General features: G+C 55.9%; 114 protein-coding genes, 1 tRNA gene and 1 other RNA gene (2 of these 116 running past the window's edge). 56 read left to right on the forward strand and 60 right to left on the reverse strand.

Annotated elements, in window-relative coordinates; all coding sequences use genetic code 11:
* From ACR0L3_RS00550 to ACR0L3_RS00560, 3 genes are all read left to right on the forward strand, one after another.
* A protein-coding gene (locus ACR0L3_RS00550; RefSeq protein WP_058275530.1) for an Hsp20 family protein crosses the window boundary here: on the forward strand, positions 1-364 show its 3' portion. 50 nt of this gene lie to the left of the window's left edge; only the last 364 of its 414 coding nucleotides appear in the window; its start codon lies off the left edge, out of view; its stop codon occupies positions 362-364.
* A gap of 5 nt (positions 365-369) precedes the next feature.
* Positions 370-594, forward strand: a complete 225-nt coding sequence (locus ACR0L3_RS00555; RefSeq protein WP_480742821.1) for a DUF1150 family protein — start codon at positions 370-372, stop codon at positions 592-594.
* Positions 595-680: 86 nt separating this feature from the next.
* A complete protein-coding gene (locus tag ACR0L3_RS00560) occupies positions 681-1,559 on the forward strand; it encodes a PhzF family phenazine biosynthesis protein (protein WP_480742822.1) in 879 nt (292 codons plus the stop codon).
* Between the two features lie 28 nt (positions 1,560-1,587).
* Here ACR0L3_RS00560 and ACR0L3_RS00565 read toward each other — a convergent pair whose 3' ends face one another.
* From ACR0L3_RS00565 to trxB, 4 genes are all read right to left on the reverse strand, one after another.
* Complete coding sequence (locus tag ACR0L3_RS00565) at positions 1,588-2,430, reverse strand: glycosyltransferase family 32 protein (protein ID WP_480742823.1); 843 nt, start codon at positions 2,428-2,430, stop codon at positions 1,588-1,590.
* A gap of 118 nt (positions 2,431-2,548) precedes the next feature.
* Positions 2,549-4,267: a bifunctional sulfate adenylyltransferase/adenylylsulfate kinase gene (locus ACR0L3_RS00570; RefSeq protein WP_480742825.1), complete on the reverse strand. Its 1,719-nt coding sequence runs from the start codon at positions 4,265-4,267 to the stop codon at positions 2,549-2,551.
* A 201-nt stretch (positions 4,268-4,468) separates the two neighbouring features.
* Positions 4,469-6,154, reverse strand: coding sequence for an adenylate/guanylate cyclase domain-containing protein (locus ACR0L3_RS00575; protein ID WP_480742826.1), 1,686 nt, complete (start codon positions 6,152-6,154; stop codon positions 4,469-4,471).
* Positions 6,155-6,282: 128 nt separating this feature from the next.
* Positions 6,283-7,224 (reverse strand): thioredoxin-disulfide reductase, encoded by a 942-nt coding sequence (gene trxB / locus ACR0L3_RS00580; RefSeq protein WP_480742828.1) that lies wholly within the window; start codon positions 7,222-7,224, stop codon positions 6,283-6,285.
* Positions 7,225-7,447: 223 nt separating this feature from the next.
* On the opposite strand from trxB, the gene ACR0L3_RS00585 reads away from it, so the two are divergent.
* Positions 7,448-7,948, forward strand: a complete 501-nt coding sequence (locus ACR0L3_RS00585; RefSeq protein ID WP_480742829.1) for an Lrp/AsnC family transcriptional regulator — start codon at positions 7,448-7,450, stop codon at positions 7,946-7,948.
* Between the two features lie 116 nt (positions 7,949-8,064).
* On the opposite strand, the gene ACR0L3_RS00590 is transcribed toward ACR0L3_RS00585, so the two are convergent.
* The 4 genes from ACR0L3_RS00590 to lgt all read right to left on the reverse strand — a co-directional run bounded on the left by ACR0L3_RS00590 (position 8,065) and on the right by lgt (position 12,281).
* Positions 8,065-8,847, reverse strand: a complete 783-nt coding sequence (locus tag ACR0L3_RS00590; RefSeq protein WP_480742831.1) for a Hint domain-containing protein — start codon at positions 8,845-8,847, stop codon at positions 8,065-8,067.
* 727 nt (positions 8,848-9,574) lie between these two features.
* Positions 9,575-10,333, reverse strand: a complete 759-nt coding sequence (pgeF, locus tag ACR0L3_RS00595; RefSeq protein WP_480742833.1) for a peptidoglycan editing factor PgeF — start codon at positions 10,331-10,333, stop codon at positions 9,575-9,577.
* Entirely contained in the window at positions 10,330-11,397 is a 1,068-nt protein-coding gene (locus tag ACR0L3_RS00600; RefSeq protein WP_480744623.1) for a class I SAM-dependent methyltransferase, read from the reverse strand. The genes pgeF and ACR0L3_RS00600 overlap by 4 nt, the downstream gene beginning before the upstream one ends.
* Entirely contained in the window at positions 11,394-12,281 is an 888-nt protein-coding gene (lgt, locus tag ACR0L3_RS00605) for a prolipoprotein diacylglyceryl transferase (RefSeq protein ID WP_480742835.1), read from the reverse strand. The genes ACR0L3_RS00600 and lgt overlap by 4 nt, the downstream gene beginning before the upstream one ends.
* 97 nt (positions 12,282-12,378) lie before the next feature.
* Between lgt and ACR0L3_RS00610 the strand changes: the two genes are divergently transcribed.
* The 5 genes from ACR0L3_RS00610 (at position 12,379) to ACR0L3_RS00630 (ending at position 15,585) form a co-directional block, all read left to right on the forward strand.
* Positions 12,379-12,627 (forward strand): accessory factor UbiK family protein, encoded by a 249-nt coding sequence (locus tag ACR0L3_RS00610; RefSeq protein WP_171669487.1) that lies wholly within the window; start codon positions 12,379-12,381, stop codon positions 12,625-12,627.
* Positions 12,628-12,951: 324 nt separating this feature from the next.
* Positions 12,952-13,452 (forward strand): type III secretion system chaperone family protein, encoded by a 501-nt coding sequence (locus ACR0L3_RS00615; protein WP_480742837.1) that lies wholly within the window; start codon positions 12,952-12,954, stop codon positions 13,450-13,452.
* Between the two features lie 36 nt (positions 13,453-13,488).
* Positions 13,489-14,304 (forward strand): pyrroline-5-carboxylate reductase, encoded by an 816-nt coding sequence (proC, locus tag ACR0L3_RS00620; RefSeq protein ID WP_480742839.1) that lies wholly within the window; start codon positions 13,489-13,491, stop codon positions 14,302-14,304.
* Complete coding sequence (locus tag ACR0L3_RS00625) at positions 14,297-14,635, forward strand: tRNA-binding protein (RefSeq protein ID WP_480742840.1); 339 nt, start codon at positions 14,297-14,299, stop codon at positions 14,633-14,635. The genes proC and ACR0L3_RS00625 overlap by 8 nt, the downstream gene beginning before the upstream one ends.
* Positions 14,635-15,585 carry a 2-hydroxyacid dehydrogenase gene (locus ACR0L3_RS00630; RefSeq protein WP_480742842.1) on the forward strand — a complete coding sequence of 317 codons (951 nt, stop codon included), beginning with the start codon at positions 14,635-14,637 and terminating at the stop codon, positions 15,583-15,585. Before ACR0L3_RS00625 ends, ACR0L3_RS00630 begins: the two co-directional genes overlap by 1 nt.
* Here the strand turns inward: ACR0L3_RS00630 and ACR0L3_RS00635 are convergent.
* The gene (locus ACR0L3_RS00635) at positions 15,582-16,160 is read right to left on the reverse strand and encodes a thymidine kinase (protein WP_480742844.1); all 579 of its coding nucleotides are present in this window, start codon (positions 16,158-16,160) and stop codon (positions 15,582-15,584) included. The genes ACR0L3_RS00630 and ACR0L3_RS00635 overlap by 4 nt on opposite strands.
* A 357-nt stretch (positions 16,161-16,517) precedes the next feature.
* Here ACR0L3_RS00635 and ACR0L3_RS00640 point away from each other — a divergent pair, with 357 nt between their 5' ends.
* Entirely contained in the window at positions 16,518-16,979 is a 462-nt protein-coding gene (locus ACR0L3_RS00640; protein WP_480744625.1) for a hypothetical protein, read from the forward strand.
* Positions 16,980-17,150: 171 nt separating this feature from the next.
* Positions 17,151-17,669, forward strand: a complete 519-nt coding sequence (locus ACR0L3_RS00645) for a GNAT family N-acetyltransferase (RefSeq protein ID WP_480742845.1) — start codon at positions 17,151-17,153, stop codon at positions 17,667-17,669.
* A gap of 123 nt (positions 17,670-17,792) precedes the next feature.
* Here ACR0L3_RS00645 and ACR0L3_RS00650 read toward each other — a convergent pair whose 3' ends face one another.
* On the reverse strand, positions 17,793-18,917 hold the full coding sequence (locus ACR0L3_RS00650) for a beta-ketoacyl-ACP synthase III (RefSeq protein ID WP_480742847.1): 1,125 nt from the start codon (positions 18,915-18,917) through the stop codon (positions 17,793-17,795).
* A gap of 167 nt (positions 18,918-19,084) precedes the next feature.
* Here ACR0L3_RS00650 and ACR0L3_RS00655 point away from each other — a divergent pair, with 167 nt between their 5' ends.
* From ACR0L3_RS00655 to ACR0L3_RS00665, 3 genes are read left to right on the forward strand one after another with little or no spacing between them, the layout of a single operon-like run.
* The gene (locus ACR0L3_RS00655) at positions 19,085-19,552 is read left to right on the forward strand and encodes a MarR family winged helix-turn-helix transcriptional regulator (RefSeq protein ID WP_480742848.1); all 468 of its coding nucleotides are present in this window, start codon (positions 19,085-19,087) and stop codon (positions 19,550-19,552) included.
* The gene (locus ACR0L3_RS00660) at positions 19,549-20,586 is read left to right on the forward strand and encodes an efflux RND transporter periplasmic adaptor subunit (protein ID WP_480742849.1); all 1,038 of its coding nucleotides are present in this window, start codon (positions 19,549-19,551) and stop codon (positions 20,584-20,586) included. The genes ACR0L3_RS00655 and ACR0L3_RS00660 overlap by 4 nt, the downstream gene beginning before the upstream one ends.
* Before the next feature lie 10 nt (positions 20,587-20,596).
* Positions 20,597-23,638, forward strand: a complete 3,042-nt coding sequence (locus tag ACR0L3_RS00665; RefSeq protein WP_480742851.1) for an efflux RND transporter permease subunit — start codon at positions 20,597-20,599, stop codon at positions 23,636-23,638.
* Positions 23,639-23,657: 19 nt separating this feature from the next.
* Here the strand turns inward: ACR0L3_RS00665 and ACR0L3_RS00670 are convergent, their stop codons facing one another.
* Both ACR0L3_RS00670 and carB read right to left on the reverse strand, forming a co-directional pair.
* Positions 23,658-24,068 (reverse strand): VOC family protein, encoded by a 411-nt coding sequence (locus tag ACR0L3_RS00670; protein WP_480742853.1) that lies wholly within the window; start codon positions 24,066-24,068, stop codon positions 23,658-23,660.
* Between the two features lie 210 nt (positions 24,069-24,278).
* The gene (gene carB / locus ACR0L3_RS00675) at positions 24,279-27,623 is read right to left on the reverse strand and encodes a carbamoyl-phosphate synthase large subunit (RefSeq protein WP_480742855.1); all 3,345 of its coding nucleotides are present in this window, start codon (positions 27,621-27,623) and stop codon (positions 24,279-24,281) included.
* Positions 27,624-27,799: 176 nt separating this feature from the next.
* Here carB and ACR0L3_RS00680 point away from each other — a divergent pair, with 176 nt between their 5' ends.
* From ACR0L3_RS00680 to aspS, 4 genes are all read left to right on the forward strand, one after another.
* Positions 27,800-28,927, forward strand: a complete 1,128-nt coding sequence (locus ACR0L3_RS00680; protein ID WP_480744627.1) for an aminodeoxychorismate synthase component I — start codon at positions 27,800-27,802, stop codon at positions 28,925-28,927.
* Positions 28,882-29,529, forward strand: coding sequence for an aminotransferase class IV family protein (locus ACR0L3_RS00685; protein ID WP_480742856.1), 648 nt, complete (start codon positions 28,882-28,884; stop codon positions 29,527-29,529). Before ACR0L3_RS00680 ends, ACR0L3_RS00685 begins: the two co-directional genes overlap by 46 nt.
* Complete coding sequence (locus ACR0L3_RS00690) at positions 29,526-30,197, forward strand: CPBP family intramembrane glutamic endopeptidase (protein WP_480742858.1); 672 nt, start codon at positions 29,526-29,528, stop codon at positions 30,195-30,197. The genes ACR0L3_RS00685 and ACR0L3_RS00690 overlap by 4 nt, the downstream gene beginning before the upstream one ends.
* A 79-nt stretch (positions 30,198-30,276) precedes the next feature.
* On the forward strand, positions 30,277-32,052 hold the full coding sequence (gene aspS / locus ACR0L3_RS00695; protein ID WP_480742859.1) for an aspartate--tRNA ligase: 1,776 nt from the start codon (positions 30,277-30,279) through the stop codon (positions 32,050-32,052).
* Between the two features lie 218 nt (positions 32,053-32,270).
* Here the strand turns inward: aspS and ACR0L3_RS00700 are convergent, their stop codons facing one another.
* Positions 32,271-32,987 (reverse strand): response regulator, encoded by a 717-nt coding sequence (locus ACR0L3_RS00700; protein WP_480742861.1) that lies wholly within the window; start codon positions 32,985-32,987, stop codon positions 32,271-32,273.
* A 134-nt stretch (positions 32,988-33,121) separates the two neighbouring features.
* Between ACR0L3_RS00700 and mce the strand changes: the two genes are divergently transcribed.
* The gene (mce, locus tag ACR0L3_RS00705; RefSeq protein ID WP_170490274.1) at positions 33,122-33,526 is read left to right on the forward strand and encodes a methylmalonyl-CoA epimerase; all 405 of its coding nucleotides are present in this window, start codon (positions 33,122-33,124) and stop codon (positions 33,524-33,526) included.
* A 16-nt stretch (positions 33,527-33,542) separates the two neighbouring features.
* A complete protein-coding gene (locus ACR0L3_RS00710; protein WP_475188557.1) occupies positions 33,543-33,818 on the forward strand; it encodes a DUF1467 family protein in 276 nt (91 codons plus the stop codon).
* Positions 33,819-33,821: 3 nt separating this feature from the next.
* Here the strand turns inward: ACR0L3_RS00710 and ACR0L3_RS00715 are convergent, their stop codons facing one another.
* The 3 genes from ACR0L3_RS00715 to ACR0L3_RS00725 form a co-directional block, all read right to left on the reverse strand.
* Positions 33,822-34,517: an EI24 domain-containing protein gene (locus ACR0L3_RS00715; RefSeq protein ID WP_480744629.1), complete on the reverse strand. Its 696-nt coding sequence runs from the start codon at positions 34,515-34,517 to the stop codon at positions 33,822-33,824.
* Positions 34,517-35,095 carry a nitroreductase family protein gene (locus ACR0L3_RS00720; RefSeq protein WP_480742863.1) on the reverse strand — a complete coding sequence of 193 codons (579 nt, stop codon included), beginning with the start codon at positions 35,093-35,095 and terminating at the stop codon, positions 34,517-34,519. The genes ACR0L3_RS00715 and ACR0L3_RS00720 overlap by 1 nt, the downstream gene beginning before the upstream one ends.
* Positions 35,096-35,343: 248 nt before the next feature.
* Positions 35,344-35,592 (reverse strand): hypothetical protein, encoded by a 249-nt coding sequence (locus ACR0L3_RS00725; protein ID WP_480744631.1) that lies wholly within the window; start codon positions 35,590-35,592, stop codon positions 35,344-35,346.
* Positions 35,593-35,713: 121 nt separating this feature from the next.
* Here ACR0L3_RS00725 and ACR0L3_RS00730 point away from each other — a divergent pair, with 121 nt between their 5' ends.
* The 5 genes from ACR0L3_RS00730 (at position 35,714) to ACR0L3_RS00750 (ending at position 37,672) form a co-directional block, all read left to right on the forward strand.
* Positions 35,714-36,418, forward strand: a complete 705-nt coding sequence (locus ACR0L3_RS00730; protein ID WP_480742865.1) for a M48 family metallopeptidase — start codon at positions 35,714-35,716, stop codon at positions 36,416-36,418.
* Positions 36,418-36,786 (forward strand): YigZ family protein, encoded by a 369-nt coding sequence (locus ACR0L3_RS00735; RefSeq protein WP_480742866.1) that lies wholly within the window; start codon positions 36,418-36,420, stop codon positions 36,784-36,786. The genes ACR0L3_RS00730 and ACR0L3_RS00735 overlap by 1 nt, the downstream gene beginning before the upstream one ends.
* Before the next feature lie 71 nt (positions 36,787-36,857).
* Complete coding sequence (locus ACR0L3_RS00740; RefSeq protein WP_480742868.1) at positions 36,858-37,109, forward strand: DUF6455 family protein; 252 nt, start codon at positions 36,858-36,860, stop codon at positions 37,107-37,109.
* Between the two features lie 15 nt (positions 37,110-37,124).
* Positions 37,125-37,394 (forward strand): DUF6455 family protein, encoded by a 270-nt coding sequence (locus ACR0L3_RS00745; protein ID WP_480742870.1) that lies wholly within the window; start codon positions 37,125-37,127, stop codon positions 37,392-37,394.
* On the forward strand, positions 37,394-37,672 hold the full coding sequence (locus tag ACR0L3_RS00750) for a DUF6455 family protein (RefSeq protein ID WP_480742871.1): 279 nt from the start codon (positions 37,394-37,396) through the stop codon (positions 37,670-37,672). Before ACR0L3_RS00745 ends, ACR0L3_RS00750 begins: the two co-directional genes overlap by 1 nt.
* On the opposite strand, the gene ACR0L3_RS00755 is transcribed toward ACR0L3_RS00750, so the two are convergent.
* Positions 37,655-37,897, reverse strand: coding sequence for a CDGSH iron-sulfur domain-containing protein (locus ACR0L3_RS00755; protein ID WP_480742873.1), 243 nt, complete (start codon positions 37,895-37,897; stop codon positions 37,655-37,657). The genes ACR0L3_RS00750 and ACR0L3_RS00755 overlap by 18 nt on opposite strands.
* A gap of 229 nt (positions 37,898-38,126) precedes the next feature.
* Here ACR0L3_RS00755 and ACR0L3_RS00760 point away from each other — a divergent pair, with 229 nt between their 5' ends.
* On the forward strand, positions 38,127-38,315 hold the full coding sequence (locus ACR0L3_RS00760) for a hypothetical protein (RefSeq protein WP_480742875.1): 189 nt from the start codon (positions 38,127-38,129) through the stop codon (positions 38,313-38,315).
* 130 nt (positions 38,316-38,445) lie between these two features.
* On the forward strand, positions 38,446-38,802 hold the full coding sequence (locus tag ACR0L3_RS00765; RefSeq protein ID WP_480742877.1) for a diacylglycerol kinase: 357 nt from the start codon (positions 38,446-38,448) through the stop codon (positions 38,800-38,802).
* Positions 38,803-38,817: 15 nt separating this feature from the next.
* Here the strand turns inward: ACR0L3_RS00765 and ACR0L3_RS00770 are convergent, their stop codons facing one another.
* Positions 38,818-39,222, reverse strand: a complete 405-nt coding sequence (locus ACR0L3_RS00770) for a hypothetical protein (protein ID WP_480742878.1) — start codon at positions 39,220-39,222, stop codon at positions 38,818-38,820.
* 104 nt (positions 39,223-39,326) lie between these two features.
* On the reverse strand, positions 39,327-40,715 hold the full coding sequence (gene rimO, locus ACR0L3_RS00775) for a 30S ribosomal protein S12 methylthiotransferase RimO (RefSeq protein ID WP_480742879.1): 1,389 nt from the start codon (positions 40,713-40,715) through the stop codon (positions 39,327-39,329).
* 96 nt (positions 40,716-40,811) lie between these two features.
* Here rimO and ACR0L3_RS00780 point away from each other — a divergent pair, with 96 nt between their 5' ends.
* Complete coding sequence (locus tag ACR0L3_RS00780; protein WP_480742880.1) at positions 40,812-42,764, forward strand: AsmA family protein; 1,953 nt, start codon at positions 40,812-40,814, stop codon at positions 42,762-42,764.
* A gap of 33 nt (positions 42,765-42,797) precedes the next feature.
* Here the strand turns inward: ACR0L3_RS00780 and ACR0L3_RS00785 are convergent, their stop codons facing one another.
* From ACR0L3_RS00785 to ACR0L3_RS00800, 4 genes are read right to left on the reverse strand one after another with little or no spacing between them, the layout of a single operon-like run.
* Positions 42,798-44,294, reverse strand: coding sequence for a phosphomannomutase/phosphoglucomutase (locus ACR0L3_RS00785; RefSeq protein WP_480742882.1), 1,497 nt, complete (start codon positions 44,292-44,294; stop codon positions 42,798-42,800).
* 14 nt (positions 44,295-44,308) lie between these two features.
* Positions 44,309-45,142 carry a 3-deoxy-8-phosphooctulonate synthase gene (gene kdsA, locus ACR0L3_RS00790; protein WP_480742884.1) on the reverse strand — a complete coding sequence of 278 codons (834 nt, stop codon included), beginning with the start codon at positions 45,140-45,142 and terminating at the stop codon, positions 44,309-44,311.
* A gap of 5 nt (positions 45,143-45,147) precedes the next feature.
* Positions 45,148-46,722: a KpsE/RkpR family capsule polysaccharide export protein gene (locus ACR0L3_RS00795; protein ID WP_480742886.1), complete on the reverse strand. Its 1,575-nt coding sequence runs from the start codon at positions 46,720-46,722 to the stop codon at positions 45,148-45,150.
* Positions 46,700-47,359 carry an ABC transporter ATP-binding protein gene (locus tag ACR0L3_RS00800; RefSeq protein WP_480742888.1) on the reverse strand — a complete coding sequence of 220 codons (660 nt, stop codon included), beginning with the start codon at positions 47,357-47,359 and terminating at the stop codon, positions 46,700-46,702. Before ACR0L3_RS00800 ends, ACR0L3_RS00795 begins: the two co-directional genes overlap by 23 nt.
* 228 nt (positions 47,360-47,587) lie before the next feature.
* Here ACR0L3_RS00800 and ACR0L3_RS00805 point away from each other — a divergent pair, with 228 nt between their 5' ends.
* Together ACR0L3_RS00805 and ACR0L3_RS00810 are read left to right on the forward strand one after the other, a co-directional pair.
* Entirely contained in the window at positions 47,588-48,175 is a 588-nt protein-coding gene (locus ACR0L3_RS00805; RefSeq protein WP_480742890.1) for a uracil-DNA glycosylase family protein, read from the forward strand.
* Positions 48,168-48,956: an SseB family protein gene (locus ACR0L3_RS00810; RefSeq protein ID WP_480742891.1), complete on the forward strand. Its 789-nt coding sequence runs from the start codon at positions 48,168-48,170 to the stop codon at positions 48,954-48,956. The genes ACR0L3_RS00805 and ACR0L3_RS00810 overlap by 8 nt, the downstream gene beginning before the upstream one ends.
* 39 nt (positions 48,957-48,995) lie before the next feature.
* On the opposite strand, the gene yghU is transcribed toward ACR0L3_RS00810, so the two are convergent.
* A complete protein-coding gene (gene yghU, locus ACR0L3_RS00815) occupies positions 48,996-49,874 on the reverse strand; it encodes a glutathione-dependent disulfide-bond oxidoreductase (RefSeq protein WP_480742892.1) in 879 nt (292 codons plus the stop codon).
* A 231-nt stretch (positions 49,875-50,105) separates the two neighbouring features.
* Here yghU and ACR0L3_RS00820 point away from each other — a divergent pair, with 231 nt between their 5' ends.
* Complete coding sequence (locus tag ACR0L3_RS00820; RefSeq protein WP_480742894.1) at positions 50,106-50,624, forward strand: YHS domain-containing (seleno)protein; 519 nt, start codon at positions 50,106-50,108, stop codon at positions 50,622-50,624.
* A gap of 47 nt (positions 50,625-50,671) precedes the next feature.
* On the opposite strand, the gene ACR0L3_RS00825 is transcribed toward ACR0L3_RS00820, so the two are convergent.
* A complete protein-coding gene (locus tag ACR0L3_RS00825; RefSeq protein WP_480742896.1) occupies positions 50,672-51,325 on the reverse strand; it encodes a DnaJ domain-containing protein in 654 nt (217 codons plus the stop codon).
* 213 nt (positions 51,326-51,538) lie between these two features.
* On the reverse strand, positions 51,539-52,405 hold the full coding sequence (gene metF, locus ACR0L3_RS00830) for a methylenetetrahydrofolate reductase [NAD(P)H] (protein ID WP_480742897.1): 867 nt from the start codon (positions 52,403-52,405) through the stop codon (positions 51,539-51,541).
* Between the two features lie 94 nt (positions 52,406-52,499).
* On the opposite strand from metF, the gene ACR0L3_RS00835 reads away from it, so the two are divergent.
* Positions 52,500-53,405, forward strand: a complete 906-nt coding sequence (locus ACR0L3_RS00835; RefSeq protein ID WP_480744633.1) for a LysR family transcriptional regulator — start codon at positions 52,500-52,502, stop codon at positions 53,403-53,405.
* A 97-nt stretch (positions 53,406-53,502) separates the two neighbouring features.
* Positions 53,503-54,288 carry an inositol monophosphatase family protein gene (locus ACR0L3_RS00840; RefSeq protein ID WP_480742898.1) on the forward strand — a complete coding sequence of 262 codons (786 nt, stop codon included), beginning with the start codon at positions 53,503-53,505 and terminating at the stop codon, positions 54,286-54,288.
* Between the two features lie 55 nt (positions 54,289-54,343).
* On the opposite strand, the gene bhcD is transcribed toward ACR0L3_RS00840, so the two are convergent.
* Genes bhcD through bhcA form a run of 4 tightly spaced genes read right to left on the reverse strand, consistent with a single transcriptional unit; the run spans position 54,344 to position 58,699 of the window.
* Positions 54,344-55,333: an iminosuccinate reductase BhcD gene (gene bhcD, locus ACR0L3_RS00845; RefSeq protein ID WP_480742900.1), complete on the reverse strand. Its 990-nt coding sequence runs from the start codon at positions 55,331-55,333 to the stop codon at positions 54,344-54,346.
* 15 nt (positions 55,334-55,348) lie between these two features.
* Positions 55,349-56,512, reverse strand: coding sequence for a 3-hydroxy-D-aspartate aldolase BhcC (gene bhcC / locus ACR0L3_RS00850; protein WP_480742902.1), 1,164 nt, complete (start codon positions 56,510-56,512; stop codon positions 55,349-55,351).
* 10 nt (positions 56,513-56,522) lie between these two features.
* Complete coding sequence (gene bhcB / locus ACR0L3_RS00855; protein ID WP_480742904.1) at positions 56,523-57,497, reverse strand: beta-hydroxyaspartate dehydratase BhcB; 975 nt, start codon at positions 57,495-57,497, stop codon at positions 56,523-56,525.
* Positions 57,498-57,508: 11 nt separating this feature from the next.
* Positions 57,509-58,699 carry an L-aspartate--glyoxylate aminotransferase BhcA gene (gene bhcA / locus ACR0L3_RS00860; protein ID WP_480742905.1) on the reverse strand — a complete coding sequence of 397 codons (1,191 nt, stop codon included), beginning with the start codon at positions 58,697-58,699 and terminating at the stop codon, positions 57,509-57,511.
* A gap of 188 nt (positions 58,700-58,887) precedes the next feature.
* Here bhcA and ACR0L3_RS00865 point away from each other — a divergent pair, with 188 nt between their 5' ends.
* Positions 58,888-59,709: an IclR family transcriptional regulator gene (locus ACR0L3_RS00865; RefSeq protein ID WP_480742906.1), complete on the forward strand. Its 822-nt coding sequence runs from the start codon at positions 58,888-58,890 to the stop codon at positions 59,707-59,709.
* 11 nt (positions 59,710-59,720) lie between these two features.
* On the opposite strand, the gene ACR0L3_RS00870 is transcribed toward ACR0L3_RS00865, so the two are convergent.
* Together ACR0L3_RS00870 and putA are read right to left on the reverse strand one after the other, a co-directional pair.
* Entirely contained in the window at positions 59,721-60,464 is a 744-nt protein-coding gene (locus tag ACR0L3_RS00870) for a rhomboid family intramembrane serine protease (protein WP_480742907.1), read from the reverse strand.
* A gap of 42 nt (positions 60,465-60,506) precedes the next feature.
* Positions 60,507-63,908, reverse strand: coding sequence for a bifunctional proline dehydrogenase/L-glutamate gamma-semialdehyde dehydrogenase PutA (gene putA / locus ACR0L3_RS00875; protein ID WP_480742909.1), 3,402 nt, complete (start codon positions 63,906-63,908; stop codon positions 60,507-60,509).
* Positions 63,909-64,017: 109 nt separating this feature from the next.
* Here putA and ACR0L3_RS00880 point away from each other — a divergent pair, with 109 nt between their 5' ends.
* Positions 64,018-64,500: an Lrp/AsnC family transcriptional regulator gene (locus tag ACR0L3_RS00880; RefSeq protein WP_480742910.1), complete on the forward strand. Its 483-nt coding sequence runs from the start codon at positions 64,018-64,020 to the stop codon at positions 64,498-64,500.
* Positions 64,501-64,530: 30 nt separating this feature from the next.
* Positions 64,531-65,091: a tetratricopeptide repeat protein gene (locus ACR0L3_RS00885; protein ID WP_480742912.1), complete on the forward strand. Its 561-nt coding sequence runs from the start codon at positions 64,531-64,533 to the stop codon at positions 65,089-65,091.
* A gap of 53 nt (positions 65,092-65,144) precedes the next feature.
* On the opposite strand, the gene ACR0L3_RS00890 is transcribed toward ACR0L3_RS00885, so the two are convergent.
* Entirely contained in the window at positions 65,145-67,034 is a 1,890-nt protein-coding gene (locus tag ACR0L3_RS00890) for a PhoX family protein (RefSeq protein WP_480742913.1), read from the reverse strand.
* Between the two features lie 222 nt (positions 67,035-67,256).
* On the opposite strand from ACR0L3_RS00890, the gene ACR0L3_RS00895 reads away from it, so the two are divergent.
* Positions 67,257-67,466 (forward strand): hypothetical protein, encoded by a 210-nt coding sequence (locus tag ACR0L3_RS00895; RefSeq protein WP_480742914.1) that lies wholly within the window; start codon positions 67,257-67,259, stop codon positions 67,464-67,466.
* A 203-nt stretch (positions 67,467-67,669) separates the two neighbouring features.
* Positions 67,670-68,029 (forward strand): hypothetical protein, encoded by a 360-nt coding sequence (locus tag ACR0L3_RS00900; protein ID WP_480742916.1) that lies wholly within the window; start codon positions 67,670-67,672, stop codon positions 68,027-68,029.
* Positions 68,030-68,394: 365 nt separating this feature from the next.
* On the opposite strand, the gene ACR0L3_RS00905 is transcribed toward ACR0L3_RS00900, so the two are convergent.
* From ACR0L3_RS00905 to ACR0L3_RS00915, 3 genes are all read right to left on the reverse strand, one after another.
* Complete coding sequence (locus ACR0L3_RS00905; RefSeq protein WP_480742918.1) at positions 68,395-69,354, reverse strand: GlxA family transcriptional regulator; 960 nt, start codon at positions 69,352-69,354, stop codon at positions 68,395-68,397.
* A 458-nt stretch (positions 69,355-69,812) separates the two neighbouring features.
* Positions 69,813-70,922, reverse strand: a complete 1,110-nt coding sequence (locus ACR0L3_RS00910; protein ID WP_480744634.1) for a LamG-like jellyroll fold domain-containing protein — start codon at positions 70,920-70,922, stop codon at positions 69,813-69,815.
* Positions 70,923-70,931: 9 nt separating this feature from the next.
* Positions 70,932-72,686: a LamG-like jellyroll fold domain-containing protein gene (locus ACR0L3_RS00915; protein ID WP_480742919.1), complete on the reverse strand. Its 1,755-nt coding sequence runs from the start codon at positions 72,684-72,686 to the stop codon at positions 70,932-70,934.
* Positions 72,687-73,767: 1,081 nt separating this feature from the next.
* On the opposite strand from ACR0L3_RS00915, the gene ACR0L3_RS00920 reads away from it, so the two are divergent.
* The 5 genes from ACR0L3_RS00920 (at position 73,768) to ACR0L3_RS00940 (ending at position 79,986) form a co-directional block, all read left to right on the forward strand.
* Positions 73,768-74,532, forward strand: coding sequence for a caspase family protein (locus ACR0L3_RS00920; protein WP_480742920.1), 765 nt, complete (start codon positions 73,768-73,770; stop codon positions 74,530-74,532).
* 459 nt (positions 74,533-74,991) lie between these two features.
* Positions 74,992-75,066, forward strand: a tRNA-Gly gene (locus ACR0L3_RS00925).
* Positions 75,067-75,192: 126 nt separating this feature from the next.
* Complete coding sequence (locus ACR0L3_RS00930) at positions 75,193-77,001, forward strand: ABC transporter transmembrane domain-containing protein (protein WP_480742921.1); 1,809 nt, start codon at positions 75,193-75,195, stop codon at positions 76,999-77,001.
* Positions 77,002-77,159: 158 nt separating this feature from the next.
* Positions 77,160-79,049, forward strand: a complete 1,890-nt coding sequence (locus ACR0L3_RS00935; protein WP_480742922.1) for an acyl-CoA synthetase — start codon at positions 77,160-77,162, stop codon at positions 79,047-79,049.
* Positions 79,050-79,062: 13 nt separating this feature from the next.
* Entirely contained in the window at positions 79,063-79,986 is a 924-nt protein-coding gene (locus ACR0L3_RS00940; RefSeq protein WP_480742924.1) for an alpha/beta hydrolase, read from the forward strand.
* Here the strand turns inward: ACR0L3_RS00940 and ACR0L3_RS00945 are convergent, their stop codons facing one another.
* From ACR0L3_RS00945 to ACR0L3_RS01015, 15 genes are all read right to left on the reverse strand, one after another.
* Positions 79,987-80,823: an alkaline phosphatase family protein gene (locus tag ACR0L3_RS00945; protein ID WP_480742925.1), complete on the reverse strand. Its 837-nt coding sequence runs from the start codon at positions 80,821-80,823 to the stop codon at positions 79,987-79,989.
* 151 nt (positions 80,824-80,974) lie between these two features.
* On the reverse strand, positions 80,975-82,612 hold the full coding sequence (locus ACR0L3_RS00950; RefSeq protein WP_480742926.1) for an ABC transporter ATP-binding protein: 1,638 nt from the start codon (positions 82,610-82,612) through the stop codon (positions 80,975-80,977).
* Positions 82,609-83,424 (reverse strand): ABC transporter permease, encoded by an 816-nt coding sequence (locus ACR0L3_RS00955; RefSeq protein ID WP_480742928.1) that lies wholly within the window; start codon positions 83,422-83,424, stop codon positions 82,609-82,611. The genes ACR0L3_RS00950 and ACR0L3_RS00955 overlap by 4 nt, the downstream gene beginning before the upstream one ends.
* On the reverse strand, positions 83,421-84,377 hold the full coding sequence (locus ACR0L3_RS00960) for an ABC transporter permease (RefSeq protein WP_480742929.1): 957 nt from the start codon (positions 84,375-84,377) through the stop codon (positions 83,421-83,423). The genes ACR0L3_RS00955 and ACR0L3_RS00960 overlap by 4 nt, the downstream gene beginning before the upstream one ends.
* A 15-nt stretch (positions 84,378-84,392) precedes the next feature.
* The gene (locus tag ACR0L3_RS00965; RefSeq protein ID WP_480742930.1) at positions 84,393-85,979 is read right to left on the reverse strand and encodes an ABC transporter substrate-binding protein; all 1,587 of its coding nucleotides are present in this window, start codon (positions 85,977-85,979) and stop codon (positions 84,393-84,395) included.
* Between the two features lie 123 nt (positions 85,980-86,102).
* Positions 86,103-88,094 carry a CocE/NonD family hydrolase gene (locus ACR0L3_RS00970; protein ID WP_480742932.1) on the reverse strand — a complete coding sequence of 664 codons (1,992 nt, stop codon included), beginning with the start codon at positions 88,092-88,094 and terminating at the stop codon, positions 86,103-86,105.
* Between the two features lie 51 nt (positions 88,095-88,145).
* Positions 88,146-89,249, reverse strand: a complete 1,104-nt coding sequence (locus ACR0L3_RS00975) for a glycerate kinase type-2 family protein (RefSeq protein WP_480742934.1) — start codon at positions 89,247-89,249, stop codon at positions 88,146-88,148.
* On the reverse strand, positions 89,249-89,686 hold the full coding sequence (dtd, locus tag ACR0L3_RS00980; protein WP_480742935.1) for a D-aminoacyl-tRNA deacylase: 438 nt from the start codon (positions 89,684-89,686) through the stop codon (positions 89,249-89,251). Before dtd ends, ACR0L3_RS00975 begins: the two co-directional genes overlap by 1 nt.
* Before the next feature lie 21 nt (positions 89,687-89,707).
* Entirely contained in the window at positions 89,708-90,376 is a 669-nt protein-coding gene (locus ACR0L3_RS00985) for a nitroreductase (RefSeq protein ID WP_480742937.1), read from the reverse strand.
* 110 nt (positions 90,377-90,486) lie between these two features.
* A complete protein-coding gene (locus ACR0L3_RS00990) occupies positions 90,487-91,578 on the reverse strand; it encodes a TFIIB-type zinc finger domain-containing protein (protein ID WP_480742938.1) in 1,092 nt (363 codons plus the stop codon).
* A 35-nt stretch (positions 91,579-91,613) separates the two neighbouring features.
* Positions 91,614-92,762: an SPFH domain-containing protein gene (locus tag ACR0L3_RS00995; protein ID WP_480742940.1), complete on the reverse strand. Its 1,149-nt coding sequence runs from the start codon at positions 92,760-92,762 to the stop codon at positions 91,614-91,616.
* A gap of 21 nt (positions 92,763-92,783) precedes the next feature.
* Positions 92,784-93,704: a DUF2927 domain-containing protein gene (locus ACR0L3_RS01000; RefSeq protein ID WP_480742942.1), complete on the reverse strand. Its 921-nt coding sequence runs from the start codon at positions 93,702-93,704 to the stop codon at positions 92,784-92,786.
* Positions 93,705-93,753: 49 nt separating this feature from the next.
* Entirely contained in the window at positions 93,754-94,944 is a 1,191-nt protein-coding gene (locus ACR0L3_RS01005) for a toxic anion resistance protein (protein WP_480742944.1), read from the reverse strand.
* A gap of 30 nt (positions 94,945-94,974) precedes the next feature.
* Positions 94,975-95,889, reverse strand: coding sequence for a 5-bromo-4-chloroindolyl phosphate hydrolysis family protein (locus ACR0L3_RS01010; RefSeq protein WP_480742946.1), 915 nt, complete (start codon positions 95,887-95,889; stop codon positions 94,975-94,977).
* 174 nt (positions 95,890-96,063) lie between these two features.
* A complete protein-coding gene (locus ACR0L3_RS01015) occupies positions 96,064-96,939 on the reverse strand; it encodes a pseudouridine synthase (protein ID WP_480742948.1) in 876 nt (291 codons plus the stop codon).
* Here ACR0L3_RS01015 and ACR0L3_RS01020 point away from each other — a divergent pair.
* Positions 96,938-97,399, forward strand: coding sequence for a nucleoside deaminase (locus ACR0L3_RS01020; protein WP_480742949.1), 462 nt, complete (start codon positions 96,938-96,940; stop codon positions 97,397-97,399). The genes ACR0L3_RS01015 and ACR0L3_RS01020 overlap by 2 nt on opposite strands.
* Here the strand turns inward: ACR0L3_RS01020 and ACR0L3_RS01025 are convergent.
* Entirely contained in the window at positions 97,389-98,081 is a 693-nt protein-coding gene (locus ACR0L3_RS01025) for a metal-dependent hydrolase (protein ID WP_480742950.1), read from the reverse strand. The two genes, ACR0L3_RS01020 and ACR0L3_RS01025, sit on opposite strands and share 11 nt — an antisense overlap.
* Before the next feature lie 58 nt (positions 98,082-98,139).
* Here ACR0L3_RS01025 and ACR0L3_RS01030 point away from each other — a divergent pair, with 58 nt between their 5' ends.
* Positions 98,140-98,790, forward strand: a complete 651-nt coding sequence (locus ACR0L3_RS01030; protein ID WP_480742951.1) for a ceramidase domain-containing protein — start codon at positions 98,140-98,142, stop codon at positions 98,788-98,790.
* On the opposite strand, the gene ACR0L3_RS01035 is transcribed toward ACR0L3_RS01030, so the two are convergent.
* Together ACR0L3_RS01035 and ACR0L3_RS01040 are read right to left on the reverse strand one after the other, a co-directional pair.
* Positions 98,787-99,350: a DUF4202 domain-containing protein gene (locus tag ACR0L3_RS01035; protein WP_480742953.1), complete on the reverse strand. Its 564-nt coding sequence runs from the start codon at positions 99,348-99,350 to the stop codon at positions 98,787-98,789. The two genes, ACR0L3_RS01030 and ACR0L3_RS01035, sit on opposite strands and share 4 nt — an antisense overlap.
* Positions 99,351-99,497: 147 nt before the next feature.
* The gene (locus ACR0L3_RS01040; protein ID WP_480742955.1) at positions 99,498-99,656 is read right to left on the reverse strand and encodes a hypothetical protein; all 159 of its coding nucleotides are present in this window, start codon (positions 99,654-99,656) and stop codon (positions 99,498-99,500) included.
* Between the two features lie 228 nt (positions 99,657-99,884).
* Here ACR0L3_RS01040 and gatC point away from each other — a divergent pair, with 228 nt between their 5' ends.
* The 5 genes from gatC to rnpB all read left to right on the forward strand — a co-directional run bounded on the left by gatC (position 99,885) and on the right by rnpB (position 103,599).
* Positions 99,885-100,172, forward strand: coding sequence for an Asp-tRNA(Asn)/Glu-tRNA(Gln) amidotransferase subunit GatC (gene gatC, locus ACR0L3_RS01045; RefSeq protein ID WP_170325838.1), 288 nt, complete (start codon positions 99,885-99,887; stop codon positions 100,170-100,172).
* Between the two features lie 3 nt (positions 100,173-100,175).
* On the forward strand, positions 100,176-101,663 hold the full coding sequence (gene gatA / locus ACR0L3_RS01050) for an Asp-tRNA(Asn)/Glu-tRNA(Gln) amidotransferase subunit GatA (protein ID WP_480742956.1): 1,488 nt from the start codon (positions 100,176-100,178) through the stop codon (positions 101,661-101,663).
* A gap of 40 nt (positions 101,664-101,703) precedes the next feature.
* Complete coding sequence (locus ACR0L3_RS01055; RefSeq protein ID WP_480742957.1) at positions 101,704-102,417, forward strand: hypothetical protein; 714 nt, start codon at positions 101,704-101,706, stop codon at positions 102,415-102,417.
* Positions 102,401-103,069 (forward strand): N-acetylmuramoyl-L-alanine amidase, encoded by a 669-nt coding sequence (locus tag ACR0L3_RS01060; protein WP_480742959.1) that lies wholly within the window; start codon positions 102,401-102,403, stop codon positions 103,067-103,069. The genes ACR0L3_RS01055 and ACR0L3_RS01060 overlap by 17 nt, the downstream gene beginning before the upstream one ends.
* A gap of 130 nt (positions 103,070-103,199) precedes the next feature.
* An RNA gene (gene rnpB, locus ACR0L3_RS01065) (RNase P RNA component class A) lies at positions 103,200-103,599 on the forward strand.
* Between the two features lie 9 nt (positions 103,600-103,608).
* On the opposite strand, the gene ACR0L3_RS01070 is transcribed toward rnpB, so the two are convergent.
* From ACR0L3_RS01070 to ACR0L3_RS01080, 3 genes are all read right to left on the reverse strand, one after another.
* Positions 103,609-103,941, reverse strand: coding sequence for a GYD domain-containing protein (locus tag ACR0L3_RS01070; protein ID WP_480742960.1), 333 nt, complete (start codon positions 103,939-103,941; stop codon positions 103,609-103,611).
* A gap of 67 nt (positions 103,942-104,008) precedes the next feature.
* Positions 104,009-104,845, reverse strand: a complete 837-nt coding sequence (locus ACR0L3_RS01075) for a DUF2182 domain-containing protein (protein ID WP_480742962.1) — start codon at positions 104,843-104,845, stop codon at positions 104,009-104,011.
* A 12-nt stretch (positions 104,846-104,857) separates the two neighbouring features.
* Entirely contained in the window at positions 104,858-105,493 is a 636-nt protein-coding gene (locus ACR0L3_RS01080) for a DUF1326 domain-containing protein (RefSeq protein WP_480742963.1), read from the reverse strand.
* 280 nt (positions 105,494-105,773) lie between these two features.
* Between ACR0L3_RS01080 and rpmG the strand changes: the two genes are divergently transcribed.
* Together rpmG and ACR0L3_RS01090 are read left to right on the forward strand one after the other, a co-directional pair.
* On the forward strand, positions 105,774-105,941 hold the full coding sequence (gene rpmG / locus ACR0L3_RS01085; RefSeq protein WP_037309480.1) for a 50S ribosomal protein L33: 168 nt from the start codon (positions 105,774-105,776) through the stop codon (positions 105,939-105,941).
* A 208-nt stretch (positions 105,942-106,149) separates the two neighbouring features.
* Positions 106,150-106,656 (forward strand): hypothetical protein, encoded by a 507-nt coding sequence (locus tag ACR0L3_RS01090; RefSeq protein WP_480742965.1) that lies wholly within the window; start codon positions 106,150-106,152, stop codon positions 106,654-106,656.
* Positions 106,657-106,826: 170 nt separating this feature from the next.
* Here the strand turns inward: ACR0L3_RS01090 and ACR0L3_RS01095 are convergent, their stop codons facing one another.
* Positions 106,827-107,606: a Bax inhibitor-1/YccA family protein gene (locus ACR0L3_RS01095; protein WP_480742966.1), complete on the reverse strand. Its 780-nt coding sequence runs from the start codon at positions 107,604-107,606 to the stop codon at positions 106,827-106,829.
* A gap of 182 nt (positions 107,607-107,788) precedes the next feature.
* Positions 107,789-107,998: a DUF1127 domain-containing protein gene (locus ACR0L3_RS01100; RefSeq protein ID WP_480742967.1), complete on the reverse strand. Its 210-nt coding sequence runs from the start codon at positions 107,996-107,998 to the stop codon at positions 107,789-107,791.
* A gap of 127 nt (positions 107,999-108,125) precedes the next feature.
* Here ACR0L3_RS01100 and ACR0L3_RS01105 point away from each other — a divergent pair, with 127 nt between their 5' ends.
* A complete protein-coding gene (locus tag ACR0L3_RS01105) occupies positions 108,126-109,007 on the forward strand; it encodes a LysR family transcriptional regulator (protein WP_480742969.1) in 882 nt (293 codons plus the stop codon).
* Here ACR0L3_RS01105 and ACR0L3_RS01110 read toward each other — a convergent pair.
* Positions 109,004-109,960, reverse strand: coding sequence for an NADPH:quinone oxidoreductase family protein (locus tag ACR0L3_RS01110; RefSeq protein WP_480742970.1), 957 nt, complete (start codon positions 109,958-109,960; stop codon positions 109,004-109,006). The two genes, ACR0L3_RS01105 and ACR0L3_RS01110, sit on opposite strands and share 4 nt — an antisense overlap.
* A 336-nt stretch (positions 109,961-110,296) precedes the next feature.
* Here ACR0L3_RS01110 and ACR0L3_RS01115 point away from each other — a divergent pair, with 336 nt between their 5' ends.
* The 3 genes from ACR0L3_RS01115 to ACR0L3_RS01125 all read left to right on the forward strand — a co-directional run.
* Positions 110,297-110,668: a helix-turn-helix domain-containing protein gene (locus ACR0L3_RS01115; protein WP_480742971.1), complete on the forward strand. Its 372-nt coding sequence runs from the start codon at positions 110,297-110,299 to the stop codon at positions 110,666-110,668.
* A 45-nt stretch (positions 110,669-110,713) separates the two neighbouring features.
* Positions 110,714-111,505 carry a histidinol-phosphatase gene (hisN, locus tag ACR0L3_RS01120; RefSeq protein WP_480742972.1) on the forward strand — a complete coding sequence of 264 codons (792 nt, stop codon included), beginning with the start codon at positions 110,714-110,716 and terminating at the stop codon, positions 111,503-111,505.
* Positions 111,506-111,618: 113 nt separating this feature from the next.
* A protein-coding gene (locus ACR0L3_RS01125) for an 8-oxoguanine deaminase (protein WP_480742974.1) crosses the window boundary here: on the forward strand, positions 111,619-111,745 show its start. 1,208 nt of this gene lie beyond the right edge of the window; the window shows 127 of its 1,335 coding nt (coding positions 1-127); the start codon lies at positions 111,619-111,621; its stop codon lies beyond the right edge, outside the window.

The raw sequence follows: 111,745 nt of genomic DNA on the forward strand, positions 1-111,745 counted from the left end.
GTTGGAACGCCTTTTGGAACGGTCTGCAAAGGCTGGCAACGAAGGGTACCCGCCTTATAATATCGAGCAGACCTCGGATTTTTCATACCGCATTACATTGGCCGTCGCCGGCTTTGCGGAAGAGGATTTGTCGATTACCATCGAGGATCGCCAATTGGTGATCCGAGGCCGTCAACGCGACGACAGCGAAGGGCGTATATTCCTTCATCGCGGTATTGCGGCCCGTCAATTCCAGCGCATGTTCGTGCTGGCTGATGGCGTCGAGGTCGGCGAAGCGATCATGGAAAACGGCTTGCTGCATGTGGACTTGACCCGTGCCGTTCCAGAAACCGTGGTGCAAACAATCAATATAAGAAAGGGGTAAGAGCTATGAATACACCGATTGAATTGAACGCCGAAGGCGACCGGATCGTTTATGTAAAAGCAGTCGACGTTGCAGATCTGCCTCGGGAAGTTCGCGAACAGGCTGGTGATCTTGACCAGCTATATGCGGTTCACGATTCCGAAGGTCAGCAACTGGCACTGGTTGCCGATCGCAAGCTGGCATTCGTTCTGGCGCGCGAGCACGACTTTTCACCGGTTGCTGTGCACTGAGCCAAACGATTTCCCCGTGACATCTGCCGCCCCGTGGGTGAGATATGCGGACCCGTAACGGTTCGCATATCCATAAGGGGCAATACATGAGCTGGTTTGACTTTGACTGGGTAGATGCCTTTAGCGACAGCGCTTTTGGCGGCAACGGTTGCGCCGTGGTTCACTGCGGGGCGGTTTTGCCCGAAGAGGTCTGCACCGCTTATGTGCGCGAAACGTCTCTGGTTGAATGCACGTTTACTGGGCCATCCGAAGTGGCTGATATCAGGGTGCGTTATTTTCTTGCCAGTCGGGAAATCCCGTTCGCTGGTCACCCCACCATTGCGACCGTTGCCGCAATGCAGTCGCGCGGCCTGTTTCAGGGCGACGCACTGACATTGGAAACGGGTGCGGGGATCGTTTCGATCCGACTGAACGGTGCCGAGATTGAGATGACGCAAGTCGCGCCGCAATTCGGTAACCTTGTCCCGACCGATTTGGTGGCTGCCGCCGTCAGCCTGCCCGAGGAAGCTATCGTCTCGCCGCCGCAGTTTGTATCTACCGGACTGCCTTTCTGCATTACGGTGCTGCGCGATCATGACGCCCTGCGTGCCGCAAAACTGGATGTGGACGCTCTGCGTAACGTTTCTGCAAAAGCTGGTTATTCCGGTTCGGATATGGCTGAACCTTTCCTCGTGAGTCTCAAAGGCGCAACGGACGCTGGGGATACATTTTCGCGCCTTCTGATGGCTCCTCCTAACCCGGCTGAGGACCCATTCACTGGATCCGCGACCGGTGCGATGGCTGCCTATCTTTGGAAATACGGTTTGATGTCAAAGGACAGCTTTATCGCTGAGCAGGGCCACGACATGGGTCGGCCTGGTCAGGCTATCGTGACGCGCGTAGGTCCAGCTGACGCTATGACCGGCATCAAGGTCACCGGGCGCGGGTATGTGTTGATGCGTGGGCAAGTCGATTTGCCGGAATAAATTCACTGAACTGCGCTTCTACTCGAACCTATGGTGCCAACCAACCTTCGGGTAAAATTGGGTTCAAACTGGGATCAATGTCATGCCGGTCGCACAGATATTGTAAATAAGATCCACGTCCCGGTAAGCCGTTCATCTGTTTCAGCATCACCCGTTTTTGATGGCCATAAATATGAACTGAATGTACGGCGTCTCTTTCGATCTCAGCGATTTGAATTCTCGAGTGGTGCAGTTTCCACAGCTCCTTCGGCGACAACGGGTAGAAAACATCACTTTGCATCGCGTGACTGTATTCATTCGTCTGACGTAGATAGTGCTCAAAAGACTTTGGTCCGGAACTGCCCCAAGGCAGCGCTTCTATGCCCCAAGTCTCTCCATTTCGGATGCGCCTTCGGTTGTGGCGATGCAGCCGGGCCCCACGCCAAGGTTGGGTTGGGTTTTTCGTCGTTACAAACTCCAGCATCAGTGTCAAAGTTTCGCTGTCCGGAGGCAGGCGAAGAACGCCAGTGGGGAAGTTTCCAGTATGCGATTGACCGAATACAAAAACGTTTGGAAAGTCGAACGGTTTGACGCAGTAGGCATCCAAGTCCACCCAGATGAAATCGGTCTGCCGCATCAGGTGTAATCTGAAGATATCGGAGAATACAGCGACGCCCTGCCTGTCCGCGCCGTGCAGCTCAAACGGAGCAGGCCAGAAAATGTCGCTGGCTGATCGTATCTCGACACCGTCGGGAATACCTTCGATCTGATGAGTAGAATAGAGAATGAATTGATGACCTTGATCCAAATAGGACTGGATACATAGCTCCTCTACCCAACTTAAGTCTGATCCAAACCAGAAACTGGCGATAGTGGGCAAAGTTGAGGTCATGTGCGTGTTGCGCTTGGATCTGATCCTGCAACTGCACCAAGGCGCGCGCGCGATGTCAATCAAGGAAAACGAAAACGGCCCCCGGAAACCGGAGGCCGTCTGCAAATTTCGAAAGCAGTTACGATGCCGCGATCAGACCCATGCTTTCCAGCTTGAGCAGCACCTGATGGGCGCAGTTATCGACGTCGACATTCTCGGTCTCGACGCTTAGCTCGGGGTTCTGCGGAACGTCATAGGGGTCCGAGATCCCGGTGAACTCTTTGATCTTGCCTTCGCGCGCAAGTTTGTACAGGCCCTTGCGGTCACGGCGTTCGCATTCCTCGATCGAGGTCGCAACATGAACTTCGCAGAAGGCGCCGAACTGTTCGATCTCTTCGCGAACCGCCCGGCGGGTGGTGGCGTAAGGCGCGATCGGAGCGCAGATGGCGATGCCGCCGTTCTTGGTGATTTCCGAAGCCACATAGCCGATACGGCGGATGTTCAGATCACGGTGTTCTTTCGAGAAGCCCAGCTCCGACGACAGATTCTTACGAACAATGTCACCATCCAGCAGCGTAACCGGACGGCCACCCATCTCCATCAGCTTGACCATAAGCGCGTTGGCGATGGTGGATTTGCCCGAACCCGAGAAACCGGTGAAGAACACGGTAAAGCCCTGTTGGCTGCGCGGCGGTTTGGTCTTGCGCAGTTCTGCCACAACCTCAGGGAAACTGAACCACTCGGGGATTTCCAGACCTTCGGCTAGACGGCGGCGCAATTCGGTGCCCGAGATGTTCAGGATCGTGACGTTTTCCTTGTCCTTGATCTCGTCATTCGGCTCGTACTGCGCGCGTTCCTGCACATAGACCATGTGTTTGAAATCGACCATCTCGACGCCGATTTCATCCTGGAACTGGCGGAACAGATCTTGCGCGTCGTAGGGGCCATAGAAATCTTCGCCCTGACTATTCTTACCGGGGCCCGCGTGGTCACGACCGACGATAAAGTGGGTGCATCCGTGGTTGGCGCGGATCAGGCCGTGCCAAACCGCCTCGCGCGGGCCAGCCATACGCATCGCCAGGTTAAGCAGCGACATTGACGTGGTCGAAGCAGGGTATTTGTCCAGAACAGCCTCGTAACAGCGGACACGGGTGAAGTGGTCCACATCGCCCGGCTTGGTCATACCGACAACGGGGTGAATCAACAGGTTGGCTTGCGCTTCCTTTGCGGCGCGGAAAGTCAGTTCCTGGTGTGCGCGGTGCAGCGGGTTGCGGGTCTGGAACGCAACGATACGGCGCCAGCCCAGCTTGCGGAAATAGGCGCGCAATTCGTTCGGGGTGTCGCGACGACCGCGGAAATCATAGTGGATGGGCTGTTGGATGCCGGTCACCGGACCGCCCAGATAAACCTTGCCTGCAACGTTGTGCAGGTAGTTCACGGCGGGGTGCGCATCGTCGTCAGCGCCAAAAACCTTCTCGGCCTCGTTCGCCTTGTTCGGGGTCCAGCGGTCGGTCACGGTCATGGTGCCGAGGATGACGCCTTCCTGGTCACGCAGGGCGATGTCCTGTCCCAGTTCGATCTGTTCAGCAAACTCTTCGTTGACGTCCAATGTGATCGGCATCGGCCACAGTGTGCCGTCAGCAAGTCGCATATTTTCAACGACGTTGTCGTAATCAGCCTCGCTCAGAAAACCTTTGAGCGGGTTGAAACCGCCATTCATCAGCAGTTCAAGATCGCAGATCTGGCGTGGGCTTAGGTCCCAGCTGGTCAGGTCAGCGGCTTCTACTTTCAGCTTTTGGGCCGACTCATAAGATACATAAAGTTCTGGGATAGGAGCCAGATTGCTTAACATCGTCATAGGAATACTCGTGTCGAAGTGCGGTTTTACCGGTGATTCAAGGGTACTTGCGGGGCATGTGCCCCGACTTTTTGGCGAAGTCCATATACATTCACAAAACAAAGAACGATATGCGCGGTTTTTGACCGGATTGGAAGGATTTTCCGGTTCGCGAGGCATTTCGCGACTGGAATCCCGTTGGTGCGCTTCGTTTTGTCGAATTTAGTGTGCGTGTTCTTCTGCCGCCATTTCTGGCAGCAAGTTTGCTGCATCGGCTACTGGAAGGGCAGGGATCGGTTGTGTCACACCGCGCAGATCAAAGGACTTCAGATCGCTCAGGTCGCCGTCATATCGCGCTGCGTGCAGCAACTCTGCCGAGACCAAAAGCTCGACCCCTAGTGCTTTGGTCTCGGCTTCCAAACGGCTGGCTACATTCACAGCGTCACCAATGATCGTGCGAGCTGCATTGCCTGCGGCACCGATTTCGCCAAGTACGAGGTCACCCAAGTGAAGGCCCATGCCGATACGAATTCTGGAACTGCCTTCGGTTTCAAGTTGCTGGTTAAAGCGGTCCAACGCACGACTGACATCTGCGGCTGCCTTCAAGGCGGCCCGGGCAGAGCTTTCGGCATCAGGCGTTTCGAACACGGCCAGAAGACCGTCGCCCATGTATTTGTCGACAATGCCGCCATCCGCCGTGATCGCTGGGACAATCGCGTCAAAGAACCGGTTCAGCAGGAACACGATATCATAGGGCAGTTGGCCTGTGGTTCGCGACGTGAACCCGCGCATATCCAGAAAAAGAACTGCCAATTTACGTTCTTGCCCCTGACTAGCATGCGCTCTGTTGCGTCCACCGCCTGGTCGGAACATGCGAAAGGCGGTTATCGGTTCGGTGGGGCGAATTTGACAAGCCAGTCTGGCGCCTTCTGGGGCACTGACGGCGGCAAGGCTTCGGGCTTCGACTTCGCTGGGGGCAGGGAGGTTGTGACCCCCGTCCTCGACAATCACGCGGCAGGTAGTGCATCGCCCCTTGCCCCCGCATAAGGATGTATGTGGAATGCCATTGGCCTGCGATATCTCAAGTAGGGTCATGCCCTTTTCAGCCACAACTTCGGGCCCATCGACATAGGTTACCCTTACTGAATGTCGGCGGCGCCACAATTTTCGGACGACGAAGACGGTCAAAGAAACACCCAATGCCGCTCCAAAAGCCGCGAGAGCGTTGTTTTTGACGCTGAACATGGTCTGAAACGCTTCGGGCGACGGCCAATTGTAGTGTTCAATATATTGATCGCGCAGAAACGGGTCCGCGAAATCGGCCCATAAGCGCCGCCCTTCCGTCAACAGACCGGCCAGAGCAAACGAAGGCACAAAAACTGCTGCACCGATCAGATAGGGCACGGTCTTTGACCACCAGCGTGTCAACCTCAGCCACATGTGCAGTCCGATACAGCTGTGAACCCAGACAACCAGCAACAAAAGGCTTTGAGTCCAAATCGCAGAACTGGGCCACATCAGTGCGATGATGTATCCCATTTCGTCGTTGACGTCGTAGATTTCATGGGCATAGCGCGTATGCACGATGTGCGAGATCAGTTGCAGAGGGATCAGCAGGCCCAGTATCACCTGCAAAGCCATGCTGAACGGCATTCTCATCGTGCGGCGCTGGCTAATGGAAAAAAGGGCCAACCCGGCGTGAGTAAATAGCGCCAAGTAGATGATCACACTGCCCAGAACGTGCCGCGTGACGGCTTGGCGTCCATCTTGCATACCGTGCAAATAGTCGGTGTGAAACAGGCCTAGCCCAATATTGATAAAGTGAAAAAAAGCATAAGCAAACAGGACCAGGCCACTGCTGATCCTCAGCCGGGTCGTCCACCCGCCTTGCCATAACACACTTTTCAATCAAGCCACCTGTATTCGCTAAGCTTGTCGCTGAGTCTGATACGTGCGCTCGAAGGGGTCAAGCAGAGGTTGTACGGAGCAAGAGAGTTTAGAATTCCCCGCATAGTGCGGGGAATTCCGAATGTCTGTTAGTCGTTCTCGGCCAGAAAGCGCTCGGCATCTAGTGCGGCCATGCATCCCATGCCAGCGCTGGTGACCGCCTGGCGATAAATATGGTCTGTCAGGTCACCTGCGGCGAACACACCAGGTACCGATGTCTCGGTCGAGCCCGGCTTGGTCACGACATACCCGCCCATATGAGTTTCCAGCGTGTCCTTTACCAACTCGTTCGCCGGAGCGTGGCCGATCGCTACGAAAACGCCCTTACAAGGGAGTTCACTGATCTCGCCGGTTTTCACGTTCTTGACGCGCACAGCTTCCACGCCCAAAGGCGCATCGGAGCCAACCACTTCTTCCAACTCGTGGAACCAAAGTGGTTCAATCTTTTCGTGCTTCAATAGGCGGTCTTGCAGGATCTTCTCAGCCCGCAGTTCGTCGCGACGGTGGACCAGCGTAACTTTGCTGGCGAAGTTTGTCAGGAATAGCGCTTCTTCCACAGCAGTGTTACCGCCGCCGATTACCACGATTTCCTGCCCGCGATAAAAGAAGCCGTCACAAGTGGCACAAGCTGAAACGCCAAAGCCCTTGAACTTCTCTTCCGAGGGCAGTCCCAGCCATTTGGCGCGGGCACCAGTCGCCAGAATGACCGCATCGGCCGTGTAAGTGGTGCCGCTATCGCCTTTAGCAGTGAACGGTCGCTTCGAGAGGTCCAAGTCGCTGATGATGTCACCGATGACCTCGCAGCCCATCGCTTTGGCATGGTCTTGCATGCGTACCATCAGATCGGGCCCTTGAACCTCGGTATCGCCTGGCCAGTTTTCGACTTCGGTGGTGGTGGTCAGCTGGCCGCCAGGCTCGATACCCTGAACCAGAATCGGTTCCAGCATCGCGCGGCTCGCGTAAACGCCTGCAGTATAACCGGCCGGTCCCGATCCAATGATCAGAACCTTAGTGTGACGTGTGTCGGCCATGGTACCCCCAACTCGATCTGCCTGATGTGGGCGTGCAGCCCTTGGCCGATGGATATAGCGACCCCTTTGCCGCGCTTAAAGCCCCTTCCTGTTTGGCACCCGCTATGCGTCCAATGAATGGCGCCAGAAATAATATTGAAAACAAACAATATTGCGCATTCACGAAAGATTATTGCGCATCCTCAGGGTGCTGATATAACAACCGAAAAATCAGGAGTATTTGATGGTCGCGATACGGCTGGATGAGATTGACCGCAAGATACTGGCAGAATTGCAGGCAGACGGTCGTATGACCAACGTCGAGTTGGCAAAACGTGTCGGGATTTCAGCCCCGCCTTGCCTTCGCCGTGTCCGCACGTTGGAAGAATCGGGTCTGATCCGCGGTTATCACGCCGATGTAAATTCGCGCGAGTTGGGATTTGAGGTTCAGGTCTTTGCAATGGTCGGCCTTGAAAGCCAAGCCGAAATAGAACTGAGCGCTTTCGAGGAACGCTGTCGGGAATGGCCACTGGTCCGGGAATGCCACATGCTGAACGGCGAAGTGGATTTCATCCTGAAATGCGTGGCACCGGATCTTAGTAGTTTTCAGCAGTTCCTTACGGGCGAGCTGCTGACCACACCGAACGTGGCCAGCGTCAAAACTTCGCTTGTCATTCGCGGCGCGAAGGACGAACCCGGTGTTCCCTTTGACGTTTTGGAAGAACGGATGAGCCGGACGGCCTAAATCCGATTGTCGCAGGATGCGGTTTCATAGGTGGCAGCAAGGCTGTCACCATCAAACATAAAATCCAACTCAGAAATAACTGCATAATGCCCCCACATTGCAGAACTCGTTAACGTTTAGGCGGTAATCGCATCTACCTCGCCATCCCCGGCACGCGGAAAGACCAGTGGCCCGAAATCGTTCAGTGATTCGACGTGCGCGAACAGGTTCAGGTAAATTGATCGCAGCGAATGGCTTACTCTGCGAACTGCGCTAAGGCCGGGGTGGTAGGTTTCAAACTGCAATCCATCGACCTTGATAACCGCGTGCCGTTTGAGACAGATGTGAAACAGCTCAATCGGCGTCGGTGGCAGTGTTTCAATAACGCTTGTGCCATCCTGAAATTCATGTACCGGCGTCAACACCTGACCACCGCCGTGCAGATGTCGCAGGTGTGCCGGAGTGCCCAGCAACCGCGCGGCGGGACCGGCAATCACACCTGACATTGGTTTTTGCATACCAAACGTGTCCGCCATGATACGTGTCAGTGGTCGGGTTCGACCTTGTGAATCTTCGCGACCGGGAATGAGGGTGACAGAGCCCTTCCAAAGTACGGTTTCAGATTTGTTGTTTTGCGTCAGAACAGTATCTCCGGGCAACAGATCTTCGATTGCTGTCGGCCCGGATTCAGTTTCGACAAGCGAGCCCCGAGTAAAGGCGCAGAATGCGTCTTCGAAAAAGGGCAAAGCGGGCGCGATGTGACGCGTCTGGACGACATCACCATTTTTCATCAGCGTACTGACTTCATAGCGCCGCAGCTGCGCCTTTGCCTTGGTCGTTGGTCTTGGCGCGTCTCGCAGTAACGGCGAGGTCCCAACGGCGTTTCTAGCGGCGCGCGCTAAAGAATTTGGAATAGCCATTCAAGTCCGTCCCTTCTAGTTTCCGCACAGGCAGGTTGAACCCCCGTGCAGGCCCACCTGTTCGGTTCCTTTTTTGCCTTGAAAGAGAACGGTGACCGCAGGATGACAAACGAGAAGACCGTTTGTTTTACTAATAATTCCTACACTCTTGGTCATCACATTGACCCCCCAGACAAACTCATAACAACGCAGGCGAAATTGCCGACGACACATGCCCCAAAACCTGAACCGCACAAAATACGAGCGGTAGGTCGCACATCGGATCGGAGCACCCCTCCGTTGCGCGTCTTGCCCCCTGAAGCCGGCAGCTTGGTTTCAGGGGATTTGAGTCAGCGCCGAGCTGCCAAGCGGCGCACGACCCTGATCGATTGACTGGAAACCCGTTTCCACGGCATTTCCACCTGTTGCTTTCCAGTGGCCGCGATCACGGCACTTAGAAAGCGCGACTTCGTTCTCATTTCGTTGCCCTGCTCGCTTAGGGGTATTCACCCCACTTTCCTCTCACCCTTCAATGTGCCGAGCCATTACGGCGGCGATAAGGCTGATCCGGGATGAATTCAGGACACTCGGAGTTTTGCGATTCCCTTTGGCTGGTACTGCCGCGCTCTACTGGAGAATCGACCGATAAACACCTGAGAGCGGACAATAATTCTTGAACTGTCGGGAATCACAAAACACAAAAAATGTGGCAAAATAGCGGCCAAATCGCCACAATTCAGACCTAACCTTAAAGTTTTATGGCGGAAATCAGGCGACCGTAGTCGGCTTCCTTCGCGTGGGTCGATCGGCGGTAGGAATAGAATCTGTCAGGATCGGAATAGGTGCAATGGCGGGTCCATTCGGCTTGGCCAATGCCCGCTTGCCGCAATCTGTGCAGCCCGAATCCAGGTAAGTCAAATTGCAGTCTGTCCTCTTTGCCATTCGCAAAGAATCTCAGGTTTTCCGAGGAATCCGCGACAAATTCGTCCAGAAAATCCGACCCCACTTCATATGCGGCCTGCGAGATCGAGGGGCCAATCACCGCCATGGTATTTTCCCGCTTTGCACCCAAGGATTCCATGGCTTCCAGCGTTGCCTCAAGCACACCATCAAGTGCGCCACGCCACCCTGCATGAGCAGCGCCGATCACGTTTGCGTCAGTATCTGCGAACAGAACCGGCTGACAGTCGGCAGTGAGAATCGTCAAGGCCAGACCCGGAGTTGCCGTGACCACAGCATCAGCCTTGGGTTTCTCGCCGTTGATGGGGGCGTCCACAGTCAGAACCACAGGCGAATGGATCTGATGCACTCCGATCATCGCGTCGGGATCGACTTCCATGGCGCTGGCCACTCGGTTGCGATTGACCGTAACGGCCTCGGTCTGATCCGAGGAGCCATAGCCACAATTGAGCCCTGCGAAAATACCCGAAGAGGCTCCTCCGCGGCGGCTGAAAAAACCGTGGCGCAGTGGGTCCAGCAAATCTGAAGTCAGAATTTCCAAGGTCATGGTTCCAGTCCCGGTGGGGGTGCGGCAGGAGAAGGATAGAGGCCAAGCACTTTGAACAGGTTTCCCATTTCTTCCGGGTGCGTCAACCGGCGATGTGCGGCAATCAGGCCATCGCGTTGTGATCCGCTCATTTGTGCAGCGAGTGCTTGTGCTCGGGTCGTTATTCCCAACCGTTCAAGAAACACACCTTGCGGCGTCAGGCGCGAATGGGCGCATCCAGCGGCGCGGGTCGCCAAGGCCAACGGCTCGAAATCCACATGCGCGGTAAGATCAGCCTGACCGGGCATGGTAAGCGGATTTGAGTGTTCATGGTTGCGCAGTGCTTGGAACGTATCGCCCTGCGAATGCCAATCACCGTAATCCACAATCACACCGGCACCACCATACGTACCGATTCGTCCTGCGATCACGGTAATGATGGGGATTGCCGCTGCGCACAACTCGACGATATCGCCGTCTTTGGTATCGTTCAGTCGATCTTTTAGCGCAACTTGCTCGACTGAAGGTCCAAGTCCCCAAATCAACGTGTGACCGTCCGAGCCGATTAGCCGTTCTCGCCATCCATCGCCATCACGCTGGAATTGACGGATGGGCAGCGCATCGAAGAATTCGTTAGCGACCAAAAACAGCGGAGCTTCGGGTAGATCCGTAACTGACTCGATCCAACGCGGGTTATATTGCTCAAGTGTTTCGGCCTGTATGTTTCTGAGCGTGGGTGACGCTTCAAGCAGCACGATTTCGGATGCGTCCAGAAACCCCGGCACACGGGATGTGGCGCGCAGTAGGTCCGCCATTAACGTTCCACGACCAGGCCCGAGCTCGGCCAGAATGAAGTGCTCTGGGCTTCCCTGATCGAGCCAGCTTTGTGCCAGTGACAGACTAATCAGTTCACCGAACATTTGACTGATCTCGGGGGCGGTGATGAAGTCCCCTTGCGTACCCAGTGGATCGCGGTTGGTGTAGTATCCATGTGTAGGGTGCAGTAGGCATTCTGCCATGAAATCGGCCACATTCATTGGGCCGTCTTGTGCGATCCGCGCCAGAAGATGATCCGTCAGACTCATGGTGTCGATCTTGCGCGCAAGGCAAACCACAAGCCAAGAGCGATCATCGGCACCGATAGCAATTGGCCCATCGTTAGCCCGAATCCACCAATGTGCCATGCTAACCCCAACGGATTGTCGGGCGAGATAAACTGCGCATCCGGCTGCCGGAAAAATTCAACGATGAACCGTGAGGCACCATAACCCGCCAGAAATAGGCCCATGATTAAGCCAGGCTTGTGAAATGCGCCGCGGCGGTAGGCGAGCCATATGAGCAAAGCGCCAAGAAAGAGTCCCTCCAGCGCTGCTTCGTAAAGCTGCGAGGGGTGTCTTGCGCACATACCGGCCACAACGCCGGGACAATTCTGAGCGGCAGCACCGGGGAAAATCACCGCCCAGGGCAGTTCACTTGGTCGACCCCAAAGCTCGGCATTGACGAAATTTGACAGGCGCCCCAACAACAATCCCGGCGGCACCGCGTGGGCAATCAGGTCGGCCAGGGACAAAATCGGGATACGGTGACGCAACGCATATAGGTATGACGCGGCTACAACACCCAGAAGCCCACCGTGGAACGCCATACCGCCCTGCCAAACCTTTAGAATCTCTATCGGATTCGAGAGGTAATAAGAGGGCTGGTAAAAAAGCACGAAACCAAGCCGACCGCCCAGAATCACGCCTAAGATGATCCAGGTGATCAGGTCCTCAAGCTGTTCAGGCTTCAAAGGCGGTGTTGCGTTGGGCCACAAAGCCGGACGGCGCAGCGCCATCACCCCCATTCGCCAAGCAATCAAGATACCGGCGATATAGGCCAGAGCGTACCACCTGAGAGCAAACTCCATCCCGAATAACGATATCGAGAACAATTCGGGCGACAGATCGGGAAAATTTAGAACAGCCTGCATGTGCGTCTCATTGCCCGGGGTTAGCGGGGCAAGTCAACCTTGAGCCCGAGCCATTCTTTCCCCATATAAAGACCAACCGCGATATCGGAGTAAACCCATGCAAACCCGCAACAAGATCCTTGATGACGTTTCCCAGCTTATGACTAACGCCATGGGCGTGGCGCAAGGCGCGCGGGAAGAGGCCGAGAATGCGATGAAGTCGATGATCGACCGCTGGCTGGCCGACCGTGATTTTGTGACGCGCGAAGAATTTGATGCAGTTCGCGCGATGGCCCAAAAAGCGCGAGAAGAAAATGCCGCGCTCGAGGCGCGAATTGCAGCACTAGAAGCGAAGCTGGAAAAGTAACGCGGGCGCGTTTCCTGATCTTCAAACTTTTGGGACGAACGAAAATCACCGCGCAATCTGAGTTTGGATTGTGCGGTGTTGTGCATCTTGCAGCCATATAAAATTTTATCAAGACAAAGCTGCTCGTCGCGCCAATATTTTGATCGCCGTTGCCGTTCGTCCACAACTTATTGCTGTTATCCCCAATAAATAGGGTTGCCAGAACCCATCTCGCGTCGCACCATATTTAGTACAGGCCAATGGGGGAAGCCCGGCTTGTAGAGCAGGCAACTAGTGCTGGGGCGCTGTCGGCCCCAAAATGCTAGAGATTAGTGAGGTGGCATTATGGCCCTTTCCGAGCAGTTTCTCGAAGAAGACCTTCATCCGATCGATATAGTTGAACATCTTGCAGAACATCACGACTGGGACTTTGACCGGATCGGAGATGATCAGATTGCCATGGCTGTTGAGGGGCAGTGGCGCACATACTCGATCACCTTGGCCTGGTCGAACTATGACGAAACACTCCGGATGGTGTGTTCGTTCGAGATGGAGCCTCCCTCGGATCGCGAATCCGAGTTGTATGAGCTATTGAACAAGATGAACGATCAGTGCTGGGCAGGGGCGTTCACGTATTGGGCCAATCAAAAGCTGATGGTTTATCGGTATGGTCTGGTTCTGGCTGGTGGCCAGATGGCCAGCCCGGAACAAATCGACACAATGATCACGGCAGCGGTCCTTAGCGCCGAACGTTACTACCCTGCGATCCAACTGGTCACATGGGGCAACCGTACCCCAGAACAAGCGATGCAAGTCGCCATTGCAGAGGCCTACGGCCGCGCGTAAAGCTTTGCCCCAAACCGAGTAAGGAGAGGGGCAATCATGGACATGTCACGCGTCGCCGAGCAGGGGCTGGTTCTTCTGGGATGCGGCAAGATGGGATCGGCCATGCTCGCCGGATGGTTGGAGCATGGCCTTCCCGTGTCGGCGGTCTGGGTCATCGATCCTAACCCTTCTGATTGGTTGAAGGCGCAGGGCGTCAACATCAATACACCTTTGCCAGAAGCACCCGCAGTCGTGCTGGTCGCCGTTAAACCGCAAATGATGGGCGAGGCCCTACCTGCGATCAAAGCGCTGGGTGGTGGCGGTAGCCTTTTTGTTTCGGTCGCCGCGGGGACGTCGATTGCGACGTTTGAAAGCGTACTGGGCGAGGGGACTCCGATTGTACGGGCCATGCCGAACACTCCGGCGGCAATCCGGCAAGGGATCACAGCGCTGATCGGGAATGCGAACGCCTCAGATACAGACGTTGCGCTGGCTGAAAACTTACTCTCTGCCATTGGTGAGACAGTCGTCCTAGAGGACGAGGGGCAGATGGACGCCGTCACCGGCCTCAGCGGATCAGGTCCTGCTTATGTCTTTCACCTGATTGAGACGCTCGCGGCTGCGGGTCAAGCGCAGGGCTTGCCGCATGAACTGGCGATGAAGCTGGCGAAATCCACCGTCGCGGGGGCAGGGGCGCTTGCCATGGCGGCCAAAGAGGACCCATCGCAACTGCGCATCAACGTGACATCACCCAACGGCACAACGCAGGCTGCGCTTGAAGTCCTGATGCACGAAGAAGAAGGCTTTCCTGACTTGCTGCATCGCGCAGTCAAAGCCGCAACCGACCGATCTAAGGAGCTGTCTCGTGAGTGAGATTACATTTGACGACTTTCTCAAGGTAGACATCCGCGTGGGCAAAGTAATCCGCGCCGAGCCGTACCCCGAGGCCCGTAAGCCCGCGATCAAGATGTGGATCGACTTTGGAGACGAAATTGGTGAGCGAAAAACCTCGGCCCAAGTTACCGCTCATTACGATCCCTCTACTTTGGTGGGGAAACAGGTGATGGCGGTCGTCAACTTCCCTCCGCGTCAGATCGGTCGTTTCATGTCAGAAGTTCTGGTGCTGGGACTGCCCGATGAGAATGGTGAGATCGTCTTGATCGGTCCCGACGGTGATGTTCCCGTCGGTGGGCGGATGCACTGATGAAGCTGCTGATTGCCCGCCCCATGACGGCCGCGGTCGAGGCCCGTGCTCGTGCAGAGTTCGACGTGGAGATCCGCGCTGAGACCTTACCGATGACGCGCGATGAAATGCTGCGTGCCCTAACAGAATTCGACGTTGTTGTGCCAACGCTCGGCGATCTTTTCTCGGCGCAGGTCTTTGCCGAAGCTCCGGCCCCACGTTGCAAACTGCTGGCTAATTTTGGGGTTGGCTATAATCACATCGACGTTGACGCCGCGCGTGCCGCAGGCGTCGCGGTCACCAATACGCCAGGCGCGGTAACGGACGCCACCGCAGATATCGCCATGACACTGTTACTGTCCACCGCCCGTCGCGCGGGTGAAGGTGAACGGATGGTTCGTGTCGGAGATTGGCAGGGTTGGCATCCGACGCAAATGCTGGGTCATCATGTGACGGGCAAACGCGTTGGTATCGTTGGCATGGGTCGCATCGGTCAGGCCATAGCCCGACGCTGCCATTTCGGTTTTGGTATGCAGGTTTTGTATCAGTCGCGCGGCCCAAAGGACGTCGAATTCCCAGCCGAGTATATCCCTGACTTGGCGGCGCTCGCCGCATCGGTGGATTTCCTTGTAGTTGCCGTTCCCGGAGGAGCAGAGACCAGCCATCTGATCGACGCACAGGTACTGGAGGCCATGAAACCCTCGGGCATTCTGATCAACATCGCGCGCGGAGAAGTGGTTGACGAAGCCGCCCTGATCACTGCCCTGCAATCAAGCCAGATCGCGGGTGCCGGGTTGGACGTCTATGAATTTGAACCCGTCGTACCGCAGGCCCTGCTTGATATGGAAAACGTGACACTGCTGCCGCATCTGGGTACTGCGACCGAGGAAGTTCGAACGGATATGGGGCATATGGCACTGGACAACGTCGCGGCCTTTTCTTCGGGCCGCCCGCTGCCCAATCCAGTTTAAGACCCGACTGCCTCACGCCAGTGTTTGCGGCAAAGAGACACATAAGTCTCGTTGCCGCCGATCTGCACCTGTGCGCCCTCGGTAATGGTATTGCCGTTCTCGTCCTGACGAATCACCATAGTCGCTTTGCGACCGCACTTGCAGATTGTGCGGACCTCGCGCATTTCGTCGGCAAGTGCCAGCAAAGCCGCCGAACCCGGAAACAAATGCCCCTGGAAATCAACTCGTAGCCCGTAGGCTAGGACCGGCACTTTTAAGTCATCTACCGCGCGGGCCAACTGCCAGACTTGTTCTTCGGTTAGAAACTGCGCCTCATCGACAAAAACGCAGGCAATCTTGCTCTGCTTCTGATGCCTTTCGATCATGGCGAAAACATCGTCGCTGGCAGAAAACGTATCGGCCTCGGCGGAAATTCCGATCCGAGATGCGATCTTGCCTAAGCCGGCGCGCCCGTCCAGCGCGGCGGTCATCAGATAGGTGTCCATGCCCCGTTCGCGATAGTTGTGCGAGGCCTGCAGCAACACGGTCGATTTGCCCGCGTTCATAGTGGAATAGTTGAAGTAAAGCTTTGCCATGCGTCCGGGTCTAATTCGGCAGACCGACCTGGGCAAGGCGGCAAAAGCCGTAAAAGAAGCGACGTCGCCGTTGTCGTTGCAGAGGCAGAGCATATGCTCAAAAGGGGATGGATCCCCCGCGTCCACAACAGCGACGCCGTCGGCCAACATGCGGCCTATACAAAGCGAGGCTTAAATAGCGCCCCGCAACCACTCGTTACCGGCCAGAACGGCCTCCACTCACTCACAAAACCCCCGCATATCTGAGGGATAGCCAACATATGACATTTCAACTATGACTGGACTATGGGAAATTTCCTGTCCCTTTCCCCCACACTGGCAGATGTTGTGGGTGAGGCAGGCAGCAAGGGTAAAATTATGGCAGATATCGGGGCCTATCTGAAAAAGCACACAGAAGCTTTGGTCAAAGACGTTGGCATTGAATCTGCTTGCGAGATTACCGGCAAGTCTAAGGCGACACTGGGTAGGTATTATTCGGACAATGCCGAACATGCTGACCGTTTCATGCCCGTTGACGCCGTTGCCCGGCTAGAGGCTGTGTCGAACTATCCGCATGTAACGTCAGCGTTGGCTGATCTGAAAAATATAACCCTGTCGTATGATGGCCGAAACACAGACACTCCGCGCACCGGCGGTGTAAATTCGGACGTCATCGCCCTGAGCCAACGCTTCGCAATGCTGATGACCGAATATCAAGCGGCCATCGAGGACGGCATCATCACCGTGAACGAGGCCAAGCGCCTGCTCAAGGAAACCAGCTTGCTGCAACAGGTTCTGATTGAGATGAAGCTGCATCTGGAAGAAGAAAGCGTTAGCTAGGGTGATCGTTGACCTTCCTTTAGGAATTGCAGCTGACATGAGTTTCGAATGTCTGATTTGCGGACCAACCAGACTTTCGCCGCATCCGCACCAAAGTCCGCTTCTGGTTCTTGGGCAATTGCTTCACAATAAATAATAGTAAAAATTCCTCTTGAGAGTAGAGGGTTGAGCGTGACAGAAATTGCAGTTCGGCTGGCCAGCAATGGAGAGGACATTGAAGCCGCTCGTGCGCTATGCCGCGAATGGTTGGATTGGCACTGGGAAAACTATCCAACTGATTGGCCTCGGGGCGACGACCATCCGATGGACCCTGTCAGCTTTGAGGCGGTCCTGAAGAATTTGCCAAAACTGCACGAACGGCCACTTGGCGGCATTCTGATTGCATCAGTTGATAGCAAACCTATGGGGTGCGTCATGTATAGTGAAGCCAGTCTAGGAACCGCTGAATTTAACCGAATGTTCGTGCGTCCTGCTGGTCGCGGCCATCGCCTTGGTCGAAAGCTTCTAGAGCACATGTTCGAGCAGATGGCCGCTGACGGCTACACCCGGGTTTTCTACTCATCCGCAACTTTTTTGACGCATGCACGCGCAATGTATGAGAAGGCTGGTTTCGTCCCAATGCCACATCCAGAGGGCTTTCCCCATTCTTGGCGCGACAAAGTCTATTTCATGGAAAGATCTCTCACCTGAGCTATCGTCTATCGCTCGGTTAGGTCCATCCAAAGCTGCCGTTAAGTCGAAATGCAGAATTAGTGGATTGGGCTCACAGCAGTCAGTTTAACACGCTTTTGCGTTACTTCTGGAAACTGGCCGTTATCCGTGCCGCTTCACAATCACTGAGCCCACCGAATACCCCGCCCCGAACGAACAGATCAGGCCCACATCCCCATCCGTCAGATCATCAGAATACTTGGAAAACGCGATGATCGATCCGGCGGAGGACGTATTGGCATAGTCCTGCAAAATGTTGGGTTGCTCACCTGCCTCGGGCTCTCGGCCCAGCACCTTTTTCCCGATGAAATCGTTCATGGTTTTGTTGGCCTGATGCAACCAAAGGCGTTTCAGGTCTGCGCTGGTCAGCCCCTCAGCTTCCATGTGATCCGAGATGTGCTTGCTGACCATAGGTAGCACTTCTTTGAACACTTTGCGGCCGTTCTGCATGAACTGCATGTCGCGGCGGTCGACCACTCCGTCAGGGCGCGAGCGGCGCAGAAAACCGTTGTTGTTTCGGATGTTGTTTGAAAACGAGGTGGCGCAGCGGGTGGAAAGAACTTCGAAATGCGGACCCATCGCGTCCTCGATCCGCTCGACCAGAGTTGCCGTGGCCACATCGCCGAAAATGAAGTGACAATCCCGGTCACGCCATTCCAGATGACCCGAGCAAATCTCGGGGTTCACAACCAACGCTGAACGGACCGAGCCCGAGCGGATCATGTCCGCCGCTGCCTGAATTCCAAACGTGGCCGAGGAGCAGGCGACATTCATGTCAAAGCCAAACCCTTCGATCCCCAATGCTTGCTGAATTTCAATCGCAATCGCGGGATAGGCGCGTTCGTGGTTTGACGCGGCGCAGATCACCAGATCGACATCCGCGGCCTTACGACCTGCTTGAGCCAGCGCCTTGTTGCAAGCGTCCACTGCCATCTCGGTCATGATGCCCGGCTCGTCATCACTGCGCTGGCGCAGCTCGGGATGCATCACGTCCGGGTTTAGAACACCGGATTTGTCCATCACGTAACGGTTGTGGATACCCGACGCCTTGACGATAAACTCCTCCGAGGAATGCTGCACCGCGTCCATTTCACCCGCTGCAATCGCATCGGCATTCTTGGCGTTCTGCTTGTCGGCATAGGCGTTAAACGCGGAAACAAGTTCAGCGTTGGTGATGACGCTTTCGGGCGTGAAAACACCTGTGCCGGTGATTGCGGGCGTATACATAGCAGGTCCTGCAAGTTTCGAACCCGCTTAAAATGCAGTCGCAGCAGAATTTGATCAAGGGAAGGTGACCTAACGGAATATACTGGGATTGAACAAATTCAGTTTCATATCTTGAATAGTTCATAATTTGAAGTATATGGCGCCTCACGCGTGTACGGAGCCCCGATATGTCAGAAGATATCAGTACCAGGCTTGATCGTCTCAGCCCCGAGATCCAATCCATCATGGGTGTGTACGCCCTGTATTGGAAACTGGAAGAAACATTCGACTGCATCGAAACGAACCTGAGCCATTTGGAATGCCACATGTTGATCAAGCTTGATCAACCCAAACGGATGGGCGTTCTGGCAGCAGACATGCTGAGTGTTCCGTCGACCATAACGGCCACGGCGGATGGCCTTGAAAGGGCTGGATATCTGACCCGCGAACGTGACCCCGAAGACCGCCGGGCTTGGCTGTTGGTTTTGACAGAGCAAGGCGAAGAAGCCCGAAATATGCTGGTTTCCGAAGCAGGGGAGTTGTTCCACCGCGCCTCGGGGCTGGACGCTGAAGAAACAGCTGAATTCGCGCGTTTGGCGCGCAAAATCCGAGACAACATACTGAAAACGGGAATTCCCGAGGGATTAACGAAATGAAACTCCTATCTGTTCTGAGCGCGGCTCTGATCGCGTTAACCACGCAGGTCTCGGCTCAAGAGGCAAGCAAGCCAGTCAAACTGATGCAGGTGCGTGAAACCTCTCCGGGATTTTCGCGTCAGTTCTTCGGGCGCGTTGCGGCTAGACAAACCGTTGACCTGGCTTTTCAGGTCTCAGGTCAGATTGTCGAGATGCCGGTGACAGAAGGATTTGTAATCCCCAAAGGTGAGTTGATCGCGCAATTGGATCAGGAACCCTTTCAACGCCGGTACGACCGTGCGCTTTTACAAAAGGATCAATCCGACCGAACCGTGGCGCGCTTGTCGCGCCTGCGCGGGACGACTGCAAGCCAAGTGGCTGTTGACGACGCCGAGACCGAGGCGCAGCTGGCAGATATCGCTGTTAGAGACGCCGAATACGATCTGGAGCATGCCACATTGACCGCTCCGTTCGATGCACTGGTGTCCAGCCGTGCGGTTGAAGCCTTTACAACAGTATCCGCTGGCGCACCGATCGTGCGCATCCACGACATGTCCGAGCTGCGAATCGAAGTCGATGTACCTGAGATTCTGTTCCAACGCTCAGGTCAGGAAGAAGACATCAAGATCACTGCGAAATTCCCGGTCAGTGATGAAGTCTTTCCCTTGCAGATCCGTGAATTCGATGCCGAAAGCTCGACTGTCGGACAAACGTTCCGCATCCAGTTCGGTCTGACCCCACCCGAGGGTTTGCAAATTCTTCCAGGTTCTTCTGTGACCGTGAATGTTCAGGTTCAGGATGGCCTGACCGGTATTGTCATTCCAGCCTCTGCAATTGTGGCTGATGCCGATGGTGGGTTGGGTGTTATGGTGTTTTCGCCGGTTGGGGCTGATGAAGGCACTATTCGCCTCGTGCCCGTGACCATTGAACCCACTCAAACTGGTGAGGTTCGGGTCCTGACCGGGTTGTCGGATGGTGACGAAATCGTGGTCGCCGGGGGTGCCGCCTTGACCGATGGTCAGGCCGTTCGCCGCTTTACCGGCTTTGCGAATTGAGGGCCGGCAGATGAACATTGCACGCGCCTCAATCGATCGACCGATCTATACGTGGCTGATCATCCTGATAGCGCTGTTTGGCGGTATCTGGGGTTTCATGTCGCTGGGTCGTTTGGAAGACCCGGCCTTCACTATCAAAAACGCCGTCATTGCAACGCAGTATCCTGGAGCAACAGCAGAGGAAGTGGCGCTGGAGGTCTCGGAACCTTTGGAGTCTGCCATTCAGCAGATGGGAGAGGTTGACACGATAACCTCAGTCAACCAACCAGGCTTTTCGCTGATCGAGGTCGAGATCAAATCGACCTATGACGGCACCGAATTGCCGGAAATCTGGACCAAGTTGCGTGCCAAAGTGCGTGACGCCGCCCGCGTGTTGCCATCAGGGGTCAGCCAGCCACTGGTGAATGACGGGTTTGGCGATGTATTCGGGTTGTTCTATGCCGTTACTGCCGATGGTTTTTCGGATGCTGAGAAACACGAGCTATCCACTTTCCTGCGGCGCGAGTTGCTGACCGTTCCCGGTGTTGCGGACGTTGAGGTGATGGGGCTTCCAGACGAGGCAATTTTTGTTGAGCCTGATCTGGCCATTTCTGTAAACCAGAATGTGCCGATTGCGGCGATCAACGAAGCCATTGCCAATGCGGACTCGGTGAACGCGTCAGGCTCGGTCCGCACAGAAAACGACCGCACAACGATACTGACTGCTGAAGGGTCGGATACTGTATCGGCCATCGCGGGGTTGTCTTTGGGATCGCAAGGGCAGGTCATCAACCTGTTCGATATGGCGCACGTGTTTCGCGGACGTCAGACCGACCCCGAAGTCATGATCCGGTTTAATGGCGCTGAAGCATTCACACTGGGTATCGCGGGCTTGTCGACCGAAAACATCGTCGAAGTCGGTCAACGCGCTGACGCCAAGTTCGCCGAGTTGGATTCGCAAATCCCGTTTGGCGTTGAAATCCTGCCGATCTACCAGCAGCACGTTGTGGTCGAGCAAGCCTCGAACGACTTTTTGGTCAACCTGGCCATGTCGGTCACTATCGTTGTGGCAGTGCTGGCTATCTTTATGGGTTGGCGCGCAGCGGTGGTTGTGGGCTCGACCCTGTTGCTGACGGTTGTGGGGACACTGCTGTTCATGTCGATGTTCTCAATCGAGATGGAGCGGATATCGTTGGGCGCCTTGATCATTGCAATGGGCATGCTTGTGGACAACGCCATTGTGGTCGCCGAGGGAATGCAGATTGCCATGTTGCGCGGCAAGAATTCGCGCGATGCTGCGGATGAAGCAGCTTCCAAGACACAGATCCCACTGCTGGGAGCCACAGTCATTGGCATCATGGCCTTTGCCGGCATCGGCCTAAGCCCGGACGCCACAGGGGAATTCCTGTTTTCGCTATTTGCGGTTATCGCCATTTCGTTGCTGCTCAGCTGGGTGTTGGCATTAACGGTGACGCCGATGCTGGGGCACTATTTCTTCAAGCAGGCCGAAGTGGGGGCAGTGGACGCTTATGGCGGTGTTATGTTCCGTGTCTACGGCGCAATCCTGCGTGGCGCTCTTCGGTTCCGCTGGCTAGTAATTGCTGGCCTTGTGGGCGTTACGGCGATTTGTTTCGTAGGGTTCGGACAGGTACGGCAACAGTTCTTTCCAGACTCGAACACGCCTTTGTTCTTTGTTCACTATAACTTGCCTCAAGGCACGCCCATCGAGCGTACGGCTGAAGACATGGCAGTGTTCGAAGATTGGTTGGCCGAACGCGAGGATGTTGTTTCGGTCGCCACCTTTGTCGGACAAGGCGCAACCCGGTTTCTGTTAACTTATTCCGCAGAAAAACCGAATCCAGGCTATGGCCACATGATCATCCGCACCAACACGCTGGATGATATCCCGGCCTTGCAAGCAGACCTGGAAACGTTCGGTCAGGCGCAATTCCCCGAAGGCAAGTTTCGGACCAAGCGACTGATCTTTGGTCCCGGTGGTGGAGACCCGATCCAAGCTCGGTTTTCGGGCAGTGATCCAGCTGTGTTGAGACAACTGGCCGATGAGGCGGTCCTAAAAATGCGCGAGGCATCGCCCAATGCCTTGAACGTTTATCATGACTGGCGTGAACAAGAGTTGGCTGTACAACCCATTTATGCGACCGAGCGCGCCCAGACCGCGGGCGTCTCACGTGAAGACATTGCCGCGACGTTGCAGTTTTCGACAGACGGTATTGTCGCTGGCGAATTCCGCGAACGCGATCGTTTGATCCCCATCATCCTGCGCCGACCAGCGGATGGCGACTATTCGATCGTGGATCAGGTGGTGTTCTCGGATGAATCGCAAAGGTTCGTACCAATCGAACAAATGGTCGATGGTTTCGAATACAAACCGCTGAATACGCTGGTTCATCGTCGTGATCGGGTGCTTACGATCACTGTTGGAGCGGACATCCCGCCGGACATGACAGCAGCGCAGGTTCATACCGAAGTGCGTGCAGCCATCGAAGCCATGGAATTGCCGCCGGGCTACCGAATGGAATGGGGCGGTGAGTTCGAAAACGCGGGCGAAGCCAATGAAAGCCTGGGCAAGCAACTGCCGCTGAGTCTTTTGATCATGGTGTTGATCTCGGTGTTGATCTTCAATGCGGTGCGTCAGCCAATCATCATCTGGTTACTGGTGCCAATGTCTGTGAACGGGGTTGTGATCGGATTGTTGGGCACTGGCTTGCCGTTTACCTTCACGGCGCTTCTGGGGCTGCTTAGCCTGTCCGGTATGCTAATCAAAAACGGCATCGTTCTTGTCGAAGAGATCGATCTGGTTCGTGCTACTGGAAGGCCACTGCGTGAGGCGATTATCGAAGCCTCGGTATCGCGTCTGCGGCCTGTGATGTTGGCTGCGATCACCACCATATTGGGTATGGCACCACTGCTGACGGATGCGTTCTTCCGCTCGATGGCCGTGACCATCATGGGTGGTCTGGCTTTTGCAACGATCCTTACAATGGTCGCGGCTCCGGTCTTCTACATGGTTTTCTTTGCGCGCGATGAAAAACGCGAGGCCGCACAAGCCTGATGGACACCGGGCGGCTGTTTTAGCCGCCCGGATCCTTTTCCGGATCGTAGTGATAGTAAAAACAGGACAGTTTGTTGCCGTCCGGATCGCGGAGATACGCAACATAGAAATCGGGCGCGTAATAGCTTCGTGTGCCAGGAGCACCTTCGTCCGTACCGCCATGTTTTAACCCTGCAGCGTGAAACCGACGAACCTGTTCCGCGCTGTCGGTCGGGAAAGCCATCATCGTCCCGTTGCCCACACTAGCAAACTTGCCATCATATGGCCGGCAGACCCAAAATCCAGTTCCGGCCGTATGGTCGGAACCCCATCCGGCGCGATCGTCACCCCAGCCTGGTAGGCGAGGTTGGTTCAATACCGCAAAGATCGCGTCATAGAACCGTATCGCCCGAGGCAAGTCATTGGTTCCGTATGTCGTGTATAGGTGCACCGATCTCTCGCCTTGCTTTGGCGGTCAGATCAAAGGGATCAGCGGTACATCGCACGCGGCGAGTGTCATCAAAACGGTCAAAGCGAATACCCTGCACATCTGTTTTTCCTTCTGCTCGGTTGCAGAAAAAATGCGCGCCCGAAGACACAGGGTCAACGGGCGCGCCAAATGTGTCCAGATATGAGCGGGTTCCGCCGCAGGCAGGACCGGTTAGCCCTGCAGCGATTTCACCTCAACATCCCCTTCAGCCTGCGCCTTGATCGCCAACGCAGCGGCATGACTTGCAGCAGCAGTCGTATAGTAGGGTATCTTGTCGTACAGCGCGATCGAGCGGATGGATTTGCTGTCCTCAACCGCTTGTGCACCCTCGGTGGTATTCATGAGCAGCTGAACTTGACCGTCCTTCAGCATGTCGGCAACGTCCGGGCGGCCCTCGTATACTTTGTTCACCACATCACAGGCTACGCCCTGTTTGGCCAGCCACGACTGGGTGCCGCGTGTCGCCACCAGCGAGAAACCCTGCTCTGAAAGCACTTGCGCGGCCTCAAGCATAGCCGGCGTCTTGTCAGCATCCTTGATCGAGATGAACGCGCGGCCAGAGGATGGCAGCACCATACCGGCCCCCATCTGCGCCTTGAGGAAGGCGCGCGGGAAATCGCGGTCCCAGCCCATGACCTCACCAGTCGAGCGCATTTCCGGTCCCAGAATGGTGTCGACGCCGGGGAAGCGGGCAAAGGGCAATACAGCCTCTTTCACCGAAAACCATGGCATGTCTGGGTCGGCAAGGGTCATCTGGTCGGCGATCTTGGTATCCTGACCTTCTTTGTACGCCGGGCGCATCGGGAAGTTCGACAGCTTCTCGCCCGCCATCACGCGTGCAGCAATCGATGCAATCGCGCTGTCCGTTGCCTTGGCTACGAAAGGAACAGTACGCGAGGCGCGGGGGTTCACTTCGATCAGGTAGATCTCATCGTCTTTGATCGCGAACTGCACGTTCATCAGGCCTACGACATTCAGTGCCTTGGCCAGTTTGAACGCCTGCTCTTTGATCTGTTCAATGATTTCTTTCGACAGCGAGTAGGGCGGGAGCGAGCAGGCCGAGTCGCCTGAGTGAACGCCTGCCTCTTCGATATGTTGCATGATGCCTGCAACATGCACGTCAGTGCCGTCGCACAGCGCATCCACGTCCAGTTCGACCGCGCCTGCTAGATAACTGTCCAGCAGAACAGGACTGTCGCCTGAGACGACCACAGCCTCGTTGATGTAACGCTTCAGCTGCTCCATATCGCGCACGATTTCCATCGCGCGACCGCCCAGTACGTAAGACGGGCGGATGACCAGTGGAAAGCCGATATCTTCTGCGATTTCAAGCGCCTGCTCGTCGGTCGAGGCGATACCGTTCTTGGGCTGCTTCAGGCCCAGATCGTTGACCAGTGCCTGAAAACGTTCGCGGTCTTCGGCGAGGTCGATGGCGTCCGGGGTGGTGCCCAGAATCGGAATACCTTCAGCCTCAAGCGCGTTGGCCAGCTTCAGAGGGGTTTGACCGCCGAATTGAACGATCACACCGTGCAACGTGCCGTTTTCCTGCTCTTTTGTCAGGATTTCCATGACGTGTTCGAAGGTCAGCGGTTCAAAATACAGACGATCCGAAGTGTCGTAGTCGGTTGAAACCGTTTCAGGGTTGCAGTTGACCATGATGGTTTCATAGCCGGACTCGGTCAGTGCAAAGCAGGCGTGGCAGCAGCAATAGTCGAATTCGATACCTTGACCAATCCGGTTCGGACCACCACCGAGAATGACGACTTTTTTGCGGTCGGACGGACGCGCTTCGCATTCAACTTCACCCATCATGGGCGCTTCGTATGTCGAGTACATGTACGGCGTCTGCGCCTCGAATTCTGCTGCACAGGTGTCGATACGTTTGAAAACAGCGTTGACGCCCAGATTGCGGCGCGCACGGCGGATATTGTCTTCGTCACGACCGGTCAGGTTGCCGAGGCGCGCGTCGGTGAAGCCCATCATCTTCAGCTTGCGGATACCGTCTTCGGTCACTGGCAAGCCGTCTTTGCGTACGGTGCGTTCGGCTTCGATGATCTCGCGGATACGAGCCAGGAACCAGGGGTCAAACTTGGTGACGCCGAAGATTTCGTCATCGGTCAGGCCGTGGCGCATTGCTTGTGCGATTGTGCGCAGACGGTCAGGCGTTTGCTGGCTGATCGCCTTGATGACGGCGGCTTTGTCGTCGGCTTCGTCCCAAACGCCCACGTTAAGGCCGGGGATTTCGACCTCATCAAAGCCAGTCAGGCCTGATTCCATTGAAGCTAGCGCCTTCTGCATCGACTCGTGGATCGTGCGACCGATGGACATTGCCTCACCCACCGATTTCATCGCGGTGGTCAGGTGGGGCTCGGAACCCGGGAATTTCTCGAACGCAAATTTCGGGATTTTGGTAACGACATAGTCGATGGTCGGCTCGAACGAGGCGGGCGTGACCTTGGTGATGTCGTTGTCCAGCTCATCCAGCGTGTAGCCTACGGCCAGCTTGGCGGCGATCTTGGCAATCGGGAAACCGGTTGCCTTGGATGCCAGAGCGGACGACCGCGACACGCGCGGGTTCATCTCGATCACGACCATGCGGCCATCGACCGGGTTGATCGCCCACTGCACGTTCGAACCGCCGGTCTCAACCCCGATCTCGCGCAGCACGGCAATCGAGTGATTGCGCATGATCTGGTATTCTTTGTCGGTGAGTGTCAGGGCCGGGGCAACGGTGATCGAGTCCCCCGTGTGAACGCCCATCGGGTCCACGTTCTCGATCGAGCAGACGATGATGGCGTTGTCAGCAGTGTCGCGCACCACCTCCATCTCGTATTCTTTCCAACCCAGCAGGCTTTCGTCGATCAGGATCTGACCGACAGGAGACGCATCCATGCCCGAGCGACAAATATGGATATAATCCTCGCGGTTATAAGCTACACCACCGCCGGTGCCGCCCAGAGTAAAGGCCGGTCGAATGATTGCGGGCAAGCCCACTGTTTCGAGGGTGTCCAGAGCCAATGCGACGCCTGCGTCCAGGTCCTTTTTGCCGTCTGCATCTTTGGGGGCTGTTACAATCTCGGCTTTCGGGTTTTCAATGCCCAGCCGGTCCATCGCCTCGCGGAAAAGGGCGCGGTCTTCGGCCATTTCGATGGCGTCGCGCTTGGCGCCGATCATCTCGACCCCGAACTTCTCGAGAACACCCATCTCTTCCAAAGCCAGCGAGGTGTTCAGGCCGGTCTGCCCGCCCATGGTGGGCAGCAGCGCGTCGGGGCGTTCTTTTTCGATGATCTTGGCGACAACTTCTGGGGTGATCGGCTCGATATAGGTGGCGTCCGCCAGTTCGGGATCGGTCATGATCGTCGCCGGGTTTGAGTTCACCAGAATGACCCGGTATCCTTCTTCGCGCAGCGCCTTGCAGGCCTGAGCGCCGGAGTAGTCGAACTCGCAAGCCTGACCGATAACAATGGGACCTGCCCCGATGATCATGATCGACTGGATGTCGGTTCTTCTGGGCATGGCCTGGTTCCTTCGGTTGTCTGCGAGTCAGGACGCCCCCAAGCGCCCAAATTGTCCTGCGTTATAGGGACAGCGCGAAAAGGTTCAAGGGGTATCGGAAACAGGTATGAAATTGCCGCTTTCCCCTCTTCCCCTTGCCGCCGTATTCTCTATACCGCGCAGCACGACAAATGAGGATGCACTTGCGTATTCGTTTCGATCAGGGGCTAGCCGGGCCAGGAACCAGCTTTGACCGGCCAGCCAGTGTGATCCGAGCAGACATGCCGGATGATGTGCCCCAGGCTTTGGCGGCGCTGGATGAGGCGCGCGCGGACGGTGCTTGGTTGGCAGGCTACGCGAGTTATGAGCTTGGGTATGCGCTGGAGCCCCGTCTTGCGGGCCGTTTGCCCGCAGATCGCCGACTGCCTCTGTTGTGCTTTGGGGTCTACGACGCGCCGGAGCGTCGTGACCTTCCTGCTGCGTCTGGTGGTGTTACTGGCTTTGATCCTCGTTGGGACGAAGCGCGGTATACGCAAGCCTTTCAGCAGGTGCATGACTCCATCGGAGCAGGGGATATATATCAGGCCAACCTGACCTTCCCGATCGACCTGACAGTTGAGGGCGACAGCGCCACGCTTTATGCCGCGCTTGCCGCCGGGCAATCAGTGGGTCATGGCGCGTTGGTGCAGCAGGACGGGTTGCCCGATCTGCTCAGCCGCTCGCCTGAGCTGTTTTTCCGCACCGATACCGACCGGGGGATCGAAACGCGCCCCATGAAGGGCACCCAACCGCGTAGCGAGGATATGGCCGAGGACGCGCGCCGCCGCGCCTTTTTAACGAGCGACGACAAGAACCGGGCCGAGAACCTGATGATCGTCGACCTTCTGCGCAACGATATCAGCCGCGTCGCTCTGCCCGGGTCCGTCAAAGTGCCCGAGCTGTTCAAGGTCGAAACCTACGCGACCGTTCATCAGATGATCTCGTTGGTGCAGGCGCAATTGCATCTAGGTGCCGAATTGTCCGACATCTTAACCGCGTTGTTCCCTTGTGGTTCGATCACTGGAGCCCCCAAAATACGCGCGATGGAGATTCTGTCCGACCTCGAACCCTGGCCGCGTGATATCTATTGTGGCGCCATCGGCTGGGCGGCTCCGGACGGGCGATCCGAGTTCAACGTGGCGATCCGTACTCTGATGGTCGAGGATGGTAAGGCTACTCTGAACGTGGGCGGGGGCGTGGTCTGGGACAGCACTGCCCCATCGGAATACGAGGAAGCGCTATGGAAAGCCCGTTTTGCCCACCAGCTGACCCTGACTTCCGCATAATTGAGACGCTGGCTTTTCGTCCGGAGCGGGGTTTTGTGCGACAAGATCGCCATCTGGCCCGCATGGCACGGTCTGCAGACGCGTTTGGGCTCCCTTTTGACGCCGGGGCGGCTGTTGAGTGCCTGAGTGGCGTCGCTGGTGAGGTTCCTCTGCGGTGCCGGTTGACTTTGGCGGCGGACGGCAAGTTGGAAGTAACAACAGGTGCGTTGGCCGAAAATCCTCCAGTTTGGCGGGTGACGATTGCCGAGACGCGTCTGACCGCAGATGACGTATGGCTACGGCACAAGACAACCCAACGTGCGCTCTATGACAGCGAACGCGCCTCGTTGCCTCGCGGAATTGACGAAGTCCTGTTCCTGAACGAACGCAGTGAACTGTGCGAAGGCACGATCACTAATCTGTTTCTTCAAATGCCAGATGGGCGCCACCTGACACCAGCCGTTGCCAGCGGCGTTCTCCCGGGCATCCTGCGTGAAGAGTTGCTTGAAAACGGGCAGGTTACGGAAGCCATCCTAACCTTGACCGACCTGAAAAACGCATCAAAACTCTACATGGGTAATTCGTTGCGTGGTCTGATCCGGGCGGAGTTGGCAATACAGTGAGCAAACAAACCGATTGGGCGGACAACGCGTTACCGCATTTGCGGTTGCGATTGGAATTCGGGCTTTTCTTTATCGCAGCGCCCGTGTTGATTGCGGTATTTTTCCCTCCGAATTGGATGTTTCCATCGCTGTTCACGTTCACGGCTATTGGGATCATTTTGCTGCATTTCACGCCGGGCTTTGCCTGGGCGGAACTTCGGTACAATTGGCGCAACTGGTCTTGGCGTGAGGTCGCGGTCTTCACCGCTGCCATGACAGCCTTTTGCACGGCGCTTGTGATGACGACACGTCCAGAAGCCGCGTTTTTCCTGTTGCGAAACCGTCCGGAGTTTCTGCTGGTGATTTGGCTTGGCTACCCGGTGTTGTCAGCCTTGCCGCAAGAGCTGTTGTTCCGCTCGCTGTTTTTCCGTCGCTATCATGCGATCCTGCCGAATGGGCGGGCAGCTTACCTGCTGAATGCAGCGCTTTTTTCGCTGGCCCATCTAATGTACTGGAGCTGGATCGTCGCCGTTATGACTTTCGCCGGAGGTCTGCTGTTCACCTGGGCCTACCGCAAGCGCGGATCGTTTTTCTACGCGGTCCTGCTGCATGCGATTGCCGGGAACATCATCTTTGCCGCGGGGCTTGGCATCTATTTCTACTCAGGCAACGTGCAAAGGCCGTTTTGAGCAGGATACCCGCCTTGACTTTCCGGGCCTGACAGGGTGTATCGGCGCGACGAATTCTGCGCCCGAAGGGATACAATCCATGCACGCCTATCGCAGCCACACCTGCGCCGCTCTGACCGCCGCCAATGTCGGTGAAACCGTCCGCCTTTCTGGTTGGGTGCATCGGGTCCGAGATCACGGCGGCGTGCTGTTCATCGACTTGCGCGACCATTTCGGCGTAACTCAGGTGCTGTGTGACGGTGACAGCGCAGCCTTTGCCGAGCTGGAAAAGGTCCGGTCTGAGTGGTGTATCCGTATCGATGGCACCGTCAAAGCGCGCGCGCCAGAATTGGTAAACCCGAAACTGCCGACTGGTGAGATCGAAGTTTACGTACGCGAGCTTGAGGTTCTGGGTGCTGCCGACGAACTGCCGCTGATGGTGTTCGGCGATCAGGAATACCCCGAGGAAACCCGCCTGCGCTATCGCTATCTGGACCTGCGCCGCGAGGCGATGCAGCAGAACATGACCCTGCGTTCGGATGTTGTCGCCTCGATGCGCCGTCGCATGTGGGATCAGGGTTTCCGCGAATACCAAACCCCGATCATCACCGCGTCATCGCCTGAAGGAGCGCGCGACTTCTTGGTGCCCTCGCGTTTGCACCCGGGTAAGTTCTATGCGTTGCCGCAAGCGCCGCAGCAGTTCAAACAGCTGATCATGGTGTCGGGCTTCGACAAGTACTTCCAGATCGCGCCCTGTTTCCGTGACGAAGACCCACGTGCCGACCGCTCGCCCACCGATTTCTACCAGCTTGACCTTGAGATGTCGTTTGTCGAGCAACAGGACGTTTTCGATACCATCCAGCCGGTGTTGACTGGTGTGTTCGAAGAGTTTGGCGGTGGTCGCAAGGTCGATCAGGACTGGCCGCAGATCTCCTACAAGGACTCGGCCCTGTGGTACGGCACCGACAAGCCCGATCTGCGGAACCCAATTAAGATGCAAGTGGTCTCTGACCACTTCCGTGGATCTGGCTTCGCGATTTTCGCGAAGCTGCTAGAGCAGGAAGGCACCGAAATCCGCGCTATTCCCGCGCCGACTGGTGGCAGCCGTAAGTTCTGTGATCGCATGAACGCGTTCGCCCAAAAAGAAGGTCTGCCGGGTATGGGGTACATCTTCTGGCGTGATCAGGGTGAGGGGATGGAAGCCGCAGGGCCGCTGGCCAAGAACATAGGCCCTGAGCGCACCGAGGCGATCCGTCAGCAGTTGGGTCTGGGCGTGGGTGATGCTGCGTTTTTCCTTGGTGGTAAGCCAAAAGCCTTTGAAAAGGTTGCTGGTAAAGCCCGCGATGTGATCGGCGAGGAACTGAACCTGACCGAGAAAGACCGCTTCGCCTTTGCCTGGATTGTGGATTTCCCGATCTACGAGCAGGACGAGGAAACCGGTGCTATCGATTTTGAACACAACCCGTTCTCGATGCCGCAGGGCGGGATGGAAGCGCTACAAGGTAATCCTCTGGACGTGCGCGGATATCAGTACGACCTAGCCTGTAACGGGTATGAGTTGGTCTCGGGCGCGATCCGGAACCACAAGCCCGAAATCATGCTCAAGGCGTTCGAACTGGCAGGCTACGGCGAGGACGAAGTCAAATCGCGTTTTGGTGCTCTGTTCAACGCCTTCCATTACGGTGCCCCGCCGCACGGCGGCTGTGCTGCTGGTATCGACCGCATCGTGATGCTGTTGGCAGATGAGGCCAACATCCGCGAAGTCATGATGTTCCCGATGAACCAGCGCGCCGAGGACCTGATGATGGATGCGCCGTCCGATCCAACTTCGGACCAACTGATGGAACTGGGCCTGCGGGTCATTCCTCAGGAGTAACCAATTGCCCGTCGCAGTTTCTGCGGCGGGTTTTTTCTATCGGTTTGGAACCGTCACAGGCGCCTTTAGAATTCTGTGAAATTCGATTCTTGGTTGCCACTTCTAGTGGGCAGCTTAGGGATTCTCGCGCGATCCGAATATTTCTGGCCGCAGCGCGAGTTAGAAAATAGGCCCAAGTGGTTACGATTGCGGCCGTCAGAAAATAAGCCGTTACCATCTTAGATCGCCTCGCGCTGTTCCAGGCGCGCCTGAACTATTCCGGCAACTTGTGCGGCCAGAGCGGTAACTGGTGTACCGCCCACGCGTGAATCAGCTAGTTTTTGGGCCGCGTTCGCCAGAACGTGGTCCTCAGCGTCCAAGGCGACACCACGTAAGAACTGTGCTGCATAGTCCAGCGTTCTGTGATCATTTGGCCCGGCCAACACGTCTGCGATATGGGCCATGTCGTCCTGATACGCCATGGGGTCAGGGCGAATGACCTCATCCCGAACGACGTGCAAGTTGTTTGGGCGGCGGTCTTCGGGCAGGCTTTCCAGAATGAACCGCTGGAAATAGGAAAGTGATTTTAACGGCTTGGCCAGAAACCCGTCGGCCCCCGCGCTGAGTGCCGCTTCCTTCCCATTTTCATCGCCCGACATGCCCAGAATAGCCCCGATGCGCGGTGTTGCCTCGGTCAGTTCAGCGATCAATTCCGCGCCGGACCCATCGGGCAGGCCGATATCCACCAGGATCACCGAGGGACGGTAGATCTGGAGGTGCCGTCGCGCCGAGGTCAAACAATCTGCTCGCCGGATGCGCGCACCGCTGTGCAGACACATCATCCTGATTGCATCACAGGCATAGCGGCTGTCCTCGACAACCAAAATTGTTTGACCCAGCAGAGGCCGCGTGGCCGTTGGCTGCGCGGGAGAGGCAAACGGGCTCGAATCGTCCATGGCGAACCTCCTATTCAGCAGATGCCTCACGCTAGGAACTTCTGGCTAACACAGCGTTAACGGCAATTTGGCGCACTTGTTCTTTGCACGAACTGCCCTCATAACCGCTGCAACGCAGAACAGAGGAGAGTTCTATGATTGGTCGCCTGAATCACGTTGCTATCGCCGTGCCCGATCTTGAGGCAGCGTCAGAGCAATACCGCAGCGCGCTAGGCGCAAAGGTAGGAGCGCCGCAGGACGAACCGGATCACGGCGTTACCGTTGTATTCATCGAACTTCCTAACACAAAGATCGAACTTTTATACCCGCTGGGCGACGACAGCCCGATAAATGGCTTTCTGGAAAAGAACCCAGCCGGTGGCATTCACCATGTCTGCTATGAGGTCGAGGATATCATCGCGGCCAGGGACCATCTGAAGGAAACCGGGGCCCGCGTTCTGGGCTCGGGCGAACCCAAGATTGGTGCGCATGGCAAGCCGGTGTTGTTTCTGCACCCCAAAGACTTTAACGGCTGCCTGGTCGAGCTAGAACAAGTCTAACCCAAGAGAGGCTGTCATGACGATCACTGCTGCACTGGTTCTGTTCGCCGTCATCTGGTTCATGACGCTGCTGGTTGTGCTGCCTATCCGCATCAAGACGCAAGGTGATCTGGGCGATATTGTTCCCGGTACCCATGCGGGCGCGCCTGAAGTGCATCACATGAAGAAAAAGATGTGGATCACCACAGGAATTTCGGTGGTGCTTTGGGCGATAATCGCCGGGATCATAATCTCGGGAGTGATATCGGTGCGCGATTTCGACTGGTTAAACCAACTGGAACCGCGCGAGTAAGCGTCAGGGCGTCGGCCCTGATAGCTTGTGGTAGATGTGCGTAAAGGTCGCAGCCCCAAGTATCGGGATCACCAGATTTACCAAAGGCACCGACAGCGGGATGGCCATCAAAGTGCCCGCCAACCATATCGTTGCGGAATGTTTGGCGCGTAGCTTTCGCGCCCCTTCACGCCCAATTCGGCGCATGGCGGCCAGCGTGAAGTACTCCCGACCCAGCAGAAACCCGTTCATCCCCCAGAAGATAAACGGGGCCAGCGGCGTGAAGATTGCATACAGGATCAGTGCCAACAGATTGGCCGCGATCAGAACCCCCATGAACCCCAACGCATCCCGCAAGCCTTCGCTGAACGGGATGCCCGGTACGGCGGGTAGGGTGGGATAGTGTTTGTCTTCGACCGCCTGCGCGACCTCTTCCAGAAACATCGACGTGATGGCCGAAGCAACGGGCACCATCAGAAATACCGGTAAGATCAACACCACGAAGATGCCCGAATAGTTCAAAACATCGTTCAGCCACGGCACGGCACCGATCCACGGCAAGGAAATCTCGTTCCCGGATGCCCGGTTGATCAGCCAGATGGCTCCGGCACAGGCAGCGATCAGCAACACAATCGTCAGACCAACTCCACGCGTCAGAACGGCGCGAAATTTGGGATCTCCGATCTGGCCAAGCGCCGCGAAGAACGCGTTTAAAATCATCATTCCGTAACCCACTCGGTTATGGCCGCCACATCAGGGCGGGGGCGTTCCGGCGGGGCTTTGCTTTCGGTTGCGATATGGATCAGCCCGGCAACGCGTTCGTTGTCCTGCAAGCCAAAAGCTTGACGGCAGAATTCGGGGTCGTGCACCTGCCAACCGGACAGCCAATTTGCGCCCCAACCCGCTGCAAGGGCGGCGTTCAGAAGAGCGAGACAAACTGCACCGGCGGAATAAGTTTGCTCAATCGCAGGGATTTTTTCGGATGGTTTTTGAACCTCTATCACTGCAACAGCAAGTTGACCCATTTCGAATTGGCTGCGGGCTTTTGCGATGTCCTCTGACGTCTTGCCCAGTGCAACGCCCCGGTCGTGGGTCAATGCTGACAGACGCGGCATCGCACCTTTCTCAAGCACGATGAATCGCCACGGCTCTAGCTTGCCGTGATCGGGGCTACGGGCCGCGGCAGTGAGTAAGGGCAACAGCTCGTCCCGACTTGGGGCCGGAGCAATCAAGGTTTTCGCTGGACGCGACCGGCGAGATTGCAGGAACTCAAGAGCGGCCGGGTTTTTCAAGGACATATGTTAACTTCCTTTACATGGGCAGACTTTATCTGGTCCAGCGGTTTGCGCGTTTCAAGTGCAATCTGCCAGCGTTGCAGGATCAATTTCATTACCCTCCCTTCCACGCAAGTGTCACTACAGGCAGAAGTTGCCAGACGAACAAATCTGGACTGTGCACTATGCCGGATACAGGTCGCAGACACGCCGTTCGCCTCGTCTGCTATGACTTTGAAACAGAGGCAATCCTGACAGGATAGACTGTTTTTCTATGCGTCTTGATCGGGTCTTTCGTGGATCTGATACACACCTTCCGGCAGGTCCAGTGCCGCAGCCAGATCGCGGACCTGTTCGGGAGACAGGGTGATCCTTTGAATCTGATCTGTGCGAGGGTCCAATTGCTCAAGCGTCACACATTCGGCGAAGCTGTTGATGACGACATCCTCTTGCAAAGGCTTTTCACCTTCATCCACCAGAGTAATGACAGTCGAGTCGAATTCATGCTCAATCGAAAACATGTGGGCAGAGTGCAGGGCGATTGTTGGCAATGCAACCCGTTGTGTGGCAATCAGCCTGTGGCAACCCTGTCAGGACCGCGCTATTGTTTTTCTAACGGATCGCCGTTCCAAAGGAATTTCAATGCTCCGCCTGACCTTTTTGCTGTTTCCTATGGTGCTGGCGGCCTGTGGTGCTGGTGTTCTGCGTGTGCAGCCGGCGGCAGAATGGTCTCAGGATTCAGAAGAGTTTCAGGTTGAAGCCGCGGCCTTTCAAGAAATCAGCCGTGCTGTTGGCAAAGAAGCTCGTGCCGAGTGCTTGCGCCAGGCAAGGGTTCGAAACTGTGATTTTACGATTCTGGTTGATCTGAACCCACGTGCACCCGCAAATGCGTTTCAAACGCTGGACAACAAAGATCAGCCAGTGATTATTTTCACCCGCGCGATGATTCAGTCAGCTCAAAACGCTGACGAGCTTGCCTTTGTCATGGGGCACGAAGCGGCGCACCACGTTTTGGGTCATATTGCCCAACAGTCAGAAAACGCAAAAGAAAGCGCGGCGATTTTCAATGATCTTGGCAAGTTGTACGGCGAAAGCGGGAAAGAGCTTGAACGCTCGCAAAAACTGGGGGCCGAGGTGGGCGTGCAGGTGAACGTAAAAACGTTTGAACTGGAAGCGGACCAACTGGGTACAATCATAACGCACAATGCGGGGTATAATCCCCTAGTAGGGGCAAAGTACTTTGATCGCATTCCCGACCCCGGGGATCGGTTTTTGGGCACTCACCCACCTAATGCCGAGCGAGTCGAGATTGTTCGTGAAACAGCCAGGCAATTGGGTTTGAAGTAATGGCAACTCTGACAAGGCTGGGAGTGATCTTGACGGATCGCGGTTCTAAGTATGCCGTGTCGGGCGCGACCGTCCAAACGCGTGCGGATGTCGATCGGGTGCTGCAAGATCTCAAATCAGACAAAGCTTATGCAAAGGCCACCCACAACACATGGGCGGCCGTGCTGCCGACTGGTGCGCTTAAAGCCGATGATGGCGAAAGCGGTGCGGGTATGGTGATTTTGCGTATGCTCGAACGAGCCGAACTGAAAAGCCATGTTGTGATCGTCACCCGCTGGTACGGTGGAAAGAAATTGGGCGGTGATCGATTTCGACGGGTTCAGGATGCCACCCGCGCGTACTTGGATCATATCGGGGCCGTGTCTTGACCTGAATCAAAGGCCAATAAGCTCTGGTCGTCTATCCTGTTACACACGTGCGACAGGAAGAGGACCTTTCAATGGCTAACCGAGACTTGTTGAAACACCACGCCGGTCTGGTTGACCGGATGGCAACCAAATTGGGTGTGGACCTGCAACAGTCGGCGATTGACGGCGACGTTTTAATTGATGAGCTGACCGACGCGGTTCTGAGATGCACCGGCTGCCCGAATCCGAAGCATTGTGAAAGTTTTTTAAGTCAACTAGCGCAAGTGGAGCGAACTCCGGAGTACTGCCGCAATCAGGAACTGCTTGGCAAACTTATCCCTTAACCAACGGAATCCCCAATGCTGCATCTCGGAGAGATCATGACCCATTTACGCCTGGTGTTGCGTATGGGACAGACAACCGGAACAGATCTGGCCGCATCGCATCGGCAAGGCCACCTGACGCAACAGGACTGGGCCGAGATGGTTCAGCGGTGTCGTGGTTGTGGTTGGGCCAATCGATGCTCGGATTGGATGGACAGGCATCAAGGTGTGACGGGTGCCCCGCAGACCTGCAGAAATCATCAACGGTTTAAGACGCTCAAGGCGATGCAAACGCGGGCAAATTGATGGCTTGGGATTTATTAGGGGACTTTGAAAAGCACTTTTGGCTGACCCGATCTGTGGCGCGGTGCATGAACATTTCGCTGACCGAGGCGATGGCCGAGGGTCGGCTGACGGAAAATAGCTATGCCGAAATGGGCACCCGCGGCCGGGCGTCACAGTGTGTTGACAAGTGCGCGCTCTGGTTGGCAGAGCAACAGTCCGAGGTTCAAACAGCCCCTGAGTTCTGTGCCAATGCCGAAAGTCTGAACGCGCTGAAAACCCGCTCACAATTTGGAGTGTGAGCCGTCGCAAAATGGTGCTTTCGCGCTGTGCTTGCAGCCACAGAAAAAGACCTTTTTGGTACTGTTAGCAGTGTATTTTATTGGTTCAAATGCAGTGTCTTTGTGCGATCCGTCACAAAAAGGTTGGCGCTTGGACTTGCCGCATGCGCACCAGAAATAGCTTTTTCCTTCGGTCACCTCGACAGGGAATGGGCCTTTTTGCGCAACGGTTGGGTCATCTGACATGTGGCTACTCCGATTTTGGCTAATATCGCATCAACAGTGTAGGTCAATGTGCGGAAAACGGTAGCTTTTGCACAAAAAATCGCTGTTTCAAAGGGAGTTAACGGCGTGGTTCCGCCGTGAATCACATTCGCGTGATACAATTTGTTGCAATAATACAATCGACGTCCTATCCTGACGTCGGCCTCGAATTCTTGGGCAATATCAGAAATTTAAAAGAGGAATGACGGACATGAAACTCAAATTTGCTGCCGTTGGTGCATTTGCTCTTATTCTGGCTGCGTGCTCGCAGCAGGAGGAGCCGACACCGGTTTACATTACTCCTGAATACGACAAATTCGGTACGCCAAGTTGCCCAGCAGGGACTGAACTGGCTACAACCGAAGCCGGTCAGACCATTTGTAACCCGGTCGCACAATAAGAATTTCGCGGGCGGTTTTATTTGAAGCCGCCCGCACACCGCTTCTGACATTGCCGCCCTTTGGGCGGTTTTTTCTTGCTTGTTTTGTGTTGATGAGGCTTCAGTTTTATTCACCAAAAGCAGAGGGCAGATGAAAAATTTCTTTACTCGCCTCAAGGATCGAACACGTTGGAGTTGGCAAGGACTAGCCGCAACGTGGCGGGACGAATATTCGTTTCGTGTGTGGGTTTGGGCCAACGTCGTCTCGGTGATCTTGGCCTTTTTGCTGCCGTTGGGGATTGGGTTACGTGTTTTGATATTGGTTCTGGGATTGCTGGTTCTGGTGGCCGAATTGTTCAATACCGCGATTGAGCGGGCCGTCGATCACACGTCAACAGATCACAGTGAGTTGGCCGGTCAAGCCAAGGATGCGGCAAGCGCAGCGGTCGCACTGACCGCCATCGCCGCGGGGGTGGTTTGGGCTGTTGCGCTTATTGGCCTGCTCTGAAAACGAAGAACAGCCTCAATATCTACTTCGCGGGAACCCATAACCAAAACTCCGGCGCTGGATGCCATAGTTTTGCGGGATATAGTAAGGCGACGAACGTGTTCTGAGAGCAGTCTGTGCCGAATTGCGATTCCGTTTTTTCAGTTTGGCATATTTCAATCGGTGTTTGGGGCGATCGTAGACCAGTGGTTTCGGCCTGCCGTGATAAACCTCGGGTTTTGTTTGGTGTTCATACACATAAGGCACACCGTAGTACCGGTGTACCTTATGTTTGCTGCGGTGGTGCAAACTTAGCGGTGGTGAGCCGATGATAATGAAACCACCAACGCTAACGTCGTCAGCAGCCGCTGGCACTGCATAAAGCTGAGCCACAAGCATAAGCGCGGCGCAGTTCAGGGAAATCGGGTGTAAAAAGAACATCAAACCCTCCTTCAAGCGAGGCTGAATGTCCTGTGATATTCTATCAAATGGACGCAAAACGCCAATAAACTCGTCTCACGCTTTTCCGATCTCGGTTTATCGGGTCAGGCAAGCTTGCCCCACAGGTCGTATTCTCCGGCCTCATCTACCTCGACCGAGACAATGTCACCGGGTTTGAGGTCCTGAAACCCTTCGTCGATGAACAGGTTGCCGTCGATCTCGGGTGCATCCGCTTTGGTCCGGCAAGTGGCGGCTTCGTCGTCGATCTCGTCGACAATTACCTCGATTGTCTTGCCGACCTTGGCTGCCAGCTTGGCTTCGGAGATTGCCTGCGCCTTTTCCATGAAGCGTTCCCAGCGCTCTTTTTTGATCTGGGCTGGAACGTGATCGGGCAGGTCGTTTGACCTTGCGCCGTCGACATTCTCGTATTGGAAGCAACCGACGCGATCCAATTGAGCCTCATCCATCCAGTCCAAAAGGGTCTGGAATTCGGCCTCGGTTTCACCTGGGTAGCCCACAATGAACGTCGACCTGAGCGTTATGTCCGGGCAAGTTTCACGCCACGCGGCGATTTCGTCCAGGGTTTTGGCCGCCGCAGCTGGGCGCGCCATGCGTTTCAATACGTCCGGGTGCGCGTGCTGAAACGGAATGTCCAGATAAGGCAGTACGTTGCACCCCGCATCCGCCATTAACGGGATCAACTCACGCACATGCGGGTAGGGGTAGACATAGTGCAGTCGAACCCAGGCATCGAGCTGCCCCAATTCGCGCGCCAGGTCGGTGATATGGCTGCGGACCTCGCGGTCTTTCCACGGGTTCACGTCGTATTTCCTGTCCAACCCGTAGGCCGATGTGTCTTGAGAGATCACCAGAAGTTCCCGAACGCCGTTCTCCACCAGTTTTTCTGCCTCACGCAGGACCGCGTTGGCGGGGCGGCTGGCTAGTTTGCCGCGCATATCGGGGATGATGCAGAACTTGCACTTGTGGTTACAGCCCTCGGAAATCTTGAGGTAGCTGTAATGGCGCGGTGTCAGTTGTACGCTCGCCGCTGGCAGAAGATCGACGAACGGATCTGGATCAGGGGGAACGGCAGAATGCACTGCATCCAACACCTGTTCGTACTGGTGCGGACCGGTTACGGCCATGATGCGCGGATGGTGCTCGCGAATATAGTCTGGTTCGGCCCCCAAACATCCGGTCACGATGACCTTGCCGTTTTCTACCAGCGCCTCACCAATCGCGTCCAGAGACTCGGCCTTGGCGCTGTCGAGGAACCCGCACGTGTTCACGATCACGGCATCTGCCCCAGAATAATCCGGTGAAATGCCGTATCCTTCCGCTCGCAAGCGGGTCAGAATTCGCTCACTATCCACCAAAGCCTTCGGGCATCCCAGCGATACCATACCAATGGTAGGTTGGTTGGGGCGCGGCGTGTCAGTGATCCGGGCAGAGGGTGCTAGGTCGGGGCGGAGGTTTGGCGGGTTTGAGCTCATGGCGCGGCATATAGTAGGGAAAGCTTCCCCTTGCAAATGGGCGCTAGGCTTTGAATGATCTTTTCAACGCATGCCCAAAAAGCGGAGAGCAGAAAAATGAAGTGGCTGTTGCGCATTCTATTTCTTTTTGTGGTCGCATTTGGCTTGGTCATAGGTGCGCTACTGCTGATGCCAGGTGACAAGCTGGCTGCAATTCTGGCTGAACAAGTCAAGAGTGCAACGGGCCGAGATCTAACGCTGTCAGGAGATGTGAATATTTCCTTCTGGCCGGTTCTGGGAATGGAAACTGGTCCGGTGACTTTTGGCAACGCGCCATGGGCGGGGTCCGAACCGATGCTCAGCGCGGACAGCCTTGCCGTTGGGGTGGACGCTTCGGCTTTGCTGAACGGAGCTTTGCGCATTCGGCGCGTCATTGCGGACAACCCGACACTGCGGCTTGAGCTGTCCGATGGACGAGGGAATTGGGAGTTGCACTCTGCGCCTTCGCAGGCGAACGCGGGCGGGGGAACAGCTGCACCATCAGGGTCGCAACAGGGTGCGGTAACTTTGGACCGCCTAGAGCTTACCAACGCGCAGTTGCTCTACATTGAGAACGGCGCGAAAAAGTTCGATTTTTCGAATGTGGATCTTTCGGCCAGTTGGCCGGGGCCAGCCTCTCCTATGATCATGCAGGCGCAGATGGCGGTGCCTGGGGGCGAGGTGAACGTCGATCTCAAGATACCTGACTTGCCGGCCTATGCTTCAGGAGCAGTCAGTCCGCTGCAATTGGCCCTAACCGCGCCTGGGGGCGAGCTTGGTTTCGACGGCCGGGTTAATCTTGCAGGTGAAATGGACGGCAATCTGGAGGTCAAAACTAAGAACACGGAAAAGATGCTGGCCGCCTTTGGTCAAACCGGCGTTGGGGTTCCTCTGGGGTTGGGGCGTGTGGCCGACGTGTTCGCACACATGACCTATACGCAAGAGGGGCGCATTTCGCTGCGTAAAATGGTGGCGAAACTGGATCACAACCGTTTTGAAGGAGAGGCGGATATCGAGATCGCGGACCCGCCAAAAATCACGGCGCGGCTAAAGGGCGGAGACATTGATTTGTCCCGATACAATGAATCTACTGGGCAAAAGGGGGGTGGTTCCAACGCAGAATCGTCTACTGATGGCTGGTCAAAGGACCCGATTGATGCCTCGGCCTTATCTTTAGCAAACGGAGAAATTCGTCTAACGGCCTCGTCCATTGCAGTTCCTGAAGTGAAGCTAGGCCCTAGCGATCTGACGCTTACCCTGGATCGGTCACGGGCCGTGTTGAAGATGAATCCAGCAACCCTGTTTTCGGGTCAGGTTGTCGGGCAAGTCGTTGCAAACAATCGAAACGGGCTGTCGGTTGGCGGCAAGCTGAACGCGAAAGGTGTGGATATCAAGCAGGCCTTGTCTACCCTTGGTGATATTGATCGATTGTCGGGCGCGGGATCTGGAGAGTTTGAATTTCTAGGGGTTGGCCAGACCGAACACCAGATCATGCGCTCACTCAGCGGCAAGGGCAGTATTGATGTTGGAAAAGGTGTTATCTCAGGCTTTGACCTGGATCGCCTTATGGGGCGGGGCAAGGGGACCGGTGGGACGACAGTGTTTAACAGCCTGACGGCCAGTTTTACTATTGATAAAGGCGTTCTGACCAATCGCGATCTGCTTATGTCACTCGATAATTTCCGAGCTGATGGAACCGGGAAGGTCAATATCGGAAAACGCACTATTGACTACCTGTTCACTCCGGTCGCGTTACGGGCCAATTCCGGGCAGGGCATTTCTGTGCCTGTTCGCATCGTCGGGCCGTGGAGTAACCCGTCCATCAAGCCTGATCTGACTAAAGTGATAGAAGCCGCCGCCGAAGGTCAGCTTAAAAATCTGGAAGATGATGCCAAGAATAAGGTGCTCGATAAGGTCGGTGGCGAACTCGGCACCACGGTGACCGACACCGAAAATGTCGAGGATGCGCTGAAAAACAAGCTGGAAGAAGAAGCTAAAAAGGGCCTGCTCAAATTGCTTGGTCGAGATTAAGGGGCAGGGCGCCAATGACGCCCCAACCCCGGATCATATGGTCTGGTCGTAATCGCCAACACCCGGTTCAGTTCGAATAACGGCGTTAATGTCTGCGAAGATGGCGCGCATTTCCTCTTCGCTTTCGCTGCTTTCACAGACCACAACCAGATTGGGGGTGTTCGACGAAGCGCGCACCAAGCCCCAGCTGCCATTATCCAGAATGACCCGTGCACCGTTGACTGTAACAACCTCTTTGATCGGGCGGCCTGCGAGCGTTTCGTTGGCATCAGCCTTGGCGACCAGTTTGTCCACCAATCGTTTGAGGATGTCGTATTTCTCAGTATCGGAGGCATACGGTGACATCGTCGGTGTTGACCATGTTTTCGGCAACGCCTTGCGCAGGTCGGACATGCTTTTGTCCGGGTTGCGGTCCATCAGTTTACAGATTTCCACGGCCACCCGCATGCCGCAGTCATAGCCACGCCCGATCGGCTCAGCCAGAAAGTAGTGGCCCGATTTTTCAAACCCGGCCAGAGCATTGATTTCCTTGACCCGCCGTTTCATGTGGCTGTGGCCGGTTTTCCAATAATCCGCCTTTACGCCATGGGCCTGTAACTCAGGGTCGCTGGCAAACAGGCCAGTCGATTTCACGTCGGCGACAAAGGTCGAGTTCGGGTAAAGCTTGGCCAAGTCTCGGGCCATGATCACGCCGACTTTATCTGCAAAAATCTCTTCACCCTCGTCGTCCACTACGCCGCAGCGGTCTCCGTCGCCGTCAAAACCCAGCGCCATATCGGCACCACTGGATTTCAAGGTGTCGGCCATATCATGCAACATCTCCATGGCTTCTGGGTTGGGGTTGTAGTTGGGGAAGGTGTAGTCCAGCCGATTGTGGCTGGGTACAACTTCGACCCCCATCCGTTCAAAGATCTCCGGTGCAAAGGCCGAAGCGGTGCCGTTGCCTGTTGCGCAAACAACCTTGAGCGGTCGAGACATTCTGAAATCACCGACTAGATCGTCGATGTAGGCCTCTTTCACACCGTCGACGAATTCGTATGAACCGCCCTCATGCGGGATACCTTCACCGTTCAAAACGATATTGCGCAGCTCCGACATCTCGTCCGGGCCATGGGTCAGAGGGCGGTCAAAGCCCATCTTCACGCCGGTCCAGCCGTTCGGGTTGTGGCTGGCCGTAACCATGGCCACTGCCGGAACATCCAGGTGAAACTGGGCGAAATAGGCCATGGGGCTGAGCGCCGGACCAATATCCTTGACCTGAATTCCCGCCTGCATCAGGCCGAGGATCAACGCGTTTTTGATCGCCAAAGAATAGTCGCGATAGTCGTTGCCGACCGCAATCACCGGTTCGATACCGCGCTTGCGTATCTGCGTGCCTAAACCCAACCCCAAGGCAGTCATACCAGGCAGATTAATCTCTTCCGGGTATTTCCAACGTGCGTCATACTCACGAAACCCAGTGGGCTTTATCATGGCGTCGCGCAGAAAGCTCCAGGTGTTCGGTATCACCTCGGGGATGGGTTTGGTCATACTATCACTCGTGGTTAAATCTGTATCGGGTTGGCTTTGGCCAAAGCGTCAAAGCGCATCAATGTGTCAACCAGTTGAGGCATTTGATCCAAGTAGATCATATTTGGACCATCGCAGGGGGCGTTGTCTGGATCTTGGTGAGTTTCCATAAAGACCGCGCTGGTTCCCACGGCAACCGCAGCTCGTGCCATGACCGGGGCGAACTCCCTCTGACCACCAGAGGAGCCGCCTTGACCACCTGGTTGCTGAACCGAATGGGTTGCGTCCATGACCACCGGATAACCCGTTTGTGCCATCTGCGGCAGTGAGCGCATGTCGGCAACCAGAGTGTTGTACCCAAAGGATGAGCCGCGTTCCGTCAGCAGTATATTCGTGTTTCCAGTGCTTTCGATCTTAGTCACGATATTGGGCATTTCCCACGGTGCTAGAAACTGACCTTTTTTGACGTTGATCACAGCACCCGTGTTTCCTGCTGCCAACAACATATCCGTTTGGCGGCACAAGAAGGCTGGGATCTGCAGAACATCAACGGCGTCAGCAGCGATGGCGCACTGGGCTTCGGAGTGAACGTCAGTCAAGACGGGAATGCCCATCGACTTGCGGATGTCATCCAGCACCTTCAGCCCGGCATCAATCCCCATGCCGCGTGCGCCGGACAGAGAGGTGCGGTTCGCCTTGTCATACGACGCCTTAAAAACGTACTGCGCGCCAACGGCGTCGCAGGCTTCTTTCATTTTTCCCGCGATCATCTGGGCGTGATCAGCGGTTTCAAGCTGGCAAGGGCCGGCGATGATCGTCAAAGGCAGATCATTGCCGACCGTGAGGTCGGAGATTTTTACATGTTTCATGAGTCTTACGAGGATACCTGTTCACGAAGGACTGACGCTGTTAGTGAGATCATCAGGTAGATACCAGCAAACAACAGGAAAGCCAAAATCGTATTTTCAAACTTGCGCGGATAGGTGGGTTCCTCGCTGGCAACCGGGTTCACCGACACGGACAGATAGCGCACTTTGCGATTGGCTTCGGTTCGAGTGGTTTCCATTTGTTCCAAGGCGGTCTGCATCATCATATCTCGGGCCGCTAGATCGGCTTGGGCCATTTGAATCCGAACGCTCAACCGTGCTAGCGAATTTTCGCCAGCTGACGCGTCCAGCATTTCCGCGTTCAACTCGGCCAGCACAACCTCGAGTCTTTGAATGTCGGATCGGACACCAGCTACCTTGGCTTCGTTCGGGCGTAAGTTGTCTAACAAAGCGGCCAGTTGCAGCTCTTTTTCTTGCAGCTCGACTTCGATCGCGTCGATACGTGCACGCAGCCCGGCAAGAACGTTCTCTGGGTCCAGCACGGCCCCTTGCATTTGAAGTTCGATCAGCTGTTCTTGCGCTTTTCGGCGTTCTTCCTGCGCCAACTCAAAACCGGCAATGGCATCGCGCATTTGATCATCGCGCTTCAATTCGGTTAGCCCATTTATCCTGTCCTCAGCGTAGGACAGCAGCAGATTGGACAACTCAACCGAAATCTCAGGAGCGGGCGCTGCGACTTCCATGCGAATGATGCCATCGCTTGGGTCGTAACCGATCGTGATTATACGCCGAAACAGCTTGTAGGTGTCTTCCAGCGTTGCATCTTGTGGCAGGCGCTGGATGGGATCAATCCACTCTTGCTTGAATATGTCCGAGAAATCTGTGTCCCGTTCCAGTCGCAAAAGAGCGTCTTTTGATTCCAGGAATTCCTGAGTGGCAACAGAATCTTGTGCGGTTGCATATTGCGTACCTGCAAGAAAACCACCGAAAGATGCCCCGCCGCCATCTGCCTGCAAGATCGAAAAAGCAGAATCGCTTGCGTACATCGGCGTTGAAACTCTGTAGAAATAAGTTCCCACAATCAAAGTGGGCAACAAGACAAACACCGCGAGACGCGCGAAAAGGGCAAATAGCTTACGTTTGCGGCGGCGCGCTATGTCCTTTTGGATTTCACCGATCTCACGGTTGCGGCGCTCTGCTGGACTCAACTCGGGGCCGGGTAAGTCTTGCGGTGCTTGCTTGATTGTTTGAGGCAGTTGAATAGTGATCTTGTCTGTTGACTGATTACTCGCGCGGTTTTTTTCGGCGGCTAAATCCAGCAAGTTGGCGCGCTCAAAGGGGTCTATTCCCTTCAGACGCAGCAAGCGTACGGCTTCGTAATCCGAGGTTGCCGCAAGACCATTTTTCTGCGCCAATCGACGTGCGACGCGCAGTTGTCGACCGGTCAGCCCCTCTCGCTTAATTTCGTCAATGTCGGTTGCAGGTTGCGTGCTGCTCTCTCCATCAGAGGATTGCATAGCCTTTCTGATGCGCGACATTGCATCCGCTCTTGCTTCAGGCGAGCTTGCTTCCTCGCGGTTGCGACGCCAACGATACTTTTTAGCCTTGGGTTTGGTAGTCATATAGCTGCTTTGCCTCTTCCAAGGTATCGAACATATGCAGTTGTCCGTCCACTAACACGGCGGCCTGCTGTGCAAATTTTTCCAGAATTTCGGGACTATGAGACACGATCACCAGGGTTGTTGTGCGTAACCGTTCTCTGAGGATGTCACCAGCTTTTCTGTTGAACTCAACATCGGTGGTCGCAGGCATGCCTTCATCAATCAGGTACATGTCGAAGTCCAGTGCCAGCATCAGAGCAAAGGTGAAACGCGCCCGCATGCCAGATGAGTATGTTCCCAGCGGTTGATTGAAGTATTCGCCAAGATTGCAAAGCCAACTGCAATAGGCTTCGACATAGTCGGGATCCATACCGTAAATCTTGGCGATGTAGCGCGCGTTTTCTAGTGCTGACAGTTTTTTTGCCACGCCACCGGAAAACCCCATCGGGAATGAGATCCGGCAGTCTTTTCGGATCACACCTTCGTCTGGTTTCTCCAGCCCGGCCATCATGTTGATAAGCGTTGTTTTACCCGTGCCGTTAGGAGCGAGAATGCCAATGGACCGGCCCAGTTCGATACGGAACGATACCCGATCCAGGATTACCTTGCGGCGCGTCCCGGTCCAGAAGGACTTACTGACGTTCTCGAACTCAAGCATTCACGGCCTGCTGCCTTGGTGTTTGTTATACCGCTCTGGTTGGGTGGCGAGCGGCATATTTATTGCTCCATGTTGGCCACATTATGTCGAATTATGAAACAAATGATCAATGCGCGCCCAATCTCACTGTTGCGATTGTGACTTTTGCACCGGTTGGACCCAGACTGTGCGTTGACTATCTTTCACTCTTATCGTCAACCAGTTTGATGCAGGAAACCTTGCGATCTGATGAATTCGCTACAGAAAGAGATAAAGTCCTGCCGTATTTGCGCAGATAGGTTTCGTGGAACGCATACTGCGCATGAGCCACGACCTGTCGTGTGGTTCAAGCGCGGTGCACGTCTGCTGATTGCCGGACAGGCACCAGGGGCCCGCGTGCATGCTTCTGGAAGTCCGTTTACGGACCCGTCGGGCGACCGGCTGCGCGAGTGGTTGGGGGTTGACGATACGGTATTCTACGACCGTAGTCGCATCGCAATTGTCCCGATGGCGTTTTGTTTTCCAGGTTACAACAAGCGCAAAGCCGACTTGCCGCCGCCGCCTATCTGCGGACAGACTTGGCATGGCAAGGTGATGGAGGAATTGGGTGAGGTGCCATTGACTGTTTTGGTCGGTGGGCATGCTCATAAATACCACCTCGGGTCACGCACATCCGTAACCGAAACCGTAAAGAGCTGGCAAAACCGCGCGCCGCGTGTCTTCCCCTTGCCTCATCCGTCCTGGAGGAATACGGCGTGGCTCAAGAAAAACCCGTGGTTCGAGGCGGAACTGCTGCCGGTTCTGCGTGCGCGGGTGCAAGAGGTTCTGAATGACTGATACAACGCCCCTTGATACAGCCCATGCCGCCATGGAAGCCGACCCACAGGATGACGCGGCACGCTTGCGGTTCTTTGAACGCCTCGCCGATAGCGAGCTATTCCTAATGCTGACGGAAGAGGCGCAAGGCGAAACCATTTCGCCCGAGCTGTTCGATGTAGCCGACGGCAGTTTCGTATTGGTTTTTGATCGTGAGGATCGTTTGGCCCGTTTCGCCGGACGCCCGGCACCTTATGTGGCGCTGTCTGGGCGGGTGCTGTCGTCTATGCTGGCCGGGCAAAAAATTGGTCTGGGTTTGAACCTTGAAGTTGCGCCGTCGTCTATGCTGATTCCGCCAGAAGCTCTGGCGTGGCTCGTTCAGACGCTAGAGCATGCGCCTGAGCAGGTGCAGCAGCGACTGGCCGAGTTCCTGCCGCCTGTCGGCATGCCTGATGATTTACTTAAGGCGTTGGACACAAAATTGGCCACGGCGGTTGGTTTGGCTGAGGCCGCGTATTTAGTCGGGACCAAGACCGAAGAGGGTGGTTCAGGTCACCTTCTTGGCTTTGTCGGCGCGGTTGATGGGGCTGAATCCGCTTTGGCCAAAGCGGCGTCTGAGGCTCTAACTTTTTCCGGGATCGACGCGGGGGCGATGGATGTTGGATTCTTTGATGCGCATAACTCAGCGGCGGCTGCGCTTGCACGGGTTGGTCTGAAATTCGATCTGCCGAAGCCAGCGAAACGAGTTGTCGAGCGGATCGCGCCAGGTAGTGACCCAGAAAAGCCGCCAATCTTGAAATAATGACACCCTACGAGCCGAAGGATCGCAGGGCCACTCGCGTCACTCTGCAGCTGGTTCCAGCTTGTCCTGAGTGCGGGTTTCAAAGTCGTTAGCGTCGTGGCGTTCGCGTAGCTGGGTGTGTGGTTCTCCGAACGCGCGATTTACCATACGACCACGTTGAACCGCGGGACGTTCGTCAATTGCTTTGGCCCAGCGCATCACGTTTTTATAGGATTGAACGTCCAGGAACTCAGCTGCGCTGTACAGGCGTCCCAGAACCAATTGGCCGTACCATGGCCAGATCGCTATGTCGGCAATGGTATAGTTCTCACCGGTTATAAAGGTTTTGCCCTCTAATTGCCGATCCAGAACGTCCAATTGACGTTTGGTTTCCATTGCGAATCGGTTGATCGGGTATTCCCATTTCTCAGGCGCGTAGGCGTAGAAGTGACCGAACCCGCCGCCCAGGTACGGCGCGCTGCCCATTTGCCAGAACACCCAGTTCATCACTTCTGCGCGCTCTGGTCCTGATTGCGGAAGGAATGCACCGAATTTCTCAGCCAGATGAAACAGGATCGAGGCACTTTCAAATACACGAACCGGCTCGTCACCCGAACGGTCCCACAGCGCAGGAATTTTTGAATTCGGGTTGGCATCGACAAAGCCCGAGCTGAACTGGTCGCCTTCTCTGATGTTGATCAGCCATGCGTTGTATTCCGCTTTTTCATGTCCCAGGGCCAGCAACTCTTCAAGCATTACCGTGACTTTGACGCCATTTGGTGTCGCCAAGGAATAGAGTTGCAATGGATGTTTTCCGACCGGCAGATCCTTGTCATGGGTTGCGCCAGCGATGGGGCGGTTGATGTTGGCAAATCTGCCACCGCTTTCGCTGTCCCATGCCCAAACTGTAGGGGGGGTGTACGGGGATTGCTCGGTCATGTGGTTTCTTTCTTTTCAAAATTCGGCTGAGTTGTCCGTTCGCGACAACAGCTAATGTTGCAATGCGCTAAGTCCAACCCCGGACGTCGCAGCAGCTTTGTAACATTTGTGATCGATCCCCTCACGTTTATTCATTCGCGATCACAGCGGCGCGAGGGGTACTGCCCAATAGCGGGCAAATACCTATCCTCTCAACAAGCGCCAAACCCCGAGTCTAAAAGGATTGACCACATGAAACGCTTTGCTCTAACTTTCGCGACTGCATTGACCCTTGCCGTTCCGGCGTTCGCCGGTGATCAGTACGTTGACGGCACTGGATTTGCTGTCTCGGGTTATGACGTAGTTGCCTACCGCAACTTGGATCAAGTGCCGGTCGGCCAAGCCCAGCCTGAGGGCGTGCGTGGCAAAGCTGACATCACAGCGGAATATAATGGCGCGACCTGGGCGTTTTCATCGGAAGAGAACCGCGACAAGTTTGTTGAAAACCCGGCTTACTATGCACCGCAATATGACGGTCACTGTGCCTATGGCGTATCGAAAGGCGGCAAGGTTCCGGCAAACCCGAACCTGTGGCGGATTGTTGACGACAAGCTGTATCTGAATATCACGGATGTTGTCGTTGGCTTCTGGGAAGAAGATGTTCCTGGAAATATCAATCTGGCTGAAGGCAACTGGCCGGGCATCGAAGCAGATGCTGCATCGAGCAACGTGATCCCCAAATTCACTTCAGAAGGCCCGATCACCAACTAAGCAGCTACTGACCAATCCCAAACCCGGCCACCACTAGGCCGGGTTTTCTAGCCCGCCATCCAGAAATCATCGCGCATCTGCTGGTCCGCCTTGAATTTGATGCGAACACTTTTGGCGCCAGGAAATTTTCGTGCGGTAATATTGTCCGGAACCACGACCTCGCCACCGCCGGTTTCCTGAGACTGAAAACTAAGAACTTCTGTTTCCATCCGCCGAGCCGACGCCAAAAACGATGTCGGAAGGGCGACCCGATTTGCGCCTTCTTGAACTGGTGTCGAGACGAAGTAAGTCAAGTTGCGACCGTAGAAGCCAACGGCTTCGGGAATGTGGTCCGCGTCAACCGTATGTTCCACCTCAGATTGGGCGTCACCCACATCCGGGTTATGCCCCAATGCTGTATTCAGAAGCACACGACAGGCATCGATGTCCGCACTTTCAAGTTCAATAACACGTTTGCGCAATTTTGGCCGCCGTGGTTGGCCGCCTGCTTTGCCTTTTACCGTCAAACCTTCTCGACGGAGAAAGTCATAGGCTTCCTTGGCGCGGGCAAAATTGGCGCAGTCACCGTTAGTGTGGTCTGGATGTGCGTGAAATGCGATATGGCGCCATGCCTCGCGAATATCGTCAGACCCCGCGTTTTGGCCCAGCCCCAAAGCCTCCAACGCGTCAGCGCGTGCATTAATTTTTTCTACAGGCTCCATAACCAAAACAACTCGTTAACAAACACAACAACATCAGTTTGAGAGCGCGCGAGAATTTGTCAAACTTACCGAATTTTTATCCTAGCAGGGGAAACAGTAGCAGTATGATTGGCTGAATTGTCTGTTTTTAGGCGTGCCCAGAACAGCGCAAACAGGACAAAAAAACCCGAAACCTGAAAGGGTTCCGGGTACATGTGCCGTTCTTTTTTGGGTTCAGGCGACGTTCTGCAGCGCGGTCCTGGGCGTGATGCCCAGTGCGAAACACACGTCACGAGTTAGCTCAGGCCGGTTCAGGGTGTAGAAGTGCAATTTGTCCACGCCGCCTTCGATCAGATCCGAGCACAATTCCGTGCAAAGCGCGGTGGCTAACAAATCCTCGCGATCATCTCGGATCGCTTTTTCAAAAGCATGTTCGATCCAATCGGGAATTTGGGCTCCGCATCGGCGGGCAAACTTACGTGCTCCTTTCCAATTCTCGATCGGCAGGATGCCTGGAACGATGGGCTTGTCGATCCCGGCTTTTTCGCAAGCATCGCGGAACCGGAAAAAGGTTTCGGCCTCGAAAAAGAACTGGGTCAGGGCTTCGTCAGCACCGGCATCCAGCTTGGCTTTAAGCCAGTCGATATCGGCTGAAAAGTCTTGCGCCTCGGGGTGTTTGTCCGGGTACGCGCCAACGCGGATGTTGAACATCTCAGTGTCAGCCAATGCCTCGATCAGTTCGACCGAGTTCTTGAACCCGTCTGGGTGCGGCACAAATCGATCATGGCCCTTCGGCGGGTCACCGCGCAGGGCGACGATGTTTTGAACACCTGTACGTGCAAAAGTATCTGCGATTTCTAACGTTTCCTGACGCGAGGCGTCGACACAGGTCAGGTGTGCTGCCACTGGCAGACCCGACGATTTGTGCAGGGTGGACACTGCATCGCGGGTCAATTCGCGCGTTGTGCCGCCCGCGCCATAAGTGACCGATACGAAACGCGGCTCCAACGGCGCAAGTGTCTGCACCGTGTCCCACAGGCGAAATGAGGCCTCGAGCGTTTGCGGCGGGAAAAACTCGAATGAAATTTCTGGTTTCTTCATGTCAGCCTCACAAGTCCAAGTTGCCGCCCTTGTGCCATCTTATGCATTGTGAGACAAACTCATATTACTCAAGAACAACATGAGTCACACAACAATGCACATCGAATTCCGACACCTGCGTACGATCAAGGCGATTCATGAATGCGGTGGTCTGGCGCGCGCGGCAGATCAACTGAACATCACTCAATCAGCGCTGAGCCATCAGATTAAAGGCCTTGAGGATCAGGCAGGGGTCGAGCTGTTCCTGCGTCGTTCCAAGCCGATGAAGCTGTCTGCGGCGGGTTTGCGTCTGTTGCGATTGGCCGAACAGATATTGCCGCAAGTTGAGGCGACGCAGCAGGAGTTTTCATCTCTGCGCGAAGGGCGAACAGGAAGGATGCATATCGCTATTGAGTGCCATGCTTGTTTCGAATGGCTGTTTCCGGTGCTGGAGACCTTTCGCAAGACCCGTGGAGATGTTGACGTTGATATCCGCCCAGGTCTGGCTTTTGATGCCTTGCCCGCGCTGCAGAAGGAAGAGGTGGATCTAGTAATATCGTCCGACCCCGAAAACCTGCCTGGCGTCGACTTCATCAAATTGTTCGACTATGACGCGGTGTTCGTGGCGGCCTCGACGCACCCCTTGGCGCAGAAAGAGTTTATCGAAGCCGAGGATTTTCGTGGCCAGACCCTGATCACTTATCCGGTCGAACGAACACGTCTCGATATTTTTAGTCAGCTGTTGATTCCTGCGCGGGTCGAACCCGCTGCGATCCGCCAAGTGGAGCTGACTGCTGTGATCCTGTTGTTGGTGGCCTCTAATCGTGGCGTATCTGTGCTGCCCGATTGGGTAGTTCGCGAGGTTAAATACAATTCCGACTATGTTACGCGACCACTAACTAAGAATGGGATCACACGTAGCCTATACGCGGCGGCACGCACGGAAGACCTTGAAAAACCCTTTGTCCAAGAACTGATCCAACTGGCCGGGACCGAGGCGCGAAAGCTGCAGGCGCAATAGGGCGTAACAGGCAGGTCTGATATGCGCATCATTCCTCTTGGCAATGGCGCATTGCCCCAGTATACGCGCGGTTTGACCGGACAGGAGCCTTTGGACAATGGTTGGCAGTGCAAACCTCAACATCATGATCAAAGCCGCGCGCAAAGCGGGGCGTTCTTTGGTCAAGGATTTTCGTGAAGTCGAGAACCTCCAGGTGTCGATGAAAGGCGCGGGCGACTTTGTCTCCAAGGCAGATATTGCTGCTGAGGCAATCCTGAAAGAGGAACTGCTGGGTGCGCGTCCGACCTATGGCTGGCTGGCCGAAGAGGGCGGAGCTATCGACGGCGAAGATCCGACCCGCCGTTGGATCGTCGATCCGTTGGATGGCACCACGAACTTCTTGCACGGGTTGCCGCATTGGGCGGTATCAATTGCCTTGGAACACAAGGGTAAGATCGTCGCCGGTGTGATCTACGACGCAGCCAAGGACGAGATGTTCTTTGCCGAAAAAGGCGAGGGCGCGTGGATGAACGACACCCGCATCCGTGTCTCGGGCCGTCACCGCATGATCGAGTCGATTTTTTCGACGGGATTGCCCTTTGGTGGTCGTTCCGATCTGCCTGCAACGTTGCAGGACCTCGCCCGCCTGATGCCTGCCTGCGCCGGAGTGCGTCGCTGGGGAGCAGCAGCGCTGGACATGGCCTATGTGGCCGCTGGCCGTTACGAAGGGTTCTGGGAACGTCGCCTGAATGCCTGGGACGTGGCCGCCGGGATTATCATCGTAAAAGAAGCCGGAGGTTTTGTTCAGCCGCTGAACCCCGAAGGCAGCGTACTGGAAGATGGCGAAGTGATTTGCGCGAACGAGCCGATCTTTGATCAATTTGCCAAGGTGATCCGGGGCTAATCCTATTGCATACCTCCTGAGCAAGCGCGCCCCGATCGAGGCGCGCTTTTTTGTTTCAGAGCGTGGCTTGCACTGCTTGCCCACTTTCTTCGGCGAGTCTTGCTGCGACGGATGCGACGGCGAGGTCTTGCAGTCCGACACCAGTTCCGTCGAACAGAGTGATTTCATCCGCGCTGCTACGCCCTGGATGGTCGCCGTTGATGACGGCGCCGATGGGGGTGATCTGGTCCTCGGCCAAGGTGCCGTTGGCAATAGCATGCTGGGCCTCGCCGATGGTGGTCGACTGGGCGATTTCGTCGGTGAAAACCGACGCACTGGCGACCAACGCTGCGTCGACCTCTTGCTTGCCCTTGGTGTCGGTGCCCATGCAGGCCAGATGGGTACCGGGTTTGATCCAGTCTTTCATCAGCAGCGGCTCAAAGGCCGAAGTGATGGTGATGATGACATCGGCTTGCGCGCCAAGTTCCTCCTGCGAGACGGCTTCAAACTCCAGACCCAGCTCGGTTGCAACCGCACCCAGGCGGGGCAGCATCTCGGGGTGGGGGTTCCAGGCGACGACCTTCTCAAAATCACGCTGCTCGGCGGCGGCGCGCAACTGGAAGGTGGATTGATGGCCCGCGCCGACCATGCCCAACACCTTGGCATCGGTGCGGGCCAGATGGGCGATGGAGACGGAAGATGAGGCAGCGGTGCGCACGGCGGTCAGGTAGTTGCCGCCAACCAGCGCCGACAAGCGGCCAGTGTCAGGGTCAAACAGGAACACGGTGGACTGGTGATTGGTCAGGCCCTTGTCCATATTGCCGGGCCAATAGCCGCCGGATTTGACACCCAACACCTGACCGGCGCGGTCAAAGCCTGATTTGAAACCATAAAGCGCGTCGGCATAGCCGATGGCCTCGCGAATGACGGGGAAGTTATAGGCGTCGCCACGTGCCATGGCGGCGAAGACGTCTTGCACCGCGTCGAACGCCTCGGCGCGGCCGACCAGTTGCTGGCACAGGTCTTCTCCGACGATCAGCAGGGGTTTATCAGTCATATCTTTCATTGTCCTTCCCTCGCCTCAATACGCTTTACCGCGTGCGGATACGGGCCAGAGGGTCTCGACCTTGCCGTCGCGCACGCCCACATACCAATCATGCACATTGGCGGTCGGGTCGCAGTGGCCGGGCACCAGATGCAACTTGTCATTGACCTTGAGAACGCCGTCCGGGTCGGCAACCACGCCATGCTCGTCGGAACATTTGACATATTCCACATCCGTACGGCCAAAGATCACCGGTAACCCGCTGTCCACGGATTGGGCCTTGAGGCCCGCATCTACGATGGCCTTGTCGGCCTTGGCGTGGCTCATGACGCTGGTGAGGATGAAGAAGGCGTTCTCCCACTCTCCCCGGTCGATGCGGTTGCCGTTTTCATCGAGGATACGGCCATAATCGGCGTCCATGAAGGCGTAAGAACCGCATTGCAGTTCGTTGTATACGCCCGAGGTGCTTTCGAAATAATAAGATCCGGTGCCGCCACCGCCCACGATGTCGCAGTCCAGCCCTTGGGCGGCCAGCCCATCGACAGCGTCTTTGACCTGCGCCACGGCGATATCGATCTTAGCCTTGCGGCTCTCATACAGATCCATGTGCTGCATCGCGCCCTGATAGGCCTGAATACCGGCAAACTTGAGACCCGGGGCCGCGTCGATGGCCTTGGCGATGGCGATGACTTCGGGCGTGGTGGTCACGCCGCAGCGGCCTGCGCCGCAGTCAATCTCAACCAGGCATTCGATCTGGGTGCCATGGCGCTGCGCGGCCTCGGACAGGTCGGCAACATTGTCGATATCGTCGACGCAGCAGATCGTCCGAGCGCCAAGCTTGGGCATCCGCGCCAGCCGGTCGATCTTGGCCGGGTCGCGCACCTGATTGGACACAAGCACGTCCTTAATGCCGCCACGGGCAAAAACCTCGGCTTCCGAGACCTTCTGGCAGCAGATGCCACAAGCCCCGCCCAGCTCGACTTGCAGCTGCGCCACGTCGACGGATTTGTGCATCTTACCATGCACCCGGTGGCGCATCCCATGGGCCTTTGCGTAGTCGCCCATCTTTTTGATGTTGCGTTCCAGTGCATCCAGATCCAGCACCAGAGCGGGCGTTTGGATGTCGGATGCGTCCATGCCGATGGCGGCGGGGATGTCAAAGCCGACCTCAAGCTGGTCGATATTTACGGGCTTGTTCATGTTTTCCTCCTCAACCCTTGAACCAGGGCAGTTTGTCCAGATCCACATTGCCGCCGGTGATGATCACGCCGACGCGTTTGCCTTTGAAGGCCTCGGGATGCTTCAGGATCGTGGCCAGCGGCACGGCGCAGCTGGGTTCCATCACGATGCGCAGGTATTTCCAGGTGGTCTTCATCGCGGCGATGATCTCGTCTTCGCTGGCGGTGTGGATGTCGCTGACGAAGTTCGACACGAAGTGCCAGGTGTTTTCCTTCAACGGCACTTTCAGCCCGTCGGCGATGGTGACCGGCGCATCATCGGCGATGATGTGACCGGCCTTGAAGCTGCGATAGGCGTCATCGGCCTGTTCCGGTTCCGAGGCGTAAATTTTCACTTCGGGGGCCAGATTCGACAGGGTCAGGCAGGTGCCCGAAATCATGCCGCCGCCGCCGATGGGCGCAACCACCGCGTCCAGACCATCGGTCTGTTCCAGCAGCTCGGCCGAGCAGGTCGCTTGACCCGCAATCACGCGCGGGTCGTTATAGGGGTGCACAAACTCACCACCCGTGCGGGCCTGCACCTCGGCAAACACCGCCTCGCGCGAAGTGGTCGAGGGCTCACATTCGGTGATGATCCCGCCATAGCGGCGCACCGCGTCCTTCTTGGCCTGCGGCGCGGTGCGTGGCATCACCACGTTGCAGGGGATACCCCGGCGACCGGCGGCATAAGACAGGCTGAGCGCGTGGTTGCCGGAAGAATGCGTGCAGACGCCACGTTCGGCGGCTTCATCATTCAGGCCAAAGACCGCGTTGCAGGCGCCGCGCACCTTGAAGGCACCGGCCTCTTGAAAGTTCTCGCATTTGAAGAACAGCTGCGCGCCGGTCAGATCATCCAGATACTGCGACCGCAGCACGGGCGTGCGGTTGATATGGGGTTTGATCCGCTCATGCGCTTCGCGCATATCCGCGAGGGTCAGGCAATCGGCTGTGGTCATGTCGTCCAACATCACACTCCTCCTTAAGCTGCGGATTGCATCGGCGTGGCGCTGCCGGAACGGAAATACTCCTGCGCCGCAGCCACACCGCTGCCCAGCTCGATCGGATAGTCCAGATCGGCCATCGCCATTTCGATCGTGGCGAGGCCTGACAGCACCATCACATCCGTCAGGCTGCCCAGATGGCCGATGCGGAAGGCCTTGCCGTTCATCTCGCCCAGACCGATGCCAAAGCTGACGCCATAGGCGTTGAAGGCATGATCGGTCAGTGCATTGCTGTCGAACCCTTCGGGAACATAAATCGCACTGACCGTATCCGAATAGAGATCCGGCGACTGCGCCACCAGCTCTAGCCCCCAGGCAAAAGTAGCCTTACGTACGCCTTCGGCCAATCGGAAATGACGGGCATATACGTTGTCCAAACCTTCTTCGAACAGCATCTTCAAGCTTTCGCCCATGCCGTAGATCAGCTGCAGCGGCGGGGTATAGGGAAAGCCGCCCGACGCATTGGCATTCATCATGTCGCGAAAATCAAAGAACGTGCGCGGCAGTTGCGCCGTCTCCACCGCCGCCAGCGCCTTGGGGCTGATGCACAGGATCGCCATGCCGGTGGCCAGCATGAAGCCCTTTTGAGAGCCTGAAACCGCGATATCCACGCCCCAGTCATCAAATTCGAATGGCATCGAGGCCAGCGAGCTGACGCAATCGACAAACAACATTGCCGGGTGGCTGCTGGCATCCATCGCCTTGCGCACTGCTGCAATGTCTGAGCGCACACCGGTAGCCGTTTCGTTATGGGTGACCAGAATCGCCTTGATCTTGTGGTCCGTATCGGCGGCCAGAGCTTCGGCGAACTTATCCGCCGGCGCACCGCTGCCCCAGGGGCATTCGATGATCCGTACGTCCAAACCGTGGCGCTGACACAGGTCGATCCAACGATGGCTGAACATACCATAGCGCGCAACTAGAACCGCATCACCAGGGCTGAGCGTGTTGGTTACGGCAGCTTCCCACCCGCCCGTGCCGCTGGCTGGGAACGTGATGACCTGACCCGAGGTCGTTCCGAACACGCGTTTGGTGTCTTCAAGCACAGGTGCAAACGTCTCGACAAAGTCAGGCGAGCGGTGGTCCTGCGTCTGCACATGCATCGCCAAACGCAGTCGATCCGGAATGTTCGTCGGGCCGGGAATAAAAACCGGGTTTTGGTTTGACATCATCTTTCCTCCGCTTTGGAGGTAAGTGTTGTGGAAATTCCCCTGCTGTGCAATTTTCTTGAAAAATACTTTCATTTTAATTATAAAATACTTAACGCATTGAATATTATATAAATTCTGTTTTTCAATTTTGCTTCACGCAAAATGGACCCCAAAAAATCTTTCTGGCTTGAAAGGAAAAAGCAGAGATGGAGAGCGAGAAAAGACCGCGTGGCAGACCCAAATCGCTGTTCAAGGAAAGCTCGGCTGGGACAATGCAATCGTTGGATCGAGCGCTGGGCGTTTTGGCCGCGATAGCACGGATGGAGCGGGCAGCGCTGAGCGATCTGGCCCGAGAGGTCGATGTGCCAACTGCAACAACTCATCGTATCCTGGCGACTTTGCAGAAGCACGGGTTCGCAGCCTTTGATGCTGAGCGGCAGGAATGGCTAATCGGGATCGAGGCCTATCGAACCGGCGCCTCGTTCCTGCGACGTAACAGTGTCATTGAGATCGGTCGCCCAATCCTTCGACGCTTGATGCAGGACAGTGGCGAGACCGCCAATCTGGCGGTGCCGGATGGCACTGAGGTGGTTTTTGTTGGGCAGGTCGAGACACAAAACCCGATCCGCGCGTTTTTCTCTCCGGGGGCGCGGACTCCGATGTACGCGTCTGGTACCGGCAAGGCAATTCTGGCGGCAATGGGCGAAGCAGCGGCGAATAAGACGCTGGACCTGTTCGACCCTGTGCAATTCACCGGTCGGACGCTTGTTTCTGGAAAGGAATTAGCAGCCGACTTGGCAGAGACACGCGCTCGAGGCTGGTCGTGCGACAAGGAAGAACGCTATGACGGGATGTCCTGCATTGGGGCGGCAATCTTCAACGACCGGGCCGAGCCGTGCGCAGGGGTTTCCGTCTCGGGTCCATCCGTTCGCTTTCACGCGAGCCGGGCATCAGAGTTAGGGTCGTTGGTAAAGAACGCAGCGGAAGAGATCACGCACCTTAGCGGCGGTCGTTTGCCCAACAAGTAAGAATAAGAGGTCTACTTTCGTGGCACGCGAGGGATACGCGTTTGCGACAGCTTGTACTGATGTTCAGGGTGCGGCGGGTGGCCGTGGGTGCGGCTCCAAAACGCTGGTCCACCACGTCTAAGCCACAAGGGCACGCACAGGATCAAACCGACAAAGAAGCCGCCCGTATGCGCCCAGTACGCTATGCCGCCTTCGTCGGGATTGCTGAGAAGGCTGCCAGTGAACTGAAGGCCCAGCCAGATGCCAAGCATAATAAAGGCCGGAATGGTAAAAACCCGGAAGTAAACAATCAGGATCAACAAGACATCCACACGGGCCTTGGGAAATAGCAGTAGATAACCGCCCATCACTCCGGCGATTGCGCCAGACGCACCGATGGTGGGCACCAAGGATTCTGACGCGGTCACCACATGGATCAGGCCCGCGCCAATCCCGGCGAGCAGATAGAACAACAGGAAGGGCAAGTGGCCCATTTCATCTTCCAGGTTGTCTCCGAAGATCCAAAGAAACAGCATATTGCCCGCTAGATGCATCCAGCCGCCATGCAGAAACATCGAAGTTACAAGCGTTTCAAACGCGAAGCCATCCATGATCCGCGCCGGAATGATCGCATAGTCGAAATACAGACGATTGATCAATGGGGCGTTGTCCATCATGCCCACATAGCTGAGGAAAATCAGGATATTGGCCGCCATCAGCAAGTAGACGACGTAAGGTGTGCGCCCCGAGGGGTTATGGTCACGGATCGGAAACATGGGGCGACGCTGGGCTTTTCCCAGCCCAGCGTCAAGGTCCGCTTACGCCGCACCTCCCAACAAGGCGGCGTTACCACCTGCAGCAGTGGTATCGACGCAGACATGGCGCTCGCCCAGTATCCGCGCACGGTCGGGGCGGCCGGGGATCAGCGGCAGGATTGGGCCATTGCGGCGCGCCAGCTTGAGTTCGATTTCACGCGCAGTTTCTTCTTCGCCCCACCACAGCACACCCGAGATTTCTGCGACGTTTTCCAACCTGTGCAGGTCAATCATTCCGGTCGTTCGGATTGCAATTCCACCCAAAGCCTCGACGGCCTCGGCTTGAGCTTTGACAGTTTCAGCCCCAGGTCCCATGCACAGCAGCGGCGCGCGAGGGAATTCACTCAATCGGTTGGATTCGCCGGTTGGCCCGGGCAGGGATTGAGTTCGGATGGAAGCAGGTTCGCCCTGTGGGGCCGGTACGTCCCCCATAGGGCTGTCCCATTTGTTAGGGCTGTCTTGCCGATCCGGCGCGCAAAAGCGGGCCATATAATTCGGTCCTCCAGCCTTGGGGCCAGTACCAGACAGACCTTCACCACCGAAGGGCTGAGATCCGACGATCGCTCCGATCTGGTTGCGGTTTACATAGATGTTGCCAGCGTGGACGGCCTCGGTGATATGTTGCACACGGTCGTCGATACGGGTGTGCAACCCAAAGGTCAGCCCGTAACCTGTCGCGTTAATATCAGCAATGATCTTGTCTATTTCGGATGCCTTAAACCGCGCGACGTGTAGAACCGGGCCAAAAATTTCGCGCTCTAGCGCTGCGATGCCGGGGATTTCGATCAGAGTTGGCGCGATGAAAGTGCCCTCAGGTGGTGTGGGCATTTCCTTCAGGACCCGACCTTCCGAGCGCGCTTTTGCGATGTGATCAGCAATACCTTGCTTTGCGTCTTCGTCGATCACAGGGCCGCAATCTGTCGACAACCGCCATGGATCACCAATCTGCAACGCCTCCATCGCACCGGTAAGCATAGTCAATAGATCGTCGGCGATGTCCTCTTGTAGGTAGAGGCAGCGCAGGGCTGAACACCTTTGGCCCGCCGATTGAAATGCGCTTTCGATGATGGATTGTACAGCCTGTTCGGGCAGGGCAGTGCTGTCCACGATCATCGCGTTTAATCCGCCGGTTTCGGCGATCAACGGTGTACCCGGACGCAGGTTTTCTGCCATTGACGCTCGAATTTTCAGTGCTGTAGCCGTGGAGCCAGTGAAAGCTACCCCAGAAACTCGTGCGTCCGAGGTCAAAGCTGCCCCGACGGATGGCCCGCCGGGCAACAGCTGCAGTGCTTCGCGTGGTACTCCGGCCTCATGCAGCAATTGTATGGCGCGATGTGCGATCAATGGTGTCTGCGGCGCAGGTTTGGCAAGCACAGCGTTTCCGGTGGCCAAAGCAGCCGAAATCTGACCTGTGAAAATCGCCAATGGAAAGTTCCATGGGCTGATGCAGGTGAAAATGCCTGCTGGTTCAGCTGAGGGAATATTGGCCGCGTAGTACCGCAGGAAATCAACCGCCTCACGCAGTTCAGCGACCGCGTCTGGAACAGACTTCCCGGCCTCGCGGGCCAGCAAGGCGAACAACTCTCCGAAAAGTCTTTCGTATAGGTCGGCAGCCTTGTTCAAAACTAGCGCGCGTTCTGAGGCCGGGGACTGCCACGGATTGGCTGAAGCCAACGCAAGTTCAACATCACGCTCGCTGGCTGGTGCAACCGCTCCGGGCTGGTCCTGCGGGTTCGCTGGATTGACGATGGGTCGGTCGTTTTCGGGGTATGCGTCGTCCGACAAAAGCGGCTGTGCAAACCAATGATGCGCGCGGAATTCATCACGTGCAGCGTCTATCCGGTCGAGCGTCGGCGTGTGGTGCAGGTCAAACCCCATTGAGTTTGGCCGTTCTGGTTCAAACAGTTCGGGACCGGTGGGCAGGGGAGGCTTGGTTTCCTGAAGTGTGTCGAAAGGGTCCGAGGCGACTTCTTCCGGCGGTACGCTTTCATCCACGATCTGGTTCACGAAGGATGAGTTCGCGCCGTTCTCCAACAAACGTCGCACCAGATAGGCCAGAAGGTCCCGATGCGCCCCCACCGGCGCGTAAATCCGGCAGCGCGTGTCGTGGTTGTCCTTGACGATCTGATGTAGCGTTTCACCCATACCGTGCAGGCGTTGGAACTCGAACGGTTGCGTGTCGGCCATGTGCAGGATCGCGCTGACGGTATGAGCGTTATGGGTCGCGAATTGCGGGTAGATTCGATCTGTCATGTTCAGCAGTTTCCGCGCATTGGCGATGTAAGACACATCTGTCGCCGCCTTATGGGTGAAGACTGGGAAGCCATCGACACCTTCGACCTGAGCGCGTTTGATCTCGGTATCCCAATAGGCCCCTTTGACCAGTCGAACCATCAGTTTGCGGTCATGACGTTCTGCCATGTCATAGAGCGTGTCCAAAACTATCCCGGCGCGCGGCCCATAGGCCTGCACCACGATGCCGAAACCGTCCCAACCGGCCAATGCGGGTTCACCCATAACGGCCTCGATTACTTGCAGCGACAGAGACAAACGGTCAGCTTCTTCAGCGTCGATATTCAGGCCCATCCCGGCGGCCTTGGCCAGCAGGCACAGCGCGCGCAGACGGGGAACAAGTTCATCCATCACGGCTTGTTCTTGAGCTAACTCATATCGTGGATGCAGCGCCGACAGCTTCACCGAAATCCCCGGATTGGCACGGATGTCGTCATGGGTGCAGGCGTCCGCAATGGCTGCAATCGCACGCGAATAGGACAGATGATAGCGGGCGGCATCGGCCTCGGTGCGTGCGGCTTCGCCCAGCATGTCGTAGGAATAGGTGTAGCCTTTCGCCTCCATCCCACTGGCGCGGTCCATGGCAGATTGGATTGTTTCCCCCAGAACGAACTGACGACCCATTTCCTTCATTGCACGGCCGACGGCGGTGCGGATGACCGGTTCACCCAAGCGCTTGATTGCTCCGCGCAAGGCACTGACCGGAGAGGTTTTGCCCTCGTCCAGAACCTTGCCGGTCAGCATCAGCGCCCAGGTCGATGCATTTACCAGTGAGGACGAGGACTGACCCAGATGCTTGCCCCAGTCGGACGGAGCGATCTTGTCTTCGATCAGCGCGTCAATCGTTTCGGCATCCGGCACGCGCAACAACGCTTCGGCCAGACACATCAGCGCGACGCCTTCGTCGGTAGACAGGCCATATTCGGCAAGAAACACTTCCATCATACCGGGTGAAGTGCTGGATCGGATATCGCGCACCAACTGCGCAGCGGCAACGCAGATCGCGGTGCGGTCGGTTTCGGACAGCTTGGCCTGAGTGATCAACTGATCCAGAACTTTGGACTGATCAGCATAAGTCTGGCTGTCGATATGGGTGCGCAGGCTGTGTGTCATGTATCCTCCGAGGCTTTTGGCGAGTATACAGTCGATTTCACGGGACAATCGCCTTAAATTGTGGTTTTAGAGGGCGAATGATCTGAAGTTTTGAGGGAAAGGGGTGCAAATGAACCGCCCGGATCTGGATAGGTTTGATAGATCGATCCTGACGATTCTGGCCGCAGACGGTCGCATCTCGGTGGCCGACTTGGCGCGGCGTATCGGGTTGTCAAAGTCGCCAACTCAAGCACGTGTGAAAAGGCTTGAGGCCGAAGGGATCATCACCGGATACCGCGCCTTATTGGACCCAATTCGCCTTGGGCTGGATCATGTTGCCTTTGTCGAAGTGCGTCTGACGGACACGCGTGAGAAGGCCCTGGCCGAGTTTAATGCGGCGGTGCGCAAAGTGGCTGAGATCGAGCAAGCCCATATGATCGCTTCGAATTTCGATTACCTACTGAAAATCCGAACTGGTTCGATGTCAGAGTATCGCGCGGTTTTGGCTGAGAAGATTTCGTCCCTTCCGCATGTAGGCAGCACATCCACTTTTGTAGCGATGGAAGCTGTGAAGGAAACGGGTGTGTCCGGGGCAGTTGACGGCATGGGTTGACGAATATCCTGCGTGCGTCACCATTGGTGCATGAAACAGCTTGCCTTTGCCTCTTTCTTGCTTGTCGCGCCCATGGCGCAAGCCGAGAACTGTCCTGTCGCACCAGATCATCGCGCCGATGTCAGTGGCGTCATTGCTCAAATCCAGAAAGCTGAAAACGAACAGGCCGCACGGGTGTTGTCCAATCAGCTTTGGGAATTCTGGACCGACGCGCCGGATGAAAGCGCGCAGGCCGTGTTGGATCGGGGCATGACGCGCCGCAACGCCTGGGATCTTCTGGGTGCGATTGAAGACTTTGACAAGCTGATTGCATACTGCCCGTCGTACGCCGAAGGATATAACCAACGAGCTTTCGCGCACTACCTGCGGCAGGATTTCGAGGCAGCACTGCCCGATCTAGACAAAGCTATTGAACTGTCGCCGAACCACGTTGCAGCCATAAGTGGACGCGCACTAACCCTATTGGGTTTACAAAGGCTGGAAGAAGCTCGTGAGGCTTTAAACGAAGCGTTGGAACTTAATCCCTGGCTGTCTGAGCGCTATCTACTTGAACCGGGTGGGCCGCTTGCGCCACCGGGTCAGGATATCTGAAGAAAAACGCCCCCGAAACCGTAAGGCTCGGGGGCTTTTTGTTTTCGTAGGGATTAGCCGACCAGCCCGTTGTCGGCTCGCTTGATCGCGATCACCGAGGAACGAGGCGTGCCACCGTCGGGCCAGTTGCTGCCCGGGTGCTGAATACCAACGAACATGGTGCGCAAGTCTGTAGACCAAGCCAGACCAGTGACCTCACAGCCGTTCGGGCCGGTCATGAAGCGTACGATCTCGCCGGTGATCGGGTCGCCAACCAGCATCTGGTTGTTGCCGTTGCCAGCAAAATCTTCCTCGTTGCCGTCGTCGCCATCGGTCTGAATCCAGATCAAACCGGTCGAGTCGATGACCATACCATCCGGCGAGTTGAACAGGTTCCCCCCGTTCACGTTCGCAGAACCGGCGCGGTCGTCGGAATGTACGGTCGGGTTGCCTGCCATGACATAAAGATCCCAGTCAAAGGCGTTGGCGGCATGATCATCATTCGCCGGACGCCAGCGCACGATCTGGCCGTACTTGTTGGCCTCACGCGGGTTCGGACCATTGACCGAGGTGTCGTCGCCACCAGCATTCGGCTTGACCCCACGGTTCTTGTTGTTGGTCAGGCAGCAGTAAGCTTCGACCGCAACCGGGCTGGATGCGACCCATTCGGGACGGTCCATGGTTGTGCCACCTGCAGCAGACGCGGCCATGCGGGTAAAGATGCGGATCTCGGCATCGTCCATACCTGTAGATTCTGGCGTTAGGGCCAGCCACTCACCAGTTGCGTCATCGTTGAACTTAGCAACATATAGCGTGCCGTCGTTCAGCAGGTTCTCGGTTTCGCCGCCTGGCTTGTAGGTGCCGTTCGAGACAAATTTGTACAGGTATTCTCCGCGCTCGTCGTCGCCCATATAGACAACCACTCGACCATCGGCCGCCAGCGTGACCTCGGCGTTTTCATGTTTGAAGCGGCCCAGACCTGTGTGCTTGACCGGCGTGCTCTCTGGTTTAGTGGGATCAATCTCTACGATCCATCCCGCACGATGCGGCTCATTCGGGTTTTTTGAGGTGTCGAAACGCGGGTCGAACAGCTCGTAACCGTTCCAGCTTTCTGCCTTGATGCCATAACGGGTCATGCCGTCTGCGACCTTCTGGTCGTAGCTGGCGTTTTCGTCTCTGGAACCGAAGTAACCGTTAAAGTTCTCTTCGCAGGTCAGGTATGTGCCCCAAGGGGTCTTGCCCGCGCCACAGTTGTTCATCGTACCCAACGAAGTAGTGCCTGTCGGGTCGGCTTCAGTTTTCAGCAGGTCGTGACCGGCTGCAGGGCCAACGATTTTCATCGGCGTGTTGTGATGGATACGGCGGTTGAATGGGCTGTCTTTGACAACCGACCAACCCTCCGGACCTTCGGCGATTTCCATAACGGTCACGCCCTGAAGGTTCTGAAGTTTCAGAACGTCATCCGCGTTGGCCGGTACGCCTTCCTGCGAGGCAGGCATATTGATCTTACGGTTCGGATATTCGTGGTTGATCGCAATCAACTCGTGGCCTTGGAACGAGAACGTCTCCATCCCGTCGGTGTTTTCACCAAAAATGCGATCCGAGTTTTCCAGCGGTCCACCATCGGTCACGTCATAACCATCTGCGTCGGAAAACAATGGGTCGCCCCAGCGCATCAGCATCTTCCACTCATACCCTTCGGGTACGTGTACGGTGCCGTCGGTTTGCGCAGCAATCGGTGCAAAGGCAAAGCGTGAAGTGGTCACAGCGTGGGCCGCGGTCGAATTCATCAGGCCCGCACCCATGGCCGCAGCACCCGAGCCATATGCCAAAACGCCGCCGAGGAAACCACGGCGTGAGATGGCGCGTTCTACTACGCGGTCAAAGTCGTTTTCCTCGGGGCGGGGGAAGTGCAGCTCGTCCCAATCATCGGCGGAAAGGGTGGTGGGGTCAGCGTCTTTCATAGATGGCTCCTGGCTGTCTTGTCATGATCGATGAGTGGCATTTAGGGAGTCATTGTGACAGGTCGGTAACAGCTTTATGAAGGTTGTTCTACGGCGCGGATTTGAGAAGATAATTGCCTACGAAGGTTGTTTCCGCAATGGCGTTCAGATTCAGTTTAAGCGCCGGTTGTTTTAGGCCCGAAAGTAGTTGCAAGCTCGACGATTAGCGTTGGTGTTCCGGGCGTGGCAGGGTTGCATCTGGAAGGGCCACATCTGTGGGTAACGCGCAAAGGCGCGCATGACGGTGCATTGATCCGACCGATGGATGGCGACGATATAAAAGCCTTGCTCTTTGCGGCAAAGGAGTTGCCGTGCCTAATGATGACCATAGTGCCCGAATCCGTCTTGGTTCAGCAGGTAGAGGCTCTGTTTCATGCCGGAATCCTGGTATAGCCGGGTCATAGCGATGCAGATTTCGCGACATGTCAGCGTTATGCAGCAGCGGGTGCCAGATGTGTCACGCATCTGTACAACGCGATGAGTAAGTTGGGAAATCGCGAACCTGGGTTGGTCGGGGCGGCGCTGTCAAATGCTGGCCTGTCTGCTGGACTGATCGCCGATGGCATCCATGTCCTCCCTGAAGTCTCCCTGAAGTAATGCGCGCGGCATGGGCCGCGAAATCCGCGCCGGGACAAATTTTCCTTGTCAGCGATGCTATGGCTGTCGCGGGCACGGATCAGACAGAATTTGACCTGGAAGGCCGGCGGATCGCACGTTCAGGCGGACGCCTAGCGCTTGGAGACGGAACGCTTGCTGGCGCCAATCTCGACCTGACAACTGCCATCCACAATCTGGTCACGCAAGTAGGTTTGCCAATGCAGGAAGCGTTGGTTGCTGCAACGACCTATCCGGCGTCTCTGATTGGACAAACCAGTGCACAGCCTTTGCAATACGTGTCGATGATCCGAATTTCAGCCGCGCTCGATTCATACTCGTGGCTTGCTGACCAAGCATGAACAACAGGGCAGTAGCTTACAGCAATGTGAGGAAGAACACATCTCAGGCGAAACCTTTGGCCGCAATGCCGACTAGTTGTAATCCAGTTGCAGCGGAGTGTGCCGTTAAACAACTACAATAAATGCCTTTTCTTCTCCACTCAGGACAGTTGAACTCGTCGTTATGGGGCTAAAATTCTGATCCTCAAAGGATTGCCGATTCCGCACTTTTTTGGTTGATGCCAAGTTTTTAATTCAGCTCCGCGATTGAAGCCTGCGATCACTTAATTTCTACTAAGAGCTTGTGTTATCTCGGTGCTACCGTGACGGGCTTGTCCTAAAACGCGTCCGCTAATTCCTTATCGTCAAATGTTGGGATCAGTCACCTAGTGCTGCACCACGGAAAAGCGTTTACGATAGTCTACTGGAGAAATACCTAGATTTCGGTAAAAGCTTCGCCTCAGCCGCTCCGCTTCTAAAAAACCGCTTTTAGCAGCAATGACTTTTATTGGTATCTCTGTTTCCTCAAGAAGGTCTTTGGCCGCTTCCAATCTGCACATCTCTACAAACTTAGCGGGCGTGCATCGAAAAGAGGCTTGGAATTTTCTCGTGAACGACCGCGGGCTCATTCTGCAGTGCTTTGCCAAAGTATCGACAGATAAATCCAAGGTAACGTTTTCTCTAATCCAGGAAGCCAGTTCGCGAAATTGCTCATCGGCCTCGGACATTTGGTTTTTGAGTGACGTCGAAAATTGGCTTTGCCCACCTGGGCGTATCATGTAGACCACCATCTCGCGTGCGACCTCAATCGCGACTTTACGCCCATGATCTTCTGCGACCATGGCCAAAGCCATATCGATCGCTGACGTCACGCCCCCAGACGTCCAAATATCTCCTTCTCGGATGTAGATCGGGTCTTTCTCAACTTTTATATCAGGAAAGGACTGGGCCAACAGATCACAGTATTTCCAATGCGTGACCGCCCGAAGCCCGTTCAACATGTTCACCCGAGCAAGCGCGAAGGCCCCAATACAAACAGAGCCTACCCTTTTCGAGTTTTGGGCGGCCGAACTGACGGTTTTCCTGTCTTCGATAGTAAGACCGGAATTCTCGTTCCCGATGATCAAAGTCGTGTCGAAAGGAACATCAATCGCTTGCTTTAACGCTTGCGTATCCGGCGACAAAACAGTGTCGGTGAGCTTTGCGCCAGCCTCGGAAGAGAGGACTATGGTTTCATATTTCTCGTCTTCCGGAAGATACGCGTTTGCATCGGTGAACACCTGCAGCGGTCCAACGAGGTCGAGCAACTTAAAAGGCTCGAGGCAGACAAAAGCAACTCGCTTCATTTTTCACTCGGTAAACAATAAACCGCAAAAACAGTTCATCTATTTTCCCTTTTTTGAATGAGGGTATGAGAGTTGTATTGGTGCGTGTGCGGATAAACTTTGTGAAACCAATATATTGAAAGCAATCGGCGCGGCAGTCGGGTTTTCCTCTATTGAACGAAGAGAATACTTATCATCAAAAATTTTTATCAGGAATAAGGATCGATTGGAGGGAGCGACCCTTTGAAACTGAGCGACGGTATAGAGCGGGCGGCCCGCACGTCGGAAGAAATCTCGATGCTGGATGTTATTGAGGCCATCGAGGGTAAATCACCTTTGTTTCGGTGCACGAACATCCGCCAAAAGACGCGATATTGGGCGTTTGTTTTAGGTGGACCGAAAATAAACCCAAAAAGAATGAAACTTGGTTCTGAGCAAGACAGTGAGGCACGGTCCTTTTGAGGGACCGTGCCATTTTTTTAGTGCCAGAGATCGTCAACAGACACAGTCTGGTCTGAGAAGATGAGAAGGTCCATGTCCAACAAAGTGTCAGTTCCTTCGTTAACACCATCCGCACCACCGTCGTCAGCGTCTTTGATGACAACCTGCGTCATGTATTCGCCACGGGTCCCATTGTAGACTGACGTTACGCTGATTTCGTAATCATCGAAGTTGCCAAGGTAGACGGCCGAGTCCACAGCCTCTTCACCCGCGTCGCTGCGGCTGTTGGCAAAGATGAAATCGTCACCTTCCTCGCCGATAAAGACGTCGGCACCATCTCCGCCCATCATTTCGTCGTCACCAGCGCCGCCGATCATCAGGTCGTCATCGGCATAACCGTACAACCTGTCATCGCCGTTTCCACCGTTCAGCATGTCGTCGCCATCGCCTCCGATCAGCGTGTCTGAACCGTCCTGGCCATACAGATGATCATCCCCGTCATTTCCGACAAGCCGGTCATTGCCCATGCCGCCGAGGATCAGATCATCGGTGTCATAGCCTCGGATGACATCGTCTCCGTCTGTCCCGACAAGGATTTGACCAATGCCGAAGGTACCAGAGTCGAATTGCAAAAACTCGACCGAGTCACTGATTTCGACGTCGCCATCGTCACGGGATACATCCAGAGACCCGTCATCTGCCATGGAAATCGTGTAGTCTTCCAGCGCGCCATCCAGTGACAGAACAGAGTCATCTGCCCCCTCTCCGTACAAATCGGCCGAGGAAAGCTGACCTTCGTACACGCGGAAGTCCGTGATGCTGCCATCCAAGTAGCCGTAGACTTTATCTGACGTACCCGGCGTGCTTGCCCAGGCACCCGCGCCCAACAGTAGGTCTTCCATGTTGGAGCCCAGCCCAACGGTCACGTCTGGCAGAGTTGCCATTACCACGCCGTTCAACATGACCTGAAGTCCCTGGTCACCAAAGCTCATCGCGAACTCATAGTTGACGCCGGCCTGAACGGCATTAGGTATCCTGATAACGTGACAGTCTGTTCCATCGTCAAGCGTGATGGTGAAGGTCCCATTCAGGTCGACTCGCACGCTGAACTCGCCTTCCGCCTTCGCATTGGATTCTTTTGAAACCAGCGTGGATACTCAGTTCATTTTCTCAATGTTGAAGCCAAAGGCAAGTGTGGCCGAGTCGAGCGCAATGCTCTCGGGCGATCCGAGGTTGACTTCCTGCGCGTCCTTGCGGTCGAACTCCATCGTGCCGGGTACGAAATACACGGCGGTCTGGCCACCTGGTGTCTCGGTGCTTGGCGCTTCGAGGGTCGGTTCCGGAGTGGGCGAGGTGTTCTCCTCTCCGTTCGTTACCGGCGCGATCGCTTCGTCCAGGTCTTTGATGTTGTCGACGATACCATATGCAGATCCTGCATTCTGGTCGATGTCGCCTTCCTGCACCAAGTCCCCGTAAACAGTGATCGTGCCAAGCTTGTCGTAGTTATGCGCGCCGCCATTTGCACCTTGGTCGGAATACAGGTGGATGATGGAGTGATCGAGCACGCCATCGCCATTGGAATCGCCATAGGTAATTTCAAAGATCTCTGTCGTGTGGCCATCAATGACGATCTTGTCGCCTTCCGCCTTGTTATAATCCAAAATCACATCGTTGCCGATCTCATCGACCCAGTGATCATGCAACTTGTCGTTTTCGCCAGCGACCCCATGCCAGTTGATGGTGCCGTCTGCACCTGTGTGCTCGCGAATATAGCGTTCTTTGGCGTTGATCAGAGTCTGGAAATAGAACGTGTCGGCTCCGGCCCCGCCTTCCAGCACATCGTCTGCCGGAATGGGCTGATCGGGATAGAGCTTGCCGTCTGTCAGCTCATTGTAAGGATCGCCCTCATCCCGGTCAGGATCGTAGGTGATGTATGGTTCGCGACCATCAGACCGTGCAATCAAAAGGTCATTGCCGTCGCCGCCGCGCAGGACATCCTCGCCGTGGCCGCCATCAAGGATATCATCGCCTGCGCCACCCATGAGAGTGTCGTTACCATAGCCGCCTTGCAGGACATCGTCGCCTTCGTTGCCGTCGATGATGTCATCGCCTTCGCCACCAAAGATACCGTCGTCGGAACTGCCGCCGGCCATGTTGTCATCTTCTGAAGTGCCCGCTTGCATTTCGTCCAGCGGTTCGGCGGGTGTGCCGTCATGGTTGAAGCCATATTCCGACATTAGTTCTTTCAGCGTGTCACTGCCGTGATGGGCTTGTAGAAAGGCTGGCACGAGGTCGTTCATGGCCTCTTGCGCGATAGCTTCGCTCGCCTTTTCTTCCACGATGCTCAGGGCTTCGGACTGGATTTCGTGCTCGGTCAACTGGCTGTCAAAAACCGCGATTTCAGCGATTTCGCCTTCGAACAAGGCTTTCGCACCGTCCGTATCGGGGCCGTAATCTGCATTAGAGCCGCCAAAGACCAACGCGCGGGTGTTGAGCTCGATGCCCTGCGTGAATTCCGGTTCTGCCGCAACGATTTGGCCGTCTAGCCAGACTTCCAAACCGTCTTCCCCGAAGGACATTACGATATGGTATTCTTCGCCTTCTTCAATCTGAACGTTTGGTACGCGGAACATATGTGTTTTGTCCGCTGTTTCCATGCTGAGCAGTATCTCGGACCCATCAAGCGACATGGTAAAGTGCCCGCCTTCATCATGGCCGCTGCCGTTCTTCGACACTAATGTCTGGCGACCTGTCGTGTGCGCAGGGGTAAACGCAAACGAAATTGAGCCGGAGTCCAGTGCCAAGGCATCGGAGTGTCCGCTGGAGATGTAGCTCCCTGGTTCACCGGTGAGAGTTGCGCCTTCGACGTTTTCATAAACCTTGTTCGTCGGGCGATGCATCGCGTTTAGCATGTTAAAAGCCTTTTTGGTTTCGGTTGATCAGATGACAACCAATAGGTGTGTATTGTGGTGCATCTTGGAGGTCAGGGTGAAGTGAACTTTTAATAAAAACTTTTAAAAACAGAGTATTATGCGACCTTCAAGCGTAATTCGCATACAATCTATAATTGTGTTTAGTTGATGGCTATCGATGGAATTGACCGAAATTGCAGCCATTTTGGCCGAAAAAGGAGGTGCCTTCCTCAGTAGGTCCGGAACCTCTAGTGACTCTTTTCTGCCGGTAGAATACTTGGGAGGTGCGTGCGCCAATGCATGTCGAACAAGTCGTACCCCCACATACACGGAAAATAACGTTAAGTCTGGCGATGAACCGAATAAGTGTACGAGTTGGGAAACCAGTCCAGAGCGAACATTTTCGAGTCCAAAATCCTCCCAGACGAGTGTTCTCCACCGTCGTAATTGGCTTTTGCGGAAGGGTCGGCCGCGTGCAACGGTCACCGGATACAACTGACTATTCTTTAATTTCTAGCCAATTGTCTTAGCTCCAGTTTTCTTCCAACCGAAGGTGAGTGTAACGGCTTCCCGTTCGTCATCCCCCGTAAAACACTCCACGTTGAGACAGAATGTGCACATCGTGCGTAAACCTGCCCGCCACAATTCCCGCAGCTCTGCCAGCCAAAAGATGTTAAGTTAAATGCGGAGTATTCAGCCTCCAAAGTCAGTGTCTAGATAGCGGCCTGTGCAGGCGAAAAATTCGGTATCTAGCCCGGAACCAGCGAGTTTAGAGCACTTCTTTCCGCCATTTACTTTCTAGCAACCTTCGTTTTCTGATCGTCAGTTGAGCGGGGATTCGCTCGGAAATTTTGACGCTAAATTAGCCGCACCACTTGCTTTCAACACTATTGGTGTAAAGAAGACCTCACATGGCGCGCTTTGCGATTGTAGCCTTTCGGAATATCAACTACCGATTGCTTATAGAATTGGGTGTCCGGTCTTGGTTTTCTGCCCTTCCTGAATGAATGAAGTCGCCACGAAATAAAGCGAAGAGTTCGCTTGGCGGCATATTCAGTTCACAAAAAACTTGGAGATACAATTGACGCGTTTTTTTGCTGCATTTTTCATCGTCAATAGCCTGCTAGCCGGAGCATCAGCTGCGCATGAACGGTTTGCTTTGGTTATAGGGAACGCTGACTACACAAATGTCCCAGCGCTAGACAATCCTGTGAACGACGCGCGGTTGATGAGCGATGAACTGCAAGACGTTGGATTTACGGTCACAACGCTAACAGACACAAACCGTGCGGAGATGATGCAGGAAGTTGAGACCTTTGCAATCAAAGTGCGCGCTGCGGGATCCGAGGCGCTGGCCGTGTTTTACTTCGCAGGGCATGGTGTGCGCAGTGACGGTTTTAACTACCTACTTCCGCTGGGTGTGGCCATTCAGTCCGAAGATGACATTGCGGACGAAGCTGTTTCGGCAGAATGGATCCTAGATCGCATTCATACACCAAATGCTGTCAGCGTGATGATATTGGACGCCTGCCGCGACAATCCATTTGGTGACCAACCGGACGTGAACCTGGACGTGGGCGATGGGCTTGCGCGTATGACCGCTCGTACGAACAATTTGATTGCCTACGCCACAGGGCCCGGCGATGTTGCACTGGATGGGACAGGAGCTCACAGCCCTTACACAGCGGCGATTGCGCGTGCTATCAGCCAATCTGGCCTATCCTTGGAGAAGATGTTTGATCAGGTGCGTTCAGATGTGATGACCGAAACGAGCGGTGTTCAGTCGCCCTGGGCGCGGTCGTCCTTGAACATACAGATTGGTATGAAGGATCCGACTGCGGATTAACCAAGATCAACCTTGAAGAAATTGCTTGTGAGATGCTTCAAATCACAAATTTCTTTGTCTTTACTCAGGAGCCCTTGATCTTTGCATTCCGCAACCTTCGTTCAGGTGACCTATACGAACGATTACAGAAGTTCTCTTGGTAGATAGGACATTTCGTGCAACGACTTTGGTGCACGCGTGCAATTAGTGCGCTTATTCAGCCAGTATCTTCTTAGTATCCTAGTTACTCATCACCGTTTGTTGGCCAGCCGTAGCATGGTCAATGACGATTTTGTGGAAGTTATCAGCCACTGGCGCAGAGTGACGCACTTAGGCAATTGCCAGCTTAGTCTTCGGCTAAACCCCAAGCCTAACTTGCAATTCCGCAGTAGATTTTTTGGTCAACAAAAGTCAGCTACCAGAAAAAACAAATCCTCTATTGACCGCAAAATCGGGATGAAATACACCCGCTCGAGCTGAGCGGGCGTCGTATACTGGCTATTACCTCAGCCTTCCAAGCTGATGAAGCGGGTTCGATTCCCGCCGCCCGCTCCAAGTCAGCCCCAAATTCTGCGTCAAATGGCCCTGACAGGTGGTCAATTCGTGACGCGCAACTTGACCGCGCCGTTTGCTGCAGCCAAGAAGCGATCACTCGACTACAAAAGGATCTAAGGGCCAAGCATGGCAAGAAACGCCCAAGCCAGTCCAGCACCAGGTGCTAGCGAAGAACGTGCCAAATCCAAGAAAATTGGTGTTTTGCGGTCGCTTTGGCCCTTTATGCGTCCTTATCGGACGCTGATGACGGGCGCGTCGGTTGCGTTGGTATTGACTGCCAGTATGACCCTGGCATTGCCGCTGGCAGTGCGCCGCGTCGTTGACAACTTTCGCATCGAAGACGGCGACTTGCTTGAGTGGTATTTTCTGGCGGCCCTGGGCATCGCTGCGATATTGGCGGTGGGGACCGGTCTGCGTTACGCGCTGGTGACCCGATTGGGTGAGCGCGTGGTGGCGGATATTCGTAAGGCTGTGTTCAACCGTGTCATCGGCATGAGCCCCGAGTTCTACGAACGCATCATGACCGGAGAGGTACTGAGTCGGATCACCACTGACACGACGTTGATTCAGTCGGTTTTGGGCTCATCCGTGTCCATCGCATTGCGCAACATGCTGTTGTTTGTCGGCGGTCTGGTTTTGATGCTGCTAACCTCGGCAAAGTTGACGGGCATGGTGCTGCTCCTCATCCCGTTGGTGGTGGTGCCGATCCTTGTGCTTGGTCGCCGTCTACGTGTGATCAGCAGGGAAAATCAGGATTGGATTGCGGCCTCATCTGGAAACGCCGGTGAAGCGCTGGGCGCGGTGCAGACCGTACAGGCCTTTACCCACGAACAAGCCAGTCGCAAGCAGTTCGGTGATATGACTGAAACGTCGTATGATGTCTCGCTGCGCCGCATTCGCACCCGCGCCGTGCTGACCGTTATCGTGATTTTCCTTGTGTTTTCGGGCATTGTCGGTGTGCTGTGGATGGGTGCAAATGACGTTCGCAACGGTGTTATGACCGAAGGCGTTCTAATCCAGTTTGTTATCTATTCGATCATCATGGCGGGCTCGGTGGCGGCCCTGTCCGAAATCTGGAGCGAACTGCAGCGCGCCGCTGGAGCGACCGAGAGACTGGTCGAGTTGCTGAACGCCCAAGACACAGTTGTTGATCCGGTCACGCCTAAATCACTACCATCCCCGGTTCGCGGTGAAATCCGCTTTGATGACGTGACCTTCCGCTATCCCTCACGCCCAGATGTTGTGGCGCTTGAAAGCATGAACTTGCAGGTCAGTCCAGGTGAAACTGTGGCATTCGTCGGTCCTTCTGGTGCGGGCAAGACGACCGTTATCCAGATGATCCAGCGGTTCTATGATCCTGTCTCGGGGCAGGTCAGTTTGGATGGCGTCGACCTACGAGATATCGACCGGGCCGAGTTCCGCCGCCACGTGGCGCTGGTGCCGCAAGACCCGGTGATCTTTGCGGCTTCGGCACGCGAAAACATCAGATTTGGTCGTCTTGATGCAACTGACGCCGATGTTGAGGCTGCCGCCCGTGCCGCAGCCGCGCATGAGTTCATCTCAGCCCTGCCGGAAGGTTACGACAGCTTCGTAGGCGAGCGTGGCGTTATGCTGTCCGGTGGCCAGAAGCAACGCATCGCAATCGCCCGAGCAATCTTGCGCGACGCGCCGGTTCTGCTGCTGGATGAGGCGACCTCGGCGCTGGATGCGGAAAGCGAACGCGCGGTGCAGGGGGCCGTTGACAAGATGCGCGCCGGTCGTACTACCCTTATCGTGGCGCACCGGCTAGCGACCGTCAAAAAGGCGGACCGGATCGTTGTGATGGAAGCTGGTCGTATCGTGGCGCAAGGCACCCATGAGGACCTTGTGGCACAAGATGGGCTGTATGCTCGTTTGGCCCGCCTTCAGTTTACCGACGGTGTGGCTGCCGAATGACGTGACGCTGGGGCAGTTTCGTTCGGACCGCAGCGTAATTCTATCCCTTTGTCGCCTTCACAGATAAGGCATTTCTTGAACCTGCACAGTTTTGCTTCCATCTTGGCGAAGGATAAAAAAACTCGTGCCGGACACGGGAGAGATAAGGGAGGAACCACATGGCCTTTGTGGGTTTGGAAGACAAGGCAAGGATGGAGCAGGAAATGCCGTGGGAAGACCGCGACGTTCCGGTCACATTCCACCAACTGTTGTCGCGTACGGCAAAAAAATTTCCTGACAGCAATGCGATCAGCTTTCAGCTTTTTTCTGGCCCCACCGACAAGGCCGAGACCCTGACATGGTCCGAATTACTGGGCAAGGTCAATCAAGCCGCAAACCTGTTCCGTTCCTTGGGAATCGGTGAGAAAGATGTGGTGGCTTATGTGCTGCCCAACTGTAACGAGACGCTGATTACCATGATGGGCGGGGCGGTTGCCGGGATCGTCAACCCGATCAATCCTCTGCTGGAGCCAGAGCAGATTGCCGCGATCCTGCGCGAGACTGAGGCCAAGGTCGTGGTGACGCTGAAGTCGTTCCCCAAGGCAGATGTGGCACAAAAGGTGGAAGAGGCCGTACGTCATGCGCCCACCGTTAAGACCATTCTTGAGATTGACCTCAACCGTTATCTGACGCCGCCGAAATCCTGGTTGGTACCGTTTTTGCGCCCCAAGATGGGCAACAAAGAAAAGCTAGCTCATGCGGACTACAAGAGCTTTAACAAAGAGTTGGCCAAGCAGCCAACGACGCTTACCTTCGAGGACAGCAAGGAAGACCGCGTCGCCTGTTTCTTCCACACCGGTGGAACCACGGGCATGCCCAAAGTGGCACAGCACAAATATTCGGGCTTGATTTACAATGGTTGGCTTGGGCACACGCTGCTGTTCACCGAAGAAGACGTGATCATGTGTCCTTTGCCGATGTTCCACGTCTTTGCGGTGCATGTGATCGTGATGGCCGCGGTGTCTTCGGGCGCGCACGTGATCTTTCCAACACCTGCCGGATATCGCGGCGACGGCGTATTCGACAATTTCTGGAAATTGATCGAACGTTGGAAGGTCAGCTTCATCATCACTGTCCCAACTGCGATTGCAGCCAAGATGCAGCGCCCGGTTGACGCCGATATCTCAAGTGTGAAGACCGCATTTTCGGGATCGGCCCCATTGCCGGTGGAACTGTTCCGCCGCTTTGAGGAAGCAACCGGCGTTACCATCGTCGAAGGTTATGGCCTGACGGAGGCAACCTGCCTAGTGTCATGTAACCCGGTCGATGGCGAAAAGAAGATCGGCTCGATTGGCATTCCTTTCCCATACACGGACGTCAAAATCCTGCAGGCTGGGCCGGATGGACCCAAGGAATGTGGCGCGGATGAGATCGGTGAGATTTGTATCTCGAACCCCGGTGTTTATGCAGGTCACACCTATACCGAGGCGGACAAGAACATAGACCTCTATCACTACTATAAGTATCTGCGTACGGGCGATCTGGGTCGGTACGACGAAGATGGTTACCTTTGGATAACAGGGCGTGCCAAGGACCTGATCATTCGTGGGGGTCACAACATAGACCCGGCCGAAATTGAAGAGGCTCTGCTGGGTCATGACGCCGTTGCCTTTGCTGGGGCCATCGGTCAGCCTGATGCTTATTCGGGTGAAGTGCCATGTGCCTTCGTCGAGTTGGTAGAAGGAGCCAGCGTGACCGAGAAAGAGTTGATGGAATATTGCGGAGTGCATGTCCATGAACGTGCGGCGCAGCCCAAGCATATGACAATTCTGGACGAATTGCCCAAAACGGCAGTGGGCAAGGTCTTTAAACCGGAATTGCGCAAACAGGCGATCACTCGCGTCTACAACGGCGCTCTGGAAGAGGCCGGTCTAAATGCGCGCGTCGTCTCTGTGATCGACGACAAGAAGCGCGGGCTTGTCGCACAGCTTGACGCGAACGGTGCATCCGAAGACGATGTTAGCAAAGTGCTGGGATCGTTCACCCGGCCATGGGAGTTGGCTGCCTGACCGCGGAGGGAAAATGGATTATGAACGTCTGATTGATGAAGAAACTTGGGCGTTCATAAGACGAACGGCTGAAAGCTATCCTGACGACGCCGTTGACTTGTCGATCGAAGATCAGCGTCGCGTTTACAACAAGATGTGTCAGGACTTTCGCCAACGTCACCCTTCAGGACTGGACGTGCAAGACAGGTCCGCCAACGGCGTACCTGTTCGGATCTATACGGCCGGCAATCCAACGCGAACTGTTGTCTATTTTCATGGCGGTGGGTTCGTTGTCGGCGGGTTGGACAGCCACGACGATGTCTGCGCCGAGATTTGTGCACAAACTGGTTATCGCGTTGTTTCTGTTGACTACCGGCTTTGCCCTGAACACGTTCACCCAGCGCAATTCCAGGACAGTTGGGGCGCTGCGAATTGGGCCGTGCAGGAATTTGGTGATCCTATAGTGCTGGCTGGTGACAGCGCTGGCGGTAATCTGGCCGCTGCTGTGGCGCATCACGCACGCGGACGGCTGGACAACGTGTTGGGGCAGGTTCTGATTTATCCCGGCCTGGGCGGTAATAGATCAGTCGGGTCCTACGTTGAGCATGCGAAAGCGCCGCTTTTGACGCTGGAGGAAATTCGCTTCTACGAAAACGTTCGCTGCGCGGGTGACGTGCCCGAAGGCGACCCGACATTTGCCCCGCTGCAAGACGCCAACTTTTCGAATTTGCCACCCACCGTAGTGGTAACTGCCGATTGCGACCCTTTACGTGATGATGGCCTGACCTATTGCGAAAAGATTGCCGAGGCTGGGGGCAAAGCGCATTGGGTCAACGAACCGGGGCTTGTGCACGGCTATCTGCGCGCGCGAACATCGGTGAAACGCGCAGCAGCCAGTTTCGAGCGGATCTCAGTTGCCATTGAGGCATTGGGGCAGGGGATCTGGTCCTACGATTAATTAGGTCAGGAAAGGTTTTGCTTTCATCGTCTCAGCCAATGGGGCGCCCATGCGGTTCAGGATTGTGGGTGCAAGTTGCAGCTGATCAATTACGGTGTTGGCCTCGGGGCCTTTAGCGTCACCAAAGTAATACAGCGCGGTTTCTTGCTGCAACGGCCCGCGCCCACCGTGATGGCCACGTTCATCCTGACCGTGGTCGGCAGTGACAATGACCTCGTAACCCAACTGCCGCCATCGGGGAATGAAGGGGGCGAGCATCTCATCCGCGACGAAACAGGCGTGGTCCATCTCCTCGCAATCGTGAAAAAAACGATGGCCCATACTGTCCAGCGTGCAGGTATGAAGTATGCCGTAATCCAGCCCAAAGCGCAGACATAGGTTGGTAAGCGTCGCATAAAGGTCAACATCCGAAGGCGTCATTTGATTGGCCTTGCCGTAACCTGTCATGCTGTGGAAACGGCCGTGGTTGATCGTCTTGCTTTCTGGTTCGTCATATTCGATGTCACGGACGTAATCGAAGGGGTGACGGTTGAAGAACTGCGACCAATAGCTGTGGGTAACAGCTCCGGTCACACCTTCTGCCTCGCGCACCTGACTGAACACGTCCTTATGGTTTAGCCGGAAGACATTGCCATTACCGGTGCACCCATGTTCCTGCGGCGTGACGCCTGTATGGATCGAGGCATAGCAACTGGCCGAGGTCGACGGCAGCACCGCGCGCAGTTTCCAAACCTGCGCCTCACCGCTGTCGACCCATCCTTCGAGATTACCGAATAGGCGACGGAAATTACGCCATGGAACACCGTCCAGAAGGATCAACAGGAGTTTGCGGTCCATGCCCAGACCCTTTCTTTTAATTCTTCAGGCGACCCTATGAGATTCGCTGCACACGGGCCGCCTGTTCGCGCCCGAAATAGCAAAATCCCGACACCTGTCATCAGACAATGCGCCGGGATTTAAAGTTTTCATCAAACTGTCACGAAGTGGATCAGTTGCCTGCGCTTTCCATCTTGCGATGGGCGACAACTTCTTCCAGCCAGCCCAGATGCATCTCGGGAACCGAGCTAAGCAGCAGATCGGTGTAATCGTCGAACGGCGGGCTCAGCACCTGTGATTTCGGGCCATAGCGTACAACGCGACCCTGATACATCACCGCGATGCTGTCGCTGATCGCGCGGACCGTGGCCAGATCGTGAGTGATGAACAGATAGGCAACATCCTCAATCTTCTGAAGATCGAGCAACAGCTTCAGGATGCCATCCGCCACCAGAGGGTCAAGCGCCGAAGTGACCTCATCGCAGATGATCATTTTGGGCTTTGCCGCCAGCGACCGCGCGATGCAGACACGCTGTTTCTGACCACCTGAGAGTTCTGCCGGATAGCGGTCGATGAACTTCTCACCCAATTCGATCTCATCCAGCAACTCGATGATACGTTTGCGTTTCTCGGCCCCGCGCATGTTGAAGTAGAACTCGAGCGGACGACCGATGATCGTGCCAACGGTTTGACGTGGGTTCATTGCCACGTCCGCCATCTGGTAGATCATCTGAAGCTCACGCAGGTCTTCGCGGGTGCGGCCTTGCAAATCAGGCGAGAGTTTGCGCCCGGCAAAGGTGATCTCACCATCGCGTGGAGGCAGTAGGCCGGTGATTACCCGGGCCAGCGTCGACTTGCCGGATCCGGACTCACCCACAACCGCCAGCGTCTGCCCCGGATGAAGCTCGACATTTACGTTGTGCAGCACGTCAAAATTCAGCCCCTTGTAGCGCGCGGTGATGCCGTCGACGCTTAACACCGGTTCAGGTGTGGGCTGTTTTTCTTCATGCTCAATAGAACGCACAGAGACCAGAGCCTGCGTGTATTCTTCTTGCGGGTTGTTGATGATCTGGTCGGTATTTCCGTACTCGACCGTGTTACCCATCCGCAGCACCATGATGTCGTCGCTGACTTGCGCAACGACCGCCAGATCATGAGTGATATAGAGGGCTGCAACGCCAGTGTCGGCAATGGCCTCTTTAATCGCCATCAGAACGTCGATCTGAGTGGTCACGTCCAACGCAGTGGTCGGTTCGTCGAAAACCACCAGATCGGGTTCGGGGCAAAGTGCCAACGCGGTCATGCAACGTTGCAACTGACCGCCCGAAACCTGGTGCGGATAACGGTCACCGATATTATCAGGATCGGGTAGACCCAGCTTGGCGAACAGTTCGCGCGCACGTTTCTCGGCTTCTTTGCGGCTGAACTTCTTCTGTTCGACCGCGGCTTCAACCACCTGATCCATGATTTTCTTGGCAGGGTTAAACGACGCCGCCGCGGACTGAGACACGTAAGTGACCTCGCCGCCGCGCAGCTTACGGATATCGCCGTGGGACGTTTTCAATATGTCACGTCCGTTGACCCAAACCTCACCGCCGGTGATCTTCACACCGCCCCGGCCATAGGCCATCGAAGCAAGACCTATGGTAGATTTACCAGCACCGGATTCACCAATCAGACCTAGAACCTTGCCGGGCGCGAGGTCGAAGCTGACTCCATGCACGATTTCGATGTCATGAGGCTTTTCACCCGGAGGGTAGACGGTCGCGCCAATCTTGAGGTCTCGGACCTTGAGAAGCGGTTCACTCATCCCCGGCCTCCTTTCAGCGATGTAGTTCGGTTCAGGACCCAGTCAGCGACAAGGTTGACCGAGATAGCCAGCGTCGCGATGGCCACAGCGGGGTAAAGCGCCGCACCGATGCCATAGACGATACCGTCTTTGTTTTCCTTCACAATGCCACCCCAGTCGGCCAGCGGCGGCTGCACGCCCAGACCCAGGAAAGACAGGGTCGAGACAAACAGAACCATGAAAATGAACCGCAGGCCCAGTTCCGCGACCAGCGGTGACAATGCGTTGGGCAGGATCTCACGGAAGATGATCCAGGTTTGCCCTTCGCCCCGCAGCTTCGCGGCTTCGACATAGTCCATCACGGCGATGTCAACGGCCACTGCACGGGCCAGACGATAGACGCGGGTTGAGTCCAACAAGCCCATGACGATGATCAGGACGGGTACGGTGACAGGCACCATCGCCAGAACCACAAGTGCAAAGATCAGCGTCGGGATAGACATGATGAGGTCAACTGTCCGCGACATGACCTGATCGGCCCAGCCACCCAACACAGCTGCCAGAAAGCCAAGAATCGAACCCGTCACAAAACTGAGGATCGTCGCGGCGGTCGCGATGAAGATTGTTGTGCGCCCGCCATAAATCATGCGGCTAAGCAGGTCGCGTCCGATGTTGTCGGTGCCCAGCCAGAATTGCGAACTGGATGGTTCCCACACATCGCCAACGACTTCGGCCATGCCATAGGGGGCCAGCAGAGGCGCGAAAATCGCGATCACGAAGTACAGGGCTGTAAAGGCCAGCCCGATCATTGCAGAGATTGGGATATTCTTCATTTCGGATGCCTCAGCCTTGGGTTGGCCAGAATGGCAACGATGTCTGCAATCATGTTCAGTCCGATGTAGATGGCAGCGAAGATCACGCCGCAGGCCAGAACCACCGGCACGTCACGCTTGGTCACGTGGTCCACCAGGTACTGTCCCATGCCGGGATAAACGAACACCACCTCAACCACGACGACGCCGACGACCAGGTAGGCCAGGTTCAGCATCACCACGTTGACGATAGGTGCGACCGCGTTTGGAAAGGCATGGCGGTAGATGACCTGGAAGTTGCTCAGGCCTTTCAATTCAGCCGTTTCCACATATGCCGACTGCATCACGTTCAGGATGGCGGCCCGGGTCATGCGCATCATGTGGGCCAGAACGACAAGAGTAAGTACAATAACAGGCAGAGCAATCGCATTCAGCTTTTGTCCAAAGCTCATGCTGTCATTGATCATCGCCAGCGGCGAGAACATGCCCAGTTTAACAGCGACGAAATAGACCAGAACATAGCCGATCAGAAATTCGGGGATAGAGATGGTCGTCAGAGTAACGGCTGAGATCAGCTTGTCTGGCCAACGATTACGATAGCGGACTGCGAGCAGGCCGAGAAAGATGGCCAGAGGCACCGAAATGACAGCGGCCCAAAAGGCCAAGAACAAAGTATTGCCCAGACGGTTGCCGATAGAGTCGGCGATGTCGAGCTTGTTGGTCAGGGATTGACCCAGATCGCCCTGCACAATGCCGCCTAGCCATTCGAAGTAGCGGGTTAAGGCGGGACGGTTGAGGCCCATTTCCTCGCGCAGGTTTGCCAGCGCCTCGGGGGTTGCGGATTGGCCAAGGACAGCTTGCGCAGCGTCCCCCGGCAGGGCTTCGGTGAGGCCGAAAATCAGAGCCGATGCACCGAAGAGAAGCAGGAGTCCCAGCGCAAGGCGCTGGGAAACCAGTTTGATGATAGGATGCATTAACCGTGCGCCCTATCAGGAGAACCACATCTTGCGGGACATGTTGCCATTCATCATCTCTTGGGTTGGATCGCTTTCCCAACCTTCCAGCTGATTGCTGACGCCTTCGACAAAGTCGTTGAACATTGGGCAGATCAGGCCACCCTCGTCGCGGACCATCATGCCCATCTTGCTATAGATGTCCTTGCGCTTGTCGTTGTCCAATTCGGCACGCGCCTGGAACAGCATTTCGTCGAACGCCGGCACCTTGAAGCGAGTGTCGTTCCAATCTGCAGTCGACAGATACGCGGTCGAGTACATCTGGTCCTGCACGGGACGGCCGCCCCAGTAGGACGCGCAGAAGGGTTGAACGTTCCAGACTTCGGACCAATAACCGTCGTTGGGTTCACGCTTGATTTCCAGCGGAATACCAGCCTGAGCAGCAGTTTGCTGGAACAGGGCCGCAGCATCAACAGCACCCGGGAAGGCGCCATCTGCAACGCGTAGGATAATCGGCGAACCGTCATGGCCCGACTTTTTGTAGTGCTCGGCTGCTTTCTCAACGCTGAACTCTCGCTGTGGGATCGAACCATCAAACAGCGGGTATGCTGCGTTGACTGGCATGTCGTTCCCGACGGTGCCGTAGCCGCGCAGAACTTTGTCGACCAGGTCCTGACGGTTGATGGCGTGCTTCAGGGCCAGACGCAGTTCGTTTTGGTCAAACGGTGCGGTGTCACAGTGCATGATGAATACATAGTGACCGCGACCAGCTGTCGAGTGCACTGTCAGGTTTGGTGCGCGACCAAGCAGATCAGCGACTTTTGGTTCCACCCTGTTGATCGCATGGACCTGACCCGACTGCAGTGCTGCTGTGCGGGCAGTCGCATCGTTGATGACGACGACCTCAACGCTGTCGAAGTTGCCGAAATCGGGGTTCCAGTGGTTTTCAAACTTCGTGTAGAGGTGGCGCACACCGGGCTCATCCACTTCTACTTTGTAGGGACCCGTTCCGATGCCTGCGCCAGGGTTTTCCATGCCGCCATCGGGCTGAATGATCAGGTGATAGTCGGCCATCAGATATGGCAGGTCAGCGTTCGGCTCGGTCAGTGTAACCTGGAAATTGTCACCATCGGCCTTCATCGACTCGATGCCCTTCATGATGCCCAGAGCACCAGACTTCGAGTCTTCGTTTGAGTGGCGTTCCATGGTCTTCAGAACGTCTTCACTGGTCATGGTTTTGCCGTTGTGGAATTCCACGCCCTGACGCAGCTTGAACGTCCAAACCTTGGCGTCCGCGCTACCTTCGACGCTTTCGGCCAAACGCGGCTCGATCGAACCGTCAGGGGCAACCTCAACCAGTTGGTCGCCAAACTGCTTACCGTTCTGGAAGGGAACCGAGCTAGCATAAGTCGCTGGGTCCAGAGAGTTGGTGGACTCGCCGCCCTGCAAACCGAATTTTAGATCGCCGCCTTTTTTGGGACCAGCGGCGCGCGCGGCATCGGCAAACATCGTGCTGGCCAATGCTGCCGACACACCCAGTGCCGCTGCTTTTCCCATGAACTCGCGGCGAGTCAGCTTACCCGCCGTGACCTCTTTGGTCATGTGCGTGAGTTGTTCGTTCATTTTTTTCTCCCAGTTGAGTGTATCATCAGCCCTTGATGAGCTTTTTATTGACGCGTGAGTCAAAGTAGGCGCATTTCGGTCGAGCGGGCAAGGACAAATGTCTCGCCCAATTGGGTCAGGAAATCACATTTGATCACGTGGTATGGAATCCTCCAGCTCCTTCGTTGATACCAAGTTTTCGCCCTCATAGGCATTCAATTTTGCCCTAAGGTAAAAGGTCGATTTGTCTGCCCACATTTCGCAAGACGTTTCGGTGCGTAGATTAATGCCGTCCCTGCTGATTTCCTGCGTCCAGCTACAGTAGCCCCGTGCCGAAAGCGGGTCGTCTGGGTGGATCGTCCAGCGCTCAAATGCTGTGCCGCCATGGGACAGACCGTGATCTTCATTTGCGAAGAGGCCAAAATCGTCCTCGATGATCAGGTGGGTTTCGCCTGAGTTCATATCTGTTTCCACTCGACGTGAATTGCTCGATTCGCGCAGAACCGTCTGCCTCAAGGGCTGGGCTGACTCTGGCGGCGGGAACGTGTATTCGTCCTTGATCGCAGGGCGCTGGGGCAAGAAGATTTCCCCCCCAGTCAGATGCAGTTCGGCGCTTTCAGGCGAAGGCCAGATCAGCGGCCAATAAGCGCTTGAGATCGCGACCCTCAGGCGATGTCCCTTCGGGACGCGATAGGCGATGTGATCCAGATCCAGAGTGACCTCATAGATGGCGCCGGGCTGCAATGGTTCGGGTTCAGCATGGCTTTCTCTATGAGACAGGTTCAGCACGCCATAGGTAATGCGAGTTGACGCACCGTCCGGTTGTAGGTGGTTCAAACGCACAGCGATCTGTGCTTGCGGGCGATCGGAACTCAGGCGCAGACGAATACGCGGCGCGCCGACGATATCCAAATCCTCAGCCAAGGGCGCGCCATCGAAACTGGCTGACAGGGCGTCATCTGCGCGCTGGTCTCCGGGCATGTCCGGCCCAAGCCAAATGGCGCAGTATTCGCCAGCCTCCAAGCCGCAGGTCTGGGGCGAACGCAGCTTCTGGTCCAAGGCTCCATCCTGTCCCAAGCCTTGGCTCGATAACCTTAGCGAAACGTTCGCTAAGTGAGACGTCGCGCCTTTTTCTTCGGCAATCCAACGCCCCCGCCGCTCACTGTACCAGCGTTGCGGACGTACGCCGTCCATCAAAAAAGCGCGGTAGTCCGGATCAGAGACGACACCTGTGTCGATACCTTTCAGCCAGTAGTCCCACCAACGCAGCGCTTCTTGCAGGAATCCGATCCGAGGTTCAGGAACCGCGAAATGAGGATATTTATGAACCCATGGGCCGACGATACCTTTAACCGGTGCGTCCAGCTGTTCAACCAGCAGCGGAACTGTGTTTTTATACGCATCGCCCCAACCACCTACTGCCAATGTTGCTGCTCGGATGGCCCCGAAATCTTCACAGACAGAGCCGTGGCGCCAATAGTCGTCGCGTCGCTGATGGCGTAGCCAAACTGAAGGTAGGAATGGTTCTTTCTCTAACCGTTCCAGCCACAATTCGCGCCAGTTCGGCCGCAGACTTGGGTCCGGCGGTCGGGAGGAATAAGACCACATGGTGGCGCCCCAGCCTAGGTTCTCATTCAGCAAGCAGCCGCCTTTGTAGTGGATGTCATCGGCATAACGGTCAGCTGTCGAACACAGGGTGATGATTGCTTTGAGTGGTTCAGGCTGCAACGCCGCGACCTGAAGCGAGTTGAACCCACCCCAGCTGATCCCCATCATCCCGACAGCGCCGGTACACCATGGTTGGCTGGCTAACCATTGGATGGCTGCGACGGCATCGTCTAGTTCCTGCTGGGAATATTCGTCCTCCATCAACCCTTCGCTATCGCCGTTGCCGCGCATATCCACCCGGATGCAGGCATAGCCGCGTTGCGCAAACCAAGGGTGGGTCAAAGCGTCTCGGACAGATGTGCCATCGCGTTTGCGATAGGGAAGAAATTCCAAAATAGCAGGGACGGGATCCTCCGCCGCATCAATTGGTCGCCAGACCCGAGCGGACAAGCGGCAACCATCGGGCATTTCAATGCCGACGTCAGGAATATCTTCAATTTCACGTAGCGCGTTCACAGGCAACGTCATTGCTGCACTGTCCGAGCGTTTCGCCGTCGGGTCGTTGTGGAAACCGTCAAATCATGCGCGGATTGCGACAAGAAGATCCATCACGTTTGTTCCAGTGGGGCCAGTCTCCAACAAAGCGCCGACACGTTCCAGATAGCTGCCGCTATCTGCTTTTTGTAAAGCCGTTTCAGCGCCGTCACCCCACGTGGTGCCGTCAACAACTGCTCCTGCCGCTTGCGTAGGTCCATCCGTGCCATCAGTGCCGCCTACGACTAGGGTTATTCCGTCGCATCCAGAAATTTCTTGTGCCAGAGCCAGCGCCAATGCTTGGTTGCGACCGCCGCGCCCAGGATTTTCCGGCAGAACAACCGTAGGTTCTCCGCCGAACACCATGACACCGGGTGGCATGTTTCGGATGCGCTCGCCCAAGGTTTTGGCGACATTCTGGAAATCGTCGTGCATGCTTTCGTCGTTCGCATGCACCGCGAACCCTTCGCCTTGCGCCAGTTCCATCGCGGCGTCACGGGCATGGGCGTTCGAGGCGACAATCTGCGTTTGCGCTTGAAAAGCAACCGAGGCCGGCAGCGCCCCAATTCCTGAACCGACAACGTTCAGATCGTCGCCCGGCACGTCGGAGATCGCCAGAACTGTCGCTTTCTCGCCTTGGAAATGGGACAGCAGCCCTCCGCCTTTGATCCGCGACAGCTTGCGCCGTTCCGCGTTCATGGCCGTGATGTCCAAACCTTCCGCCAGAAGCCGTTTGTTCAACTTCTCCAGGTCATCCAGTGTCTTTCCCGGCAGCAGATCCTCGGCCAATGAGGACGCACCACCTGATACCAACAACAGCAGATGCGAACCCTGCTTCATGCTCTGGACGACTTCGCGCAGAGCCTGCCCACCCTGCAGGCTTCGCGTGTCCGGAACGGGATGCGAGGCCTCAATCACCGTTACATGATCAGGTAAGTCACGCCCGTGATCGTCCTTTGTAACAACCAGTGTGGGACGAGGTCCAAAATGCTCTAATGCAGCACGCGCCATTGCTGCTGCGGGTTTGCCTACGGCCAGGATCTGATCGGGTTCGGGTATGTCGCTTAAAACTTTGCTGGTTGCGGCGTATCCACCCACGGCATCCACACCGGCCTGCCAGATGCGAATTGCTTGCTCTTTTCTGTCCATCAGCTTTCCATCCAAATCGTAACTGGCCCGTCATTGACCAATTCAACCGCCATATCTGCACCGAATTGACCGGTTTCTACGGGCACGCCAAGAGCCTGAAGTTGTTGGGCAAAAACTTCGTACAGATGTTTTCCTGTGTCTGGCGGGGCTGCCTCTGAAAATCCCGGGCGGTTACCACGGGACGTATCGGCTGCCAACGTAAATTGGCTGATCACCAGCGCCGAGCCTTCGATGTCCAACACCGAGCGATTCATTTTACCTGCGTCATCCTTGAATATGCGCAACTTAGAAATCTTAGCTGCCAGTTGACGTGCTTTTGCCTCGTCGTCGGCCTGTATCGCACAGACAAGGATCATTAAGCCCGGTCCCGTTTGGCCGATCACTTGACCGTCTACTGACACTTTGGCGTGTGAAACACGTTGCAAAACTGCGCGCAAAACTATTCTCCGCTTGGTGTGTTATCCGAGCCATTCGACGATTTCATCCAGATCGGCGCGGTCGGTGCGAAAGCTGTTGGCTGGATGCTCTTTATCTTCATATCCAAATGAAATCGCGCACAAAATTTTGCGGTCATCAGGGATGTTGAAGTAGCGCCGCAAAAAGGGGCTGTACGTTGCCAGCGCCGCCTGGGGGATCGTTGCCACACCAAGCGCCTGTGCGGCCAGTGAAAAAGCTGTGATAAACCCTCCGCAATCCAGCGCCCCATAAACCCCAAGTTCCGCCGGGCTGGACAGGATCGCACAATGCGGTGCACCGAACAGGTTGAAGTTTTCCATCATCTGTTGGGACGAAGCGGCTCGGTCCCCACGTTCTACTCCCACGGCCTGATAAAGAGCCCAGCCGCACGCGCGTCGGCGATCTTTGTAGACCCCGGAATAAGACGTAGGAAAGGGCAAGTCGGGGGCCGGGGTGCCCGTCCCGGCCTCTACTCGCAGCGCAGTGCGAAAGCGGTCAGTCTCTGCGCCGTTGGTGATCACGACGTGCCACGGTTGTGCGTTGCACCAGCTGGGAACACGTGCTGCACTTGTCACAATCTGCTCGATCTGGTCCCTCGGAACCGGATCAGGAAGAAATGCCCGGCAAGAGTACCGAGCAGCCAGCAGCTGGTTAAGTTCGGATAACGTCACACTGGCCTCTCCCCTCGGCGTTGACGCGGCGCACAATGGCGTTTGAGAGAGGGAAGTTCAAGCGCTAACATTTCTGCTTTTCTGGGGGTTTTTCGGAGAGCAAGGGAGCTTTAACCTTGCTGGCCAGTGGCCATCAGATACCCCACACCAGCAGCTACAAGCAAACCCAGTACAACAGCTATGGTGATCTTGATGGCCGACCACGGGCGTTCCCCCTGAACGCGGCCCGTCCGACCGTTGACAACAAAACGATATGTCTGGCCGCGATACTTATAAGCCGCCATCCAAACCGGCAGCAGGATATGTTTGAAGGTCACATTGCGCACGTCAGTATCAATTGCGTGTATTCTCTGACGATCACCGCCAATGTCAAAACGAACATCCCGCTCAATCACCCGCGCCATGTATCCGCGGGCCTCGGTGTAGCCCTCCTGCAGTTCGACCGTATAGGCCTCGGCTCGGAACCCCGCCAAGTATTGCGGTTGATAGGGTTCAAGCGCGGGCAAATCCCACGGTTCCAATGCGTCGGTGTAACTTTTGGGCAAGGACCGCGACGCCAGCACCAAAACGTCGTCAAAGAACCGCTTCACTCGCCCGGATTTCGGCGACCACCTGACCTTAGGCACCTGTTGCTGAACGCGTTTACCGTCTCGCATTACAGTGCGGGTCTCATAGTAAACTGTGCCACGCTCGCCGCGATAGCTGGACTGGGTGTCTGCATCAAACGTCCAATAGGGCACATAGATTCCCTGCATCTTGCGGCCCTTGCGGGCGTAATCCTTCAAACCGTTCGGCGCGAACCACAAACGCCCAAGCCAATCTCCCATCGCCTTATGCGCCGCGCGTTCATCCAGCGCAAAAGGCAAGACACCCCGAGGTTTGATATGTCGATTGACACCTGTGTCCGTCACGACCGGTGTGGCACAGAAAGGGCATTCTGCAGCGTGTGTGGCGGGATCAAACTCAACCTGAGCTGCGCAGTTTGGGCATGAAAGAACACGGGTTTCTTCGATTTCGGTTTCCGGTAGCCGGTCGGCAATAGCCGCATCAAAATCCAGTTCCTTTAGGCTGGCCCCGCCCCAAGGACCAGCTCCAATCGCCTCGGAGTGGCCGCAATGGTCGCAGGTCAGGCTGCCGTCTCCGGGGTTGAATCTGTAATCCGCGCCGCATTGCTCGCAGGGAAATCTGTGTTCTTCGGTCATGGTACAGCCCTGTTGTTACTCCGACGTCTAAAGGGTCATGCACCGGGCGGCGGGGGAGGCAAAATGGTGAACAGTTGGGCCAATTCCTGCACGTCACCAGCCTTTTTCCAGCCATCCTGACCTGCGGTCCAAACATGAGTGTCTCGCGTGATTTCACCTTCGGTTGCCATGCGTCCCATCTTTGCCTTCGAGAACGGCCCGCTGGTCTGACCGTCGACTGCGATGTGCCAAACATGTTCGACCGGAGGAGGAGGGGGCGGTGCAGTTTGCGTTGTCGGTTGCGGGGCCGCGGGTGCCGAGCTACCCCAAGGGCCGCTTGGTTGACCCGCTGCCATGTTCGCCATCTGATTAGCCATGACCATTCCCATGCCCATGCCGAGACCCGCACCCATGCCGCCACCTTGGCCGGGGTTGCTGGCGGCAGCCGTCATCGCCTCGGCGGCGGAGTACTGAGTAAACTTACCTAAATCACCTGCCAGCCCCATCGAAGTCCGCTTGTCCAACGCAGCCTCAACCGCAGGAGGCAGCGAGATATTCTCGATGTAGAATTCAGGCATCTCAAGCCCGTAGCTCTCTAGTACAGGAGAAACTTCTGCCGCGATCAGCTTGCCCAGATCGGCGGTGTTGGCGGCCATATCCAAAACTGGGATACCGGATCCGGCGATCACGCGGCTGAACTCCTGCACGATGATGTTGCGGATTTGGAAGCTGATCTCTTCCATGGTGAACTCGCCATCGGTTCCGACGATTTCAATCATGAATTTCGCGGGGTCTTTCACCCGGATCGTATAGGTCCCGAAGGCCCGAATGCGGGTTGGCCCGAATTCGGGATCGCGCAGCATGATCGGGTTCTTGGTGCCCCATTTCAGATCGTTGAAGCGCGTCGTGTTTACGAAATAAATTTCTGATTTGAACGGAGATTGAAAGCCATGATCCCAGTGTTGCAGGGTCGTCATGATCGGCATGTTGTTGGTCTCAAGCATGTAGAGACCCGGCGTGAATACATCCGCTAGTTGCCCTTCATGCACGAACACCGCCGCCTGACCTTCTCGTACTGTAAGCTTGGCACCGTATTTGATCTCATGGCCTTCACGTTCGAAACGCCAGACCATGGTGTCGCGGGTGTCGTCGACCCAGTGAATGACGTCGATAAATTCTCCAGTCAGAAAATCGAAAATACCCATTGGGGTCTCCTTTCCTTGGGCCTAAAGCTGCTGGCCCATCAATTCGCGTGCGATGATCCGCACCACCGGACGAGCGTCTTCCACTGTTACACCTAGTTCCAAACGCGGATCGTAAAGCATCGTCAGCAGTTTTTCGTCGTGGCTTGTCAGCAGAGCAAATTCATCATCGTCATTGAAAATCGAGGGCCGAGCGGCGGGGCTGTCGTTGGACAGGCCAAGACCCTGAGCAATCTCTTCATGAATGCAACTGCGGCGTAGTAGATCGGGTAACTCGGTCCGGATCAGGGTAACCGCGCGTACGTAGCGGTTCGGCGAGGTGCTTGTCGCCGAAGCAAACACAAAGCAGTCGATATTTGAACGCGGGTTGGCAACCAGATCGAGAGAAGCTTGGCTTATATTGGGAATTAGTTGTTTTAGACGCGCCACCACGTAACTGCTGTCGTCCTTACCCGCAAAGAACACATGGAAATTGGCCTTTCGGTTGACGACCGAAATTGGGTGGTCCGTTAGCCTTGCCAGTCGGGCGGTATATGCCTCGACCTGTGCCGCGTCCTGTTCGCGCGCGTCAGGGGCAACGGATGGGGCAAACTCTGTCTGCACACGCACCGGGCCCGACCAACGGCTGAGTTGCCCGTCCGTCTGGCGCGACGAAGCTGTTACGGCATGATCGGGGTATTCGCTGTAGAACGCGATGGCTTCGAAGTTGCGTGCCAAATCGTCGGCATCATAAGGCGTGTCGGGGCCACCACCGTCCACTCGCAGCAGGCCGCGGGTCAGCAGATCTCGTTCAACCCGCTGATAGAACCGGGCCAAATCCTGACTGGCCGCGGACGGCGGTACGTAGGCATTGGGCGCGGGGGTGACGGCAACCGGTCGCGGTTGCGGTACAACCGAAGTTGTCAACGTCTCATCGCAATTGGCCAAAGTCAGCAACAAGACCATGCAAAAAAGAGGCTTTAGATATGCCGGTAACCGCACGCTTAGCCCGCCGTCAGCCTGGTACTGCTGTTCCGGCGTTGTCGCCGATTCCGTCCTGGCGCGCCTTGGCCGAAGCAAGGGTGTCACGCAATTCGGCTTCCATCTTTTGCAATTCCTGTTCGGCGGCGGCACGTTTGGCCTTACCTTCATCCGCAATCGCCAAGCTTTCATTGATGGTGCCAATCAGGTCGGCATTCGCCTGCTTTACCGCTTCGATATCGAATACGCCGCGTTCCATTTCTTCGCGGATCATTTTGTTGGAATCGCGCAGATTGGCAGCGTTTGAGGTCAGCAATTCATTGGTCAGATCGTTTGCGTCGCGCACGGCTGCAGCAGCTTCGGCGCTGCGCTGGATAGTAACGGCCTGGGCCAGCTGAGTTTCCCAAAGCGGCACTGTATTGACCAAGGTCGAGTTGATCTTTGTCACCAGCGACTTGTCGTTTTCTTGCACCAAACGGATCGAGGGCAGGGATTGCATCGTCACCTGACGTGTCAGTTTCAGGTCATGCACACGGCGTTCCAGATCATCGCGCGCAGCACGCATGTCTCGCAGTTCTTGTGCTTTCATTACCTGCTCATCTTCGGGCGCGGCCTCAACCGCAGCTTCTTTTTCGGGGATGTCGTGGCTGTCGAGCTCGGTCAGCTTTTCCTCGCCTGCCGCAATGTACAATGCCAGTTCGTCATAGAAGCCCAATGTCTTTTCATAGAGCAAGTCCAGCGACTTGATGTCTTTCAATAGTGTGTGCTCGTGACTCAATAGGTCATCAGTGATCTTGTCTATCTGGCCCTGAACGTCTTCGTACTGCGCCGTGAATTTGGCGAAAGGCGCCGCTTTGCCCAGCAGTTTCTCCCACCAACTCCGCTCACGCCGCACGTCCAGTTCACTTACGGAAAAGCCGCGGATCGTGGTTACGATGTCGCGCAAGCTGTCTCCGGCAGGTCCGACATCCTTGTTACGCACATCCGCCAGCATGGCCTGGCTTATTTCTTGCAATTCTGCTTGCGCGGATGATCCAAAAGAGACGATCGAATTGGTGTTCTCCATGTCGATTTCGTCCATGCGCTTTCGAATCTCGGCACCAACTGGATCGTCTGCTTCTTCCAGCGAGATTACCTCGGTCGAGGGTTCGGGCAGAGCTACAGCCGTCACCTCTTGCACCAGCGTTTCAGCCTCGACCGCCTTGTTCTTGATTTCATCGGACATTAGGTAATCCTTTCTCAAAAATATGGCCGGTCAATCCAACCGGACGCCTTCGCGTTGCAGCCGTTCGCGCAACACGTCAATTTCAACCGTCAGATCGCTGCGGTCATCCAAAAGCATCTTGCGGGTACGGGCCGCGAAATTCTGTTCCAGATCGTCCAGAAGGGACGTATAATCCGCCAGTGCTTGCGGATCGCGAGTGCGGGCATATACATCCGCAAATTTCACAGTCGCATCACGGGCACCCTGCAAATAGACGGTCAGATATTTTCTGGCCCCAGCCAAGTCGCGCGGATCTTCTTCTACCGTGCGGAACAGGTCGCGGGCGGTGTCCTGAAACCGCTCGACCCGGGCTTCAATCCGACGATCACCGGCGCGCTTGATGGCGTCGGTCATCTCGGTCAGGTGCGTTTCGGCGTCTTCTACCACTCGGGCGACACGGTCTTGTTGAAAGGTGTCGATCCCTTCCATGCCCTTGTCCTTCATCGGGTCCAGCCCGAAGGATACGGAATGCAGCGCGGTCGCCACGGCTCCGAACAGGATTGGGGCCACTAGGCTAGCGTTTGCGGCGGTTTCGGCATCCAAATATTCGGTTCGGTAAGATGCCAACGCCGCGCCAAGCCCGGTCAATACGCTTGCAAATATCTTGCGGGGAAAAGCTGGTCGTCGGGCAGTGCGGCGCGCGTTGTATTCTGCTTCGGCGCGCAGACCTTCGCGCAACAGGAAAGCGGCCGCCGTCAGCATGCCTGCAGCGACCAGCCCAATGGTCATCCCGACTGCGCCATCATTTAGCGACAAAAACACCAAAGGAATAGCGGGCAAGAACAGGATGTTGACGCGCGCACCCGCAGGCTCGACCCGCGCGCCATGGAATTGACCGCGTGGTGGTTGACCGTCCTCTGAGCTGCCGCCCTGCGGGCTGAATTTTCCGCCGTACCGCTTTGCCATGCGTCAAAGGCCTCCAAGCACGCCGGTACAGACGCCAAACAGCAGCACCAATAGGGCCGCGTAGGCCAGTTTTTGCACTCCAGTCCCTGACATGGCGCCCCCCATTTGCAGCAACTAAGGAAAATTTAGGCGATGCGAGGGCTTGGCGCTAGGGGAAAGGTTGCTAAACCCGCGTCACTTGCGAGTTTTCTTGCCGATTGCCGCCCGTTTTCGTTGCGGTCGGGCCGGGCGTTTGGGCTTGGCGTCCGGTTCCGCGTCCAACCCTAGCTGATCGCGCATTACACGGCGGCGGATCTCTTCTACTTCGCCGGCTTTCAGGTTTCCCAACTGGAACGGACCGTAAGAAACGCGAAGCAGGCGGTTCACGGAAAATCCGATATCCTCCATCGCGCGGCGAATCTCGCGGTTCTTACCTTCGCGCAGACCGATGGTCAGCCAGGCATTTGCCCCTTGCTGGCGGTCCAACGAGACATCCATTGGCAGAAACCGCTCACCTCCGATTACCAAACCCTTGCGCAGGGGGGCAAAATCCTCGTCTTTGGGGCGTCCGTTCACCCGCACGCGGTATTTGCGCAGCCACCCGGTGGAGGGCAGTTCAAGCTTGCGCTTGATGCCGCCATCGTTTGTCAGCAACAGGAGCCCTTCCGAGTTGAGGTCGAGCCGCCCGACGCTCATGACGCGGGGCATATCTTCGGGCAAGTTGTCGAAAATGGTGGCGCGCCCCTTTTCGTCGCGCGTGGTCGTCACCAGACCTGGCGGCTTGTGGTAAAGCCACAGGCGCGACGGTTCGGGCTCGGATACGGGCTTGCCATCTACAGTGATCTTGTCTTTGCCGGTAACGTTCAGCGCAGGACTGTTGATGGTCTTGCCATTCACATTGACACGGCCAGCTTCGATCATGCGTTCGGCTTCTCGGCGCGAGGCGATGCCCGCGCGTGCCAATACCTTGGCGATCCGGTCGCCGGGAGGAGGAGGGGTTTTGTTCATCCGCAGGCCATAGCGCATCCCGTCGCCTTGCGAAAGACAGGTTTCTGATGCAGTCAGTGGCATGGAGTTCAGATCGCATATGGATATGGCGCTGGTCGAGGCGCGCGCAGCCGCAGATCGCGGAGAGGTCCCCGTGGGGGCGGTCATCGTTGCGCCTGATGGTCGCGTTGTAGCCGCGGCGGGGAACCGGACGCGCGAATTGAACGATCCAACGGCCCATGCCGAAATTCTGGCCCTGCGCGCGGCCTGCGCCGAGGCGGGCTCAGAGCGGCTGCCTGATCATGACCTCTATGTCACACTAGAACCCTGCGCGATGTGCGCGGCGGCGTTGGCAGCGGCTCGTATTAGACGCATCTACTACGGTGCGGCCGATCCGAAATCAGGCGGAGTGGCCCATGGCGCGCGGGTCTTTACGCATAAACAAGCGCACCACGTTCCCGAGGTCTATGACGGCATCGCCGGAGAGGAAGCCGCTGAATTGCTGAAAGCCTTCTTCGCCGCACGGCGCGATCCTAAAGAGTAATGGGTTTCATTACCTCCGGCTCGATTACGTCCACCCCCGGTAACCCATCGATTAACACCTGAGCGGATTGTTCCAAGATCGGGAAAGTCTTGTAGTGGCAAGGAATTACGGTTTTGAAGTTAAAGTATCGTTTGGCAGCATAGGCCGTTGCTTTCATGTCCATGGTGAAATGCCCGCCCGCTGACAGGATGCCGATATCGGGTTTGTAGTAATCCCCCATCCAATCCATGTCGGCCATGATATCTGTGTCACCGGACACGTAAAGCATGAGCCCCTCGGAGGCGATCATGAAACCAACCTCGCTGCCGCCTGTGCGCAGACCGTCGGGCGTTGAAAAAGTTGAGCTGTGCGATGCAGGCACCATGGACACCATGACGCCATTCAAGTTCACTGTGCCACCTTTGTTGAAACCGATGGTTTCCAACTCCTCGGCCTCGCTCCAATACCCCATCAAGTCGTATTGGCCGACCACTGGCACCTTGAGGTGTTTGGCCAACGACACCACATCGGCCACATGGTCGAAATGCGTGTGGGTCAGCAAGATGTGGGTCGCGCCGTCCAGAGCGGTGTCGTGATGCGTTTCGGACAACACCGGATTTCCGGTAAGCCATGGGTCGATCAGAAAAACTTGCCCTTCGGTTTCAATTCGGAAACTGCCATGGCCCAGCCAAATGATTTTCATAAAAAATCCTCCCTTACAGACTGTTGGCTTCAACTTAGCATCGGCTATGTAAAAGTTCATGGACTGGTTTCAGGAAATTGACGGCTATTGCGAGCGTTTGACGCCCGCCTATTGGGCCGAGCCAATCAATGCGGTGACAAATGCAGCGTTTCTGATCGCTGCCTTTATCATGTGGCGGCGGGTGCGTGGGCAGGGGCTACCACTGGCCATGGCATTGGTGGTTATTCTGACTGCTATCGGCGTCGGCAGCTATTTATTTCATACCCATGCGCAGGTCTGGGCAGCGATGGCGGATGTCGTGCCGATCCTGTTGTATATTCTGGTCTACATCTTCGCGATCAACCGCGATGTTTGGCAGATGAGGCCTCTGCCGGCCACGTTCTTAACGGGCTTGTTCATCCCCTACGCCGCAGCGACGATTCCGCTGTTTCAATTCGTATCAGGTTTGGGCGGGTCAGCGGCCTACGCGCCGGTGCCACTACTGATCCTGATTTACGCGGTTCTGTTGCGCCAGCGCGTGCCGGATACCGCCCGAGGTCTGGCGATCGGAGCGATGATTCTGATCGCTTCGATCACCTTTCGCGCGTTGGACGAGCCCATTTGCACGCATGTGCCGCTGGGTACGCATTTCATGTGGCACATCTTGAACGCCACTATGCTGGGCTGGATGATCGAGGTTTATCGCAGGCACATGATCCGCGCGAATTAATCCTGAAACGCGGCGGCCAAGTGTTCGGGAAGATCGAACTCTGTCAACACTCTTGCTCTGCCCTCGGCCGACATCTTGCGCGCAGTTTTCTCTACTATGTTTTGGATTTTTCCAGCTGAGTGTTTTTCCGCGAATGGCGCAAAATACCATTTCAGGAACACGAAACAGATGACATCTTCCAATGCCTGAACTTCAGCATCGCGCTTGATACCTTGCTTGCGCAACATACGCCCTACGGCTTCGGCTTCATCCGAACTGTAACCGGATTCTGCCATCATCGACATGACAACTTCGGCGTGGTGCACCCCTTGCGCTTTGCGCCACGCCAGATAACCGGCACGGCCTTCGGGGTATTCACTGCGCGCTAGCTTCCAGCGTTCTACATGCTGCCCACGCGCAGCTATTTGCAGAGTGTCAGAAGCGTCAGGAAACAGCCTGTCCAACTCGGCGCTCATCCGTTGGCCGTAAAGCAATTCAACGGGCTGGCCGCCTTCGTTGTTAGGGTCTTGCTGGTTGGCCGCATCTATTGCGTCCAGTACCGCTTGCTTGCGTGCGCTCATGTTCCGCTCCGTTGGCTTGCCGGATCTGAAATGCTGCCCGGCGGGTTCGTTCATACCATCGTAGCGATTGGATAATGTGGATGCAGCAGTCAAATGCATCCTGGCCGGGCCGATAGGGGGGATTCTGGCCCGGCCGCAAACGTCATCTTATTTGCTGGGGTTGGTATTGCCGCGGGTCACGGGCTCTTGATCCGGCTCAGGGTAGGTCAGGTTCGGGATCAGGGTGTGAGTGCTGAGGCTGAACGCCATGGCCGGGGTGCTTAGAACGGTTGCGGTAAGAAGGGCTGCAGTGATGAAAGTTTTCATGTCAGTCTCCAGTGATTGGCTTTGACGTGATTATGAAATGAACCGCACAGTTTAGTTTTTCAAGGCGCGAAATGAACTAATCAGTTTACTTCTGCGCATACCGGATATTCAGTTTTGAATAGCATGGCCAGACCTTGAGGGTGGAACGTCGGCACATAGGCTCCATGGCGCTCTTGCGACTGCGGCACCAGACAGGTAAACGCCCCCTAAAGCATATGAGGTTTTCCGATGTCGATAGACCAAAGCACTGCCGCCAAGGTGGCCAAACTGGCCCGGATCAAGGTCGAGGATGACGCGCTGCCTGCGCTCGCGTCCGAATTCAACACCATACTTGGTTTCATCGAACAACTGAACGAAGTGGATGTCGAAGGCGTCGAGCCGATGGTTTCGGTCGAGCCGATGCGCCTGAAGCGTCGTGAAGACGTGGTCACCGACGGAAACCAGCAGGACAAGGTTCTGGCCAATGCCCCCGACGCGCGCGAAGGCTTTTTCGCAGTCCCCAAAGTGGTGGAGTAAGACATGAGCGATCTGAACAAACTGGGGCTGGCCGAGGCCCGCGACGCGCTGCGTAAGGGTGAAGTGACCTCGGTCGAGCTGACCGAATCCTGCCTGAAGGCCATTGACGACGCCGACGCGTTGAACGCTTTTGTCCACAAGACGCCCGAGATTGCTGTGGAACGCGCCAAGGCGGCGGATGAGCGGATCAAAGGCGGCGACGCGCCATCGATGTGCGGTCTGCCAATCGGCATCAAGGATCTGTTCTGCACCAAGGGTGTGCCCTCGCAGGCGGCCTCAAAAATTCTGGAAGGCTTCAAGCCGGAATACGAATCCACCGTGTCGCAGCAACTGGCCGATGCTGGTGCCGTGATGCTGGGCAAGTTGAACATGGACGAATTCGCCATGGGCTCGTCCAACGAAACCTCGACCTATGGCAACGCAGTCAGCCCCTGGCGGCGCGGCAATGATGACGCTCAGTTGACACCGGGCGGCTCGTCGGGCGGGTCGGCTTCGGCCGTGTCCGCCGACCTGTGTTTGGCTGCGACCGGTACTGACACCGGCGGCTCGATCCGCCAGCCTGCCGCGTTCACTGGCATCACCGGGATCAAGCCGACCTATGGCCGTTGCTCGCGCTGGGGCATCGTGGCGTTTGCGTCTTCGCTGGATCAAGCCGGTCCAATGACCAAGAATGTACGCGACGCAGCGATCATGCTTGAAACCATGTGCGGCCACGACCCAAAGGATTCGACCAGCGCCGAACTGGCTGTACCGAATTTCGAGGCAATGCTGACCGGCGACATCAAAGGTAAGAAGATCGGTATTCCTAAAGAATACCGTATGGATGGTATGCCCGCCGAGATCGAAAAACTTTGGTCCGACGGCACGGTAATGCTGAAAGACGCAGGTGCCGAGATTGTAGATATCTCGCTGCCGCATACCAAATACGCGCTGCCAGCATATTATGTGATTGCCCCAGCCGAGGCGTCCTCGAACCTCGCGCGCTATGACGGCGTCCGTTATGGCCGCCGCGCGCAGCTGGCGCAGGGCGACGGCATCACCGAGATGTACGAAAAGACCCGCGCCGAGGGCTTTGGCCACGAAGTGCAGCGTCGTGTCATGATCGGTACTTATGTGCTGTCGGCAGGCTTCTACGACGCATATTACAACCGTGCGCGCAAAGTTCGTACCTTGATCAAGAAAGACTTCGAAGATGTCTTCGCGGCGGGTGTTGACGCTATCCTGACCCCTGCAACGCCGTCGGCGTCGTTCGGTCTGGGTGAGATGACCGAAGCTGACCCAGTGCAAATGTACCTGAATGACGTCTTCACCGTAACAGTGAACCTTGCAGGTTTGCCGGGTATCTCAGTGCCCGCAGGTCAGGATAAGCAAGGCTTGCCGCTTGGTCTGCAATTGATTGGACGTCCGTGGGAAGAAGGCGATCTGCTCAACACCGCCTACGCTTTGGAAAACGCCGCTGGTTTTGTGGCCAAGCCGGGCAAATGGTGGTAATCCTCAGTTCAAGCAGAGTATCGACAGACGGAGCAGCAGGATGCGCTTTTCGCTTCTGATCCCCGCAATCGGATTGATGGCCGCCTGTAATTCGGTGGGCACTGTGGGTGGCACAGATTTCAATACGCCGACCTATCAAGCGCAACGCGAAGCGCAACTCTCGGGGCAGGGTCAAACTGGAAACCCATTGCTTGGCCCGGACGAAGTCTCCGAGCAAGAGCTCGGGGCACCGGGTGAGGTCGCCCCTTTGCCGACGGGCGACAGTGCTGACCTAGCTGCGGCAACAGCCGCTGCGCTGGCCATAACGTCCGGTGAAAACACGATCACACCTGCGCCATCGCCCGTTGAAGATCCGATCAACAACGGGATTTCGGACGAACAGGATTTCGAAGCTGTCTCTGGCCGCCGCAGCATCGAGGATGATGCGGCGCTGGTTGAACAGAATCGCCAAACCTACGAAGTGGTAGCACCCACTGCTGTTCCTCAACGCGGTACGGATGGGCAACCCAATATCGTACAATACGCGCTGAACACATCAAATCCCGTTGGGACTCAGCTCTATAGTCGTTCGGGATTCAACCTAGAGGCCAAAGCACAGCGCAACTGTGCACAGTTCCCATCTTCAGATCAGGCTCAGATCGAGTTTCTGGCGAATGGCGGTCCCCAGCGTGATCGCAAGGGTCTTGACCCGGATGGTGACGGCTACGCCTGCAACTGGGATCCAAGCGCGTTCCGCAGTGCCGTTAATAACTGAACCGCTGACACCAATCTGGCATCCGTCGCCCAATTTCGGCGAACGAAGGGACGGTTTGACACCTTCCCTAATTGTCTTGCACTACACAGCCATGGATAGCGCTCAGGCCGCACTAGATCGGCTGTGCGATCCCAAGCATGAGGTTTCTGCACATTACCTGATTGGCTCAGACGGTATGCTTTGGCAGATGGTTAGTGAAGACCACCGAGCCTGGCATGCCGGTGCAGGGGAGTGGCGCGGTCAGACTGACATTAACTCACGTTCCATTGGGATTGAACTGGACAACACTGGGTCACATCCCTTCGCTGAACCACAGTTGGCGGTACTGGAAACGCTGCTGCGACAAATCTCGGAACGCTGGTCGCTTTCCCCTGAAAATGTCATTGGACATTCCGACATGGCACCGGGCCGTAAATCCGATCCTGGGCCCCGGTTTCCTTGGCAACGGTTGGAACATCTGCGACTTGCTGGCCCACGCAGTCGGGGTGCACCGCAGAGGGCGCAGATGGATACCTTCCGTGCCATGGCGCAATCCGCAGGTTACACTTCCGAAACGGACGACGAGACCCTGCTCGCAGCCGTGCGTCTCAGATACCGTCCTTGGGGAAAAGGGCCGCTGGAGTCGGCAGATATTGCACCACTGGCCAAGTAAACTCGATCCGCGCTTCATCTGGCTGAAAATATCCCGGGGTTGAATTGGCCGAAGGCCAAGAAGGGGCTGGCCCCTTCTTGCTCCATACGCCCTTGACGCCGACGGGCCCAAAGCATACCCACCCGAATGCGCGGAGGGCCGGATGGCCGCTGGGGCTTTCGAGCCCGAGAGGAAAGTCCGGACTCCACAAGACAACGGTGCCGGGTAACGCCCGGGCGGGGCAACCCGACGGAAAGCGCCACAGAAATCAGACCGCCCAGAACTTTGGTTCAGGGTAAGGGTGAAACGGTGGGGTAAGAGCCCACCGCGCTGCTGGCAACAGCGGCGGCACGGCAAGCCCCACCGGGAGCAATGCCAAATAGGGTCCCCGCGCGGGCCGGTCGGCGTCAGCCGATACCGCCGCTAAGCGCGTCTTGGCCGAGAGGGACCGGGTTGGCAGCTTGAGCCGCGCAGCAATGCACGGCCTAGAGGAATGGTCATCGAAGGGGGTAACCCCGGAACAAGATCCGGCTTACAGGCCCTCCGCGCGTATATTCTGATTAGTTCCCCGGAGGTGCATAGGCGCCTGTTAACTTGGCGGCCTTTTTCGTAATAGCTACGAAATCTTTTGCCTTCCAAGCCTGAACCGTTTGAACGTTTGACACTGCGCCCGACGCGGCGACGGCCATACTAATTGAGACTGCATCGGTACTGTCGGGCGCTTCGCTTATGACTAAAACGTCATTGTCCCCCGTGGTCATGTAGAAAGCCACCAGCTTGCCACCTGCTTTTTTCAGCAATGCCCTGACTGCGCTTGTACGGTCCGCAGGTTTTTTCAGCATGCCTTTGATGCCCGCCTGAGAATAGGATGCGTAGGTTATAAAAGTTGGCATTTGAACCTCCTTTAATTTTTGATGCAGGACTCACAAATTGGCCGGTCCTTTGGCCTTCACTTGCGCGTCAGCCCGCTATCGCCGCTGGGGCAACAACAAACCAAACGCCGGTGACAATCAGTGCTAAACCGCTAAGGGGAACAAGCCACCGCGCCCGCGGTAACAGCTTTTCCAGGGCAACATAGAGGGCGACGCCGACAATCCAATACAGGTTCATAACACCGCCCACGAACAGCAACAGCATCAGGGCCCAGCAGCAGCCGAGGCAGAAAGCTCCGTGGATTGCGCCGACGCGAAATGCGCCATAAGCGCCTGGACGGATATGTTCGGCGAGGAACTGAGCAGGGCTTCTGCAATGGCGCAGGCATGCGGATTTCAGGTTGGACAGCTGATACAGTCCCGCCGCAATCAGAACACTGCCGGCAAAGGCCTTGGACCGGATCGTCATCATTGGTCCATCTGACAACCCGATCAGTTCAAGACCCCATTGCGCACCTGTCGCAACGGCACTGAATATCGCCCATGTAACCAGGTAACCGACCAAGAAAAACAGGCTGAGTCTGGATGCGCGGTCTTTGTCTGGTCCCATCCGCTTGATGGCGGTGAACAACAACACCGTGGGTGCAGCGCTTGGCGTCATCATCGCGATCATCATGACCCACCACATCAGGAAAATCAGGACAGCGTAAGCGGGAGTCCATCGGATCTCACCACCCATTCGCATCGGTTCGCCTATTGGGCCAGCCATGCGGGTCATGTCGATTGCAGACATATTCATGCCAATTCCGGCAACGGTATACCAAGACGCGCCGAGAACAATCAGCAGCACGCAGAACAGAACGATACCGCGATCACGCCGCAGTACCCGATCCACCACACCCTGATCGGGAGGAATCGTGGCCATTTTGACCTCCGGTTACGCGCCCAGGACGCCGTGGCCCGAGATGTTGAGATGCGCCAGATGCGCGTGAGTCGCTTCAAAGGTCAGGCTTATCGCACCACCGGTGGTTTTGGCGCTCCCTGAGGCGGCTTCCGCGTGCCGATATTCAAATCCGTTTGGCAATTGGATTGAGGCCCGGTGGGGCGCTCCAGAGACAATGTGCGGTATCGGATTCACCTCTACGTCAAAAACGCCAGAGACCTTAGCATACCCCGTACGTTCGTCGCGGTCCCAGTCCAACTCAATCGAGGCGTACAGAGTTTCGTACTTCGTAGGTGCCATAGCGCTGTAGACGTACCACATGGTTGCCATCTCATCGGTGTCTTCCCCGGTCATGATGGCCTGAATGGCAGCTCTTTGATCGGCGGATGCGCTCTCGTCTATGATCAATTGCATTTGGCCGTTACCTTCGTGAATTGGCCCGGGCCAATGATAAACACCTGCCGCGCGTAGTCCGGCAAGATCGGTGTCTCCGTAGTTTCCAGACTTGATGTCGAAAACGACGACAGCCTCACAGTTGCCATGGCTAGGAAGAACGCTGAACTGGCAAGGGCACCCGAAATTACAGTTGCAGTTCGCCAGCTCTTCGCCCTGAAGTTTCCATTCTGTCATGATAGCCCCCAAAAAAACATGCAGTAAAACTCTGCTGACAGAGTGCTCCGCCTGTTCCTTGAGCCTCAGAAATCGAGCCTGGTGCCGGCTTTCTTGTTGGATCCAATAGCGAGACTTTATCACAGAACCGTGAGCGCTCCAAACTAGGGTAGGGACGACGTCAGGTTTTGTACGCTTAAAAGGCGGATTCTGGTTGACTCGGTCGCGCGACCGGGTAAAAGCGCACGCTCATAGGAATTCAACCGAAAGGCCCCTGCCTTTCCGGACGCAGGAGATAACCATGGCGAAGCCGACGACAATCAAGATCCGTCTGAACTCGACCGCGGGCACGGGCCACTTCTACGTGACCAAAAAGAACGCTCGCACCATGACCGAGAAAATGACCATTCGTAAATACGATCCGGTCGTTCGGAAGCATGTCGAGTACAAGGAAGGCAAGATTAAATAATCTGCCCTTCAATTTGGACAATTTCAAAGGGTTCTGCCGCGGCAGGGCCCTTTTTCGTTGTCCATTTTTCTAGGGAAAAGACATCACGCTTGTTTTTGGTACGTTGCAACGAAGCATCAGCAGCCAAAGCAATCTAATCTGTGACGGGTTGCTTTTTCGAATGGCTTACCCCTACGCTTCAACAAACCGATCCAAAATGTTGGCCATCATGAAAAAAATCTTGTTATCCACAATAACTGTACTGGCCCTCGCGGCCTGCGAAGACCCCTATAACCGGGAAGGTATCGGGTTTACCGGGATAGATGGTGAACCCCAGGGCTTTTCGGACGTTCCGGGTGCAGTAGGCATTCTTCCCCCTGCGACGAATGTGCCGGCAGAGCTGGCCGTTCTCCCCACGGTTCCAGTTACAACTGACGCGACCGATCCCGAACAGATTGCCCGGGTCGCAATCGACAACGGAGGACGCAGCGATACTAACTCGGTTGTTCTGACCGGGCTGGATACAAATCTGTTTCTGAGTACGGTTAGCGTGAATGGCAGCCTCTACGGTGTTCTGCGTACCGAGAACAACTCGACGCGCATCGACAACGGTGTGGGCGCAAGATTTGGCCAAAACGTTGAGCAGTTCACAGGCTGCCTACCAGCAGGTGACGTTTACCGCAAAGGTTCTTCCAGTAGGAGTTCGGGCTTTGCTATCGCGCTGAATTGCAGCTGAACCAGCTCGATTTAATGCTTTCAAGGCCTCGTCTTTTCGACGGGGCCTTTCTCTTTTTTGAGATGTTGAGACGGAGTTGAATCGGGAGAGCAACGCAAAGGTGGCTGGCAACAAAAAAGGGCGGGTCGTTTCCGACCCGCCCCGTTTGTTCAGAATAGCGATGTTCCGCGTTATTCTTGCTGACCCATGAACATCAGCAGGAACTGGAACATGTTCAGGAACGAGATGTACAGGCTCAGCGCACCGTCAATCGCCGCTTTATCCAGCCATTCCTGATCGCCATGAGTTGCGTGTGCAACGTAGGTGTTCTTGATGTCCTGAGTGTAGAATGCGGTCAGGCCAGCAAAGATCAGAAGGCCAATAGCCGAGATTGCCAGCATCATTGGTCCCGACTGCAGGAACAGGTTGATCACCATTGCCACCAACAGACCGATCACACCCATGATCAGGAAGGTACCCATGCCGCTCAGGTCACGCTTGGTGGTGTAGCCGAACAGGCTCAGACCAGCGAATGCGATAGCAGTCACCAGGAAGGTCTGCGTGATCGAGTAGGGGGTGTAGATCATAAAGATCGAACTCATCGACACGCCCATTACAGCGGCAAAGACGAAAAAACCCAGTTGTACTGCGGCGGCGGAACCGCGACGCATCAGTGCACCCCAGCCAAACAGCAAGAAGGCGAGCGGTGCGAACATGACGATCCACTTCAGTGGCGACAGGAACAGTGCACCACCCAAGCTTGTCAGGTAACGATCAGTACTGATCTGAGCCACGGCATTGGCTGGGTCGGACGTTACAGCAAGACCAGCAATCGCCCACGCAGCGAGCGCAGTGATCAGCATGCCTACGGACATTGTGCCGTAGACTTTATTCATATGGGCGCGTAGGCCCTCATGGATCTCGGCAGCGCGCGCGCCGGCCGCCGTCCGGATCGTGTCAAATTGTGCCATTAAGGGTCTCCCTTCACATAATTCTTGTCGTGGTCCGAAAATCAGACCCCGTTCCTCGCAAATATCGGCAACTACGGGCCGTGTTTCAAGGTTTTAGAGACGGAAACCGGTGAAAACTCGCAACAAAAATGGCGACCTGCGGCAGCGGGTCGCCATTCAATAGGAAAAGATTCATTTCAAAGTCACTTTTGCCAGAATTCCGGAGCGTCCCAAAGCGGCCGGGCGGCCTCGGCTTCTGCCTGTTCGCGGGTGATTCCGATATCCTCGAGCGCACGAGCGTCCAGCTTTGCAAGGGTGCAGCGCTGACGGTGTAAAGACAGCGCATTTCGTAACATTGTCAGGCCAAAGCGGCGGCGCGGCTGGCAGGTGCTATGAAGGGCTATTTGGGTCATAATCTTTGTTCTTTCTTCGGTTTTCGATGATTTCTTCGCCTCTCATCAGGTTCCTTGATTTATATGGCATGGTATGACACATTTTAAAAATGAATGTTTTTGAAGGGAACCATAAGGAATCGTGAAGATGCGTAATTTGGACGTTACAACCTTGCGGTCGTTTGTGGCGGTGGCAGATCAGGGCGGCGTTACGCGAGCTGCTGGTTTTCTGCACCTGACCCAATCCGCCGTTTCGATGCAGTTGAAGCGGCTTGAGGAACTGCTAGGCTTGGAACTTTTGGACCGAAGCGGCCGGACCATTGCGCTGACCGCATCTGGTGAGCAGCTGTTGGCCTATGCGCGTCGTATGATCGCGCTAAATGACGAGGTGATTTCGAAACTCACCGATCAGGCTTTTGAAGGCGAGGTGGTTCTTGGCGTTCCACATGACATTGTCTATCCGGCGATTCCGCGTGTTCTGCAGCGCTTCAACGTAGATTTCCCACGGGTCCGGGTGCAACTGGTGTCGTCATACACGATGCAGCTTAAGGAAATGTTCAAACGCGGCGAGTGTGATTTGATCCTGACAACTGAGGCGAACGCGGACGGAGGGGCGGAAACCATCGCCGAGCTACCGCTACGTTGGATCGGTGCGCCCGGTGGGTCCGCTTGGCGCAAGCGGCCGATTCCCATTGCCCTAGGCCGCCGTTGCATGTTCCGGCCGCAAGTCATCGCGGCATTGGATGAGGCGGGTATCCCTTGGGAACTGTCGGTTGAATCCGAAAATGACCGCACGATCGAGGCGACCGTCGCTGCCGACTTGGCAGTTCACGCTATGCTTGACGGAACCGAGGCAGCGCACCTGTCTCAAATCGACGATGGCGGCGTGCTGCCCGAACTGCCCGCGCATATGATCAATCTTTATGGCGGTGAACCTGGACGTGGCCCGCTTGTCGAAGCGCTGGCAGCCTTGGTCCGTCAAAATTTCCTGATGCTTGGCAGCGCGCCTTTGAAGGCAGTCGTTGGTTAGGGTGTAATAACGACCTTGCCGGTCGCCGTACGGTCGCGCAGCAATTGCAGACCTTTCTCGGCGTCCGGCAGGGGCAGTACATGGCTTATGTGTGGCTTGATCCGCCCTTCGGCACACCAACGGAACAATGTTTCAAAGCTGTCCCGCACGATCTGCGGACGAAAACTCAGGTAGCCACCGATATAAAAGCCGATGACGGTCAAGTTTTTGACAAGCAGGTGGTTTGCAGGGATCTGCGGTACGTCTCCGCCAGCAAAGCCGATGGGCAACAGACGGCCTTCGGGGTTTGTTGCGCGGAAAGCCGCTTTGAACACATCCCCTCCGATGGCGTCATAAACAACGTCCGCTCCACCCAACTCCTTCACACGTGTTCGTAAGTCTTCGGATGCATCAATCAAGTGATCCGCACCTGCGGATTCAGCAACGGCCAGTTTTTCTGCGCCCCGGGCTTGGGCAATAACAGTCGCACCCATCAGCTTGCCGATCTCTACCGCTGTCAGGCCAACGCCGCCCGCTGCTCCTGTGACCAGAAGGGTTTCGCCGGGTTGCAGGCGGGCGCGATGGTCCAGCGCGATGTGACTGGTGCCATAGGCGATCTGTATGGCAGCGGCGTCCTCGAAGCTGACCGACTCTGGCAGCAAAATCGCGCGTTCAGCGTCAAATACGCCAAATTCGGCAAGACCGCCCTGACCGGAATACACGGCAATGCGGTCCCCTGGCACCAAGTGTGTGACACCGGGGCCGATTTCATCAACTATCCCTGCAATTTCCATACCTTGAGTGAACGGCGCAGGTGGTGTGTCTTGGTAGGTTCCTTTCTGCATCAGCAGATCGGCGAAATTCAAACCACAGGCTTTTATTGCAACGCGGACTTGCCCCTCTTGCGGATGTGGTACGTCGATATTGCATATCTGGGCCGCTGCGCCCTTAGCTTGAATTCTATAGGCCAGCATGGTCGCACTCCTGTGGTTGTTTACATAGGTTCGCGCTGACTGGAATTTGTCAATCTTTTACCTCGTCGCGGCCGCAAGAGTTGTGGCGTGAGCAGGAATTTACCCAGTGTTAAGTGCGTGTAATGGATCGAAAGGGCACAACCTTAATCCTTTACCTAGCAAAACTGATTCAACCTTCTTGAAAAAAAGCCCGAAAAGCGCGATATTGTCTCTGGTGCTGATTTGGGGGCTTCGTCCTGATTAGGGAGTGGTTAAGGGCGTCTCGCTAGTGTTGCGGTAGAATTAATACGTCGCGCACCTGAATTAGTTGTGTGTGTGTAGTAGAGGAGAATACCAATGACCCATCACGTCGATGTCCATGTGGGGAAGCGCGTCAGACATCGCCGCTGGCTGATTGGCATGACCCAACAGCAGTTGGCGCAACAAGTTGGTATTAAGTTTCAACAAATCCAAAAATACGAAACGGGGGCCAACCGGATCAGCGCGTCGCGTCTTTGGGACATCGCCGAGGCATTGGATGTGCCTGTCAGCTTTTTCTTCGAGGGTCTTGAAGAGTCCGAGAAAGAAGACACTAGCAAAAAATCGGTACCTGCCGATTTGATGGGGGACAAGGAAGCCTTGGATCTGGTTCGGTCCTACTATGCGATTCCTGAAAACCAGCGCCGCCGTCTGTTTGAACTCGCCCGCGTGCTGAGCGACGTCGCCTAAGCAAACGGGGTTGACTCTGGCACTCGCTGACCGCACGGGTAGCGAATGCAAGAGACTTCTTTAAGCGATCTGGAAGTAGCCGAAAAAATGGCCGACGCGGCGCGTGCGGTCATTCTTCCTCTTTTCAGACAACCGAACCTTGAGACATCCAACAAGCTGACCGAAGGCTTTGATCCAGTCACCATCGCCGACCGGAATGCTGAAAAAGCGATGCGAGAAGTCCTAGCCAAACATCGGCCTGATGATGGGATATTTGGCGAGGAATTCGGTAAAGATCAGGGGACGAGCGGGCGAACATGGGTATTAGACCCAATTGACGGCACGCGCGGTTTCATCAGTGGCACGCCCACTTGGGGCGTTTTGATCGCTCTCAGCAATGAGGACGGTCCGATGTTGGGCGTTATTGACCAGCCTTATATAAGTGAGCGGTTCGTAGGATCGGTGGATATTGCGCAGTCGACTGGTCCGACCGGTTCGTGGCAATTAAAGACCCGTTCCACTTCCAATCTGGATCAGGCAATTCTGTTCACCACTTTTCCTGAGATCGGTACTTTGGACGAAAGGGAAGGTTTTGAGTCCGTGGCCAAGCACGTGCGGTTAACGCGCTATGGTATGGACTGCTACGCTTATGCGCTTCTGGCGGCGGGGCAAATAGACTTGGTAATTGAGGCCGGGTTGAACGCTTATGATATTCAAGCGCCGATTGCAGTCATCGAGGCTGCCGGAGGTATCGTAACCAATTGGCAGGGCGATCCTGTCCACGAAGGCGGTCGGGTTTTGGCGGCAGCGAATGCGGATTTGCACGCGGCGGCCTTAGAGCATTTGCGCAAGTATTGATATCGGTTGTCGAGGGCCGATTGGTCGGGTAAACTTTTCATAGCTGGTTCTTGTGCCCGTTTTCCGCCAGCGCTTGCCTTCTTGCACGAAACGGGTGGATGCAAGAGGGTGAAATGACTGAAATCCTGATCAAAAACGCTGATACCATCCTGACCATGGACGACACCCGCCGTGAGCTTTCTGGCGCAGATATACTGATCCGCGGCGGGCAGATCGAAAAGATTGGCCAAGGGTTGCAAA

Source organism: Ruegeria sp. CK1 (assembly GCF_056536545.1).

Bases quoted from the DNA above. Each gene is read 5' to 3' on its own strand.
- ACR0L3_RS00555 (WP_480742821.1), top strand. From the start codon at position 370: ATGAATACACCGATTGAATTGAACGCCGAAGGCGACCGGATCGTTTAT.
- ACR0L3_RS00560 (WP_480742822.1), top strand. From the start codon at position 681: ATGAGCTGGTTTGACTTTGACTGGGTAGATGCCTTTAGCGACAGCGCT.
- ACR0L3_RS00565 (WP_480742823.1), bottom strand. From the start codon at position 2,430: ATGACCTCAACTTTGCCCACTATCGCCAGTTTCTGGTTTGGATCAGAC.
- ACR0L3_RS00570 (WP_480742825.1), bottom strand. From the start codon at position 4,267: ATGACGATGTTAAGCAATCTGGCTCCTATCCCAGAACTTTATGTATCT.
- trxB (WP_480742828.1), bottom strand. From the start codon at position 7,224: ATGGCCGACACACGTCACACTAAGGTTCTGATCATTGGATCGGGACCG.
- ACR0L3_RS00585 (WP_480742829.1), top strand. From the start codon at position 7,448: ATGGTCGCGATACGGCTGGATGAGATTGACCGCAAGATACTGGCAGAA.
- ACR0L3_RS00590 (WP_480742831.1), bottom strand. From the start codon at position 8,847: ATGGCTATTCCAAATTCTTTAGCGCGCGCCGCTAGAAACGCCGTTGGG.
- pgeF (WP_480742833.1), bottom strand. From the start codon at position 10,333: ATGACCTTGGAAATTCTGACTTCAGATTTGCTGGACCCACTGCGCCAC.
- ACR0L3_RS00600 (WP_480744623.1), bottom strand. From the start codon at position 11,397: ATGAGTCTGACGGATCATCTTCTGGCGCGGATCGCACAAGACGGCCCA.
- lgt (WP_480742835.1), bottom strand. From the start codon at position 12,281: ATGCAGGCTGTTCTAAATTTTCCCGATCTGTCGCCCGAATTGTTCTCG.
- ACR0L3_RS00610 (WP_171669487.1), top strand. From the start codon at position 12,379: ATGCAAACCCGCAACAAGATCCTTGATGACGTTTCCCAGCTTATGACT.
- ACR0L3_RS00615 (WP_480742837.1), top strand. From the start codon at position 12,952: ATGGCCCTTTCCGAGCAGTTTCTCGAAGAAGACCTTCATCCGATCGAT.
- proC (WP_480742839.1), top strand. From the start codon at position 13,489: ATGGACATGTCACGCGTCGCCGAGCAGGGGCTGGTTCTTCTGGGATGC.
- ACR0L3_RS00630 (WP_480742842.1), top strand. From the start codon at position 14,635: ATGAAGCTGCTGATTGCCCGCCCCATGACGGCCGCGGTCGAGGCCCGT.
- ACR0L3_RS00635 (WP_480742844.1), bottom strand. From the start codon at position 16,160: ATGGCAAAGCTTTACTTCAACTATTCCACTATGAACGCGGGCAAATCG.
- ACR0L3_RS00640 (WP_480744625.1), top strand. From the start codon at position 16,518: ATGGCAGATATCGGGGCCTATCTGAAAAAGCACACAGAAGCTTTGGTC.
- ACR0L3_RS00650 (WP_480742847.1), bottom strand. From the start codon at position 18,917: ATGTATACGCCCGCAATCACCGGCACAGGTGTTTTCACGCCCGAAAGC.
- ACR0L3_RS00655 (WP_480742848.1), top strand. From the start codon at position 19,085: ATGTCAGAAGATATCAGTACCAGGCTTGATCGTCTCAGCCCCGAGATC.
- ACR0L3_RS00660 (WP_480742849.1), top strand. From the start codon at position 19,549: ATGAAACTCCTATCTGTTCTGAGCGCGGCTCTGATCGCGTTAACCACG.
- ACR0L3_RS00665 (WP_480742851.1), top strand. From the start codon at position 20,597: ATGAACATTGCACGCGCCTCAATCGATCGACCGATCTATACGTGGCTG.
- carB (WP_480742855.1), bottom strand. From the start codon at position 27,623: ATGCCCAGAAGAACCGACATCCAGTCGATCATGATCATCGGGGCAGGT.
- ACR0L3_RS00680 (WP_480744627.1), top strand. From the start codon at position 27,800: ATGCACTTGCGTATTCGTTTCGATCAGGGGCTAGCCGGGCCAGGAACC.
- ACR0L3_RS00685 (WP_480742856.1), top strand. From the start codon at position 28,882: ATGGAAAGCCCGTTTTGCCCACCAGCTGACCCTGACTTCCGCATAATT.
- aspS (WP_480742859.1), top strand. From the start codon at position 30,277: ATGCACGCCTATCGCAGCCACACCTGCGCCGCTCTGACCGCCGCCAAT.
- ACR0L3_RS00700 (WP_480742861.1), bottom strand. From the start codon at position 32,987: ATGGACGATTCGAGCCCGTTTGCCTCTCCCGCGCAGCCAACGGCCACG.
- mce (WP_170490274.1), top strand. From the start codon at position 33,122: ATGATTGGTCGCCTGAATCACGTTGCTATCGCCGTGCCCGATCTTGAG.
- ACR0L3_RS00710 (WP_475188557.1), top strand. From the start codon at position 33,543: ATGACGATCACTGCTGCACTGGTTCTGTTCGCCGTCATCTGGTTCATG.
- ACR0L3_RS00715 (WP_480744629.1), bottom strand. From the start codon at position 34,517: ATGATTTTAAACGCGTTCTTCGCGGCGCTTGGCCAGATCGGAGATCCC.
- ACR0L3_RS00720 (WP_480742863.1), bottom strand. From the start codon at position 35,095: ATGTCCTTGAAAAACCCGGCCGCTCTTGAGTTCCTGCAATCTCGCCGG.
- ACR0L3_RS00725 (WP_480744631.1), bottom strand. From the start codon at position 35,592: ATGTTTTCGATTGAGCATGAATTCGACTCGACTGTCATTACTCTGGTG.
- ACR0L3_RS00730 (WP_480742865.1), top strand. From the start codon at position 35,714: ATGCTCCGCCTGACCTTTTTGCTGTTTCCTATGGTGCTGGCGGCCTGT.
- ACR0L3_RS00735 (WP_480742866.1), top strand. From the start codon at position 36,418: ATGGCAACTCTGACAAGGCTGGGAGTGATCTTGACGGATCGCGGTTCT.
- ACR0L3_RS00740 (WP_480742868.1), top strand. From the start codon at position 36,858: ATGGCTAACCGAGACTTGTTGAAACACCACGCCGGTCTGGTTGACCGG.
- ACR0L3_RS00745 (WP_480742870.1), top strand. From the start codon at position 37,125: ATGCTGCATCTCGGAGAGATCATGACCCATTTACGCCTGGTGTTGCGT.
- ACR0L3_RS00750 (WP_480742871.1), top strand. From the start codon at position 37,394: ATGGCTTGGGATTTATTAGGGGACTTTGAAAAGCACTTTTGGCTGACC.
- ACR0L3_RS00755 (WP_480742873.1), bottom strand. From the start codon at position 37,897: ATGTCAGATGACCCAACCGTTGCGCAAAAAGGCCCATTCCCTGTCGAG.
- ACR0L3_RS00760 (WP_480742875.1), top strand. From the start codon at position 38,127: ATGAAACTCAAATTTGCTGCCGTTGGTGCATTTGCTCTTATTCTGGCT.
- ACR0L3_RS00765 (WP_480742877.1), top strand. From the start codon at position 38,446: ATGAAAAATTTCTTTACTCGCCTCAAGGATCGAACACGTTGGAGTTGG.
- ACR0L3_RS00770 (WP_480742878.1), bottom strand. From the start codon at position 39,222: ATGTTCTTTTTACACCCGATTTCCCTGAACTGCGCCGCGCTTATGCTT.
- rimO (WP_480742879.1), bottom strand. From the start codon at position 40,715: ATGAGCTCAAACCCGCCAAACCTCCGCCCCGACCTAGCACCCTCTGCC.
- ACR0L3_RS00780 (WP_480742880.1), top strand. From the start codon at position 40,812: ATGAAGTGGCTGTTGCGCATTCTATTTCTTTTTGTGGTCGCATTTGGC.
- ACR0L3_RS00785 (WP_480742882.1), bottom strand. From the start codon at position 44,294: ATGACCAAACCCATCCCCGAGGTGATACCGAACACCTGGAGCTTTCTG.
- kdsA (WP_480742884.1), bottom strand. From the start codon at position 45,142: ATGAAACATGTAAAAATCTCCGACCTCACGGTCGGCAATGATCTGCCT.
- ACR0L3_RS00795 (WP_480742886.1), bottom strand. From the start codon at position 46,722: ATGACTACCAAACCCAAGGCTAAAAAGTATCGTTGGCGTCGCAACCGC.
- ACR0L3_RS00800 (WP_480742888.1), bottom strand. From the start codon at position 47,359: ATGCTTGAGTTCGAGAACGTCAGTAAGTCCTTCTGGACCGGGACGCGC.
- ACR0L3_RS00805 (WP_480742890.1), top strand. From the start codon at position 47,588: ATGAATTCGCTACAGAAAGAGATAAAGTCCTGCCGTATTTGCGCAGAT.
- ACR0L3_RS00810 (WP_480742891.1), top strand. From the start codon at position 48,168: ATGACTGATACAACGCCCCTTGATACAGCCCATGCCGCCATGGAAGCC.
- yghU (WP_480742892.1), bottom strand. From the start codon at position 49,874: ATGACCGAGCAATCCCCGTACACCCCCCCTACAGTTTGGGCATGGGAC.
- ACR0L3_RS00820 (WP_480742894.1), top strand. From the start codon at position 50,106: ATGAAACGCTTTGCTCTAACTTTCGCGACTGCATTGACCCTTGCCGTT.
- ACR0L3_RS00825 (WP_480742896.1), bottom strand. From the start codon at position 51,325: ATGGAGCCTGTAGAAAAAATTAATGCACGCGCTGACGCGTTGGAGGCT.
- metF (WP_480742897.1), bottom strand. From the start codon at position 52,405: ATGAAGAAACCAGAAATTTCATTCGAGTTTTTCCCGCCGCAAACGCTC.
- ACR0L3_RS00835 (WP_480744633.1), top strand. From the start codon at position 52,500: ATGCACATCGAATTCCGACACCTGCGTACGATCAAGGCGATTCATGAA.
- ACR0L3_RS00840 (WP_480742898.1), top strand. From the start codon at position 53,503: ATGGTTGGCAGTGCAAACCTCAACATCATGATCAAAGCCGCGCGCAAA.
- bhcD (WP_480742900.1), bottom strand. From the start codon at position 55,333: ATGAAAGATATGACTGATAAACCCCTGCTGATCGTCGGAGAAGACCTG.
- bhcC (WP_480742902.1), bottom strand. From the start codon at position 56,512: ATGAACAAGCCCGTAAATATCGACCAGCTTGAGGTCGGCTTTGACATC.
- bhcB (WP_480742904.1), bottom strand. From the start codon at position 57,497: ATGTTGGACGACATGACCACAGCCGATTGCCTGACCCTCGCGGATATG.
- bhcA (WP_480742905.1), bottom strand. From the start codon at position 58,699: ATGTCAAACCAAAACCCGGTTTTTATTCCCGGCCCGACGAACATTCCG.
- ACR0L3_RS00865 (WP_480742906.1), top strand. From the start codon at position 58,888: ATGGAGAGCGAGAAAAGACCGCGTGGCAGACCCAAATCGCTGTTCAAG.
- ACR0L3_RS00870 (WP_480742907.1), bottom strand. From the start codon at position 60,464: ATGTTTCCGATCCGTGACCATAACCCCTCGGGGCGCACACCTTACGTC.
- putA (WP_480742909.1), bottom strand. From the start codon at position 63,908: ATGACACACAGCCTGCGCACCCATATCGACAGCCAGACTTATGCTGAT.
- ACR0L3_RS00880 (WP_480742910.1), top strand. From the start codon at position 64,018: ATGAACCGCCCGGATCTGGATAGGTTTGATAGATCGATCCTGACGATT.
- ACR0L3_RS00885 (WP_480742912.1), top strand. From the start codon at position 64,531: ATGAAACAGCTTGCCTTTGCCTCTTTCTTGCTTGTCGCGCCCATGGCG.
- ACR0L3_RS00890 (WP_480742913.1), bottom strand. From the start codon at position 67,034: ATGAAAGACGCTGACCCCACCACCCTTTCCGCCGATGATTGGGACGAG.
- ACR0L3_RS00900 (WP_480742916.1), top strand. From the start codon at position 67,670: ATGCGCGCGGCATGGGCCGCGAAATCCGCGCCGGGACAAATTTTCCTT.
- ACR0L3_RS00905 (WP_480742918.1), bottom strand. From the start codon at position 69,354: ATGAAGCGAGTTGCTTTTGTCTGCCTCGAGCCTTTTAAGTTGCTCGAC.
- ACR0L3_RS00915 (WP_480742919.1), bottom strand. From the start codon at position 72,686: ATGCTAAACGCGATGCATCGCCCGACGAACAAGGTTTATGAAAACGTC.
- ACR0L3_RS00930 (WP_480742921.1), top strand. From the start codon at position 75,193: ATGGCAAGAAACGCCCAAGCCAGTCCAGCACCAGGTGCTAGCGAAGAA.
- ACR0L3_RS00935 (WP_480742922.1), top strand. From the start codon at position 77,160: ATGGCCTTTGTGGGTTTGGAAGACAAGGCAAGGATGGAGCAGGAAATG.
- ACR0L3_RS00940 (WP_480742924.1), top strand. From the start codon at position 79,063: ATGGATTATGAACGTCTGATTGATGAAGAAACTTGGGCGTTCATAAGA.
- ACR0L3_RS00945 (WP_480742925.1), bottom strand. From the start codon at position 80,823: ATGGACCGCAAACTCCTGTTGATCCTTCTGGACGGTGTTCCATGGCGT.
- ACR0L3_RS00950 (WP_480742926.1), bottom strand. From the start codon at position 82,612: ATGAGTGAACCGCTTCTCAAGGTCCGAGACCTCAAGATTGGCGCGACC.
- ACR0L3_RS00955 (WP_480742928.1), bottom strand. From the start codon at position 83,424: ATGAAGAATATCCCAATCTCTGCAATGATCGGGCTGGCCTTTACAGCC.
- ACR0L3_RS00960 (WP_480742929.1), bottom strand. From the start codon at position 84,377: ATGCATCCTATCATCAAACTGGTTTCCCAGCGCCTTGCGCTGGGACTC.
- ACR0L3_RS00965 (WP_480742930.1), bottom strand. From the start codon at position 85,979: ATGAACGAACAACTCACGCACATGACCAAAGAGGTCACGGCGGGTAAG.
- ACR0L3_RS00970 (WP_480742932.1), bottom strand. From the start codon at position 88,094: ATGACGTTGCCTGTGAACGCGCTACGTGAAATTGAAGATATTCCTGAC.
- ACR0L3_RS00975 (WP_480742934.1), bottom strand. From the start codon at position 89,249: ATGGACAGAAAAGAGCAAGCAATTCGCATCTGGCAGGCCGGTGTGGAT.
- ACR0L3_RS00990 (WP_480742938.1), bottom strand. From the start codon at position 91,578: ATGACCGAAGAACACAGATTTCCCTGCGAGCAATGCGGCGCGGATTAC.
- ACR0L3_RS00995 (WP_480742940.1), bottom strand. From the start codon at position 92,762: ATGGGTATTTTCGATTTTCTGACTGGAGAATTTATCGACGTCATTCAC.
- ACR0L3_RS01000 (WP_480742942.1), bottom strand. From the start codon at position 93,704: ATGGTCTTGTTGCTGACTTTGGCCAATTGCGATGAGACGTTGACAACT.
- ACR0L3_RS01005 (WP_480742944.1), bottom strand. From the start codon at position 94,944: ATGTCCGATGAAATCAAGAACAAGGCGGTCGAGGCTGAAACGCTGGTG.
- ACR0L3_RS01010 (WP_480742946.1), bottom strand. From the start codon at position 95,889: ATGGCAAAGCGGTACGGCGGAAAATTCAGCCCGCAGGGCGGCAGCTCA.
- ACR0L3_RS01020 (WP_480742949.1), top strand. From the start codon at position 96,938: ATGGAGTTCAGATCGCATATGGATATGGCGCTGGTCGAGGCGCGCGCA.
- ACR0L3_RS01015 (WP_480742948.1), bottom strand. From the start codon at position 96,939: ATGCCACTGACTGCATCAGAAACCTGTCTTTCGCAAGGCGACGGGATG.
- ACR0L3_RS01025 (WP_480742950.1), bottom strand. From the start codon at position 98,081: ATGAAAATCATTTGGCTGGGCCATGGCAGTTTCCGAATTGAAACCGAA.
- ACR0L3_RS01030 (WP_480742951.1), top strand. From the start codon at position 98,140: ATGGACTGGTTTCAGGAAATTGACGGCTATTGCGAGCGTTTGACGCCC.
- ACR0L3_RS01035 (WP_480742953.1), bottom strand. From the start codon at position 99,350: ATGAGCGCACGCAAGCAAGCGGTACTGGACGCAATAGATGCGGCCAAC.
- ACR0L3_RS01040 (WP_480742955.1), bottom strand. From the start codon at position 99,656: ATGAAAACTTTCATCACTGCAGCCCTTCTTACCGCAACCGTTCTAAGC.
- gatC (WP_170325838.1), top strand. From the start codon at position 99,885: ATGTCGATAGACCAAAGCACTGCCGCCAAGGTGGCCAAACTGGCCCGG.
- gatA (WP_480742956.1), top strand. From the start codon at position 100,176: ATGAGCGATCTGAACAAACTGGGGCTGGCCGAGGCCCGCGACGCGCTG.
- ACR0L3_RS01055 (WP_480742957.1), top strand. From the start codon at position 101,704: ATGCGCTTTTCGCTTCTGATCCCCGCAATCGGATTGATGGCCGCCTGT.
- ACR0L3_RS01070 (WP_480742960.1), bottom strand. From the start codon at position 103,941: ATGCCAACTTTTATAACCTACGCATCCTATTCTCAGGCGGGCATCAAA.
- ACR0L3_RS01075 (WP_480742962.1), bottom strand. From the start codon at position 104,845: ATGGCCACGATTCCTCCCGATCAGGGTGTGGTGGATCGGGTACTGCGG.
- ACR0L3_RS01080 (WP_480742963.1), bottom strand. From the start codon at position 105,493: ATGACAGAATGGAAACTTCAGGGCGAAGAGCTGGCGAACTGCAACTGT.
- rpmG (WP_037309480.1), top strand. From the start codon at position 105,774: ATGGCGAAGCCGACGACAATCAAGATCCGTCTGAACTCGACCGCGGGC.
- ACR0L3_RS01090 (WP_480742965.1), top strand. From the start codon at position 106,150: ATGAAAAAAATCTTGTTATCCACAATAACTGTACTGGCCCTCGCGGCC.
- ACR0L3_RS01095 (WP_480742966.1), bottom strand. From the start codon at position 107,606: ATGGCACAATTTGACACGATCCGGACGGCGGCCGGCGCGCGCGCTGCC.
- ACR0L3_RS01100 (WP_480742967.1), bottom strand. From the start codon at position 107,998: ATGACCCAAATAGCCCTTCATAGCACCTGCCAGCCGCGCCGCCGCTTT.
- ACR0L3_RS01105 (WP_480742969.1), top strand. From the start codon at position 108,126: ATGCGTAATTTGGACGTTACAACCTTGCGGTCGTTTGTGGCGGTGGCA.
- ACR0L3_RS01110 (WP_480742970.1), bottom strand. From the start codon at position 109,960: ATGCTGGCCTATAGAATTCAAGCTAAGGGCGCAGCGGCCCAGATATGC.
- ACR0L3_RS01115 (WP_480742971.1), top strand. From the start codon at position 110,297: ATGACCCATCACGTCGATGTCCATGTGGGGAAGCGCGTCAGACATCGC.
- hisN (WP_480742972.1), top strand. From the start codon at position 110,714: ATGCAAGAGACTTCTTTAAGCGATCTGGAAGTAGCCGAAAAAATGGCC.